This window comes from Nocardiopsis sp. MT53, assembly GCF_019598965.1.
GTDB lineage: Bacteria > Actinomycetota > Actinomycetes > Streptosporangiales > Streptosporangiaceae > Nocardiopsis > Nocardiopsis changdeensis.
On the sequence record NZ_CP080599.1, the window covers coordinates 57,672 to 172,716 of the forward strand.

The 115,045-nt window shown below is 74.2% G+C and carries 105 protein-coding genes and 2 riboswitches; of the genes, 26 read left to right on the top strand and 79 right to left on the bottom strand.

From position 1 onward, the window contains the following. Positions 1-113 precede the first annotated feature (113 nt). Together K1J57_RS00260 and K1J57_RS00265 are read left to right on the top strand one after the other, a co-directional pair. Positions 114-872 carry an AzlC family ABC transporter permease gene (locus tag K1J57_RS00260; RefSeq protein WP_255646753.1) on the top strand — a complete coding sequence of 253 codons (759 nt, stop codon included), beginning with the start codon at positions 114-116 and terminating at the stop codon, positions 870-872. Further along, entirely contained in the window at positions 869-1,183 is a 315-nt protein-coding gene (locus K1J57_RS00265) for an AzlD domain-containing protein (RefSeq protein ID WP_220562484.1), read from the top strand. Before K1J57_RS00260 ends, K1J57_RS00265 begins: the two co-directional genes overlap by 4 nt. A 45-nt stretch (positions 1,184-1,228) precedes the next feature. Here K1J57_RS00265 and K1J57_RS00270 read toward each other — a convergent pair whose 3' ends face one another. Beyond that, complete coding sequence (locus tag K1J57_RS00270; RefSeq protein WP_220562485.1) at positions 1,229-2,476, bottom strand: Nramp family divalent metal transporter; 1,248 nt, start codon at positions 2,474-2,476, stop codon at positions 1,229-1,231. 284 nt (positions 2,477-2,760) lie between these two features. On the opposite strand from K1J57_RS00270, the gene K1J57_RS00275 reads away from it, so the two are divergent. Next, positions 2,761-4,443 (top strand): thiamine pyrophosphate-dependent enzyme, encoded by a 1,683-nt coding sequence (locus K1J57_RS00275; protein WP_220562486.1) that lies wholly within the window; start codon positions 2,761-2,763, stop codon positions 4,441-4,443. A gap of 265 nt (positions 4,444-4,708) precedes the next feature. Here the strand turns inward: K1J57_RS00275 and K1J57_RS00280 are convergent, their stop codons facing one another. Next, positions 4,709-5,629, bottom strand: coding sequence for a LysR family transcriptional regulator (locus K1J57_RS00280; protein ID WP_220562487.1), 921 nt, complete (start codon positions 5,627-5,629; stop codon positions 4,709-4,711). Between the two features lie 73 nt (positions 5,630-5,702). On the opposite strand from K1J57_RS00280, the gene K1J57_RS00285 reads away from it, so the two are divergent. Then, a complete protein-coding gene (locus K1J57_RS00285; protein WP_220562488.1) occupies positions 5,703-6,674 on the top strand; it encodes a DMT family transporter in 972 nt (323 codons plus the stop codon). A gap of 116 nt (positions 6,675-6,790) precedes the next feature. Here K1J57_RS00285 and K1J57_RS00290 read toward each other — a convergent pair whose 3' ends face one another. The 5 genes from K1J57_RS00290 to K1J57_RS00305 all read right to left on the bottom strand — a co-directional run bounded on the left by K1J57_RS00290 (position 6,791) and on the right by K1J57_RS00305 (position 9,365). After that, positions 6,791-7,717, bottom strand: coding sequence for an RluA family pseudouridine synthase (locus K1J57_RS00290; protein ID WP_220562489.1), 927 nt, complete (start codon positions 7,715-7,717; stop codon positions 6,791-6,793). Further along, positions 7,714-8,355 carry a signal peptidase II gene (gene lspA / locus K1J57_RS00295; protein WP_220562490.1) on the bottom strand — a complete coding sequence of 214 codons (642 nt, stop codon included), beginning with the start codon at positions 8,353-8,355 and terminating at the stop codon, positions 7,714-7,716. The genes K1J57_RS00290 and lspA overlap by 4 nt, the downstream gene beginning before the upstream one ends. A 29-nt stretch (positions 8,356-8,384) precedes the next feature. Next, on the bottom strand, positions 8,385-8,795 hold the full coding sequence (locus K1J57_RS00300) for a TraR/DksA C4-type zinc finger protein (RefSeq protein WP_220562491.1): 411 nt from the start codon (positions 8,793-8,795) through the stop codon (positions 8,385-8,387). A gap of 181 nt (positions 8,796-8,976) precedes the next feature. After that, positions 8,977-9,108, bottom strand: a complete 132-nt coding sequence (locus K1J57_RS33220; protein ID WP_255646754.1) for a hypothetical protein — start codon at positions 9,106-9,108, stop codon at positions 8,977-8,979. Then, positions 9,105-9,365 (bottom strand): hypothetical protein, encoded by a 261-nt coding sequence (locus tag K1J57_RS00305; RefSeq protein ID WP_220562492.1) that lies wholly within the window; start codon positions 9,363-9,365, stop codon positions 9,105-9,107. Before K1J57_RS00305 ends, K1J57_RS33220 begins: the two co-directional genes overlap by 4 nt. A 366-nt stretch (positions 9,366-9,731) precedes the next feature. Between K1J57_RS00305 and ileS the strand changes: the two genes are divergently transcribed. Continuing rightward, positions 9,732-12,935 (top strand): isoleucine--tRNA ligase, encoded by a 3,204-nt coding sequence (gene ileS, locus K1J57_RS00310; RefSeq protein ID WP_220562493.1) that lies wholly within the window; start codon positions 9,732-9,734, stop codon positions 12,933-12,935. Positions 12,936-12,996: 61 nt separating this feature from the next. Here the strand turns inward: ileS and K1J57_RS00315 are convergent, their stop codons facing one another. The 15 genes from K1J57_RS00315 to K1J57_RS00385 all read right to left on the bottom strand — a co-directional run bounded on the left by K1J57_RS00315 (position 12,997) and on the right by K1J57_RS00385 (position 31,211). Next, a complete protein-coding gene (locus tag K1J57_RS00315; RefSeq protein WP_220562494.1) occupies positions 12,997-14,625 on the bottom strand; it encodes a hypothetical protein in 1,629 nt (542 codons plus the stop codon). A gap of 64 nt (positions 14,626-14,689) precedes the next feature. After that, positions 14,690-15,541, bottom strand: a complete 852-nt coding sequence (locus K1J57_RS00320) for a DivIVA domain-containing protein (protein WP_220565256.1) — start codon at positions 15,539-15,541, stop codon at positions 14,690-14,692. Positions 15,542-15,672: 131 nt separating this feature from the next. Next, complete coding sequence (locus K1J57_RS00325) at positions 15,673-15,972, bottom strand: YggT family protein (RefSeq protein WP_220562495.1); 300 nt, start codon at positions 15,970-15,972, stop codon at positions 15,673-15,675. 37 nt (positions 15,973-16,009) lie between these two features. Further along, positions 16,010-16,540 carry a cell division protein SepF gene (locus K1J57_RS00330; protein ID WP_220562496.1) on the bottom strand — a complete coding sequence of 177 codons (531 nt, stop codon included), beginning with the start codon at positions 16,538-16,540 and terminating at the stop codon, positions 16,010-16,012. Positions 16,541-16,675: 135 nt separating this feature from the next. Next, a complete protein-coding gene (locus K1J57_RS00335; RefSeq protein WP_220562497.1) occupies positions 16,676-17,401 on the bottom strand; it encodes a YggS family pyridoxal phosphate-dependent enzyme in 726 nt (241 codons plus the stop codon). Positions 17,402-17,452: 51 nt separating this feature from the next. Further along, the gene (gene pgeF / locus K1J57_RS00340; RefSeq protein WP_220562498.1) at positions 17,453-18,178 is read right to left on the bottom strand and encodes a peptidoglycan editing factor PgeF; all 726 of its coding nucleotides are present in this window, start codon (positions 18,176-18,178) and stop codon (positions 17,453-17,455) included. A gap of 132 nt (positions 18,179-18,310) precedes the next feature. Beyond that, the gene (ftsZ, locus tag K1J57_RS00345; RefSeq protein ID WP_220562499.1) at positions 18,311-19,750 is read right to left on the bottom strand and encodes a cell division protein FtsZ; all 1,440 of its coding nucleotides are present in this window, start codon (positions 19,748-19,750) and stop codon (positions 18,311-18,313) included. A gap of 493 nt (positions 19,751-20,243) precedes the next feature. Beyond that, on the bottom strand, positions 20,244-21,005 hold the full coding sequence (locus tag K1J57_RS00350) for a cell division protein FtsQ/DivIB (RefSeq protein ID WP_255646755.1): 762 nt from the start codon (positions 21,003-21,005) through the stop codon (positions 20,244-20,246). Between the two features lie 15 nt (positions 21,006-21,020). Next, complete coding sequence (murC, locus tag K1J57_RS00355) at positions 21,021-22,517, bottom strand: UDP-N-acetylmuramate--L-alanine ligase (protein WP_220562500.1); 1,497 nt, start codon at positions 22,515-22,517, stop codon at positions 21,021-21,023. After that, positions 22,514-23,674 carry an undecaprenyldiphospho-muramoylpentapeptide beta-N-acetylglucosaminyltransferase gene (gene murG, locus K1J57_RS00360; protein WP_220562501.1) on the bottom strand — a complete coding sequence of 387 codons (1,161 nt, stop codon included), beginning with the start codon at positions 23,672-23,674 and terminating at the stop codon, positions 22,514-22,516. The genes murC and murG overlap by 4 nt, the downstream gene beginning before the upstream one ends. Beyond that, positions 23,671-25,098 (bottom strand): putative lipid II flippase FtsW, encoded by a 1,428-nt coding sequence (gene ftsW, locus K1J57_RS00365; protein ID WP_220562502.1) that lies wholly within the window; start codon positions 25,096-25,098, stop codon positions 23,671-23,673. Before ftsW ends, murG begins: the two co-directional genes overlap by 4 nt. A 167-nt stretch (positions 25,099-25,265) precedes the next feature. Continuing rightward, positions 25,266-26,702: a UDP-N-acetylmuramoyl-L-alanine--D-glutamate ligase gene (murD, locus tag K1J57_RS00370; RefSeq protein ID WP_220562503.1), complete on the bottom strand. Its 1,437-nt coding sequence runs from the start codon at positions 26,700-26,702 to the stop codon at positions 25,266-25,268. A gap of 6 nt (positions 26,703-26,708) precedes the next feature. After that, entirely contained in the window at positions 26,709-27,782 is a 1,074-nt protein-coding gene (gene mraY / locus K1J57_RS00375; protein ID WP_220562504.1) for a phospho-N-acetylmuramoyl-pentapeptide-transferase, read from the bottom strand. Next, positions 27,779-29,221, bottom strand: a complete 1,443-nt coding sequence (gene murF, locus K1J57_RS00380) for a UDP-N-acetylmuramoyl-tripeptide--D-alanyl-D-alanine ligase (RefSeq protein ID WP_220562505.1) — start codon at positions 29,219-29,221, stop codon at positions 27,779-27,781. Before murF ends, mraY begins: the two co-directional genes overlap by 4 nt. A 328-nt stretch (positions 29,222-29,549) precedes the next feature. Then, on the bottom strand, positions 29,550-31,211 hold the full coding sequence (locus tag K1J57_RS00385) for a UDP-N-acetylmuramoyl-L-alanyl-D-glutamate--2,6-diaminopimelate ligase (protein ID WP_220562506.1): 1,662 nt from the start codon (positions 31,209-31,211) through the stop codon (positions 29,550-29,552). Positions 31,212-31,325: 114 nt separating this feature from the next. Here K1J57_RS00385 and mmuM point away from each other — a divergent pair, with 114 nt between their 5' ends. Next, positions 31,326-32,267, top strand: a complete 942-nt coding sequence (gene mmuM, locus K1J57_RS00390; RefSeq protein ID WP_220562507.1) for a homocysteine S-methyltransferase — start codon at positions 31,326-31,328, stop codon at positions 32,265-32,267. Between the two features lie 114 nt (positions 32,268-32,381). Here mmuM and K1J57_RS00395 read toward each other — a convergent pair whose 3' ends face one another. From K1J57_RS00395 to mraZ, 4 genes are all read right to left on the bottom strand, one after another. After that, a complete protein-coding gene (locus tag K1J57_RS00395; protein ID WP_220562508.1) occupies positions 32,382-34,349 on the bottom strand; it encodes a penicillin-binding protein 2 in 1,968 nt (655 codons plus the stop codon). Then, a complete protein-coding gene (locus tag K1J57_RS00400) occupies positions 34,346-34,792 on the bottom strand; it encodes a hypothetical protein (RefSeq protein ID WP_220562509.1) in 447 nt (148 codons plus the stop codon). The genes K1J57_RS00395 and K1J57_RS00400 overlap by 4 nt, the downstream gene beginning before the upstream one ends. A gap of 12 nt (positions 34,793-34,804) precedes the next feature. Further along, positions 34,805-35,842 (bottom strand): 16S rRNA (cytosine(1402)-N(4))-methyltransferase RsmH, encoded by a 1,038-nt coding sequence (gene rsmH / locus K1J57_RS00405; RefSeq protein ID WP_220562510.1) that lies wholly within the window; start codon positions 35,840-35,842, stop codon positions 34,805-34,807. A gap of 271 nt (positions 35,843-36,113) precedes the next feature. Next, entirely contained in the window at positions 36,114-36,545 is a 432-nt protein-coding gene (gene mraZ / locus K1J57_RS00410) for a division/cell wall cluster transcriptional repressor MraZ (RefSeq protein WP_220562511.1), read from the bottom strand. Positions 36,546-36,975: 430 nt separating this feature from the next. On the opposite strand from mraZ, the gene K1J57_RS00415 reads away from it, so the two are divergent. From K1J57_RS00415 to K1J57_RS00425, 3 genes are read left to right on the top strand one after another with little or no spacing between them, the layout of a single operon-like run. After that, positions 36,976-37,962 (top strand): MoxR family ATPase, encoded by a 987-nt coding sequence (locus K1J57_RS00415; protein WP_220562512.1) that lies wholly within the window; start codon positions 36,976-36,978, stop codon positions 37,960-37,962. 46 nt (positions 37,963-38,008) lie between these two features. Continuing rightward, entirely contained in the window at positions 38,009-39,202 is a 1,194-nt protein-coding gene (locus K1J57_RS00420) for a DUF58 domain-containing protein (RefSeq protein WP_220562513.1), read from the top strand. Then, positions 39,199-41,514, top strand: a complete 2,316-nt coding sequence (locus K1J57_RS00425; RefSeq protein WP_338151188.1) for a transglutaminaseTgpA domain-containing protein — start codon at positions 39,199-39,201, stop codon at positions 41,512-41,514. Before K1J57_RS00420 ends, K1J57_RS00425 begins: the two co-directional genes overlap by 4 nt. A gap of 455 nt (positions 41,515-41,969) precedes the next feature. Here K1J57_RS00425 and K1J57_RS00430 read toward each other — a convergent pair whose 3' ends face one another. The 11 genes from K1J57_RS00430 to K1J57_RS00480 form a co-directional block, all read right to left on the bottom strand. Beyond that, positions 41,970-42,350: a DUF3040 domain-containing protein gene (locus K1J57_RS00430; RefSeq protein ID WP_255646757.1), complete on the bottom strand. Its 381-nt coding sequence runs from the start codon at positions 42,348-42,350 to the stop codon at positions 41,970-41,972. Positions 42,351-42,621: 271 nt separating this feature from the next. Continuing rightward, positions 42,622-43,908: a DNA polymerase IV gene (gene dinB / locus K1J57_RS00435; protein ID WP_220562515.1), complete on the bottom strand. Its 1,287-nt coding sequence runs from the start codon at positions 43,906-43,908 to the stop codon at positions 42,622-42,624. A 32-nt stretch (positions 43,909-43,940) separates the two neighbouring features. Then, complete coding sequence (locus K1J57_RS00440) at positions 43,941-44,729, bottom strand: methyltransferase domain-containing protein (RefSeq protein ID WP_220562516.1); 789 nt, start codon at positions 44,727-44,729, stop codon at positions 43,941-43,943. Positions 44,730-44,794: 65 nt separating this feature from the next. Then, positions 44,795-45,208: a transcription antitermination factor NusB gene (nusB, locus tag K1J57_RS00445; protein ID WP_220562517.1), complete on the bottom strand. Its 414-nt coding sequence runs from the start codon at positions 45,206-45,208 to the stop codon at positions 44,795-44,797. Next, positions 45,208-45,768, bottom strand: coding sequence for an elongation factor P (gene efp / locus K1J57_RS00450; RefSeq protein WP_220562518.1), 561 nt, complete (start codon positions 45,766-45,768; stop codon positions 45,208-45,210). Before efp ends, nusB begins: the two co-directional genes overlap by 1 nt. A gap of 139 nt (positions 45,769-45,907) precedes the next feature. After that, on the bottom strand, positions 45,908-47,008 hold the full coding sequence (aroB, locus tag K1J57_RS00455) for a 3-dehydroquinate synthase (RefSeq protein WP_220562519.1): 1,101 nt from the start codon (positions 47,006-47,008) through the stop codon (positions 45,908-45,910). After that, on the bottom strand, positions 47,005-47,526 hold the full coding sequence (locus K1J57_RS00460; protein ID WP_220562520.1) for a shikimate kinase: 522 nt from the start codon (positions 47,524-47,526) through the stop codon (positions 47,005-47,007). The genes aroB and K1J57_RS00460 overlap by 4 nt, the downstream gene beginning before the upstream one ends. Before the next feature lie 57 nt (positions 47,527-47,583). Continuing rightward, the gene (gene aroC, locus K1J57_RS00465) at positions 47,584-48,765 is read right to left on the bottom strand and encodes a chorismate synthase (protein ID WP_220562521.1); all 1,182 of its coding nucleotides are present in this window, start codon (positions 48,763-48,765) and stop codon (positions 47,584-47,586) included. Positions 48,766-48,809: 44 nt separating this feature from the next. Further along, positions 48,810-49,754, bottom strand: coding sequence for an A24 family peptidase (locus K1J57_RS00470; RefSeq protein WP_220562522.1), 945 nt, complete (start codon positions 49,752-49,754; stop codon positions 48,810-48,812). 70 nt (positions 49,755-49,824) lie between these two features. Continuing rightward, the gene (locus K1J57_RS00475) at positions 49,825-50,532 is read right to left on the bottom strand and encodes an SseB family protein (RefSeq protein WP_220562523.1); all 708 of its coding nucleotides are present in this window, start codon (positions 50,530-50,532) and stop codon (positions 49,825-49,827) included. A 48-nt stretch (positions 50,533-50,580) separates the two neighbouring features. Next, a complete protein-coding gene (locus K1J57_RS00480; RefSeq protein ID WP_220562524.1) occupies positions 50,581-51,090 on the bottom strand; it encodes a MarR family winged helix-turn-helix transcriptional regulator in 510 nt (169 codons plus the stop codon). Between the two features lie 145 nt (positions 51,091-51,235). Between K1J57_RS00480 and K1J57_RS00485 the strand changes: the two genes are divergently transcribed. The 4 genes from K1J57_RS00485 to K1J57_RS00500 all read left to right on the top strand — a co-directional run bounded on the left by K1J57_RS00485 (position 51,236) and on the right by K1J57_RS00500 (position 56,304). Beyond that, positions 51,236-51,778 carry a YceI family protein gene (locus K1J57_RS00485; protein WP_220562525.1) on the top strand — a complete coding sequence of 181 codons (543 nt, stop codon included), beginning with the start codon at positions 51,236-51,238 and terminating at the stop codon, positions 51,776-51,778. Positions 51,779-52,109: 331 nt separating this feature from the next. Then, positions 52,110-52,412, top strand: coding sequence for a DUF2470 domain-containing protein (locus K1J57_RS00490; protein ID WP_220562526.1), 303 nt, complete (start codon positions 52,110-52,112; stop codon positions 52,410-52,412). A gap of 207 nt (positions 52,413-52,619) precedes the next feature. Beyond that, positions 52,620-55,325: a serine/threonine protein kinase gene (locus K1J57_RS00495; protein ID WP_220562527.1), complete on the top strand. Its 2,706-nt coding sequence runs from the start codon at positions 52,620-52,622 to the stop codon at positions 55,323-55,325. Between the two features lie 64 nt (positions 55,326-55,389). Then, the gene (locus K1J57_RS00500; RefSeq protein WP_220562528.1) at positions 55,390-56,304 is read left to right on the top strand and encodes an aldose 1-epimerase family protein; all 915 of its coding nucleotides are present in this window, start codon (positions 55,390-55,392) and stop codon (positions 56,302-56,304) included. Positions 56,305-56,393: 89 nt separating this feature from the next. Here K1J57_RS00500 and K1J57_RS00505 read toward each other — a convergent pair whose 3' ends face one another. From K1J57_RS00505 to fmt, 10 genes are all read right to left on the bottom strand, one after another. Further along, positions 56,394-56,963, bottom strand: coding sequence for an NTP transferase domain-containing protein (locus K1J57_RS00505; protein WP_220565259.1), 570 nt, complete (start codon positions 56,961-56,963; stop codon positions 56,394-56,396). Between the two features lie 155 nt (positions 56,964-57,118). Then, positions 57,119-58,279: an XdhC/CoxI family protein gene (locus K1J57_RS00510; RefSeq protein ID WP_220562529.1), complete on the bottom strand. Its 1,161-nt coding sequence runs from the start codon at positions 58,277-58,279 to the stop codon at positions 57,119-57,121. Between the two features lie 153 nt (positions 58,280-58,432). Beyond that, entirely contained in the window at positions 58,433-58,894 is a 462-nt protein-coding gene (locus K1J57_RS00515) for a PH domain-containing protein (protein ID WP_255647281.1), read from the bottom strand. 46 nt (positions 58,895-58,940) lie between these two features. After that, positions 58,941-59,414 carry a 6,7-dimethyl-8-ribityllumazine synthase gene (ribH, locus tag K1J57_RS00520; protein WP_220562530.1) on the bottom strand — a complete coding sequence of 158 codons (474 nt, stop codon included), beginning with the start codon at positions 59,412-59,414 and terminating at the stop codon, positions 58,941-58,943. A 34-nt stretch (positions 59,415-59,448) separates the two neighbouring features. Continuing rightward, the gene (locus K1J57_RS00525; protein ID WP_220562531.1) at positions 59,449-60,738 is read right to left on the bottom strand and encodes a bifunctional 3,4-dihydroxy-2-butanone-4-phosphate synthase/GTP cyclohydrolase II; all 1,290 of its coding nucleotides are present in this window, start codon (positions 60,736-60,738) and stop codon (positions 59,449-59,451) included. Between the two features lie 70 nt (positions 60,739-60,808). Beyond that, positions 60,809-61,447 (bottom strand): riboflavin synthase, encoded by a 639-nt coding sequence (locus K1J57_RS00530; protein WP_220562532.1) that lies wholly within the window; start codon positions 61,445-61,447, stop codon positions 60,809-60,811. 115 nt (positions 61,448-61,562) lie between these two features. Beyond that, positions 61,563-61,693, bottom strand: a riboswitch (FMN riboswitch). Between the two features lie 73 nt (positions 61,694-61,766). Then, positions 61,767-62,813 (bottom strand): phosphatase PAP2 family protein, encoded by a 1,047-nt coding sequence (locus K1J57_RS00535; RefSeq protein ID WP_255646758.1) that lies wholly within the window; start codon positions 62,811-62,813, stop codon positions 61,767-61,769. A 167-nt stretch (positions 62,814-62,980) separates the two neighbouring features. Next, the gene (rpe, locus tag K1J57_RS00540; RefSeq protein WP_220562533.1) at positions 62,981-63,649 is read right to left on the bottom strand and encodes a ribulose-phosphate 3-epimerase; all 669 of its coding nucleotides are present in this window, start codon (positions 63,647-63,649) and stop codon (positions 62,981-62,983) included. Between the two features lie 164 nt (positions 63,650-63,813). Further along, positions 63,814-65,286 (bottom strand): RsmB/NOP family class I SAM-dependent RNA methyltransferase, encoded by a 1,473-nt coding sequence (locus K1J57_RS00545; RefSeq protein ID WP_220562534.1) that lies wholly within the window; start codon positions 65,284-65,286, stop codon positions 63,814-63,816. 72 nt (positions 65,287-65,358) lie between these two features. Further along, complete coding sequence (fmt, locus tag K1J57_RS00550) at positions 65,359-66,294, bottom strand: methionyl-tRNA formyltransferase (RefSeq protein WP_220562535.1); 936 nt, start codon at positions 66,292-66,294, stop codon at positions 65,359-65,361. Between the two features lie 113 nt (positions 66,295-66,407). Here fmt and K1J57_RS00555 point away from each other — a divergent pair, with 113 nt between their 5' ends. Continuing rightward, entirely contained in the window at positions 66,408-68,483 is a 2,076-nt protein-coding gene (locus K1J57_RS00555; RefSeq protein ID WP_220562536.1) for a primosomal protein N', read from the top strand. On the opposite strand, the gene K1J57_RS33915 is transcribed toward K1J57_RS00555, so the two are convergent. From K1J57_RS33915 to K1J57_RS00575, 4 genes are all read right to left on the bottom strand, one after another. After that, the gene (locus K1J57_RS33915) at positions 68,480-69,226 is read right to left on the bottom strand and encodes a nucleotidyltransferase domain-containing protein (RefSeq protein ID WP_220562537.1); all 747 of its coding nucleotides are present in this window, start codon (positions 69,224-69,226) and stop codon (positions 68,480-68,482) included. The genes K1J57_RS00555 and K1J57_RS33915 overlap by 4 nt on opposite strands. Then, the gene (locus tag K1J57_RS00565; RefSeq protein ID WP_220562538.1) at positions 69,223-69,756 is read right to left on the bottom strand and encodes a DinB family protein; all 534 of its coding nucleotides are present in this window, start codon (positions 69,754-69,756) and stop codon (positions 69,223-69,225) included. Before K1J57_RS00565 ends, K1J57_RS33915 begins: the two co-directional genes overlap by 4 nt. Then, positions 69,744-70,442 (bottom strand): SAM-dependent methyltransferase, encoded by a 699-nt coding sequence (locus K1J57_RS00570; RefSeq protein ID WP_255646760.1) that lies wholly within the window; start codon positions 70,440-70,442, stop codon positions 69,744-69,746. Before K1J57_RS00570 ends, K1J57_RS00565 begins: the two co-directional genes overlap by 13 nt. 314 nt (positions 70,443-70,756) lie before the next feature. Beyond that, complete coding sequence (locus K1J57_RS00575; protein ID WP_220562540.1) at positions 70,757-72,091, bottom strand: aminotransferase class V-fold PLP-dependent enzyme; 1,335 nt, start codon at positions 72,089-72,091, stop codon at positions 70,757-70,759. Positions 72,092-72,147: 56 nt separating this feature from the next. Continuing rightward, positions 72,148-72,262, bottom strand: a riboswitch (SAM riboswitch). 238 nt (positions 72,263-72,500) lie between these two features. Here K1J57_RS00575 and K1J57_RS00580 point away from each other — a divergent pair. The 5 genes from K1J57_RS00580 to K1J57_RS00600 all read left to right on the top strand — a co-directional run bounded on the left by K1J57_RS00580 (position 72,501) and on the right by K1J57_RS00600 (position 76,460). Beyond that, a complete protein-coding gene (locus K1J57_RS00580; RefSeq protein ID WP_220565262.1) occupies positions 72,501-72,857 on the top strand; it encodes a DUF3870 domain-containing protein in 357 nt (118 codons plus the stop codon). 5 nt (positions 72,858-72,862) lie between these two features. Beyond that, positions 72,863-74,083, top strand: coding sequence for a CaiB/BaiF CoA-transferase family protein (locus K1J57_RS00585; protein ID WP_255646761.1), 1,221 nt, complete (start codon positions 72,863-72,865; stop codon positions 74,081-74,083). Beyond that, complete coding sequence (locus tag K1J57_RS00590) at positions 74,080-75,267, top strand: acyl-CoA dehydrogenase family protein (protein ID WP_220562542.1); 1,188 nt, start codon at positions 74,080-74,082, stop codon at positions 75,265-75,267. The genes K1J57_RS00585 and K1J57_RS00590 overlap by 4 nt, the downstream gene beginning before the upstream one ends. A gap of 67 nt (positions 75,268-75,334) precedes the next feature. Next, positions 75,335-75,802 (top strand): nitroreductase family deazaflavin-dependent oxidoreductase, encoded by a 468-nt coding sequence (locus tag K1J57_RS00595; protein ID WP_220562543.1) that lies wholly within the window; start codon positions 75,335-75,337, stop codon positions 75,800-75,802. 79 nt (positions 75,803-75,881) lie between these two features. Continuing rightward, complete coding sequence (locus tag K1J57_RS00600; protein WP_220562544.1) at positions 75,882-76,460, top strand: TetR/AcrR family transcriptional regulator; 579 nt, start codon at positions 75,882-75,884, stop codon at positions 76,458-76,460. A gap of 31 nt (positions 76,461-76,491) precedes the next feature. Here K1J57_RS00600 and K1J57_RS00605 read toward each other — a convergent pair whose 3' ends face one another. The 7 genes from K1J57_RS00605 to K1J57_RS00635 form a co-directional block, all read right to left on the bottom strand. Further along, positions 76,492-78,669: a bifunctional (p)ppGpp synthetase/guanosine-3',5'-bis(diphosphate) 3'-pyrophosphohydrolase gene (locus tag K1J57_RS00605; protein WP_220565264.1), complete on the bottom strand. Its 2,178-nt coding sequence runs from the start codon at positions 78,667-78,669 to the stop codon at positions 76,492-76,494. A gap of 462 nt (positions 78,670-79,131) precedes the next feature. After that, entirely contained in the window at positions 79,132-79,686 is a 555-nt protein-coding gene (locus tag K1J57_RS00610) for an adenine phosphoribosyltransferase (RefSeq protein ID WP_220562545.1), read from the bottom strand. 200 nt (positions 79,687-79,886) lie between these two features. Further along, positions 79,887-80,258: a preprotein translocase subunit YajC gene (gene yajC, locus K1J57_RS00615; RefSeq protein WP_220562546.1), complete on the bottom strand. Its 372-nt coding sequence runs from the start codon at positions 80,256-80,258 to the stop codon at positions 79,887-79,889. Between the two features lie 298 nt (positions 80,259-80,556). Then, positions 80,557-81,702 carry a Holliday junction branch migration DNA helicase RuvB gene (ruvB, locus tag K1J57_RS00620; protein ID WP_220562547.1) on the bottom strand — a complete coding sequence of 382 codons (1,146 nt, stop codon included), beginning with the start codon at positions 81,700-81,702 and terminating at the stop codon, positions 80,557-80,559. Between the two features lie 11 nt (positions 81,703-81,713). Further along, on the bottom strand, positions 81,714-82,331 hold the full coding sequence (ruvA, locus tag K1J57_RS00625) for a Holliday junction branch migration protein RuvA (RefSeq protein WP_220562548.1): 618 nt from the start codon (positions 82,329-82,331) through the stop codon (positions 81,714-81,716). Between the two features lie 32 nt (positions 82,332-82,363). Continuing rightward, positions 82,364-82,918 carry a crossover junction endodeoxyribonuclease RuvC gene (ruvC, locus tag K1J57_RS00630; protein ID WP_220562549.1) on the bottom strand — a complete coding sequence of 185 codons (555 nt, stop codon included), beginning with the start codon at positions 82,916-82,918 and terminating at the stop codon, positions 82,364-82,366. Positions 82,919-83,055: 137 nt separating this feature from the next. Next, on the bottom strand, positions 83,056-84,207 hold the full coding sequence (locus K1J57_RS00635) for an acetyl-CoA hydrolase/transferase C-terminal domain-containing protein (RefSeq protein WP_220562550.1): 1,152 nt from the start codon (positions 84,205-84,207) through the stop codon (positions 83,056-83,058). A 135-nt stretch (positions 84,208-84,342) separates the two neighbouring features. Here K1J57_RS00635 and K1J57_RS00640 point away from each other — a divergent pair, with 135 nt between their 5' ends. The 6 genes from K1J57_RS00640 to K1J57_RS00665 all read left to right on the top strand — a co-directional run bounded on the left by K1J57_RS00640 (position 84,343) and on the right by K1J57_RS00665 (position 91,001). Continuing rightward, complete coding sequence (locus K1J57_RS00640; protein WP_255646762.1) at positions 84,343-85,134, top strand: NUDIX domain-containing protein; 792 nt, start codon at positions 84,343-84,345, stop codon at positions 85,132-85,134. Then, positions 85,131-86,204, top strand: a complete 1,074-nt coding sequence (locus K1J57_RS00645) for a molecular chaperone DnaJ (protein WP_220562551.1) — start codon at positions 85,131-85,133, stop codon at positions 86,202-86,204. The genes K1J57_RS00640 and K1J57_RS00645 overlap by 4 nt, the downstream gene beginning before the upstream one ends. 74 nt (positions 86,205-86,278) lie before the next feature. Beyond that, positions 86,279-87,268: a hypothetical protein gene (locus K1J57_RS00650; protein WP_220562552.1), complete on the top strand. Its 990-nt coding sequence runs from the start codon at positions 86,279-86,281 to the stop codon at positions 87,266-87,268. Next, entirely contained in the window at positions 87,265-88,620 is a 1,356-nt protein-coding gene (locus K1J57_RS00655) for an adenylosuccinate synthetase (protein ID WP_220562553.1), read from the top strand. Before K1J57_RS00650 ends, K1J57_RS00655 begins: the two co-directional genes overlap by 4 nt. 111 nt (positions 88,621-88,731) lie before the next feature. After that, entirely contained in the window at positions 88,732-89,985 is a 1,254-nt protein-coding gene (locus tag K1J57_RS00660) for an FAD-binding oxidoreductase (RefSeq protein ID WP_220562554.1), read from the top strand. A gap of 98 nt (positions 89,986-90,083) precedes the next feature. Next, the gene (locus K1J57_RS00665; protein WP_220562555.1) at positions 90,084-91,001 is read left to right on the top strand and encodes an alpha/beta fold hydrolase; all 918 of its coding nucleotides are present in this window, start codon (positions 90,084-90,086) and stop codon (positions 90,999-91,001) included. Positions 91,002-91,075: 74 nt separating this feature from the next. Here the strand turns inward: K1J57_RS00665 and K1J57_RS00670 are convergent, their stop codons facing one another. From K1J57_RS00670 to K1J57_RS00735, 14 genes are all read right to left on the bottom strand, one after another. Then, positions 91,076-91,825, bottom strand: coding sequence for a YebC/PmpR family DNA-binding transcriptional regulator (locus K1J57_RS00670; protein ID WP_220562556.1), 750 nt, complete (start codon positions 91,823-91,825; stop codon positions 91,076-91,078). After that, on the bottom strand, positions 91,822-92,430 hold the full coding sequence (gene pdxT, locus K1J57_RS00675) for a pyridoxal 5'-phosphate synthase glutaminase subunit PdxT (RefSeq protein ID WP_220562557.1): 609 nt from the start codon (positions 92,428-92,430) through the stop codon (positions 91,822-91,824). The genes K1J57_RS00670 and pdxT overlap by 4 nt, the downstream gene beginning before the upstream one ends. Before the next feature lie 67 nt (positions 92,431-92,497). Beyond that, positions 92,498-93,409, bottom strand: a complete 912-nt coding sequence (gene pdxS / locus K1J57_RS00680; protein ID WP_277615488.1) for a pyridoxal 5'-phosphate synthase lyase subunit PdxS — start codon at positions 93,407-93,409, stop codon at positions 92,498-92,500. A gap of 187 nt (positions 93,410-93,596) precedes the next feature. Beyond that, positions 93,597-94,136 (bottom strand): hypothetical protein, encoded by a 540-nt coding sequence (locus tag K1J57_RS00685; RefSeq protein ID WP_370634565.1) that lies wholly within the window; start codon positions 94,134-94,136, stop codon positions 93,597-93,599. Positions 94,137-94,178: 42 nt separating this feature from the next. Then, positions 94,179-95,309 (bottom strand): glycosyltransferase family 4 protein, encoded by a 1,131-nt coding sequence (locus K1J57_RS00690; RefSeq protein ID WP_277615489.1) that lies wholly within the window; start codon positions 95,307-95,309, stop codon positions 94,179-94,181. A gap of 3 nt (positions 95,310-95,312) precedes the next feature. Next, on the bottom strand, positions 95,313-96,278 hold the full coding sequence (locus K1J57_RS00695) for a phosphatidylinositol mannoside acyltransferase (RefSeq protein ID WP_220562559.1): 966 nt from the start codon (positions 96,276-96,278) through the stop codon (positions 95,313-95,315). Between the two features lie 19 nt (positions 96,279-96,297). Next, the gene (pgsA, locus tag K1J57_RS00700; RefSeq protein WP_220565271.1) at positions 96,298-97,002 is read right to left on the bottom strand and encodes a phosphatidylinositol phosphate synthase; all 705 of its coding nucleotides are present in this window, start codon (positions 97,000-97,002) and stop codon (positions 96,298-96,300) included. 305 nt (positions 97,003-97,307) lie between these two features. Further along, complete coding sequence (locus tag K1J57_RS00705) at positions 97,308-97,877, bottom strand: HIT domain-containing protein (protein WP_220562560.1); 570 nt, start codon at positions 97,875-97,877, stop codon at positions 97,308-97,310. Between the two features lie 100 nt (positions 97,878-97,977). Beyond that, positions 97,978-99,258, bottom strand: coding sequence for a hypothetical protein (locus K1J57_RS00710; protein WP_220562561.1), 1,281 nt, complete (start codon positions 99,256-99,258; stop codon positions 97,978-97,980). An 89-nt stretch (positions 99,259-99,347) separates the two neighbouring features. Continuing rightward, complete coding sequence (locus K1J57_RS00715) at positions 99,348-101,006, bottom strand: DUF885 domain-containing protein (RefSeq protein WP_220565272.1); 1,659 nt, start codon at positions 101,004-101,006, stop codon at positions 99,348-99,350. 124 nt (positions 101,007-101,130) lie between these two features. Beyond that, positions 101,131-101,724, bottom strand: coding sequence for an ATP/GTP-binding protein (locus K1J57_RS00720; protein ID WP_017572034.1), 594 nt, complete (start codon positions 101,722-101,724; stop codon positions 101,131-101,133). 34 nt (positions 101,725-101,758) lie between these two features. Continuing rightward, positions 101,759-102,175 carry a DUF742 domain-containing protein gene (locus K1J57_RS00725; RefSeq protein WP_370634665.1) on the bottom strand — a complete coding sequence of 139 codons (417 nt, stop codon included), beginning with the start codon at positions 102,173-102,175 and terminating at the stop codon, positions 101,759-101,761. Between the two features lie 98 nt (positions 102,176-102,273). After that, positions 102,274-102,675: a roadblock/LC7 domain-containing protein gene (locus tag K1J57_RS00730; protein WP_073376201.1), complete on the bottom strand. Its 402-nt coding sequence runs from the start codon at positions 102,673-102,675 to the stop codon at positions 102,274-102,276. A gap of 232 nt (positions 102,676-102,907) precedes the next feature. Continuing rightward, on the bottom strand, positions 102,908-106,222 hold the full coding sequence (locus K1J57_RS00735) for a nitrate- and nitrite sensing domain-containing protein (protein ID WP_220565274.1): 3,315 nt from the start codon (positions 106,220-106,222) through the stop codon (positions 102,908-102,910). Between the two features lie 719 nt (positions 106,223-106,941). Here K1J57_RS00735 and K1J57_RS00740 point away from each other — a divergent pair. Further along, positions 106,942-108,024: a M15 family metallopeptidase gene (locus K1J57_RS00740; RefSeq protein ID WP_255646765.1), complete on the top strand. Its 1,083-nt coding sequence runs from the start codon at positions 106,942-106,944 to the stop codon at positions 108,022-108,024. 34 nt (positions 108,025-108,058) lie between these two features. On the opposite strand, the gene K1J57_RS00745 is transcribed toward K1J57_RS00740, so the two are convergent. The 7 genes from K1J57_RS00745 to K1J57_RS00770 all read right to left on the bottom strand — a co-directional run bounded on the left by K1J57_RS00745 (position 108,059) and on the right by K1J57_RS00770 (position 114,495). Next, entirely contained in the window at positions 108,059-108,721 is a 663-nt protein-coding gene (locus tag K1J57_RS00745) for a hypothetical protein (RefSeq protein ID WP_220562563.1), read from the bottom strand. 48 nt (positions 108,722-108,769) lie between these two features. Then, a complete protein-coding gene (locus K1J57_RS33230; RefSeq protein WP_255646766.1) occupies positions 108,770-108,994 on the bottom strand; it encodes a hypothetical protein in 225 nt (74 codons plus the stop codon). A 127-nt stretch (positions 108,995-109,121) separates the two neighbouring features. After that, positions 109,122-110,111, bottom strand: a complete 990-nt coding sequence (locus K1J57_RS00750; RefSeq protein ID WP_370634666.1) for a LacI family DNA-binding transcriptional regulator — start codon at positions 110,109-110,111, stop codon at positions 109,122-109,124. Between the two features lie 148 nt (positions 110,112-110,259). Next, positions 110,260-111,657: a GH1 family beta-glucosidase gene (locus K1J57_RS00755; protein WP_220562565.1), complete on the bottom strand. Its 1,398-nt coding sequence runs from the start codon at positions 111,655-111,657 to the stop codon at positions 110,260-110,262. A 167-nt stretch (positions 111,658-111,824) separates the two neighbouring features. After that, entirely contained in the window at positions 111,825-112,727 is a 903-nt protein-coding gene (locus tag K1J57_RS00760) for a MetQ/NlpA family ABC transporter substrate-binding protein (protein WP_220562566.1), read from the bottom strand. Positions 112,728-112,801: 74 nt separating this feature from the next. Continuing rightward, on the bottom strand, positions 112,802-113,542 hold the full coding sequence (locus K1J57_RS00765; protein WP_220562567.1) for a methionine ABC transporter permease: 741 nt from the start codon (positions 113,540-113,542) through the stop codon (positions 112,802-112,804). Beyond that, positions 113,539-114,495, bottom strand: coding sequence for a methionine ABC transporter ATP-binding protein (locus K1J57_RS00770; protein ID WP_220565275.1), 957 nt, complete (start codon positions 114,493-114,495; stop codon positions 113,539-113,541). Before K1J57_RS00770 ends, K1J57_RS00765 begins: the two co-directional genes overlap by 4 nt. Positions 114,496-115,045 lie beyond the last annotated feature (550 nt).

The window sequence follows — 115,045 nt, forward strand, 5'->3', positions numbered from 1 at the left end:
GCGGTGCCGGGTGGCCCGGGGTCGGGCGGGCGCGGCGCCGACCGGACGCGGTGCCGGGCGGGTGCAAGAACGTACAAGACGGCGGGCGGCCCCGGCTCCTAGCGTGGGGCGGCGTGAAAGCCATCTCCCTTCTCCGTTCTCCCGCGGTGCGCGACAGCCTCGGGGTCGGCGTCGCCGTGGGCGCCGCCGGCCTGGCGTTCGGCACCGCCGCCGCGACCGCCGGGCTGTCCCCGGCCCAGGCCGTGTTCACCAGCATGTTCATGTTCACCGGAGCCTCCCAGTTCGCGCTGATCGGCGTGGTCGCCGGCGGCGGCAACCTGGTCGCCGGGGCGCTGGGCGCCCTGCTGCTGGGCGCCCGCAACACCCTGTACGGCCTGCGGCTGGCCGACGTCCTCGACCTGCGGGGCGGGCTCCGGCGGGCGCTGGCCGCGCACGGGGTCATCGACGAGACGACGGCGGTGGCCCTGGCCCAGCCGGACCGGGCCTCGGCCCGACTGGCGTTCACCACGACCTATGTGGTGCTGGGGACGTCGTGGGTGGTCACGACGCTGGTGGGCGCTCTGGCCACGGAGCGCGTGAGCGACATCGGCGCGCTGGGCCTGGACGCGGTCGGCCCGGCGATCTTCCTGGCACTGCTGTGGCCGCGGCTGCGCGAGGGCGGCGCCCGCACCTGGCTGATCGCCGGGCTGGGGGCGGGGCTGGCCCTGGCGGCCACACCGCTGCTGCCGCCGGGGGTGCCGGTGCTACTGGCCGCGTCGGCCGCGTTGATCGCCCTGGTCGGGCCGGAGATGCGGGTGGCCGGCCCCGCGGCGGCCCCCGGGGCCGCGGACGCGAAGGAGTCCGACAACGACGGCGAGGGGGTGCGGTCGTGACGCTGTGGATCGTGCTGGTCGCGACGGCGGCCGGGTGCTACCTGCTGAAGTTCGCCGGGCTGGCGGCGCCGCGGCGCCTGCTGGACAACGCCTGGCTGCGCCGGTTCGCGACGGCGGTGCCGCTGGCGCTGCTGGCCGCGCTGATCGCGGTGGAGGCACTGCGCGGCGAGGGCCAGGCGCTGGCCTGGGACACCGCCCGGATGGGCGGGGTGGGCGCGGCGGTGGCCGCGTTGGCGCTGCGCGCCCCGTTCCTGGTGGTGGTGCTGGCCGCGGCCGCGGTCACCGCCGGGCTGCGGGCCCTGGGGCTGTGAACGCGGTGCGGGGGCGGCCCTGGAGGGACCGCCCCCGCGCCGGGGTCACTCCCCGGTGATGACGCCGTAGAGCTCGTATCCGCACAGCACCAGGAACAGGCCGCCCGCGATGGCCAGGCCGGTGTTGGAGATCCACCCGTTGCGCCATTCGGCGGGGGTGCGGGAGGAGTTGAGCAGCCACATCAGCGTGAAGGCGAGGAACGGCATGAAGAACGAGCCGAGGACGCCGTAGGCGATGATGAGCTGGACCGGGCGGCCCAGCAGCAGGAGCAGCATGGGCGGGAAGGTCAGCCACAGCATGTAGGCACGGAAGGGCAGGCTCTTCTCGGTGGCCCCCGGGTCCATGTCGCTCTGGCCGCGCACGTGGTTGACGAAGTCGGCGAAGAGCAGGCTGACGCCGTGCCAGACGCCGATGATCGAGGAGTAGGCGGCGCTGAAGAAGCCGACGAGGAACAGCGTGGCGACGAACCCGCCGAAGCGGTCGCGCAGGACCTCGCCCAGGTCGAGCAGGCCCTGGTCGCCCGAGGACAGGGCGATGCCGCTGGCGTAGAGGAGCTCGGCGCCGACGACGAGCATCGCGATGACGAAGACGCCGGTGGTGATGTAGGCGACCCGGTTGTCGATGCGCATCATGCGCATCCAGCCGGAGTCGCGCCAGCCCTTGGCGTTGACCCAGTAGCCGTAGGCGGCCATCGTGATGGTGCCGCCGACGCCGCCGATGAGTCCCAGGGTGTAGAAGAGGGAGCCCTCGGGCAGCAGCGGGACCAGGCCGGTGACGGCCTCGCCGATGTTGGGGCCGACGTAGATCGCGAGGCCGACGACGATCACGAACATGACGCCGATGAAGATCATCATGATCTTCTCGAAGATCGCGTACCGGTTGAACCAGACGATGGCCAGGCCGGAGACGCCCGCGAGGATCGCCCAGGCGTTGAAGGGCACCTGCGGGAAGAGGGCCGAGAGCGGCAGTGCCGTGGCGGACATGGCGCTGGCGCCGTAGACGAAGCCCCAGAGGACCACGTAGACGCCGAAGTACGCCCAGGTCCAGCGGCCCAGGCTGGTCCAGCCGTCGAAGATGGTGCGCCCGGTGGCGAGGTGCCAGCGGCCGGTCGCCTCGGCCAGGGAGATCTTGACGATGCAGCCCACGATGGTGGCCCACAACAGGGCGTAACCGAAGAGGTTGCCCGCGATGAGGGTGGCGACCAGGTCTCCGGCGCCCACGCCGGTGGCCGCGACGACGATGCCCGGACCGATCTGCTTCCACGTCGCCTTGCGTTGTTCGGTGGCGGCCACCTGTGTCCTTCCGTTGTGTCCCATGGCGGACCGGTTCCACCGCGGACTCGCAGCACTTTAGAAGCGGACACACCACTTGCAAAGGTGACAATGCCCTCCGTGACCCTTCCGTGCCCGAATCTCTATGACACGGATCACAGGGGGCGGTTCGGGGGTGGTTGTCCACAGGCGCCCGGGGTGCTCCTTGACCCGGCTTCACGGTGCCTGGAAAGGTCGTTGAAGGGCGTCCGGCGGATCCCGGACGCGCCGAGCGGACCTTGCGACGATGGAAGGGACCCACCCCCATGGCCACAGCCGACCACCGACCCACGCCCCCCGACCGCACCGCCGCGCAGGCGGTGGTCGACGTCCTGGCCGCCGCGGGCGTCCGCCGCTGCTACACCGTCCCGGGCGAGAGCTTCCTGGAGCTCGCCGACGCGATCGACCGCCACCCCGGCATGCGCCTGGTGTCCACCCGGCACGAGGGCGGCGCCGGGTTCATGGCCGAGGCCGACGCCAAGCTCACCGGGGTCCCGGCGGTGGCGGCGGCCACCCGCGGCCCGGGGGCGGCCAACCTGGCGGTCGCGGTGCACACCGCGCACCAGGACTCCACCCCGATGGTCGTGTTCCTGGGCCAGGCCGAGACGGAGCGGCTGGGGCGGGAGGCGTTCCAGGAGGTGGACCTCACCGCGTTCTACGCGCCCATCACCAAGTGGTCCACCACCGTGCACCGGGCCGACCGGCTGGCCGAGGTGACCGCCGAGGCGCTGCGGGTGGCCCGCTCGGGCCGCCCGGGTCCGGTGTCCATCGCGGTGCCGGGCGACCTGTTCGGACAGGTGGTGGGACCGGCGGCGGTCCCGCGGCCGCCGGAGCCGCCCCGGCCCCCGCTGGGCGGGGCCGAGCGCGACCGGCTGGCGGCGTGGCTGACCCGGGCGGTGCGGCCGGTGATCGTGGCGGGCGGGGGCGCCCGGGGCGCCCGCGCCGACCTGGTGCGCGTGGCCGAGCGGTTCGGCGCCGGGGTGTACTCCGCCTGGCGCAGGCAGGACGTGTTCCCCAACGACCACGCGCTCTACCTGGGCCACCTGGGGCTGGGCGCCCCGCCCGCGACGCTGGCCGCGCTGTCGGAGGCCGACGCGGTGCTGGTGGTGGGGTGCCGGCTGAGCGAGACCACCACCCAGGGGTACCGGCTGCCGGACACGGCCCGGGCCAAGGTGGCGCGGATCGACATCGACCCGGGGCGGCCGGGGTCGCACCTGGACCTGTGGGCGTCGGTGGTGGCCGACGCGGGCGAGGCCCTGAGCGAGCTGGCCGAGGCCCCCTTCCAGGCCCCCTACCGGGACTGGAGCGCGGCCCGGCGCGCCTGGGTGGAGTCGTCGGCCGTGCCGGTGGAGACGCAGGCGCACGAGGGGCCGGGGCTGCACCCCTGGCAGGTGATCGCGGGGATGCGCGAGGCGCTGCCCGAGGACGCGGTGGTCACCAACGACGCCGGGAACTTCGCGTCGTTCCTGCACCGGGGCTGGTGGTTCCGGCACCCGCGCACCCAGCTGGCGCCCACCAGCGGGGCGATGGGGTACGCGGTCCCGGCCGCGGTCGCCGCCAAGCTGGCCGAGCCGGAGCGCACGGTGGTGGCGGTGGCGGGCGACGGCGGCGCGCTGATGACCGGGCAGGAGCTGGAGACGGCGGTGCGCGAGGGCGCCGCGGTGACGGTGGTGGTGTTCCAGAACGGGCTGTACGGCACGATCGCCATGCACCAGGCCCGCGAGCTGGGCCGGCTGGCGGGGACGCGGATCGGCGGGCCGCTGGACCTCGCGGGGTACGCCCGTTCGCTGGGCGCGCGCGGGGAGACCGTGCACACCCGGGAGGAGCTGGTCAAGGTGCTGGGCGAGGCGGTGGCGGCGGACCTGCCGACCCTGGTGGACGTACGCACCGACCCCGAGGTGATCAGCCCCTCGGCGACCCTGACGGAACTCCTCCAGGCCCCACGCTGACCGTCCCGTCCGGGGTCCGGCCCCTGAGGCCGGCCCCCGGACGGAGCGGCGGGAGGCGCCCGCCCGCGCGACCCGTCTCCTCCCAGGGGCATCCGGGGCAGGTGTCCCGGGCAGGGACGCCGATGCGGCCGCCTGTCCGCACGCCCGCGCGAGGCACGGCTCTCCCGGCTACCCGGGGCAGGTGTCCCGGGCAGGGACGCCGACAGGGCCGGCGCCCGCCTGCGCTCGCGGCGGCTCCGCCCGGGCCCCGGACCGGGCGTCGGCGTCAGGCCGGGACGGGGCGGGTGTCGTAGGCGGCGGCCGACTCGCGCAGGGCGCGGACGGTGGCGCGGATGGCCGGGCGGCGGGAGGCGTCGGTGCGCCAGAACACGTACACCTGGCGGACCAGGGCGGGCTGCACCGGCACCACCCGCACCCCGTCGGGGAGCGGGCCGCGGCCCAGCCGGGGCATGACGGCGGCACCGATCCCGGCGGCGATGAGGGCCAGCTTGGTCTGGTGCTCCTCGACGTTGTGGATGACGTTGGGCTCGCCGCCGCGCGAGCGGATCATGTCGTAGAGCCAGTCGTTGCAGATGGACCCGCGCGACCAGCTGATCCAGGGCAGGTCGAGGATCTCGTCGATGGCGAGGATCTCCCGGTGGGCGAGGGGGTGGTCGGCGGGCAGGGCGATGTCGCCGACGTCCTCCATCAGGGGCGCGCGGCTCATGCCCTCGGGCAGGGCGAGCGGGGAGCCCATCCAGTCGATGACCATGCACAGGTCCACCTCGCCGCGGGCCATCGACTGCAGGCTCTCGTGGGGCTCCTCCTCGAAGAGCTCGACCCGCAGCCGGGGGTGGGCCTCGCGCAGGGTGTTGAGGGCCTGGGGCAGGATGCCGCGCACCGCGGTGGGGGTGCCGGACAGGCGCAGGTGCCCGGTGACGTGGTCGCGGTGGGCCTCCAGGTCGGCCTCGGCCCGCTGCACCAGAGAGAGGATCCGGGAGGCGTGCTCGACGAGGAGTTCGGCGGCGTCGGTGAGGCGCACCCCGCGCCCGTTGCGCTCGACCAGGGGCTGGCCGACCTCGCGTTCGAGCTTGGAGAGCTGCTGGGAGACGGCGGAGTTGGTGACGTGCAGGGCCTCGGCGGCGGCGCTGAGGGAGCCGTGCGCCGCGATGGCGTGGAGGACACGGAGGCGGTCGACACTGAGCATGTAAGGAACACTAACTCACTCGTTTAGAAATACGAAGTAGACCTAACACATCGGTGCGCGGTACAAACATTCCATGCCCGTGCTCTCTCCCTCCCCGGCCGCGTCCGCCGGGGTCCGCCGCCTCACCGCCGACTGGCGGGTCAAGTTCGCGCTCCTGGCCCTGATCTGGGGCATGAGCTTCGTCTTCATCAGGGTCGCCGCCCAGTCCCTGGAGCCGATGCAGCTGTCCCTGGGCCGGATCGTCGCCGGGGCCCTGCCGCTGCTGGCGGTGGTGCTGCTGCGCGGCGGCCGGCTGCCGACCTCGCCGCGGCTGCTGGCCCACATGTTCGTGGCCGCGCTGCTGCTCAACACGATCCCGTTCACGCTGTTCGGGTACGCCGGTCAGCTCATCCCCTCGGCGGTGATGGGCATCGTCAACGCCGCGACGCCGCTGTTCGGCGTGGTGTTCTCGATGCTGCTGCTGCCCGACGAGCGCCGCCCCGACCGCGACCGGGTGCTCGGGCTGGGGATCGGCTTCCTGGGCGTGCTCGTGGTGTTCGGCGTGTGGAACTCCCTGGGCGAGGTGAGCGTGAGCGACCGGGACGCCATGGTCGGCATGGGGTTCGTGGTCGCGGCGACCGCCTGCTACGGCATCGGCACCCCGTACCTGCGCCGGTTCGTGGCGGGCAGCTCCCACGGCGCCCTGGAGCTGTCGGCGCTGCAGCTGCTGCTGGCCGCCGTGCCGCTGGCGGTGCTGGTGCCGGTGGCCACCGACGCCCCGACCGACGTGACCTGGCAGGTGGTGGCCTCGGTCCTGGTCCTGGGGGTGATGGGCACGGGGGTGGCCTACGTGCTCCAGTACGCGGTGCTGCGGGAGGCGGGGGCGACCGTCGCGACCACCGTCACCTACGTGGCGCCGGTGGTGTCGATCGCCGCGGGGATCGTCCTCATGGGCGAGACCCTGTCGTGGAACCAGCCGCTGGGGGCGCTGGTGATCATCGTCGGCGCGGCCCTGTGCCAGGGGCTGGTGCGCACCCGGCCCGTCGCCCCGCCGCCCCGGGGCTGACCGGGACGACGGGAGAGGGCCGCCGGACGGATGTCCGGCGGCCCCTCGTGCGTTCGCGTGCCGTGCCCGGCCCCGCCCGGCCCGGTGTCCGCACCGGCCGGGGAGCCGGGGGCGGCTCAGTCCTCGCGCAGCATCTCCACGGCCCGCTCCAGGTCCTCCGGGTAGGGGCTGGAGAACTCCACCGGCCGGTGCTCGGTGGGGTGGTCGAACCCGAGCCGCACCGCGTGCAGCCACTGGCGGCGCACCCCCAGGCGCTCGGCGAGCGTGGGGTCGGCCCCGTAGAGCATGTCGCCCACGCACGGGTGGCGCAGCGCCGACATGTGCACCCGGATCTGGTGGGTGCGCCCGGTCTCCAGCTTGATCTCCAGCAGGCTGGCGGCCCGGAACGCCTCCTGGGTGTCGTAGTGGGTCACCGAGGGGCGCCCGCCCGCGACCACGGCCCAGCGGCCGTCGCCCGCCGGGTGGCGGTCGATGGGCGCGTCGACGGTGCCGCGCAGCGGGTCGGGGTGGCCCTGGACGAGGGTGTGGTAGCGCTTGTCCACCGTGCGCTCCTTGAAGGCTCGCTTGAGGACGCTGTAGGCGGTCTCGCTCTTGGCGACCACCATGAGCCCGGTGGTGTTGGCGTCCAGGCGGTGCACGATGCCCTGGCGCTCGGCGGCGCCGCTGGTGGCCACCTGGATCCCGGCGGCCAGCAGGCCCTCCAGGACACTGGGGCCGGTCCAGCCGACGGTGGGGTGGGCGACGACCCCGACGGGCTTGTCGACCACGATGATGTCGGCGTCCTCGTGCACGATCCGCATGCCCGGGACGGGCTCGGGGCGCGGCACGGGGGCGGTGGGCGGCGGCGGCAGGGTGATCTCCAGCCAGGCGCCGGCGCGGACGCGGTCGGACTTGCCCGCCTCGGACCCGTCGACCAGGACGCTGCCGTCCACGATGAGCTCGGCCGCACGGGTGCGGGACAGCCCGAACATGCGGGCGATCGCCGAGTCGAGCCGGTCGCCCTCCAGCCCGTCGGGCACGGGCAGGCTGCGGGTGTCGCTCACTGGCCCTTCCCTTCGGTGGTGGTGTCGTCGCCGGGAGCGGTGTCGTCCCCGGTCCGGCCCTCGGCGGAGCCCTCGGCCGCGGTCGCGGTGTCCCGCGCCCCGCCGCCGGCCCTGTCGCCGTCCTTGTCGTCGGAGACGATGCTGCCGTCCAGCTCCACGCCCTTGAAGGTCAGCAGGACGACCAGGCAGGCGCCGACCACCACGCAGGAGTCGGCGACGTTGAACACCGGGAAGTCCATCACCTTGACGAAGTCCACGACGGCGCCGTGGAACGGCTCGGGTTCGCGGAAGATCCGGTCCACGAGGTTCCCGGCGGCCCCGCCCATCATCAGGCCCAAGGTCACGGCCCACCAGACGCTGCGCACCCGCAGCCCGATGTAGGCGATGACGAGGACGACGATGCTGGCGATGGTCGTGAACACCCAGGTGTGGTCGGTGCCCATGGAGAACGCGGCGCCGGTGTTGTACACCAGCGTGAACTGCACGACCTCGCCGATGACGTCGAGCCGCTCGCCCTCCTGGAAGGTGGCCAGGACCCATTCCTTCGTGAGGAGGTCCACGCCGATGGCGGCGAGCGCGACGAGCACCAGCAGCAGGTAGCGCCGCCGGCGGCCCCCCGGTGTGCGGGCGGTGGTCATGTTGCTGTCCCCGGAGGGCTCTACCTCAGTCAGCGACGCTCCTCGCGCTGTTTGCAGGAGACGCACAGGGTGGCCCGCGGGAACGCCTGGAGGCGCTCCTTGCCGATGGGCCGTCCGCATGAGTCGCAGACCCCGTAGGTTCCCGCGTCCATCCGTTCGATCGCCCGCTCGCTCGCGGCGAGCAGGTCACGAGTATTGTAGGCCAACGCCAACTCGTGTTCGCGTTGGAAGGCCTTGGCCCCGGTATCGGCGGGGTCGTCCCCGGCCCCGTCCACGGGGTCCTCCAGCCGCTCGGCGACCTGCTCCTCGACCTGGCGGATCTCCCTGCGCGCGGCGGCGATGTCGTCTTCCAGGCGTTCGCGGACCCCCGCGAGCTCCTGCCGGGTCCACGGCTCCTCGCCGGGCAGTACCGGCAGATCCGCCGCCTCGGTGGCCTTCATCGCACTTACCTCCCGACCGTGCGCCCCCGCCCGTACCCCGCCGACCTGCGGGATCACCCCCGTGGGCGGAGCCGCGAGTGGTGCCGGGAAGCCTAGGCGAGCCCCGCCCCCTTGGCAACGACCCGGACCCCGGCGTCGGTCGGGGTCACCCGGCGGACGCGCGCGGGGCCCCTGGCGGCGGTCACTCGGCGGCGGCGACGATGCCTCCGGCCCTCTCGGCCACCGGCCGCCCCGCCCGGATCCCCGCCGGGCGGTCGGCGTCCGGGCTCTCCGGGTGCTCCCGGGCGATGAGGCCGCGATGGGCGGCGGTCACTCGGCGGCGGCGAAGCCGCCGTAGTCCTCGGCCAGCGCCGCCAGGTGGGGTTCGTCGAACACCGCCGGGCCGCCGTGCGGGCCGGTGCGCACCTCGATCACCCAGTCGGCGTCCTCGGCGTCGTCCTCCCCCGCCAGCATGTCCCGGTGCACCAGGCACGGTTCGTAGCCCTGCTCCAGGAGCTGTTCGGCCAGCTCCTCGGCGTCGTCCCGGTCCGCAAGCGTCACCAGGACGGTTCCGCGCACGTTCTCCGCCACCCGCCTCCGCCCTCCCCGTCGAAAAAGCGCGGGGCGCCGCCCCCGCGCTGCGTTATCCTGTGCCCAGGTGTCGATGGGGACGAGTAGTGCCGGCCCCGACCGGACGGACACAGCTTAGAAGCGGTCGACGTGTCCGAGCGACCCGGGGGCGGTGGGAGCCCGGGGGTACGACCGGCACGAAGATCACCCCGGAACCGCCGGAAGAACAGGGCCGACGCCCCCAGTAGAACCGGCAGACGTGAACGAAGTGGGACCCGTCCCGGCCGCCCTCGCGCGGACCGGACCGGCGGCGTCCAAGGAGGGTGGTACCGCGGGGCCCCGGCCTCGTCCCTCCGTCAGGAACGACCCTGATGGAAAGGTACGACGGTGGCCAACGAGTCCCGGCCGAGCGCGTCCCGCGCACTCCCCCAGCTGCCCGCGCAGATCGACCTGCCCGCGATGGAGCGCGAGATCCTCGACCGCTGGTCGAAGGAGAACGTCTTCCAGCGCTCCCTCGACCAGACCCGAGGCGGCCCCAACTGGGTCTTCTACGAGGGTCCCCCCACCGCCAACGGCCAGCCCGGCGTGCACCACGTCGAGGCCCGCGCGTTCAAGGACGTCTTCCCGCGCTTCCGCACCATGCGCGGCTACCACGTCGACCGCAAGGCCGGGTGGGACTGCCACGGCCTGCCCGTCGAGGTGGCCGTGGAGAAGGAGCTGGGCCTGTCCGGCAAGAAGGACATCGAGTCCTTCGGCATCGCCGAGTTCAACGCCCGCTGCCGCGAGTCCGTGCTGCGCAACGTCGACGCGTTCACCGCGATGACCGAGCGCATGGGCTACTGGGTGAACATGGACGACGCCTACCGCACCATGGACCCCCAGTACGTGGAGTCGGTGTGGTGGGCGCTCAAGCAGATCTGGGACAAGGGCCTGCTGGTCCGCGACTTCCGGATCAGCCCCTACTGCCCGCGCTGCGGCACCACCCTGTCCGACCACGAGCTGGCCCAGGGCTACGAGACCGTCACCGACCCGTCGGTGTACGTGCGCTTCCCGGTGACGTCCGGGCCGCTGGCCTCGCCCGAGCACCCCACCTCGCTGCTGGTGTGGACGACCACCCCGTGGACCCTGGTGTCCAACACGGCGGTGGCGGTCCACCCCGACGTGGAGTACGTGGTGGCCACCGACGGGAACGAGCGCCTGCTGCTGGCCCGGCCGCTGTTCGAGAAGGTCCTGGGCGAGGGCTGGGAGCTGACCGGAGAGTCCTTCGAGGGCGACGAGATGGAGCGCTGGACCTACCAGCGCCCCTTCGACCTGGTGGCCTTCGACGAGCCCGCCCACTACGTGGTGCTCGCCGACTACGTGACCGTCGAGGACGGCACCGGCCTGGTGCACCAGTCGCCCGCGTTCGGCGCCGACGACATGGCGGTGTGCCGCGCCTACGGGCTGCCGATGGTGAACCCCGTCCGCCCGGACGGCACCTTCGAGGCCGACCTGGACCTGGTCGGCGGGGTGTTCTTCAAGGACGCCGACAAGACGCTGGTGCGCGACCTCAAGGACCGGGGCCTGCTGTTCCGGCACCTGGCCTACGAGCACTCCTACCCGCACTGCTGGCGCTGCCACACGGCGCTGCTGTACTACGCGGTGCCGTCCTGGTACATCCGCACCACCGCGGTCAAGGACGAGCTGCTGGCACAGAACCAGGCCACCAACTGGGTGCCGGAGAATGTCAAGGAGGGCCGCTTCGGCGAGTGGCTGCGCAACAACGTCGACTGGGCGCTGTCGCGCAACCGCTACTGGGGCACCCCGCTGCCGGTCTGGGAGTTCCCCGACGGGCGGCAGATCTGCGTGGGCTCGCTGGCGGAGCTGAGCGAGCTCAGCGGCAAGGACCTGTCGAACCTCGACCCGCACCGGCCGTTCGTGGACGACATCGTCATCCCCGACCCGGACGCCGACCCGTCCCTGCCCGAGGAGCAGCGGGTGGCCCGGCGGGTGCCCGAGGTGATCGACGCCTGGTTCGACTCGGGGTCGATGCCGTTCGCCCAGTGGGGCGCGCCGCACGTCAACGCGGAGGTGTTCCGGGAGAACTTCCCGGCGCAGTACATCTCCGAGGCGATCGACCAGACCCGCGGCTGGTTCTACTCGCTGCTGGCGGTCAACACGCTGGTGCACGACCGCAACGCGTTCGAGAACGTGGTGGTGCTCGGCCACATCCTCGCCGAGGACGGCCGCAAGATGAGCAAGCACCTGGGCAACGTCATGGAGCCCATCCCGGTGATGGACCGGCACGGCGCCGACGCGCTGCGGTGGTTCATGCTGGCCAGCGGTTCGCCGTGGACCGCCCGCCGGGTGGGGCACGCCGCGCTGGAGGAGATCGTCCGCAAGGTGCTGCTGACGTACTACAGCACCGTGTCGTTCTTCACCCTGTACGCCAACGCCGGCGGGGGCTGGGACCACTCCCGGCTGGCCGACGCCCCGGCCCCGCAGGACCGGCCGCTGCTGGACCGGTGGCTGCTGTCCGAGCTCAACGAGGTCGTGCGGGACGTCACCGAGGCCCTGGAGGCCTTCGACACGACGACGGCGGGCCGGCGCCTGACGGCGTTCGTCGACGACATCTCGAACTGGTACGTGCGCCGGTCGCGCCGCCGGTTCTGGGGCGGCGCGGACACCCCCGAGGGCGCGGCGGCGTTCGCGACGCTGTTCGAGGCCCTGGAGACCGTGACGCTGCTGATGGCGCCGGTGGTGCCGTTCCTGACCGACCACGTGTGGACGGCGCTGCGCCGGCCCGACGCCCCGGAGTCGGTGCACCTGGCCTCGTGGCCCGAGGTCCGCGAGGACCTGGTCGACCCGGAGCTGTCGGCGCACATGGCGCTGACCCGCCGCCTGGTGGAGCTGGGCCGCTCGGCCCGGGTGGACTCGGCGGTGCGCACCCGCCAGCCGCTGGCGCGGGCCCTGGTGGGCGCCGCCGGGTTCGCGGACCTGCCCGCGCAGCTGCGGGAGCAGATCGCCGACGAGCTGAACGTGGCGTCGCTGGAGTCGCTGTCGACGGTCGGCGGCGACCTGGTGGACTACCTGGTCAAGCCGAACTTCCGGGCGCTGGGCAAGCGGTTCGCCAAGCGGACCCCGCTGGTCGCCCGGGCGATCGGCGCGGCGGACCCGGCGGAGCTGGTGCGCCAGGTGCGCGACACCGGGTGGGCGCAGGTCCGGGTCGAGGACGAGCCGGTGGAGGTCAGCGCCGACGAGGTGCTGGTCACCGAGCAGCCGCGCGAGGGCTGGGCGGTCGCCTCCGGTGCGGGCGAGACCGTGGCCCTGGACCTGGAGCTGACACCGGAGCTGCGCCGCGCGGGCCTGGCCCGCGAGATGGTGCGCATGCTCCAGGAGGCCCGCAAGCAGAGCGGCCTGGACGTGTCGGACCGCATCCACGTGTGGTGGGCGGCCACCGACGAGTCCACCGCGCAGGCGCTGGACGAGCACGCCGCGGCCATCGCCGGCGAGGTGCTGGCGGACGCGTTCACCGCGGGCGAGATCGGCGCGGACCTGCACCGCACCGAGTCGGAGGAGTTCGGGGTGGCCTTCGGCTTCCGCAGGGCCTGACCGAACGCGACGGGCGCCGCCCCCACCGGGGGACGGCGCCCGTCGTCGTTGTCGCCGGGTGTCAGTCGCGGGTGAAGGCCGCCGTGGCGTCGGGGTCCTCGTTGTCCTGGGGCCTGCGGTAGGTGAACACGGCCGTGGTCTCGGTGTCGTCGCCGCGCTGCGGGATGCTGTAGGAGAAGGACTCGGGCTCCTCGGGCGCGTCCCCGCGCTCCGCGGACTCCCCGTCACCGGCGTCCCCGTCGCCCCGCGGAGAGCCGTCGGCGGCGTCCTCCGCCGCGTCCTCACCCGACCGGTCGGCGTCGTCGGAGTCCTCGGCGTCCGCCGCGGCGGCCTCCTGTGCCTCGGAGTCCCGCGCGTCCCCGTCGTCCCCGTCGCGCTGCGGAATGCTGTAGGAGAAGGGCTCGGACTCCTCCGCCTCGTCCCCGCGCTCCGCGGACTCCCCGTCACCGGCGTCCCCGTCGCCCCGCGGAGAGCCGTCGGCGGCGTCCTCCGCCGCCTCGTCGCGCGCCGGTTCGGCCGCGTCGGAGTCCTCGGTGTCACGGACACCGGTGTCGGTGTCCGGCTCGGCGGTGGCCTCGTCCTCGCCACGGGTCCCGGAGACGGCGGCGGCCTCGTCGGTCTCACCGGCCTCGACCGAGTCCGCGCCGGGCGCGCCGGGCTCCTCCGCCCCGCGCACGTCGTCCGCGTCGTCGGCGTCCTCACGCCGGTCGGACCACGAGGGCTCGGAGTCGGCCTCGTCGTCCTCCTCGTCCGAGGCCCGCTCGCGCTCGGCGCCAGTGTCCTCGTCCGTTCCGGAGGCTGCGGCCCGCTCGTCCGCGTCGTCGGCCGTGTGCCGTACGGGCCGGGTGTCCTCGGCTTCGGGGGCGGTGGCCTCCTGCTCCCCGGGCGCCTCGGCGTCGTCATCGGCCGTCGCGGACTCGTGCCGGTCGAACCAGGAGGGCTCCGCCCCGGTGTCATCGCCGGTCCCGGAGACCGCGGCCTGGACGACCTGCTCCTCCGCGTCGTCGTCGGCGGTCTCACGCCTGTTGAACCAGGAGAGTTCGGCCCCGGTGTCATCGCCGGTCTCAGAGACGGCGGTCTGGGCGACCTGCTCCTCCGCGTCGTCGTCGGCGGTCTCACGCCGGTCGAACCAGGAGAGCCCGGTGTCGTCGTGGGAATCCTCGGGGGCCTCGGCCCGCGCGGCCGCGGGCTCGGGGGCCGGGTCCCGCGTGTCCTCACCGGGGTGGTGGGCGGGCCGGGGGTCGGCGGGGGCGGGTGCCTGCTCTTCGCGGGAGCCGTGCTCGACCGCGGTGGAGGCGGACGGGGCGGGGGCAGGCGCCACCGTGTCCGGTTCCGGCCACTCACGGGCCGTGGGTGTCTGCCAGCGCGGCAGATCGTACTCCGGCTCCCCCGGTCCGGAGTCCTCCGTCCAGGCGCGGGGTTCCCGCACCGGCTCGGGAGCCGGTGCGGGTACGCGCCCGGAGTGCTCCGGCGCCACGTGCACGGCCGCGGGAACGGACGACTTCCCCAAACCGTCCGTTCGATCCGCTCGGGTCCTCCCCTGGATGAGGGCGCCCACCAGGAGCAGCACGCTCACACCGGCCAACCCCAGGGCGATGAACACCAGGGTGGTCTCGGCGAACACCAGGGCTGCCACGATGACGGCGATGGCCGCCAGCACCGCGACGGATGCGAGGACGCTGAGGATCACGGGTCGACCAGGACCTTTACACGTTGCCGGAGTCTTCAGTTGTGGAGCCTACCGCCGACCGGGGTCAGCGACGCTCGTGCGGGGCCTCGCCCGGGTGGAAACCGCCGTGCTGGACGGGCTCGGGCTGGCCGAAGGGGTTGCCGCCGGGGCCGCCGTGCTGCAGCGCCGGGGTGGGACCGGTCGGCGGGGCCATCGTCTGGAAGCCGCCCGTGGTGTTCGGGTTCGGCTGCTCGATGCCCGCGCCCTCCTCCAGCTCGCGCAGCTGGCGCTCGAAGTAGTCCTTCAGGCGGCTGCGGTACTCGCGCTCGAAGTCCTTGAGCACGTTGACCTTGTGCTCCAGCTCCTCGCGCTGCTGGACGAGGCTGCCCATGACCTGGCGGTGGCGCTCCTGGGCGTCCCGGTCGAGGTTCTCCGAGCGGACGCGGGCCTCGCCGATGATCTGCTCCGCCTGGCGGCGGGCCTTGCCGAGGATGTCCTCGGACTCGTGGCGGGCGCGGCCCAGGGTCTCGTCGGCCTCGCGGCGGGCGTCGGAGATGGCCTGGTCGGCGGTCTGCTGGGCCAGGGCCAGGACGCGGGCGGCCGTGTCCATGTTCTCCTCGCCGCCCATGCCCATGTGCATGGGGGCGGGCGCCTGGGGCTGGGGCTCGACGACGGCCTGAGGCGGCTGGACGGGCTCGGGGCGGGGCGGCTCGGGCTGCTCCTGGGGCTGCTGGAAGTCCTGCATCCCGGCGTTGGGCACCTTGCCGCGCAGGCACTCGGCGAGCTTGCCGCGCAGTTCCTCGTTCTCCTGGATCAGCCGGTCCAGCTCGGACTCGACCTCGTCGAGAAAGGCATCGACCTCTTCTTCGTCGTAGCCCGGCCGGAGCCGGGTCGTGCTGAACTGCTTGTTCCGCACATCAGCGGGTGTCAGCGGCATGTTCGTCTCCTTGGCGCGCTTGGAGTCCATCCGTAGGGACGCTACCTGATCGTGACCTTACGGCAATCCGGATCATGACCAAGACCACATAACGGAATCGGGGGCGACTTTTTTCGCCCCCGACGCCTGCTCTAGGCGACCGAGAGTGCCAGGCTTCCCAGCAGGCTCGCGGCGATCGACAGGCCCAGGAACAGCACCAGGACGCTCAGGTCGAGCGCGATGCTGCCGAGCCGGACGGGCTTGATGAACCTGCGCAGGAAACGCAGCGGCGGGTCGGTGAGCGTGTACACGATCTCGGCGATCACGAGCAGGAACCCCGAGGGGCGCCAGTCCCTGGAGAAGGACTGCACCATCTCCAGCACGACGCGCGCGAGCAGTACGAAGACGTACAGTCGCAGCGCGATGACCAGCACGGACAGGACGATACTCACGGTCTATTCGACCCAATCTCTGGACAAATCCGATGGTCTAGCTCTGATTGAAGAACCCTCGCTCAGCGATCCGCGCCTTGTCTTCCGCGGTCACCTCGACGTTGGCCGGGGACAGTAGGAACACCTTGTTGGTCACGCGTTCGATACTGCCATGCAGACCGAAGATCAGACCAGCCGCGAAGTCGACCAGACGCTTGGCGTCGCTGTCGACCATCTCGGTCAGGTTCATGATCACCGGCGTACCCTCCCGGAAGTGCTCTCCGATCGTACGCGCCTCGTTGTACGTGCGCGGATGGAGCGTGGTGATCCTCGCGAGGTCGGCGGTGGAGGCAGAGGTCGTGGTCGTGCCACCGCGCCGTTCACCCGTGCCCGAGTGGTCGCCGGTGTCGTTCACGTCCTCGCCCCGTGTTCCCTCGCCGTGCGGGGAGTCGGCTCCGCGTTCGCGGTGCTCCTCCACGCCCTCGTCGAAATCATCGAACTCATCATATTCGTCCGCATAGCGGTGATCGTAACGGTCGTCCTCCACGAGGCCGAGGTAGACCGCCATCTTGCGCATCGCGCCGGCCATCTCATGTCCTCCGTCGTCCCCGCGGCCTGCACCGCAGCCGACTCCTCCGTACCGCCCCGTCTTCCCTGGTGCAACGGGGTGTGACGCCCTTTCGGGCGAACTCCACAGACGGGTTCCAAGGTCTATGTGGGGACATTACCCCACGATCGGCCCGCGATCGCCGAGCAACGCCGCACCGAGCCGAAGGTGTGTCGCGCCACGCTCGATCGCGGCCTCCAGGTCCCCGCTCATACCCGCGGACACCATCGTGGCCCGAGGATAACGATCACGAATGAGACACGCGACCTCATAAAGACGACCGAAAGCCTCATAAGGGTCGCCCTCGCGGGGCGCCACGGCCATCACACCGCCGAGTTCGAGCGCCTCGTGCTCGTCGATCCGGGCGGCCAGCTCCGCCGCGTCGGCGGGGTCGACCCCGCCGCGCGGGCCCAGCACGCCCGCCTGCGAGTCGTCGTCGAGGTTGACCTGGACCAGGCAGGTGAGGCGGCGCTCGGCGGCCGCGGCCCGGTCGCCCAGCGCGCGGGCGAGCTTCGCCCGGTCCACCGAGTGGACGACGTCGGCGTAGGAGGCCACCGACCTGGCCTTGTTGGTCTGCAACTGGCCGATGAAGTGCCAGGTCAGGTCGAGGTCGGCGGTGGCGGCGGCCTTGGGGGCGGCCTCCTGGTCGCGGTTCTCCCCCATGTCGGCCAGGCCGAGCGAGGCGAGGATGCGCACGTCCTCGGCGGGGCGGGTCTTGGTGACCGCGATCAGCGACACCTCCGCGGGGTCCCGGTCGGCCTTGTGGCAGGCCGCCTCGACGCGGGCGCGGGCCGCCGCGAGGTTCTCCTTGATCCGCTCGACGCGGGCCGGGTCGTGTGACACGTCGTCCTCATCCATCTCTCGGTCTCGCCGGTCCGTGCGGTCCGGTCCGGTTCAGTCCTGTTCCTGCCAGACGAACGACGCGAACCGCCCGGTGGGGGCACCGCCCCGGTGCGAGAACAGCTCGGGCGTCTCCAGGGTGCAGCGGCCGTCGGCCCGGATGTCGGTGACCCCGGCGCGGCGCAGCTGCGCGGTGACGGCGGCGACCATGTCGACCCCGGGGGTGCCCCGGCGGGTGGTGGAGGCGGCCTCGGGGGTGTCGCGGGCGGTCTCGTCCCGCAGCCCGGCCGGGACCTCGTAGCACTTGCCGCAGATGGAGGGGCCGAGGAGGACGGTGGTGCTCCCGGGGCGGGCACCGTGGTCGGCCATGGCGGCGATGAGGTTGGCGGCCACACCGCGGGCGGTGCCCAGGCGGCCGGAGTGGGCGGCGCCCAGGACGCCGCGTTCGCCGTCGGCCGCCAGGACGGGCAGGCAGTCGGCGGCCAGGGAGGCCAGGACCAGGCCGGGGGTGGTGGTGACGACGCCGTCGCAGGTCCCGACTGCGCCGGGGGCGTCGGCGACCAGGACGTCGGCGCTGTGCACCTGGTCCATCCAGACGACGCGGTCGGCGTCGAAACCGAGGTTCCGCGCGGCGGTGCGCCGGTTGGCCAGCACCGTCTCCCGGTCGTCCCCCGTCCCCAGGCCCATGTTGAGCGAGTCGTAGGGCGGGGGGCTGATCCCGCCGTGGCGCTCGGTGACGGCGGCACGGACCCCGTGCCCGAGGTCGACGATGGTGCCCATCCCTGTGACCGCTGTCCTTCCCTCGGCCCGGTCGGGACGGCGCGGTGGACGCCGGCCCCCGGAGCGGCGACGGCCCCGCCCACCCGGGTCGGGGCCGCTGACACGTCGATGGTACCGGGGTGTCGGTCCGCGCTACTTCAGGAAGTCGGGGATGTCCAGGTCGTCCGGCTCCTCGAACACGACCCGGCGCCGGGGCGTGGGGACGTCGGCGCGCCGTTCGGCGACCGACTCCGAGACCACGTGGACGGGCCGGGGCTCGTCGGCGTGCTCCTCCCGGGCCGGGGCCGGCTCGGGCTCGGCCGGCGCGGCCTCGGCGAACCGGTCGTGGGCCGGGGCCTGCGGTTCCGGCTCGGGCTGCGGCTCGGGCTCGGTCACCGCGACCGGCTCGGGCTCGACCGGGGCCGCCGGGGCCGGTTCCCAGGCCGGCGGCGGGGTCTGCTGCGCACGGGCCGGCTCGGCGCTGTGCCGGCCGCCGAGCCACGGCAGTTTCTCGGCCGACGCCCCGGCCGCGTCCGCGGCGGGGGGCGTGGACGCCCCCTGTCCGCCGGTCGCGGCGCCCGCCGTGGGGGCGACGGCCTTAGGAGGGTCCACCGGCTCGCGCCGGTGCAGCGCGGGCCCGGTGACCTCGGGTTCGTCGAAGCCCGCCGCGATGACGGTCACCCGGACCTCGTCGCCCAGGGCGTCGTCGATGACGGCGCCGAAGATGATGTTGGCCTCGGGGGCCGCGGAGTTGGAGACGAGCTGTGCCGCCTCGTTGATCTCGAACAGCCCCAGGTCGGAGCCGCCCTGGATGGACAGCAGGACGCCGTGGGCGCCGTCGATGCTGGCCTCCAGCAGCGGGGACGAGATGGCCATTTCCGCGGCGGCCACCGCACGGTCGTCGCCGCGCGCCGAGCCGATGCCCATGAGCGCGGAGCCGGCCCCGGACATGACCGACTTGACGTCGGCGAAGTCCAGGTTGATGAGGCCGGGCGTGGTGATCAGGTCGGTGATGCCCTGGACACCGGAGAGCAGCACCTGGTCGGCCGCCTTGAAGGCGTCCAGGACGCTGACCTGCCGGTCGGAGATGGAGAGCAGCCGGTCGTTGGGAATCACGATGAGTGTGTCGACCTCCTCACGGAGCATCGCTATCCCCGACTCGGCCTGGGTGGCACGCCGCTTGCCCTCGAAGCCGAAGGGGCGGGTGACCACACCGATGGTGAGGGCCCCCAGGGATCGGGCGATGTTGGCGACCACGGGCGCGCCGCCCGTACCGGTGCCGCCGCCCTCACCCGCGGTGACGAAGACCATGTCGGCCCCCTTGAGGACCTCCTCGATCTCCTCCCGGTGGTCCTCGGCGGCCTTGCGGCCGACGTCGGGGTTGGCTCCGGCTCCCAGGCCGCGGGTGAGTTCACGGCCGACGTCCAGCTTGACGTCGGCGTCACTCATCAGCAGCGCCTGGGCATCGGTATTGATCGCGATGAACTCGACGCCCTTGAGCCCCTCTTCGATCATTCGGTTGACGGCGTTGACACCGCCGCCGCCGATACCGACGACTTTGATGACCGCGAGGTAGTTCTGCGGTGCTGCCACGACGAGGGGCCTTTCCGCTCGCATACGCCGTTCCCTCCCGTGTCCGGCGGTGGTGTCCGCCGGGCCGGTGGGTTCGGCTCCGGTTCTACAGTGTGCGTTTCGGGTTCTCCGACGGGGCGTCCCAGGACGCCGGCGCGGGGGACCCGGGACCGCGTGAACCGTGGGGTGCCGAACCGGGGAGGCTCTGTGCCTCCCCCGGGTCCGGCGGGAGAAATACGGTTCCCGCGTACCCCGAAAAGCGTGTTCTGTACTTTGTTGACGGTGGTCGTGACTCTCGACAGTAAGCCGACCGCCCACCACCGGCAACCGATGACTGCTTCAGCCTAACGTCGTATAACACGAGGAAGCGATGTGCTGACTCGGCGCGTCGCGTCTGGAATGTCCCCGCGTCGTGTCCGCACCCCCTCCCGAGGGGGCCGCCGGCCCTCCGGAGGCGGCCACCGGTCCGGCTTCGTCCGGCTTTGCCGTCCTTTCCCGGGGCCTGACCGCCGCTTCACCGGACGATGGCCAGGTCGGGGGTGGAGAGGTCGTACACGACGCCGTCCCCCGGAGGGTGCTCGCGCATCAGCACGCGCAGGATCTCGCTCTTGTCGCCGGTGCCCTCGGCGGTCCCCCATTCGATGACGGCGCCCTCGCTGATCTCGATCCGGATGGCGTCGGGGTCGGTGGCGTCGATGAGCCGGATGCGGGCCAGCAGCGAGTCGGGGGCGGACTCGACGATGGCCGCGGCGGCCCGGACGGCGTCGTTCCCCTCGATCTCGCCGGTGACCCGGACCAGCGGGTGGGTGCCGGGCCGGGACGGCGAGTCCTCGATGCGGACGCCGTCGCGGTCGACGAGCCGGTACTCCTCCCCCACCCGCACCGCGAGCAGGGGCCGGCGTTCGACGACCTCGACCCGCAGGGTGGCGGGCCAGCCCCGGGTGACCGTGGCCGACTCCACGAGGGCGAGGTCGCCGACCCGGTCGGCGCCCGCCTCCAGGTCCACCCGGATGAGGGGGGTCCCGGTGGGGACGTCGACGGCGGCGACGACCTCCTCGCGTCCGACCCGGTCCAGCCCGGTCACGGCCACGTCGCGCACCACGAGCAGGCGCGAGCCCAGGAGTATCCAGGTGACGACGCAGACCAGGGCGACCACCAGGAGGGCCACGAAGGCGACCTTCCAGGGGTCGGACCGCTCACGCGCCGCCGCGGCGGCGGGTGGCCGCGCGGTCCCGGTCCCGGTGCCGCCGTCCGCTCCGTCGTGGTCTGCCCTCACCCGTGTCCTCCGACGTCAGTCCCGGTCCCGTCCGCCGCCGTGGCCGAGGGACTCGGCCACCTCCTCCACGTCGGCGGCCTCGGCGAGCCGGTCCACGATGAGCGGGCCCAGCTCGGTGACGTCGCCGGCGCCCATCGTCAGGACGATGTCGCCCGGACGCGCCAGCTCGGCGGCCAGGCGGACGGCGTCGGCGCGCCCGGGGACGTAGTGCACCCGGTCGTGGCCCACCTCGGAGGTGATCAGTTCGGCGGTGACCCCGGGTTCGGGGTCCTCTCGGGCGGCGTAGATCTCCAGCACCACGACCTCGTCGGCCAGGGTGAGGGCGGCCCCGAACTCCTCGGCGAAGATCCGGGTGCGGCTGAACAGGTGGGGCTGGAAGACGGCGATGATGCGGCCCGGCGCCTGCTCCTCCCCGGCCTCGCGCGCCTCTTCGGCGAACGACTCCAGGGCGGCGCGGGTGGCGCGCAGGTCGGCGTCGAGCTCGGTGGGGTGGTGGGCGTAGCTGTCGTAGACGCCCACTCCCCCGGCCGCGCCCTTGGGCTCGAAGCGGCGGGCGGCGCCGCCGAAGTCGGCGATGCCCTCGACCGCGACCTCCAGGTCGTGGCCGAGCTCGTCGGCGACGGCGACCGCGGCGGCGGCGTTGAGCACGTTGTGGCGGCCGGGGACCGCGACGGTGCCCTCGATCTCGCCTTCGGCGGTCGCGAGGGTGAACTCGGTGGTGAACCCGCGGGGGCGGATCCGGGTGATCCGGTAGTCGGCCTCGGGGGCCTCGCCGTAGGTGAGGACCTTCTTGCCGCGCTCGCGCGCGGTCCGGGCGACCCGGCGGGCGCCCTCGTCGTCGATGCCGACGATGAGGGTGCGCTCCACGCGGTCGACGAAGGCGTCGAAGTTGGCGTGGATCTCCTCGATGCCGCTGTAGTTGTCCAGGTGGTCGGCCTCGACGTTGGTGACCACGGCGACCTTCGGGGAGAGCATGAGGAAGGAGCCGTCGCTCTCGTCGGCCTCCACGGCGATGGGGCCGCCGATGCCGGCGTCGGCGCCCAGGCCGGTGGTGACCAGCTTGCCGCCGATGACGTAGCCGGGGTCGACGCCCAGGTGCTGTAGGACGACGGTGACCATCGAGGTGGTGGTGGTCTTGCCGTGGGTCCCGGCGATGGCGACGCCCTCGCGGCCCAGCAGCAGGGCGCCCAGGGCGGCGGCCCGGGGCAGGATGCGCAGGCCGCGGCGGTGGGCCTCGGCGAGCTCGGGGTTGGTCTCCCGGACGGCGGAGGAGACGACGACGGTCTCGGCGTCGCCGAGGTGCTCGGCGGCGTGGCCGACGTGGACGCGGGCGCCCATCTCCTCCAGCTCGCGCAGGGTGTCGCTGTCGCGGGCGTCGCTGCCCGAGACCTCGACGCCGGACTGGAGCAGCACCCGGGCGATGCCGGACATACCGGCGCCGCCCAGGCCGATGAAGTGGGTGCGTCCCAGCTTGTCGACGGGGACGGGGTCGGTCGGTCGCACCAGGCTCATCGGGCGTCCTTCCCGTCGTCGTAGTAGGCGTCGTCGCCGTCGTCCTCGGCGACGGGCACCTCCGGCGCGGGGCGGTCGCCGCGGGCGACGGCCATGACCTCGCGGGCCAGTTCCATGTCGGCGTCGCGGCGGCCCATGCGGGCGGCGGCCTCGGACATGGCGACGACCCGGTCGGTGTCGGTGAGCAGCGGGATGAGCGTGCCGGTGATCCACTCGACGGAGACGTCGGCGTTGTTCACCATGAGGCCGCCGCCCGCCTGGACGACGGGCTCGGCGTTGAGGGCCTGCTCGCCGTTGCCGATGGCCAGCGGCACGAACGCGCCGGGCAGGCCGACGGCGGTGAGCTCGGCGCAGGTCAGCGCACCGGAGCGGCACATGGCCACGTCCGCGGCGGCGTAGGCCATGTCCATGCGGTCGACGTAGGGGACGGCGACGTAGGGGATGCCGTCCTGGGTGAGGTCCTGGGGCTCGTCGGCGTTCTTGGGGCCGACGACGTGCAGGACCTGGACGCCGTGGTCGCGGAAGGCGTTACGGGCGGCGAAGGCGGTCTCGTTGATGCGCTGGGCGCCCTGGGAGCCGCCGAAGATCAGCAGGGTGGGCAGGTCCGGGCGCAGGCCGAAGTAGGTGCGGGCCTTGTCGCCCATGGCCAGCCGGTCCAGGGTGGTGATCTGTTGGCGGAGCGGGATGCCGACGAACCGGCCGTTGCGGATCTGGGTGTGGGGGTGCCCGGTGAAGACGTGGGGGGTCAGCCGGGCGCCCAGGCGGTTGGCCAGCCCGGGCAGGGGGTTGGCCTCGTGGACGACGATGGGCACGCGCCGCCGCCGGGCCGCCAGGTAGCCGGGGGTGGCGACGTAGCCGCCGAAGCCGACGATGACGTCGGCCTGGAGCCGGTCCAGGTGGTCGCCCGCGGCGCTGAGGGCCCCGGCGAGCTTGCCGGGGACGCTGAGCAGCTGCGGGGTGAGCTTGCGGGGCAGGGGGACGGCCGGGATCAGGCCCAGCTCGTATCCGCGCATGGGCACGAGGCGGGTCTCCAGTCCCCGCTCGGTGCCCAGGCAGAGGATCTCCGTGTTGGGGTCGATGCGCCGCAGCGCGTCCGCAAGGGAGAGCGCGGGCTCGATATGCCCGGCCGTGCCGCCTCCGGCGAGGGCTACCCTCATCGTCGCCGATTCCTCCTCGACCGGTCCCCGGACGGGATCGGTCCGCTGTCGTACGTGGGCTTGGTCCTGCCGCCCCGCGGAGCCTTCGTGCGCGGGCTCCGCGCCGTGGCGGCGCGCCCGGAGGGCAGGCCGCCCCCGCGGCCGGCGGCCGTGGCGGTGGTGTTCTCCAGGCCCAGCCAGCTTAGAGCCCTTTCCACCCAACCGGGACCCCGGGCCGCCAGGGCCCGCTGCGCCTGGGGCTCGGTCTTGGCCAGGGACAGCAGGACGCCCAGGGCGACCATGGTGGTGATCAGCGACGAACCCCCGTACGACACCAGGGGCAGCGGGACGCCGGTCACGGGGAGCAGCCCGATGACGGCGCCGATGTTGATCATGGTCTGGCCCATGATCCAGGTCACGATGGCGAAGGCGGCCAGGCGGGGGAAGGGCTCCTTGACCCGGGAGGCCACGCGCAGCCCGGCGTAGCCCAGGACGCCGAAGAGCGCCAGGAGGAGCAGGGTGCCGATGAGGCCGAACTCCTCGCCGATGATGGCGAACACGAAGTCGGACTCGGCGAAGGGCAGGAAGCCCCACTTCTCGCGGCTGGCGCCGATGCCGACGCCCAGGATGCCGCCGGTGCCCAGGGCGTAGAGCCCGTGGAGCGACTGCATGTTGTCGCCCAGCGGGTCGGCGGTGGGGTCGAACAGCGCGGTGACGCGGGCCATCCGGTAGGGCTCGATGGCGATGGCGATGACGGCCAGGCCCAGGACGAGGCCGAACATGGCGACGAAGAGCTTGCCGGGCGCGCCGATCACCCACAGCAGCCCGAGGAAGGTGACCAGGAACACCAGGGCGGTGGACAGGTTGGAGCCGAGCAGCACGAGCAGGACGAGCAGCCCGCAGCCGGGCAGCAGCGGGAAGAGCAGGTGCCGCCACTCGGTGAGTTCGTTGAGCTCGTCCTTGCGGGCCAGGATGCCGGCGCCCCACAGGACGAAGGCGAGCTTGGCGGGCTCGGAGGGCTGCACGATCAGGCCGCCGATGTCGAGCCAGCGGGTGGCGCCGTTGACCTCCACGCCCTGGAAGACGGTGAGGAGCAGCAGCGCGGCCGAGACGATCATGGCGGGGTAGCCGACCAGCCGGAACACCTGCTGGGGCAGGTGGGAGGCGAGGATCATCAGCGGCAGGCCGATCGCGGCCGACACCAGCTGCTTCTGGAAGAGGGAGAAGGACGACCCCGTCTCGCTGATGGACTTGACCATCGTGGAGGAGAGCACCATCACCAGTCCCAGGGCGATGAGCAGCACCGCCGTTCCCAGGATCAGGTAGTAGGAGGTCAGGGGCCGGTCCAGCGCCCCGATCCACTCCCGCCACAGGGCACGCTCGCGCCCCTCGGTCACCGTCGTCCCCCGGGTCCGGGCCACCCCGGGGATCGTCGTCGTCGCCATCCGCACCCACCCTCCGCACCTGCGCGCCTCAATAGTGGCGAACGGCGGGGCGGGAACCGTGGACATTTCCCGCGTGTTGGCCATCTTCGGCGCGGAAGGGGGTGGCACCGCGCACACCGATCACCGCCCGTGCGCGCTCGGTCACGCAGGGGCGGCGATCGGGGTGGTCAGCCCAGGCGGCGGACCGCTTCGGCGAACAGGCGTCCGCGCTCGGGGTAGTTGGCGAACATGTCCATGGACGCCGCGGCCGGGGCCAGCAGGACGGTGTCGCCCTCCCTGGCCATGTCCGCGGCCGCGGCGACGACCGCGTCCATGACGGTGTGGCCCTCGGGGGCACCGGGGGCCGGGCCCTCGATCTCCACGACCGGGAGGTCGGGGGCGTGCGCGTCCAGGGCCTCGCGCAGCCGGGCGCGGTCGGCGCCGATGAGCACCGCGCCGCGCAGCCGGCCGGCGGCCGCGGCCACCAGCTCGTCCACGTCGGCGCCCTTGAGCAGGCCGCCGGCGATCCACACCACCGTGTCGTAGGCGCCCAGGGAGGCGGCGGCGGCGTGCGGGTTGGTGGCCTTGGAGTCGTCGACGTAGTCGACCCCGGACACCGTGGCCACGTGGGCGATCCGGTGCGGCTCGGGGGCGAACGCCGCCAGTCCGGCCCTGACGGAGGCCGGGGCGACCCCGATGGAGCGGGCCAGCGCCGCCGCGGCCAGGGCGTTGGCGACGTTGTGCGGGGCGGGCGGGCGTACGTCGGCCAGGGCGGCCAGCTCCTCGGCGCTGGTCACCGGGTCGTCGACGAAGGCCCGGTCCACCAGCAGGTCCTCGACGACGCCGAGCTCGCCCGGGCGCGGGGTCCCCAGGCCGAAGCCGACCAGCGGGGTGTGCGGGTCGCCGTCCTCCTCGGCCAGGCGCACCGACCAGGGGTCGGCGAGGTTGACGACCCGGAGGGTGCCGGGGGCGAACACCATGCCCTTGGCCCGGGCGTAGGGCTCCAGGCCGCCGTGCCAGTCCAGGTGGTCGGGGGCGACGTTGAGGACCGCCGCGGCGTGCGGGCGCAGGCTGGAGGACCAGTGCAGCTGGAAGCTGGACAGCTCCACGGCCAGCACCCGGGGGTAATGGCCGTCCGCGTCGGGGCGGACCGCGTCGATCACGGGGGTGCCGACGTTGCCGACGGCGAGCGCGTCGCGGCCGTCGGCCCGCAGCATCGCCTCCAGCATGCGCACCGTGGTGGTCTTGCCGTTGGTGCCGGTGACCGCCAGCCACAGCTGGTCGGCGGGCTTGATCCGCCACGCCAGTTCGACGTCGCCGATGACCTCGATGCCGGCCTCGGCCGCGGCGGCCAGGAGAGGGGAGTCGGGGCGCCAGCCGGGCGAGGTGACGACGAGGTCGCACTCCTCGGGCAGCGGGGTGGCGCCCAGGACGACCTCGGCCCCGGCGGCGGAGAGCTCGGCCGCGACCGGGCGGACGGTGTCGTCGTCACGCCCGTCGACCACGGTGACGCGGGCGCCGTGCTCCAGCAGGAGCCGGACCGCGGGCGGTCCGGAGACGCCCAGGCCGGCGACGCAGACCCGCAGGCCGGTGAAGGGGGTGGAAGTGGTGGAGTGGTGGGACATCCGGGGTTACCTCGGCATCCATTCGAGGTAGAACAGGCCGATGGCGACCGCCACGAACAGCCCCTGGATGATCCAGAAGCGGATGACGATGGTCGGTTCGGCCCAGCCCTTGAGCTCGAAGTGGTGCTGCAGCGGCGCCATGCGGAACACGCGCTTGCCGGTGAGGCGGAACGACGTGATCTGGATCATCACGGACATGGTGATGATGACGAACAGGCCGCCGATGAGCAGCAGCAGGAGCTGGGTGCGGGTGGTGATGGCCAGGCCCACGATGAGGCCGCCCAGGGCCAGGGAGCCGGTGTCGCCCATGAAGACCTTGGCGGGCGGGGCGTTGAACCAGAGGAAGGCGATGCAGGAGCCGAGCACGGCCGAGGCCACGACGGCCAGGTCCAGGGGGTCGCGGACCGTGTAGCAGTTGCTCGACAGGTAGGACACGCAGGACTGGCGCAGCTGCCAGTTGCCGATGATCACGTAGGCGACCAGCGACAGGATGGTGGCGCCGGTGGCCAGGCCGTCGAGGCCGTCGGTGAGGTTGACGGCGTTGGAGAACCCGACGATGAGGAACAGCGCCCAGATGACGAACAGGCCGATCATCAGCGGGGGGCCGAAGTCCCGGAGGAAGGACAGGCTGGGGGCGGCGGGGGTGTAGCCGTAGCCGTTGGGGAACATGGTGACGCCGTAGGCGAAGCCGACGCCGACCACGGCCTGGCCGACCATCTTGGCGCCGCTGCGCAGTCCCAGGCTGCGGCGCTTGTAGATCTTGATGAAGTCGTCCAGGAAGCCGACGCAGCCCATCCCGACGAACAGGAACATCACCAGCAGGCCGGAGGCCGTGGGCCCGGTGGCGGAGGGCTGCACCAGCGCCAGCACCAGGTGGGAGCCGAAGTAGCCGATCACCGCGCCGAGGATGATGACGATGCCGCCCATGGTGGGCGTGCCCTGCTTGGTCTTGTGGCCCTCGGGGCCGTCGTCGCGGACCTCCTGGCCGAACTTGAAGCGGTACAGGAGTTTGATCAGCGGCGGCATCAGCGCCATGGAGACGATCAGCGACAGCGCGGCCGCTATGGAGATGCCGATCACCGGGCATCACCTTCGGTGATGAGGTCGATAACCTTTTCGAGTGCTGCCACCCGTGATCCCTTCACAATGACGACGTCTCCCGCGCGCATCCGTGCGCGCAGGGCCGTGGCGGCCGCCGAGGCGTCCGCGACCCGGACGGTCTCGCCCGCCCACAGTCCCTCTCGGCCGGTGCGCTCGGCCCCGGCCGCGATCCCTTCGGCCTGATCTCCGACCACGATCAGGTGGGAGACGCCGGTAGCGGCGGCGAGTTCGCCGATCTTCTCGTGTTCGATGCGTCCCCCGTCGCCGAGTTCGGCCATGTGGCCCAGGACGGCGATGGGTCGGCGGCCCCGGGCGAGTGCGCCCAGGGTGGTCAGTGCGGCCCGCATGGACTCGGGGTTGGCGTTGTAGGCGTCGTTGACGAGGGTGACACCGTCGTGCTCGGTGACCTCCATCCGCCAGCGGCTGACCGGGGTGGCCGCGCCCAGGGCGGCGGCGATGCCGGGGAGGTCCATGCCGAGCTCGCGGGCGACGGCGGCGGTCGCCAGGGCGTTGTGCACCTGGTGGGCGCCGACGAGGGCGAGCTCCACCGGGGCCGTCGCGCCGTCCGCGTTCAGGGTGAAGGAGGCGGCGCCGGTCTCGCCGATGACGATGTCGGTGGCGCGCACCTCGGCGTCCTCGCCGGTGCCGTAGAACACGGTGCGCGCGGTCGTGCGCGCGGCCATGGCCTTCACCCGGGGGTCGTCGGAGTTGAGGATCGCCACACCGCCGCGGGGGCCGCCGGCCGCGGGCAGCGACTCGACGAGCTCGCCCTTGGCCTTGGCGATGGCCTCGCGGTCGCCGAACTCCCCCATGTGGGCGCTGCCGACGTTGAGGACGACGCCGATGCGGGGCGGGGCCACGCGGCACAGGTGGGCGATGTGCCCGATGCCGCGGGCGGCGACCTCCAGCACCAGGTGGCGGGTGCCGGTGTCGGCGCGCAGCACGGTGAGGGGGTGGCCGATCTCGTTGTTGAACGAGCCGGCGGGCGCGACGGTGGCGCCCAGGCGCCCGACGACCTGGGCGATGAGGTCCTTGGTGGTGGTCTTGCCGGAAGAGCCGGTGACCCCGATGATCTCCGCCGCGTCGGCGCCGCGGGAGGGGGCGGCGAGGGTGTCGGCGGCGTACCGGGCGAGCCGGGCCAGCGCCTCGACGACCTCGTCGTCGCCGCCCTCCACCAGCAGGTGGGGCGCGTCGACGGGGCGGGAGACCAGGGCGGCGGCCGCCCCCGCCTCGACCGCGGCCCGCGCGTAGTCGTGTCCGTCGACCCGCTCGCCGCTCAGGGCGACGAACAGGGAGCCGGGTTCCACCAGCCGCGAGTCGACCACGACGGGTCCGTCGACGGTGGTGTCCGGGCCGGCTGCTCCGCCGAGGGCGGTTCCGGTGATATCGGCGATCCGATCGAGCGTGAGCGCGATCAAATCCACTCCTCAGGTCAGGCCCGACCCGCGGCGACCACGGGATGACGTGAGGCCACCCGGCCAAAGGACTCGGGTCGGGGGATGGCACCGCGGGCGGGCGCGCACGCGGTGCCGCGCCGGGTCCCACAGCGGTGGTGACGGGGGCGACCACGTCCATGGCGCCACCGGTGGGCGGCGGGTGTTCGGGCTGCGATTGCCGCACCCACCTTAGAACATGTTGGGGTGTCCGGGGTCCCGGCAGGGCCTGTGCACGGCAATATCCGCCACTTCGTGACCCTGGGGCGCGCCCCGTGCGCGGAGCGCACGGGGCGGGTCCGCCGGCGTGTCCTCAGCCGCCGCCGGTGGGTTTGTGGACGTCCAGCAGGGCGACGCCCAGGCGTTCGCGGACGTCCACGGACAGGTGCTCCTCGATGGCGGCGCGCAGCACCTCGCGGTCGTCGAAGGGCAGGACCTCGCCCTTGACGTACTGGCCGGTCTCGTGGCCCTTGCCCGCGACGACGATGACGTCGCCGGCCCGGGCGCGGGCGACGGCCAGGCGGATGGCGTCGGCGCGGTCGAGTTCGACGGTGACGCGCGCGCGCTCGTCCTCGGGGACGCGGGTGACGCCCTCCAGCATCGCGGCGGCGATGGCGACGGGGTCCTCCGAGCGCGGGTTGTCGTTGGTGATGACGACCTGGTCGGCGAGGCGGGCCGCGGCCTCCCCCATGAGGGGGCGCTTGGCGCGGTCGCGGTCGCCGCCGCAGCCCAGGACGACGGTGACGCCGCCCTCGGCGATGGAGCGGACCGAGGTCAGGACGGCCTCGACGGCGCCGGGTTTGTGGGAGTAGTCGACCAGGGCGGTGAAGTCCTGGAAGGACGCGGGGACCTCGCGCGCGACGACCTTCTCCATGCGGCCGGGAACGCCGGGGGCGGCGGCGACGCCCTCGATGGCGGTCTCCAGGGGCAGCCCGGCCTCGACCAGGCCGACGACGGCGGCCATGGCGTTGGAGACGTTGAAGGGCCCGGGCAGGCCGACGGAGGCCTGCGCCTCCATCCCGCCGGGGCCGACGATGCGGAAGGTGCTGCCGGCGGCGCCCAGGCGCACGTCCACGGCGTTCCAGTCCGCCTCCAGGGCGGTCTCGGGGTCGGCGTCGGAGTACCCCTCGACGCCGAAGGTGGTGACGGGCACCTTGCCCTCGCCCTGCACCATGTCCACGAGGGCGCGGCCGAAGCGGTCGTCGGCGTTGACGACGGCGATGTCGCAGTACTCCGGCGTGAACAGGCGGGCCTTGGTCTCGAAGTACTCGCGCAGGTCGCTGTGGAAGTCCAGGTGGTCCTGGGACAGGTTGGTGAAGACCGCGACGTCGAAGCGGGCGCCGCCGACCCGGCCCAGGGCCAGGGCGTGGCTGGAGACCTCCATGGCGGCGCCGGTGACGCCCTGTTCGCGCATGAGGGCGAACAGGCCGTGCAGGTCGGTGGCCTCGGGGGTGGTGAGGGAGGAGGCGACGCGCTCGTCGCCCACCCGCATCTCGACGGTGCCGATGAGGCCGGTGCCCATCCCCGCGCGGCGCAGGCCCGACTCCACCAGGTAGGAGACGGTGGTCTTGCCGCTGGTGCCGGTGGTGCCGATGAGCAGCAGGTCTTCGGAGGGGTTCTTGAAGACCCAGGAGGCGACGGTGCCCAGGGCGGCGCGCACGTCGGGGACGACCAGGGTCGGCAGTCCCGTGGCGGCGGCCCGGTCGGCGCCCTCGGGGTCGGTGAGGACGGCGGCGGCCCCCGCCAGGGCGACCTGCTCGGCGAACTCGGCGCCGTGGACCCGGGTCCCGGGCAGGGCCGCGTACAGGTCTCCCGGGCCCGCCTGGCGCGAGTCGTGGGTGATGCCGCGCACCTGGACCTCGCGGGCCGGGACCGGGTGGTCCGGGGCCAGGTCCGGGCGCAGCAGGACGGCGTCCGGGCCGAGCAGCGGCACGAGGTCGGACAGGGGACGCAGGGGCGTATGTTCAGGTCGCATTACCGGTGGCACGTGTGGAGGGTAACCGTTCGAGCGGACCGGCCGGTAATTTCCACGCTGGTGCGGGACGGATCCCGTCGCACCCGAATACCGTGGTGGGCGGGGGTGGGGCGGATGGACCGGGTGGCGCAGGCGGTGGCCGGGGGGCCACCGGTGGTGCTGGACGGCGGGCTGGCGACGCTGTTGGAGGAGTACGGGTACGACCTGTCGGGCGGGCTGTGGTCGGCGCGGCTGCTGGCCGAGGACCCCGACGCGATCCGGCGGGTGCACCGCGCCTACTTCGAGGCGGGCGCGGAGGTGGCGACGGCCGCGGGCTACCAGGCGGGCGTTCCGGCGCTGGTGGCCCGGGGGTGGTCGCGGCCGGAGGCGCTGGGGCTGGTGCGCCGTTCGGTGGAGCTGGCCCGGGCCGAGCGCGACGCGTTCGGTTCGGGGCTGGTGGCGGCCGGGGTGGGGCCCTACGGCGCGGCCCTGGCGGACGGCTCGGAGTACACCGGCGCCTACGACCTGGACGAGGACGGCCTGTACGCCTGGCACCGGGAGCGGTGGCGGGTGCTGGCCGACGCCGGTGCGGACCTGCTGGCCTGCGAGACGGTGCCGTCGGCGGCGGAGGCGCGGGCGCTGGCGCGGCTGGTCGGGGAGACGCCGGGGGTGCGGGCGTGGCTGAGCCTGTCCTGCCGGGACGGGGAGCGGCTGGGCGACGGGACCCCGGTGCGGGGGCTGGCCGCGGAACTGGCGGCCTCCGGTGCGGCGGGGCGGCTGGTGGCGGTGGGGGTGAACTGCACGGCTCCGCGGTTCGTGCCGGACCTGGTCCGGGCGGTGGCGGCGGCCGGGTTCCCCGCGGTGGCCTACCCCAACTCCGGCGAGGTGTGGGACGCCCGGGCGCGGCGCTGGACCGGCGTGTCGGAGCCGGAGGAGTTCGGCGCCGAGGCGGTGCGGTGGCACCGGGCGGGCGCGGTACTGGTGGGCGGGTGCTGCCGCACCGGACCGGAGCACATCCGGTCGGTGCGGCGGCATCTGCACGGCGGGGGCGCCCCGCGGGGTTCCGAAGGCCCGTAGGAGGCGTCGGGCGTCCCCGGGGGGCGCCGGGCACGGCGGTGGAGCCGCGGCCCGCCCGTCGGGGACCTTCTCGACGGGCGGGCCGCGGCGCAGCGGAGGCCGGAGAGGACGGCCCTAGCCGCCGCCCTCCTCTTCCTCGAAGAGGCGGATGGCGGGCGGGTCGGTGTCGGTCGGCGGGACCTTCAGGGTCTTGAGCGCGAACGACATGATGTCGTTGAACGCCGGGCCGGCCGCCTCGCCGCCGTAGTAGGTCCCCTGCGGGTTGTGCAGGACCACCTGGACGACGACCTCGGGCGCGTCGGCGGGCGCGAACCCGGCGAACGTCGAGGTGTACCCGCCGCCCTCGTAGCTCCCGGTCTCGGGGTTGACCCGGTTGGCGGTCCCGGTCTTGCCCGCCACCCGGTAGCCGTCGATGCGGGCCTGGGGCGCGGTGCCCTCGTCGCTGGTGACCGCCTCCAGCATGAGCGCCAGGCGCTCGGCGGTCTCCTCGCTGATGACGCGGGTGCGCTCGGGCTCGTCGGCGGGGGTGAAGTTGCCCTCGGTGTCGACGGTCCCGGCGACCACGCTCGGCTCCACCCGGACGCCGCCGTTGGCGACGGTGGCGTACACCGACGCCATCTGGGCGGCGTTCACGGTGACGCTGTGGCCGATGGACACCGACGGGAGCTGGGTGCCCCACCAGTCCTCGGGGTCGGTGAGGATCCCGGTCTCCTCGCCGGGCAGGGCCAGGCCGGTGGGCTGGCCGAGCCCGAACTCGGTCATGTAGCGGTGCAGCACCCCGGCGCCCACCTGGTCGGCGACCTTGATGGTGCCGACGTTGCTGGACTGGGCCATGATGCCGTTGACCGTGAGGCGCTGGGTGCCGTGGTTGCTGGAGTTGCGGAAGGTCTGGTCGTAGTACCGCAGGGCGTAGGGGACGGTGTAGACCGTCTCCGGGGTGGTCAGCCCCTCCTCCAGCGCGGCGCCGATGGTGATGACCTTGTTGGTGCTGCCGGGCTCGAAGGTCTCGGCGACCGCGCCGTTGGACCACTGCTCGGGCCCGCTGGCGGCGATGTCCGTGGGCGAGTAGGTCGGGTAGTCGGCCATCGCGATGATCTCGCCGGTGTCGGGGACCATGACGATGGCGCTGCCGCCGTCGGCGTCGAGCTCCTCCACCCGGGCCGCCAGCGTCTGGGCGACGTACCACTGCACGTCCCGGTCCAGGGTCAGGCGCACGTCCTGGCCCGGCACGGGGTCCCTGGCCACACCGCCCGCCATGGGGATCTGGGTGCCGTCCACGCCCACCTCGACCTGGCGCTCGCCCGCCTCGCCGGCGAGCACCCCGTCCATGTAGGCCTCCAGGCCCTCCAGGCCGTGGCCCTCGCTGCCGACGAAGCCGACCAGGTCGGCGGCGCCGGTCTCCTCCGGGTAGACGCGCTCGTAGTCGACCTCGGCGCCCACGCCGCGCAGCTCCAGGTCGCGCAGCTCCTGCCAGTCGCCGGGCGGCACCTTGCGGGCGACCACCTGGTAGCGGCTGGGCTTGGCGTCGACCTTGGCGGCGACCTCCTCCTCGTCGAGGTCGAAGCGCGTCACGAGTTCGTCGACGAGCCGGTCGCGCTCGTCCTCGCGGACCTCCTCCGGGTCGACGAAGACGGTGCGCACCTCCATGGACAGCGCGAACGGGTCGCCGTCGGCGTCGGTGATCGCGCCCCGCAGGGTCGGGATGTCGATGGTCTGCAGGCGCAGCTCGGAGGCGGCCTCGGCGTACTGCTCCGCCTCGAAGCCCTGGATCTGGACCAGGCGCCCGGCGAACAGCACCAGGACGGCCAGGACCAGGGCGCCGCCGATCCGGATGCGCTTGCCCGGGGCGCCCCGCCGGAAGGTGCGGCGCAGCAGCGGCGGGGGCGCGGGCGGTGCCGGGCGGCGGCGCCTGCGCTCGGTGGGCGCGGTGCGCGCCTCGCGCGGGGGCCCGCCCTCGGCCTTGGAGCCCCGCGCGCCGCCGCGCGGGGAGCCGTTCTGCGAGGTGCTGCGGGCCGGGCGGGATCCGGACTTCCCGGTACCGCCGGGCCTGCGGGGGTCGCGGGGGCGTCGGGGAGTGCTCAACCGGTGCTCCCGCCGTCGGTGGCGGCGTCCCCGGTGACCTCACCGCTGCCGGGGTCCAGGAACCGGGGCGCGTCTCCCTGCTCCATGCCCATGCCCTCGGCCTCCTCCGCGATGCGCTCGGAGGTCTCCAGGTGGGCGACGGTGCCCCGCAGGCTCTGCTCCTCGTAGGACAGCTCGCGGTTCTGGGTCTGGAGGCTGGAGATGGCGAACGCCTCCTGGGCGATGACGCCGCGCAGCAGCAGGAGGCTGACCAGGGCGCCGCCGAGCAGGCACAGGATGAGCAGGACGAACGGGATCCTGGGTGCGCGCGCGCGTGCCGCGGCGGCCGATCCCCGTGCGGGCGCGCGTTCGGCCGGGGGTGCCGCCGGGCGTGCGGCGGCGCGCCGCGGCGCGGGCGCCTTGCGCTTGCCGGAGCGGCGGGTGTCCGTCCTGGTCGTCGTCATGTGCTCTCCCTACTACCGCGCGGGCCGCACGCGTTCGGCCGCGCGCAGGCGTGCCGACTGGGCGCGGGGGTTGCGTTCGTTCTCTTCGTCCGTGGGGAGTTCGGCCCCCCGGGTGAGGAGCCGGAGCTCGGGCTGCCGGTCCGGGAGGGGGACGGGCAGGTCGGCGGGCGTGGTGTCGGTGGCCAGGGCCGCGAACGCCTTCTTGGTGAGGCGGTCCTCCAGCGAGTGGTACGACAGCACGGCGATGCGCCCCCCGACGGCCAGTCGGGAGAGGGCGGCGGGCAGGGTGCGCTCGAGGATGGACAGCTCGGCGTTGACCTCGATGCGCAGCCCCTGGAAGGTGCGCTTGGCCGGGTGCCCGCCGGTTCGGCGGGTGGCCGCGGGGATGGCGTCGCGGACCAGTTCGGCGAGTTCGCGGGTGGACTCGATGGGGCCCTGGGCGCGGCGGCGCTCGATGGCGCGGGCCACGCGGGAGGCGAACCGCTCCTCGCCGTAGGCGCGCAGGACGCGGGTGAGCTCGGACACCGGGTAGGTGTTGACGACCTCGGCGGCGGTGAGCGGCTGGGTGCGGTCCATGCGCATGTCCAGCGGCGCGTCGTGGGCGTAGGCGAAGCCGCGGTCGGTCTCGTCGAGCTGGGGCGAGGACACGCCCAGGTCGAGCAGGACGGCGTCGGCCTCCGCCGCCCCGGCCTCGTCGAGGGCGCGGGGGATCTCGGAGTAGACCGCGTGGACCAGGTGGACGCGGTCGGCATAGGGGGCCAGGCGGGCGGCGCTGCGCTCCAGGGCGGTGGTGTCGCGGTCGACGCCGACCAGGCGGGCGTTCGGGCAGGCCGCGAGGATCGCCTCGGAGTGGCCGCCCAGGCCCAGGGTGCCGTCGACGAACACGGCGCCGGGTTGGTCCAGTGCCGGTGCCAGCAGGTCCACGATGCGGTCGAGCATGACCGGGACGTGCAGGGGGTCGGCCCCCGTGCGGGCGGCCGCGACGCGGTCGTCGCCGGTCCCCCCGGCTCCCGCGCCCTCGTTCCCGCGCTCCCGGGTGTCGTCCCCCATGCGCTGCCGTTCCTCCACGCTGTCGCGCTCCCCCTCGTTCCGCCGCGGTCGCGTCCGGCCCAGGCCGGGCTCCGCGGTGTGGCGTGGCCTCACCGGGTTCCGGCGGGCCTCCGAACACGGCCGCTATTGTCCACCTTTCGGCGGACCGGCGTTGACGGTCTGGCACCGGGGAAGTCGCGCCAGCTCGTGTCACCGCGTTCGGAGGCCGTCGCCGGACCCCGGCTGCGAGGGTGTGGACTCGCCGGTGCCGTGGGTCCGGGGGTGTCCGGACTCACAGCACCCCGGGCAGCACCTCCTCCGCCAGGTCCGCGAACTCGCGTTCGCGTGCGGCCTCGTATTCCGACCAGGCCACGGCGTCCCAGATCTCCAGCCGGGTGTTGGCCCCGATGACGGCGCAGTCGCGGGTGAGCCCCGCGTAGGCGCGCAGGGGGGCCGGAACGGTGACCCGGCCCTGGCCGTCGCAGGTCTGGTCGGAGGCGCCGGCGAAGAAGATGCGACCGTAGTCGCGGACCGCGCGGTCGGTGACGGGGGCCCGGGCGAGGGAGTCGGTGATGCGCACGAACTCCTTGACCGGGAAGACGTAGAGGCAGCGTTCCTGGCCCTTGGTGATCACCACACCCCCCGACAGCTCGTCGCGGTACTTCGCGGGGAGGAACAGGCGCCCCTTCTGGTCGAGGCGGGGCGTGTGGGTACCGAGGAACACACTCCCGACCTCCCCCCGATGTGGAGAATTCGCCCTCTCCACGCTGCTCCACCTTACTCCACTCTTCCCCACCGTCAACAGCTCCGATGCGGGCACAATGGCCGATTGGACGATGAATTCGCAGGTCACAGCGGTGGGGTGCGAGTGGGGGAGGTCGAGGCCCCGGGCGTGCCGCGCCACCGGGGCTCCGGGCGGGGTCCGGGGCGTCCCCGGGAAAGTCCCGGCGGCCGCTTCGCCCCCTTATTCACCAACGCGCCGTTCGTCGCACCCCGGGCTCCACGAATGATCAGATGAGCAATTCTCACGCTTTAGTCCACTTTCGTAGCACCGGACCGCATTCGACGACCGATTCCGGCACTTTGGTTTGCAATCGCTCTGATTGGCCCTAGCCTCGGTTCCGAACACCGACACACGCAGCGGGAGGGGTCTCGTGTCACTCGGCACACACCACGGCGGGGGCGGCGTCCAGGCGGACGTGGAAGAGGTCGTCGCCGTGGCGGACCGCATCCGCGGCGCCATCGAGACGGTCATCGAGGGCAAGCCGGAGGTCCTGCGCATCGCGCTGACCGTCCTGCTGTCCGAGGGCCACCTGCTCATCGAGGACGTCCCCGGTGTCGGCAAGACCATGCTGGCCAAGGCCCTGGGCCGGGCGGTGGACTGCTCCGTGCAGCGCGTCCAGTTCACCCCGGACCTGCTGCCCGGCGACATCACCGGGGTCAGCGTCTACCACCAGGAGCGGCGCGAGTTCGAGTTCAACCCCGGGCCGGTCTTCGCCAACATCGTGCTGGGCGACGAGATCAACCGCGCCTCGCCCAAGACCCAGGCCGCCCTGCTGGAGTGCATGGAGGAGCGGCAGGTCAGCGTCGACGGGCGCACCCGCCCCCTGGAGCGGCCGTTCATGGTCGTGGCCACCCAGAACCCGGCGGACATGGAGGGCACCTACGCCCTGCCCGAGGCCCAGCGGGACCGGTTCATGGCCCGTGTCTCCGTGGGCTACCCCTCCCCCCAGGCCGAGCTCGACATGATCGACTCGCACGGCACCGGATCGCCGCTGGAGGGCCTGGCCGCGGTCACCGACGCGGGCACCGTCCGCCGCCTGGCCGACCTGGTGCGCGGGGTGCACGTGGCCCCCGGCATGCGCCGCTACATCGTGGACCTGGTCAACTCCACCCGGACCAGCCCCGACCTGGACCTGGGCGCCTCCCCGCGGGCCACCCTGCACCTGGTGCGGGCCGCCCGCGCGCACGCCGCCCTGGAGGGCCGCCACTACGTCGTCCCCGACGACGTCCAGAACCTGGCCGTGCCCGTCCTGGCGCACCGCCTGCTGGTCGGCCCGCAGGCGCAGATGGAGCGCACGGCCCCCGAGCGGATCGTCGCCGACCTGGTCGCCCGGCTGCCCGTCCCCGCCCCCCGCTGATCCCCCGCACCGGTCCGCCGACCGGTCCCCTACGAGAAGAGGGTCCATGCGCCCGCGACGAACCCTCACCGCCCGAGGCGTGTGCATGCTGCTCCTGGGCCTGGCCGCGCTGGTCGCCGGGTTCGTCGTCGGACAGCGGGAGCTGGTGGTCCTGGGCGTGCTGGCCACGGCGCTGCCGCCGGCGGCGGCGCTCTCCCTGATCGGGGCCGCCGACCGGGTGGTGCACAGCCGCAGCGTCGTACCCTCCCGGGTCCCGGCGGGGCACGACGCCCGGATCATGATCCGGATCGGCAACTCCTCGCACACCTGGCCGGTGGCGGCGGTGTCGGTCGGCGACACCCTGCCCACCCGGCTGGGCCACGAGCCCCGCTACTCCATCGGCTTCCTAGGCCCGCGCGGCGTCCGCGACCTCGCCTACCTGGTCCGCCCCGCCGTGCGCGGCAACTACCCGCTGGGCCCGCTGTGGATCGCGCTCACCGACCCGCTGGGCCTGGTGCGGGTGGAGCAGCGCCCCGGAGCCCCCGAGCACCTGCTCGTCACCCCCGCCACCGTGCCCCTGGACCGGAGCGGCAGCTCGGGCGGCACCCAGGGGGACGACTCGCCGCGCCGCACGCAGAGCGGGATCGGCGAGCAGGACCCGGTCCCCCGCGGGTACCAGTACGGCGACGAGCTGCGCAGGGTCCACTGGCGCTCCACCGCCAAGCACGGCGAGCTGATGGTGCGCCGCGACGAGCAGCACCGGCGCGAGTACGGCGTCGTCCTGCTCGACACCCGGCGCGGCGCGCACGCGGGCGGCGGGCCCGCCGACTCCCTGGAGACCGCCGTGGGCGCCGCCGCCTCCGTCGCCCTGCACCTGCTCGACCGGAACCACGAGGTGCGGCTGCACACCGAGCGCGGGCGGATGCCCGCCGCCGTGCCCGGCGCCCTGCTGGACGGACTCGCCGTCCTGGAGGCCTCCGACGCCGCCGCCCTCCCCGCCCTCCCCACGTCCGGCGCCTCCCTGACCGTCGCGGTGACGGGCGCGCTCACCGCGGAGGAGGCCGCGGCCCTGGCCAGGAGCGGGGGCGGGCACCGGGTGGCCGTGCTGTGCGCGGGGGCCGCCTGGCCCTCCGAGCAGGCGCGCGCCGGCGCCGGCGAGATCCTGGCCGCCTCCGGCTGGCGGGTCGTGCACCTGCCGGCCCTCTCCGAACTGCCTTCGCTGTGGCGCGACGCCGCACCCCTCGGGAAGGTCCCGCGTTGAAAGCCCTGATGCCCCTGGCCGCACTGGTCTCCCTGCTGTGCGCCCTCCCCCTCATCGCGCCGCTGGTGCGCGGTGACGACTGGTGGCTCCCCGCGGTCCTGCTCATGGGCGCGGCCACCGCCGTGTCGGTGCTCTACCGGGTGCTGACCGGGTGGCTGGGCCTGCTCGTGCCCGTCCTCCAGCTGGCCGTGGTGGCGCTGCTCGTCGTCCCGCTGTTCGCCGGGCACCTGGCCCCCCTGGGCGTGCTGCCCTCCGGGGCGGCGGTCGGGCACGTGCTCACCGCCTTCTCCCAGGGGCTGGAGGTCATCGACACCAACGAACCGCCGGTGACCGCGACCGCCGGGGTGATGCTGATCATCGCGCTGGCGTTCGCGCTGTTCCTCGTCGCCGCCGACTTCCTGGCCGCCACCGCCCGCTGCCCCGGCATGGTCGGCGGGCTGCTGCTGGCCCTGGCCGTGGTGCCGCTGGTGGTGGAGGGGTCCGGGATCGGCACCGGCGCGGTCGTCGTGTGCGTGTTCGGGTTCGTCCAGCTGCTGGCCGTGGACATGTGGGTGCGCGGCCGCGAGTGGGGGGTGGCGGTGCCCACGCCGCCGCTGGGCGCCCTCCGGCACGGGGCCGCCGCGGCCCTGGCCGCGACCGTCGCCGTCGTGCCGGCGCTGGCCCTGCCCGCCGCGCTGCCGGGCCTGCGCACCGACGCCTTCCACACCCTGGCCCAGGGAACCTACGTCGGCCGCCAGAACGACGTCATCACCACCACGCACCCGCTGGTGTCGATGCGCCGGGACCTGCTGTCCAGCTCCGACCGGACCGTATTGACCTACCGCACCGACGCCGAGGAGCCCGGCTACCTGCGCCGGTACGTGCTGGACGAGTTCGACGGCGTCAACTGGACGATGAACCCGGTCGACGCCTCCGGGGACACCCGGGTCCAGGACGAGCTCCCGCTGCCCACCGGGTGGCCGTCCGCGCCGGAGGAGGACACCGTGATGACACGGGTGTCCCTGGACTCCGACGTCGAGGGCATGGACTTCCTGCCGCTGCCGTACTGGGCGCGGTCCGTCGACGTCTCCGGCGACTGGTACGTGCACCCCGACAGCCTCATGGTGTTCACCACCGAGCAGCCGCCCACGGGCCTGAGCTTCACGGTGGAGACCACCGAGCGGGAGGTCACCGCCGAGGACCTGGCCGGGGCCGCGGGGTCCCCGCTGTCGCTGCCGGGCGACTTCCGCTCGGTGCCCTCCTCCGTGGGGCGGGAGGTCCGGGAGCTCACCGAGGAGGTGACCGGCCACACCGACTCGCCCTACCTCAAGGCGGTCGCCCTCCAGGAGTTCTTCACCTCGGGGGACTTCACCTACAGCCTGCGCCCGCCGGAGGTGCCCGCCGACGCCGACCCGCTGGTGCACTTCCTGACCGTGGACCGGACCGGGTACTGCCAGCAGTTCGCCGGGGCGATGGCCGTGATGGCCCGCCAGGCGGGCATCCCCGCCCGGGTCGCGGTCGGCTACACCGCGGGCGAGCGCACCGGCGACGGCCGCTGGACCGTGACCAGCGGCGACGCCCACGCCTGGCCGGAGCTGTACTTCGAGGGCGCCGGGTGGGTGCGCTTCGAGCCGACGCCGGGCGGGGTGGGCGGCCAGGGCTCGGCGACCGAGCCCGAGTACACCGACGGGGGCGGGCTCACCGCCGAGCGCCCCGACCCCGAGCCCACGCCCGGCTCGACGGAGGAGCCGACCCCGGAGCAGGAGGAGCCGGAGCCGACCCCGGAGGACTCCCCCTCCCCGTCCCCCTCCGCCGAGGAGGAGCAGGAGGCCGCGGCCGCGCCCGCCGGGGACGGCCGGGACGCCCCGGACCTGTCGTGGCTGCCCGCCGCGGCGGCCGTGGCGGCCCTCCTCCTGCTGCCGTTCCTGCCCGCCGCGGTGCGCGCGTCCGTGCGCCGGTCCCGCCTGGGCCGCCCGGGCGCGGCCTGGCGGGAGCTGCGCGACACCTGCGTGGACCTGGGCCTGGGCTGGGACCTGGCGGAGAGCCCGCGCGGCACGGCGGCCCGCCTGGCGGCCCTGCGCGACGCGGACCGGGTACCGCTCCCGGAGGAGACGCGCGCGGCCCTGCACCGCCTGGCGCTGGCCGAGGAGCGCGACCGGTACGCCCCGGCGGCCTCCTGGAGCGAGGAGGTCGGCGCGGACCTGCGCGTCATCGTGCGCGGCCTGCCCGCGGTGGTGCCGCGGGGCGTGCGCCTGCGCGCGGCGCTGCTCCCCCGCTCCCTGTGGGACCGCCCCCGCCGCCCGGTCGCGGACCCCACCCCGCAGAACGCCTGACCGCCCCGGGCCGGGCACGCCCCCGGCCCGGGCACGCCCCCGGCCCGGACCCGCCGCCCTCCGGGGGCGGGTCCCCTCCCGGAACACCCGCCCCAGAAAGAACACGAACACCCACCCCGGCGAGAGGCCCCGCTCCCGCCACGGACACACCCTGCCCCGGAGTGCCATCCCCGGGCGGAACGCGGGAGCCCACCCAGACAGGGGTCACCGCTCCCCGGCCGGGCACGCCACCTTCCCGATGCGGGCCCCCTTTCGGAGCACCCGCCCTGGTCAAGGCACGGACGCCCGCTCCGGCGAGAGACACCGCTCCCGGCACGGACCCTCCCCGGCCCCGGAGTACCCGTCCGGGCAGGGATCAACGCTCTTCGGTCGGCGGAACGGCGGTGGGGACGACGAAGGGGCCCCGCACGGTGTGCGGGGCCCCGTTCGTGATCCGGTCGGTCAGGGTGGCGAGATCACTCGTCGCCCTGCTGGCGGCGGCGCCAGCGCTCCTCGAAGCGATTCATCATGCCCGGGCGGTCGCCCTTGCGGCGCTTGGGCTCGTCCGGCGGGGCCTCGGCCGGCCCGCCGACGGCGGCCCGGCGCCAGGCGTTGAGCCCCCACAGCAGACAGGCCAGCATCACGAGGAAGCCGCCCACGCTGACGGTGACACCGACCGCGAGGCCGACGCTGCTGCCGAGCAGCAGGCCCGTCAACATCAGCACGAGGCCGAGGACGAACCCGAGCCCTGCCTTGATGATCCGGCGCTTGTGATGGACCACGGGGTTCGTCTGCCGAACGGTGTTCGCGAACTTCGGGTCCTCGGCATACAGCGCCTGCTCGATCTGGTCGAGCATGCGCTGCTCGTGTTCAGAGAGCGGCACGGCGCCTCCCTACAACAGTCCCCGGTTGGGGTGACGGGTACTGATCAATGATCTCTTGGTCAGTGGTATGCCCAGAATACGGTGCGCTAGCGCACCGTGGAAGGAAAAGCTGCGTGCGGACCTGACCGACCAAGGCCACGATACCCCCGCGCTGTATCGGAAACACCGGCTTCCATGCCTCTCTGTCTACCCTGACTCCGGTCCTACCCCATGTAACGCTGAGGACGGCCCGGAAGTTGCGGCATCATACGTCGTTTTCGTCACGCTTGGCCAATACCGCCGACTGTAGCGCGCCCGGTCCGAATCGTTCCGCCACCCGGTCCATGACGCGCTCGACGTCGCGCCACCCCGTGTCCTGTTCGTCCAGGGCCAGCTGGCGGTGCACCCCGGAGGCGGGAACGATCCCCTCCATGCGAACGCCGACCAGGCGCATCGGGGTTCCCCTCAGCCCGGATTCGGCGTAAAGGGCCCGGGCGACGGCGTTGATCTCCCGGCCGACGTCGGTGGCGTCGGGCAGGGTGCGGGCCCGGGTGATGGTCGAGAAATCACCCTTGCGGAGCTTGACGCTCACCGTGCGCCCCATCTGCCCCGAGGCCCTCAGCCTCCTCGCCACCTTCTCGGAGAGCCGCAGCAGCTCGCGGTGGACCTCTTCGGGGTCGGCGACGTCGACGGCGAAGGTCTCCTCGGCGCCGATGCTCTTGTCCTCGCTCTCGGGCTCCACCGGGCTGTCGTCGACGCCGTGGGCGAGGTCGGCCAGCCGGGCTCCGTGCTTGTCGCCCAGTTCCATGCGCAGCAGGTCGCGGTCGTACCGGGCCAGGGCGCCGACGGTGCGCACGCCCATCCGGGCCAGGGTCCGCTCGGTCTTGTCCCCCACCCCGGGCAGCGCGCCGACCGGCAGCGGGTCCAGGAAGGAGCGGACCGCCGCGCTCGGCACCAGGAGCAGGCCGTCGGGTTTGCAGTGGGTGGAGCCGAGCTTGGCGGTGAACCGGGTGGCGGCCACCCCCACCGAGCAGGTCAGCCCCTGCTCCGCGCGGACCCTCTCGCGGATCATCGCGGCGATCCGCACCGGCCCGCCCAGGCGCCTGCGCGCCCCGGAGACGTCCAGGAACGCCTCGTCCAGGGACAGCGGCTGCACCAGCGGGGTGACCGCCCGCAGGATCTCCATGACCGCCCGGGAGACCTCCCGGTAGGCGCGCCCGTCGGGCGGGAACACGGCGGCGCCGGGGCACAGGCGCAGGGCCTGCGCCATCGGCATCGCGGAGTGGACGCCGCGGGCGCGGGCGCGGTAGTCGGCGGAGGAGACGACGCTGCGCGGGCCGGTGCCGCCGACGATGATCGGCGTGTCCGCCAGGCCGGGGTTGCGCAGCCGCTCCACGCTCGCGAAGAACGCGTCCATGTCCAGGTGCAGGACGTTGCAGTCGGAGTCCGGGCCCGACCCGTCGCGCGGGAAGTCCGCGCCCAGGGGGACGATGCCCTGCGGGGTGACCATGCCCCGCAGCGCGGCCCCGCGCTCCAGTTGACGTCGGCTCATACGGTCAGGCTACGCGCCGGGCGGGACGGTTCTCAGGGCCGGTGGGCGGTGACGTGCAGCTGGGTGGCGATGCCCAGCAGCTCGGGGTGGTCGGCCGCGGCCTTCTCCAGTTCCACCAGGTGGCGGCCGGCGTGCACGTCGCCCTCCCAGGCGTGGCCGGGGACCAGGTCGGCGAACACCCGGACGCCGCGGACCCGCTCGCCGGTGAGCCCGGCGGCGCCGACCAGCTCCAGGACGCCGCGGCGGGTGAACCGCCGCGGGATCGGGTCGCCCGGGCCCCAGCGGCCCTCGGCGTCCTCCAGGAGGGCGCGGGCGTCGGTGAGGTGTCCGGCCAGGGCGCGGTGCAGGGCCCCGGCGACGGCGTTGGTGACCAGCAGGCTGACCGCGCCGCCGGGCCGGGTGATGCCGACCACGTCGCGCAGGGCGGCGACGGGGTCGTCGACGTACTCCAGCACGTTGTGGACCAGGACGAGGTCGGTGCTCCCCTCGGGGAACAGCGTGGCCAGGTCGCCGGTGTCGCCCTGCACGCCGCGCACCCGCACCCCGCGCTCGGCGGCGCGGCGCTCCAGGGCTGCCAGCGAGTCGGGGCTGGGCTCGACGACGGTGACCCGGTGGCCGAGCTCGGCGAGCGGGACGGCGGCCCCTCCGGTCCCGCCCCCGGCGTCGACGATGTCCAGGGGGGAGTCGCCGCCGAGGCGGTCCAGCAGTCCGGCCAGGGCCTCCCACACGACGGCGGTCCGCGCGGTGTTGGCCGCCCGGCCCGGGCCGGTGGCCCCGCCCTCTCCCAGACCGCTCACTGCCGCCTCGCTCCTGTCGCCCACCGGTCCCCCACCGTGCTCGTCCCACCCGGCGCCCGCACCCCGTGCGCGCGCCGGTCCGCGCCCGCCTACAGGGCGAGCGTCGCCTTGTTCTCCATCAGCCTGGACAGCAGCCCGTTGACGAAGTTGGGAGACTCGTCGGTGGACAGTTCCTTGGCGACCCCCACGGCCTCGGCGATCGCCACCGCGTCGGGGATGTCCTCGGCCCACAGCAGCTCGTAGGCGCCCATCCGCAGGATGTTGCGGTCCACGACCGGCATCCGCTCCAGGGTCCAGCCGATCGCGTAGGTGTCGAGGAGTTCGTCGATGCGGTCCCGGTGGCCGTCGACGGCGCGGGCCAGCTGCTCGGTGAACTCGTTGATCGGCGGCTCGGGCTGGGCCCGGCGGCGGCGGATGACCTCTTCCACCGAGATGCCGCGCACCTCGGCCTCGTAGAGGACCTCGACCGCGCGCCGCCGCGCCTTGCGCCGTGCTCCGCTCATCAGTTGACTCGCCCGAGGTAGTCGCCCGTGCGGGTGTCGACCTTGACGCGCTCGCCGGTGGAGATGAACAGGGGCACCTGGATGGTGGCGCCGGTCTGGACGGTGGCGGGCTTGGTGCCGCCGGTGGAGCGGTCGCCCTGGACGCCGGGGTCGGTGTGGGTGATCTCCAGCTCGACCGCGGCGGGCAGCTCGATGTAGAGCGGGTTGCCCTCGTTGGTGGCCACCGTGACCTTGGTGTTCTCCAGCAGGAAGTTGCTGTCGTCGCCGACGACGGCCTCGGGGACCGGGAGCTGGTCGTAGGTCTGGGTGTCCATGAAGATGTAGGACTCGCCGTCGTGGTACAGGTACTCCATGTCGCGGCGGTCGACGTTGGCGAACTCGACCTTGGCGCCGGCGTTGAAGGTCCGGTCCACGATCTTGCCGGTGAGGACGTTCTTCAGCTTGGTACGGACGAACGCGCCGCCCTTGCCCGGCTTGACGTGCTGGAACTCGAGGACGTTCCACAGAACGTTGTCGATCCGCAGGGTCGTGCCGTTCTTGATGTCGTTCGTCGTGGCCACTTCGGTCGTCTCTCCCAGGGGTCTGACACGTCGGGGACCGGAACCTCGCAGGGCCCGGTCGGCGGTTCGGTGGGGCGGGCCGAGGGCGCCCCGGGAGCCGTCCCGGGCGCGCCTGTGCACAGGCCGCCTGGCTGCCAGTCTAGTGGCTCCCCGGAACCGGGGCGTCGCCCGCGACGGCGGCGTAGGCCGCGTCGAGCAGCTCCGGCGCGGGCCCGGCCAGGATGGCCGGCTTCGCGAGGCCGTCCAGGACCACGAACCGCAGGGTGGCGCCGCGGGCCTTCTTGTCGACGCTCATGGAGGCGCGCAGCCCCGGCCAGGCGGCGGCCCCGTAGGAGACGGGCAGGCCCACGGAGGTGAGCAGCTCGCGGTGGCGGGCCACCAGGTCCGCGTCGATGCGCCCGTCGAGCCGGGCGAGCTCCGCGGCGAAGACCATGCCGATGGAGACGGCGTACCCGTGGCGGAACGTGTAGTTCTCGGCGCGCTCGATGGCGTGCCCCAGGGTGTGGCCGTAGTTGAGGATCTCGCGCAGGCCGCTCTCCCGGAGGTCGCCGGAGACCACCTCCGCCTTGACCCGGATGGCCCGTTCGATGAGCTCGCGGGTATGGCGGCCCTCGGGCAGGGCCGCCCCCTCGGGGTCGTCCCCGACCAGGTCGCAGATGACGGGGTCGGCGATGAACCCGGCCTTGATGATCTCGGCGAGCCCGCCGATGTAGTCGGCCCTGGGCAGGGTGGGCAGGGTGGCCAGGTCGCACAGCACCCCGGCCGGGGGGTGGAAGGCGCCGACGAGGTTCTTGCCCTCGGGCGTGTTGATGCCGGTCTTGCCGCCGACGGCGGCGTCCACCATGCCGAGCAGGGTGGTGGGGACCAGGACGGCCCGCACGCCGCGCAGCCAGGTGGCGGCGACGAACCCGGCCAGGTCGGTGGTGGCGCCCCCGCCCACGCCCACGACGGCGTCGCTGCGGGTGAAGCCGTTCAGCCCCAGCCGGGTCCACAGGTCGGCGGCGACGGCCGCGGTCTTGGCGGCCTCGCCGTCGGGGACGGGCATGGGGTGGACGGTGTACCCGGCGGCGCGCAGGGCGCCGGCGACCGGGCGGGCGACGGCGTCCAGGCCCTCGGGGTGGATCACCGCGACGCGGGAGGCCTCCCCGACCAGGGAGGGCAGCTCGGCGAGCACGCCGCTGCCGACGACGACGTCGTAGCGTCCCGCGTCGTCGCCGACGCGGATGCGGGTGGTGGTCACGGGGCGGCCTTCCCGGTGTCGAGGGTGGGCACGATGGCGTCGACGATCTCCTCGGGGTGGAATCCGGTGGTGGGCACCGTCACCGTGGCGAGGGACTCGTAGACCGGCAGCCGCTCGTCCAGGAGCTTGCGCAGCCGGGCCCGGGGGTTGCCGACCAGCAGGGGCCGGGCGGCGTCCATGCCGACGCGCTTGGCGGCCTCGGCGAACTCCACCTGGAGGTAGACCACGTGGTGGTCGGCCAGGTCGCGGCGGGTGTCCTCGTCCAGGACGGCGCCGCCGCCGACCGCGATGACGCCCTCCCAGGAGCGCAGCCCCTCGGCGACGACCTCGCGCTCCAGCGCCCGGAAGTGCTCCTCGCCGTCCTCCAGGAAGATGTCGCCGACGGGCTTGCCCGCCCGCTTCTCGATCTCGGTGTCGGTGCACAGCAGGTCGGCGCCCAGGCGGCGGGCCAGGGCCTCCCCGACCGTGGACTTGCCCGAGCCGGGCGACCCGATCAGGACCGCGATCGCTCGTGACACGCTACTTCCCACCTTCGTCTCGGTCCCGGGGCCCGCCGGCGGCGGGCCCCGGGCGGGTCAGCGGATCTCCAGGGAGTCCAGGTAGCCCCGGAGGTTGCGGGCGGTCTCCTCGACCGAGTCGCCGCCGAACTTCTCGATGGCGGCCTCGGCGATGACGAGGGCGACCATCGACTCGGCGACCACGCCGGCGGCCGGGACCGCGGTGACGTCGCTGCGCTGGTGGTGGGCCCGGGCGGGCTCACCGGTCTCGGTGTCGATGGTGTCCAGCGCCCGCGGCACGGTGGCGATGGGCTTCATGGCGGCGCGCACCCGCAGCGGGTCGCCGGTGCTCATGCCGCCCTCGACGCCCCCGGCGCGGTTGGTGCGGCGGCGGACCCCGTCGGGTCCGGGCTCGATCTCGTCGTGGGCCTGCGAGCCGCGGCGGGCCGCGGTGCGGAACCCGTCGCCGACCTCGACGCCCTTGATGGCCTGGATGCCCATCAGGGCGGCGGCCAGCCGGGCGTCCAGGCGGCGGTCCCAGTGGACGTGGGTGCCCAGGCCCGGGGGCAGCCCGTAGGCGAGGACCTCGACGACGCCGCCGAGGGTGTCCCCGGACTTCTTGGTGTCGTCGACCTCCTCGACCATGCGGGCGCTGGTCTGCGGGTCGAAGCAGCGCAGCGGGTCGGCGTCGACCGCGGCCAGGTCCTGCGGGCCCGGCTCGGGCGCGTCGTCGGGGACGGAGACCGGCCCCATGGACACCACGTGGCTGAGGATCTCCACGCCCAGCGCCTGTCGGCAGAACCGCCGGGCGACCTCGCCGATGGCGACGCGGGCGGCGGTCTCCCGGGCGCTGGCGCGCTCCAGGATGGGCCTCGCCTCGGTGTGCCCGTACTTCTGCATGCCGACGAGGTCGGCGTGGCCGGGCCGGGGGCGGGTGAGCGGGGCGTTGCGGGCGATGCCGTCCAGCACCTCGGCGGGCACCGGGTCGGGGGACATCACCTGCTCCCACTTGGGCCACTCGGTGTTCCCGACCTCGATCGCGACCGGGCCCCCGAGGGTGCGGCCGTGTCGGATGCCCCCGATGACGGAGACCTGGTCCTGCTCGAACTTCATCCGGGCGCCACGACCGTACCCGGCGCGGCGGCGGAGCAGCGCGGCGGCGATGTCGTCAGAGGTGACGGACACACCGGCCGGGAGGCCCTCCAGAATCGCGACGAGTGCCGGCCCGTGGGATTCCCCTGCGGTCAGCCAACGCAACATGGACCGATCTTTTCACGGATCGGTCCGAGGGGTGGCATCCGGTCTCAGAGTTCGGGCAGCAGGGGTCCGGCGGCCAGGACGGTGGCGAGGGTCGCGGCGAGCATGAAGGGCCCCAGCGGGAAGGTCGAGCCCGGGGAGGCGCGGCGCAGCGCGATCAGGACCAGGCCCACCGCGGAGAAGGCCGCGAACGCCCAGAAGACGGCGGTCAGCGCGCCCAGCGGCCCGGCCGCCCACCCGGCGTACAGGCCGGTCAGCCCGGACAGGCGGACGTCGCCCAGGCCCATCCCCCGCGGGTGGATCCGCCACAGCAGCCAGTACAGGACCGTGACGAGGACCATGCCCAGCAGGGCGTCCAGGAGCCGTCCCGGGGCCGGTCCGTCCGGCGGTGTCAGCGCGGCCAGGGCGATGAGGGCGGCGGCCACCGGGTAGGCGGGCCGGACCAGGGCGTCGGGCAGGCGCTGGACCCGCAGGTCGACGACGGACAGGGCGGAGCCCACCGCGACGAGCCAGAGCACCGCGGGCAGCCACAGGGGCGTCCAGTCCGGGTGCAGGACGGCGGCGGCCCCGGCGAGGGCTGCGGCGGGAACGGCCAGCAGGACGGCCCCGGGGTGGGAGCGCACGGTCTGCTCGCAGTGCGGGCAGCTGCCGCGGCCGCGGAAGGCGCGGTCGGCCACCAGGGGGAACCACCGCCAGAACCGGAGCTCGGCCAGGCAGTGCGGGCAGCGCGGCGGCGGCGGTCCGTCCTCGCCCGGGGCGGGCTCCGGTTCCGGCGCGCCCGCGTGCCCGGCGCGGGCCTGTGCGGCGCCGTCCCTGGTGGCGGCCGCGTCGAGGGGGGCGCGGGTGTGCGGGTCGGCCGGGCCGGCCGGTCCGAACAGGGGTACCAGGCGGCCGCCGACGTGTCCGGCGAGCAGGCCGGCCAGGGCCGTGACCGCGATGACGGCGACCGCCCAGTGGTCGGCGAGGGGCGCGAGCGCCGAGGGGGTGGGCATGATGCGAAGCTACCCGTCGGCGCGCCGCGCCGACAGGCCCGGGCGCCGCCTGTGGAGAACTCCGGGGCCCTCAGTCGGTCTCGCGCCTGGCGCGCACGACCGCGCTGAGCTCGATCCCGCCGGGCAGGACGTGGCGGAGCTCGGCGGCCAGGCGCTCGGCGACGCGGCGCAGGGATTCGTCGTCGCGCTCCTCCAGCTCCAGGCGGATGCCGATGTCGGCCCGCTGGGAGGGGTGGATGCGCACGCGCTCGATGCCGAACTCGGTGTGGGTGACCCGGTAGACCAGGGCCAGGACCTGGGGGTCGTCCTTGGGCTCGGGGACGGTGCCCTGCTCGGCGAGCATGGTCAGGAAGCGGCCCTGGACGGTGTAGGGCACGGGGCCGGACACGTCGATGACCAGGGCGTCGGCGCCCTCCTCCACGGCGGCCTGGCAGGCGTCCTTGGTGGTGAAGGGGACGGGGCGGGCGTCGGAGCGCCAGCGGCGGACGGCGTCGACCGAGGTGAAGGCCAGCACGCCGCGGCGGCCGTCCCTGCCGGTCATGACCGGCACGGCGACCTCGCTGTTCTTGTCCTTGGTGAGCCCGCCGACGCCCTCCTCGGTCTCGGTGGCCACGGCGACCACGGGGATGAGGACGCGGGAGCCGCTCAGGGCGGCCAGCACCTGGCGGTCGCCGATCTCGCCGGCGGCGTGGGCGCGCAGGCGGGATTCGACCTCGGGGTCGGCGCTCCCGTCGTCGTCACGGAAGTTCTGGGCGCCGATGATCGTTGGTCTGCTCACGACCCCCGACTCTACCCGGGCGGGGGTCCGGGCGGGGCGGCGTCGCGCTCACCCGTCACCGACGGTGGCCCGCTGGACACCGGGGCGCCGCCCGGCGGCCGCCGGGGTGTCACCGGCCGGCTCCAGGGCGGCGAGGAGGCCCTCCAGTTCGGCGGTGCGCAGCGGTCCGAGGCGGTCGAACATCAGGGCGCGGACCCGGGCGGCGTGGCCGGGGGCGACCTCGGCCAGCAGGCGCGCCCCCTCGTCGGTGAGGACGGCCCACAGGCCGCGCCGGTCGTCGGTGCACTCCTCCTTGCCGACCAGGCCGTCGCGTTCGAGGCGGGCGATCTGGTGGGAGAGGCGGCTCTTGGAGACGATGACGCTGTCGGCCAGGGCCCGCATGCGCATGCGCCGCCCGGGGGCCTCGGACAGGTGCACGAGGATCCCGTACTCGATGAGGCCGAGGCCGCCGCGCCCGCGCAGGTCGCGCTCGAGCTCGTCGTAGATCCAGGCGTTGACGCGCAGGAAGCTCCGCCAGACCCGTTGTTCGCCGTCGTCGAGCCATGCCGGGTTCTCCATGGGGGCGATTCTAGTGGTGGAGGTTGCGTGTGGGGTGTCGACCACATTAGATTCTTCCCAGGAAGATATTTCTAAGGTACCTTGTTCCTAGGCAACAGAAGGGCCCGAGAACCGGGTCCCCGACCCGCGACAGGGAGACAGTCAGATGGCAGCGCAGGAACTCAAGGCCGGCACCTGGAAGATCGACGCCGCTCACAGCACCGTCGGGTTCTCCGTCCGCCACATGATGGTGAGCAAGGTCCACGGGCGGTTCGAGAAGTTCGACGCCACCCTGACCGTGCCCGAGGACCCCGCGCAGTCCTCGGTCGAGGCCACGATCGACGCCACCTCGATCAACACGGACAACGCCGACCGCGACAACCACATCCGTTCGGCGGACTTCTTCCACGTGGAGGACCACCCCGAGTTCTCCTTCCGCTCCACCGGCCTGGCCGCCGACGGCGAGGACTTCGTCCTCAAGGGCGACCTGACCATCAAGGGCAACACCAAGCCCGTCGAGCTGAAGCTGGAGTTCAACGGCTCCACCCTCGACCCCTACGGCCTGGACCGCTCCGGCTTCTCCGCCACCACCCAGATCAGCCGCAAGGAGTTCGGCGTCGACATCGAGATGCCGATGGACGGCGGCGGCGTGGTCGTCGGCGACAAGATCACCATCACGATCGACGCCGAGTTCACCCGCCAGGCCTGACCGGCCCGGCGCCCTGTCCCCCCTGACCCCGGGGACCGGCGTCCGCTCCGGCCGGCGCCGGCCGGAGCGGACGCGCCGTGCGGCCACCCGCCCCTCGGGGGCGGGGCGGGAGGCCGCCCTCCGAAGGCGCCCGCGGACGTCCGTCCCGCGGGCGCCTTCGCCTTTCCCGGGGTCCGCGCGCCCGGCCGCCGGGGCCGACACCGGGTTCTGACGGCACCGGACTTTGACGACACCGTGTCGCCATCTTCGGGAGGGCTCGGCTATCGTCGACCGGGGCGGGACGGTCCCCGCCCCTCGCCCCGCGCACCCGCGCCCGACAGGAAGGCCCGCCATGTCCGGCCCCTTCTCCCCCGAGGTCGTCACCGCCGTCACCGCCCACATGAACGGCGACCACCCCGAGGACACCCTGCTGATCTGCCGCGCCCTGGGCGGGCACCCCGACGCCACCGGGGCCCGCATGACCGGCCTGGACGGGGAGGCCGGGGAGTACGCCGTCACCGTCGGCGGCACCGAGCACACCGTGCGGATCCCCTGGGCCCACCCGCTCACCGAGCGCCCCCAGATCCGGCAGGAGGTCGTGCGGATGTACCAGGAGGCCTGCGAGAAGCTCGGCGTCACCCCGCGCGGCCACTGACGGCCTGTGAGCGAACGGACCCGTACAGCGGGAACCCGGAGGGCGTGACCGGAGTCCTAGAGGGTGAAAGACGGGGAGAGGCGCGCATCGTCGACGGGGGTCCGCGGGCGCACGGTCGACACCGGCCGTCGCCGGGCATCTAACCTGGAGACGGCCCGCCGATCCCGGCCACGACACCCACGCAACCGAAGGACGGCACCGACCTCCATGGTCACGCCCCACACCGGTGACGACAACGCGCCGACGCAACGGATCGAACCCACCGCGCCCACCGCCAAGGCGGACCCCGCCCCGCGGGCCACGCGGTGGGTCACCCGTGTCCTGCGGCCGGGCTCCGGCCGCGACGCGACCCCTCCCACCCGCGTCCAGGGCCCCGGCCCGGCGGCCCCGCCCACCCGGGTGGACCGGCCCGCCGCGGCCACCGCCGGCCCCGGCGCCCCGCGCCCCGGCGGCGACGCCCGCACCCCCTGGTGGCGCACCCTGTTCGGCCCCTTCCTGGACTGGCTGGCCCGCCTCGTCTCCCGGGTCGTCGTCGGCCCGGCCAGCGACCTGGACTACGCCGTCCCCGCCGAGCTGCGCCGCCGCTACCAGGTCCTGGACCGCATCGGCGCGGGCGGCGAGGCCGTCGTCTACCTCGTCGAACCCACCGACTCCCCCGGCCGCCGCCTGGCGCTGAAGGTGTACCGGCCCGGCCACGACATCAACCGCGAACTGCTGGACCGGCTGCGCGCCCGCGGCACCGCCTCCCCGCACACCCCGGCCGTCCAGGGCTACGGCCACGCCAAGAGCTCCTGGGAGGAGGACCTGGCCTGGGAGGCCCAGGAGTACTTCGAGCACGGCTCCCTGCGCGCCGTCATCGACCAAGCCCCGCTGGACGACGCCCGCGCCCGCGCCGTCGTCTCCGCCGTCGCCGAGTGCCTGCGCCACTGGCAGGACGACCTCCAGCACAACCACACCGACGTCAAGCCCGAGAACCTGCTGGTCCGCTCCCTGGACCCGCCGGTACTGGCGCTCACCGACTTCGGCGGCGCCGTCCGCGCCACCATGAGCCGCGTCTACGGCGGCCTGGCCATCACCGAGGACTACGCCGCCCCCGAGGTCGTCGAGGGCCGCCGCGAGGCCCCGGCCGCCTGGTGGTCCCTGGGCGTGATGGCGCACGAGCTGGTCGCCGGCCGCCGCCCCGACCGCGGCGGCAACTGGCTCACCGCCCGCAACTCCGAGGTGGACATCTCCGCCGTCACCGACGAGCACTGGCGGCTGCTGGTGCGCGGACTGCTCGCCCCCTCCCCCGCCGCCCGCTGGGGGTACGCCGAGGTCGCCCAATGGCTGGCCGGGGAGCGGCCCGCCCTGCGCACCGCGCGCCGGCTGCGCCCCATCGTGTTCGCCGGGGCCTCCCACGAGGACCCGCCGAGCCTGGCCTTCGACCTGCTGGACCGCTCCGAGACCGGCGCCCTGTGGCTGCGCACCCACTGGTCGGAGCTGCGCACCTGGCTCGACCGCGAGGTCAAGGACCACACCTTCGACCGCGCCTACCTCACCGGCCTGGACGGCCACCCCGAGCGCGCGCACATCGCCATCAGCGCCCTGGCCGCCCGCTACGTGCCGGGCATGCCGCCGCGCTACCGCGGCCACGAGATCAGCGCCGACGGCCTGCTGGAGCTGGCCACCGGCGAGGCCAGCCGGCACGCCGTGGTGCGCGAGGCCCTGGAGTCGGGCGCGGTGGGCCTGGCCTCCCAGCACTGGTGCCCCCACCCGGGCTGCCGCAGCGACGGCTCGGGCCGCTGCGTCCTGCTCGAACGCGCCCAGCACGAGGTCCCCCTGCTGATGCGCCGGGTCACCGAGACCCTGGACCGCGTCACCGGCCCCGGGGCCGACCGGCCGGACCGGCCCGCCGCCCACGAGATCGACACCACCTGGGCGCGCGCCGTCGAACTGGTCCTGGAACCCGACACCGCCTCCCGGCACCGCGCCCTGCTGCGCCGCCAGTCCTGGCACCCGGCCCAGCGCAGCCCCGCCCCGCACGCCCCCTGGTGGAACGAGCAGCGCCGCACCGGCCTGCGCGACGGCGGCGGCGACCCGATCGCCCCGCGCGCCGCCCTGCTCACCGCCGTGCTGCTCCTCCCCGAGGCCGTCCGCATCGGCGGCTCCATCGCCGACCGCGAACGCGCCGACGGCCGGGCCCGCCGCCAGGACCGGTGGGCCGCGCTGACCGGCTCGGCCCGGGCCCGCTGGGACGAGACCCGCGGCCGGGTCTCCGACGCGCGCCGCCGCCGGGCCGAGGCCGCCACCGGCGACACCCCCGTGGTCGGCGGCACCGCGCCGCAGGACGCCGCCCGCCCCCGCTGGAACCGGTGGGGCGCCGCGCAGCGGCCCGACGACCGGAACACGGGACCGCAGGACCCCGGCGCCGCCCGCAGGCAGCAGGAGCGCGCCGCCAAACGGGTCCAGCGCACCATGACCCAGATCCAGAAGGCCATGTCCGCCGGCAGGTGCCGCCGCTTCGCCTACCCGGCCGCCCTGCTGGGCCTAGTCGACGGGCTGGGCCGGGCGCTGCGCCCGGAGGACGGCTTCTACCCGCAGAGCCCGTTCGTCACCGACGCCTACACCGGGCTGCTCGACGCCGCCCACGGGCCGCTCCTGGGGACGCTGGCCGACGCCGCCGGCGCGGTCACCGGGCTGCTGCCCGGGGAGCTGGGCGCCTCCTGGCCGCTCCCGGTGCTGCTGTCCGTCGCGCTCATCGCGATGGGCCGCACCGCGGCGAGCAAGAAGGACTCTTCGCGGGCGCGCCGCCGCCTGGCCGCGTACCGGATGGCCGTGGCCGGGTCGGTGTTCATGCTCGTGGTGCTGCTGTCCACCGGACTGCTGGCGCTGGGCTCGGGTGTGCTCATCCCGCTCGACGGCCTGCTCGGTTAAGATCTCCCGGTTCGGCAAGGGGCCGGACCACGGTGGGGAACCGGGCACGAGGAAGAGGCCGCACGTGGGAGAGACCATCGAACTGCGCTCGGGGGACTTCGGCGCGCGCGTCGCCGTCGAAGGCGCCGCGCTCCAGGCGCTGACCTGGCGGGGACGGGACCTGGTGTGGCCCTACACCGGAGCGCCCACCGCGTTCCAGGGACAGGTGCTCGCCCCCTGGCCCAACCGGATCGGCCGGGGCCGCTACCGGTTCGGCGGGAGCGAGCACACGCTGGAGGTCAACGACCCCGCCACCGGGTCCGCCATCCACGGCCTGGTCCACGACCGGGTGTGGACCCCGGTGCGGACCTCCGACGCGGAGGCCGTGCTGCACCTGGACCTGCCCGCCACCGCCGGCTACCCCTTCCCGCTGGCACTGGACCTGGCCTACCGGCTCGACGGGGACGGCCTCACCGTCACCACCACCGCGCGCGCCACCGGGGACTCCCCCGCGCCGTTCGGGCTGGGCTTCCACCCCTACCTGGACCTGGGCGAGCCCGTGCGGGACCTGGCCGACCGCGGGGAGCTCACGCTGAGCGCCCCGGTGGCCGCCCGCCAGCCCGTCGACGACCGGCTGCTGCCGGTCGGGGAGCCGGTCCCGGTACAGGGCACCGGCATGGACTTCCGCCCGCCCGGCCGCGGGCTCGGCGACACCGTCCTGGACACCGCCTTCGTCATCGGGGAGCGCGACGCCGACGGCCGGGCCTGGACCCACGTGGACGGGCCCCGCCACCGGGTCTCGGTGTGGTGCGACGCGGGCTTCGGGTACCTGCAGCTGTTCAGCTCCGACACCCTCGCCGGCGCCGACCGCCGCGCCCACCTGGCCGTGGAGCCCATGACCTGCCCGCCGGACGCGTTCAACACCGGCACCGGGCTCATCGTCCTGGAACCCGGCGCGACCACCCGGCACGCCTTCGGCATCACCGCCTCCGCTCCGTGAGGCGCCCGGCGGGGTCCTGAAGGCCCGGAGGAGACGTCCGGGGGCGGCGGGCGGGCCGCAGCGCGGCGGAGGCTCGAAAGAACGCCGCTCTAGCGGCCGATCAGGTCGCGCAGGCGCAGCAGGTCCTCCTGGGTGTCGATGTCCTCGGGGCTGGCGACGCCGTCGCAGGCCACCGGGGTGACCACGTGGGAGTAGGCGCGCAGGAACGGGCGCGCCCCCACGTCGGCGACGGCCATGGCGTGCACCGTGGACCAGTGCTCGCGGCCGATGAGCACCGGGTTGCGCTGGTTGCCCCGGTAGGTGGCCACCGCGGCGCGGGCGCCGTCGGCGTGCGCCGCCACCAGCCGGGCCACCGCCTCGGGCGTGACCAGCGGCTGGTCGGCCAGCGAGATCAGGACCGCGTCGACCCCGTCGGGCAGGGCGTCGATCCCGGCCCGCAGCGACGAGCCCATCCCCGAGGCCCACTCCGGGTTGAGCACCGTCCAGGCGTCGGGGACCGCCGTGTCCGCGGCGCCCAGCACCACCACGACGGGCGCGCAGCCGCCGGCGCGCAGGGTGCGCACCCCCCGGTCGACCAGGCGCTCGCCGCCGACCTCGACCAGTGCCTTGGGCCTGCCCAGCCTGCTTCCGGAACCGGCGGCCAGCAGCAGCCCCGCCACCCGGCCGTGTTCCCCCGTGCCGCTTCCCATGACGCGATGATGCCACGCGCGGGCACCGCGCACCGGCCGCCCGGGCGACCCCGTCCGAAAGTCTTCCCCGTCCCGGTCCGGGCGCCGGGGACGACCTGCGGTTCCGCCCGTCCCCGTGTTCCGGTTCACCTGTCGACGTGACCGAATCCGGCCGGAAGGAAGGGCGCCACGGTGACGTCCCGGTGGATCCGGCCCGTGGTCTCGCTCAGCGCCCGGCCGCTGCCGCCCCAGCGGGAGCGCACCAGCTCGGCGGCGATCGACACCGCCGTCTCCTCCGGGGTCCGCGCCCCCAGGTCCAGGCCGATCGGCGAGTGCAGCCGCGCCAGCTCACCCTCGGACAGGCCCGCCTCGCGCAGCCGCGCCATCCGGTCCTCGTGGGTGCGCCGCGACCCCATCGCCCCGATGTACCCGGCGCGGGTGCGCAGCGCCGCCGTCAGCACCGGCACGTCGAACTTGGGGTCGTGGGTGAGCACGCAGATCGCCGTGCGCTCGTCGACGCGGTCGGCCACCTCGTCCAGGTACACGTGCGGCCACTTGACCACCACCTCCTCCGCGGCGGGGAACCGCTTGGCGGTGGCGAACACCGGGCGGGCGTCGCACACCGTCACCCGGTAGCCGAGGAAGGCGCCCATCCCGGCCACCGCCGCCGCGAAGTCGATCGCGCCGAAGACCAGCATCAGCGGCGGCGGCGCGAACGCCTGCACGAACACCTCCAGCTCGTCCCCGCGCCGCTGCCCGTCCGCGCCGTAGCGCATCAGGCCCGTGGTGCCCTGGGCCAGCATGCCGCGCACGTCGTCGTCCAGGGCGTCGTTCAGCCGGTCGCCGCCCATGTCGCCCTCGGCGTGCCCGGGCCACACGACCCGGCGCCGCCCCACCCGGTCCCCGCCGGAGGGGTCCGACACGACGGTGGCCACCGCCACCGGCTGATGCTCGTCGAGGGCGCCCAGCACCGAGCCCAGCGAGGGGTGGAGCCCGCGGTCCACCGGCTCCACGAACACGTGCAGGGTCCCGCCACAGGTCAGACCCACGCTGAAGGCGTCCTCGTCGGCGACGCCGTAGGTCCGGCGCACCGGCACCCCGGTGCGGATCGCCTCCATCGCCTCCTCGTAGACCGCGCCCTCCACGCAGCCCCCCGACAGGCTCCCGACGACCTCCCCCGAGGCGCTCACCGCCATCGCCGCCCCGGCCGGGCGCGGCGCGCTCTTGAAGGTGTCGATCACCGTCGCGACGGCGAACCTCTCCCCCGAGGCGTACATCTCCGCCACGGCCTCTCGGATATCGCGCACGCGGTCCCCCGCTCCCCGTCGGCTGCCACGTCCTGTGGCCTTCACCACCAAACTATGTGCTCCGCCCGGCATGACGGGAGCCTCCGTTCCGTCAAGAAACGAAGGCTCCCGTTGGACGTTCGCACAAGGCGGGCGGGACCGCGGGTCCCGGGGTCAGTCCCGGTCCGGCTCCGCGGCCTCGCCGCGCTCGCGCAGCAGCTCCCGGAACTCCTCCAGGGCGGCGCGGGCCCGGTCGCCGTCGGCGCTCTGGATGCCCATCACCGCCAGCGTGGTCCCGTCGGACAGGTCCACCGACGGCCACGGCTCGCCCTCGGGCATCCGCACGTCCACGATCTCCGCCCACGACAGCACGTGCGTGCGGATGCTGTTGACCACCGTCACCCCGTCCCGCGACGCCTCCAGCCTGGGCCGGGCCAGCAGGTGCAGGGTCGCGGCGATCGCCAGGCCCACGCCCACGAGCAGCAGCCGGTCCATGAACCGCCAGTCGCCCGGCAGCACCGACGCCAGGACGGCCATCGTGGCCACGATCAGCAGCCCCAGCCCGTAGGCGACCATCCGCACCGCCCGGGGACGCCAGACCCTGGGCCCCTCAGGCCGCCGCGCCGCCTCGTCCACGGTCTGTTCCCTCGTCCGCACTCGTGACTCCCACTCCCCGAACGGCCTAGCTCCGCAGTCCGCGCAGGACCACGGCCGCCTCCAGCGCGGCCAGGGCCGCCTCGGCGCCCTTGTCCTCCGCGCTGCCCGGCAGACCGGCGCGGTCCCGCGCCTGCTCCAGGGTGTCACAGGTCAGCACGCCGTTGCCCACGGGGGTGGACTGGCGCAGCGCCACCTCGGTGAGCCCCTGCGTCACCGACTGGCACACGTACTCGAAGTGCGGGGTCCCGCCGCGGATGACCGCGCCCAGCGCGATCACCGCGTCGTGGCGGCGGGCCAGCTCCTGGGCCACCACCGGGATCTCGACCGCCCCGGCCACCCGGACCACCACCGGCTCGGCGGCACCCGACCCCTTGACCACCGCCAGCGCGTTGGCCAGCATCGGCTCCACGATCGGCGCGTTCCACCGGGTCACCACGATGCCCACCGACATGCCGGAGGCGTCGACGTCCTGCCCCTGCGGGCGTCCTTCACCGCTCATCGCTTCTTCGCTCCAGTCGTCTCGTTCTCGTGGGTCAGTCGGTGACGCCGGACAGGTCGTGCCCCATCCGGTCGCGCTTGGTCCGCAGGTAGGCGGCGTTGTCGGCGGTGAGGAACGCGGGCATCAGCACCCGCTCCTTGACCCGCACCCCGTGCCGCTCCAGGCCCTGGGCCTTCTCCGGGTTGTTGGACAGCAGCCGCACTGAGGAGACGCCCAGGTCGGCGAGGATCTGCGCCCCGGCGCCGAACTCCCGGGCGTCCGCCGGCAGCCCCAGCCGCAGGTTCGCGTCGACGGTGTCCATCCCCTCGTCCTGGAGGGCGTAGGCGCGCAGCTTGTGCAGCAGCCCGATGCCGCGCCCCTCGTGCCCGCCCAGGTAGACGAGCACCCCGCGGCCCTCGCGGGCGATGTCGGCCATGGCCGCGTCCAGCTGCGGGCCGCAGTCGCAGCGGTGCGACCCGAACGCGTCGCCGGTCAGGCACTCCGAGTGCAGCCGCACCAGGACGTCGGTGCCGTCCCCCAGGTCGCCCATGACCAGGGCGACGTGCTCGGCGCCGTCGGCCGTCCCCTTGAACCCGACGGCGCGCCACTGCCCGTACCGGTTGGGCATGCGGGTCTCCACCAGGCGGGTCACCAGCGGCGGGTGGGCCTCCTCCTCGGTGAGCGACTCGCCCAGCGCCAGGCGGTACGCGGCCAGCTGCTCCACCGACACCAGCTTCAGGCCGTGCTCGTCCGCGAACTCGCGCAGGCGCGGCAGCCGCGCCATGGTGCCGTCGTCCTCGACCACCTCGGCCAGCACGCCGGCGGGGCGCAGGCCGGCCAGCCTGGCGAAGTCCACCGACGCCTCGGTGTGGCCGCGCCGGGCCAGCACGCCGCCCGGACGGGCGCGCAGCGGCAGGATGTGCCCGGGGCGCACGAAGTCGGTGGGGCGGCTCCCGGCGGAGGCCAGCAGGCGGATCGTGTGCGCCCGGTCGGCGGCGGAGATGCCGGTGCTGACGCCCTCGCGGGCGTCCACCGTCACGGTGTAGGCGGTGCGCAGGCTCTCCTCGTTGCGCGCCGTCATCAGCGGCAGGTCGAGCCGGTCCAGGTCCGGGCCCTCCATGGGCACGCAGACCACGCCGGAGGTGTAGCGGATCATGAACGCCAGCAGCTCGGGGGTGGCGAGCTCGGCCGCGAAGATGATGTCGCCCTCGTTCTCGCGGTCCTCGTCGTCCACCACCACGATGGCGCGTCCGGCGGCGAAATCGGCGATGGCGTCCTCGATCGGGTCGAGGACCACGGGCCGCTCGGCGTCGGCCGCGGCCGGGGTGGTGTCGGTGACGGTCATTCCCGCTCCAGGTGTCGGTGGGTGTGGTGTGGGATCGGTGGCGGCCCGTCGGGGTCCGCTCCGGCGGGGGTCAGGTGTGCGCGCGGCCCTCGGCGGCGGCCACGGCGGTGATGCGCTCCACGTACTTGGCGACCACGTCGACCTCGATGTTCACGGCGGCGCCGACGGCCAGGGAGCCCAGAGTGGTGGCGCGCAGGGTCTCCGGGATGAGGCTGACCTCGAAGAACCCCCGGGCCGCGCCCGGGTCGCTGACGGCCGACACGGTCAGGCTGGTGCCGTCGACCGTGATCGACCCCTTCTCGACCACGTACCGGGACAGCCCGGCGGGCAGCTCGAACCGTAGAACATCCCAGTTGTCGCCCGGATTCCGGGAGACCAGGCGGGCGGTGCCGTCCACGTGGCCCTGCACGATGTGCCCGCCCAGGCGCGAGTCGACGCGCGCGGCGCGTTCGAGGTTGACCGGGGAGCCGGCGGCCAGGGAGCCCAGGGAGGAGCGGTCCAGGGACTCCTTCATGACGTCGGCGGTGAAGGTGCCCTCGCCGCGGTCGACGACGGTCAGGCACACGCCGTTGACGGAGATGGAGTCGCCGTGGCCGGCGTCGGAGGAGACCAGGGGGCCGCGCACGGTGAGCCGAACGGCCTCGCCCGCGGTGCCCGCGGGGGTGAGGGAGACGACCTCGCCGAGCTCTTCCACGATTCCTGTGAACACGCCCTTGCCTTCCCAATCGCCTGGTACGGCTCCGGGGCGTGTGCGGAACATGCGTCCACGGCGGGTCGGCGAAGGGCCGCGGGCACGGGGGCACCACGGCACACAGACCGTCCCGACGCGTGCTGCCTCCCATCCGGACTTTCACCGTCGGTACCGGAATTCCACCGGTTCAACCGGCCGATGGACTCGGCCGGGTCGCGGACTGTCACCGCCGGTTCGGACTTTCACCGACCCCGGAGCACGCATTCTCAACTGATGTCTGAGACGCCAACGATCTTAACGCCGCAGTAGCAACAGCGCATAGTTCGTGTGATGGGGATCATGCCCCGGGCAGGTCGTCCAGCCGGTCCCGCGCGTGTCCGCCCTGGCCGGGGGGCGTGCCGGGGCGCTCCGCCAGCCCGCTGCGCACGAACAGCTCCGGCGCGCCGAAGGTGATCCAGAACAGGATCGCGCCGGAGGCGGCGAAGGAGGCGACGGCGTCGGCCATCCCGGTGAGCGGCCCGGACAGCAGCCGGGAGAGGACCTCGATGCACAGGACCACGGACAGGCCCAGGACGAACCGGGCGGCGCGCGCGCCGATCCGCCCCCGGGCCGAATACCAGCCGCGGCGGTCCAGCAGTGTGAGCCCGACGAGGACGGCCAGCAGCGCGCCCGACGTGGAGTAGACGCCGGAGAGGGTGTACCCGGCCGGGTCGGGCGGGACGGCCCCGATCCACCCGGCGGGGACGGTCCAGTCGCCGCGGGCGGTGTAGCGCCACAGTGCGGCCAGGACGCAGGGCACCAGCGCCGCCGCGACCGCGAGGGACGCCCAGCGCGCCGTCGGCAGCCCGCGCCACCAGGCCAGGACGCGGTCCTCCCAGCGCAGGAACGCCCACAGGATCAGCGCCCCCAGCAGGACGCCGACGACGACGTCGCTGATGAAGTGCGCGCCCAGGTAGACGCGGGAGAAGCAGATGAGGGCGGCCAGCGCGAGCGCGGCCCACAGCAGCCCGCGGCGGCCGGACCTGATCCCCGCGTACCCCAGGACCACCGTGGCGCCCTGAGCGTGCCCCGAGGGCATGCCGAAGCTCGACTCGCTCGTGTGCTGGGCGATCTGCGCGCTGTACCAGGAGGGGCGCGACCCGTGGACGAAGAGCTTGAGCAGGTGGTTGACCACCGACGAGGAGATGGCCAGGACCAGCAGCCGGCCGCCCAGGCCGGGGCTGACGCACCAGAAGACCAGCGCCAGCAGGGGGATGACGACCGCCTGGGCACCGAGGCCGGTGACGGCGGTCAACGGCAGGACCGGCCAGTCGGCCAGGCCCTGGAGCCACTCGATGGGCGCGGTCTCCGCGTCCCACAGCACGTCCATGATCACAGCGCGCACCCCAGGTGTCCGCGCTTGGCTACGTGCTCACGCCGCGCCGCTCCCCCAGACCGCCGGCGCGGGGGGAAGACGGAGCCGCGACCAAGCTGAATCGACGACTACGGTGCGCCAGCCTAGGGGGTGCGGCGGGGCGGTGGCCAGTCGGGGCCCCGGCCGCACCGGGATCGTTATCCCCGGGCGGCGGCCTCGACGGCCTGGGCGCGCAGGGAGTCGATCGCCTTGGCGGGGTCCTGGGCGCCGTAGACGGCGGACCCGGCGACGAAGACGTCGGCCCCGGCCTCGGCGGCGCGTTCGATGGTCTCGTCACTGACGCCGCCGTCGACCTGGAGCCAGACGGAGGCCTCGCGGCCGTCGAGGATCTCGCGGGCCCGGCGGATCTTGGGCAGGACCAGGTCGAGGAACTTCTGGCCGCCGAAGCCGGGCTCGACGGTCATGAGCAGGAGCATGTCCATCTCGCCCACGAGGTCGGCGTAGGGCTCGACCGGCTCGGCGGGGTTGAGGGCCAGCCCGGCGCGGGCGCCCAGGCGGCGGATCTCGCGCAGGGTGCGCACGGGGGCGCTCGCGGCCTTGGCGTGGATGGTGACGCTGCCGGCCCCGGCCTCGGCGTAGGCGGGCGCCCAGCGGTCGGGGTCCTCGATCATGAGGTGGCAGTCCAGGGGGGTGTCGGTCGCCTTGAGCAGGGACTCGACGATGGGCAGGCCGAGCGTGAGGTTGGGGACGAAGTGCCCGTCCATCACGTCGACGTGCAGCCAGTCGGCGTTGGGGACGGCGGCGGCCTCGTCGGCCAGGCGCGCGAAGTCGGCGCTGAGGATGCTGGGTGAGATCTGGATTGCCACGCCTGGCAGTGTAGCCAGGGCGGTGGCGGCCGCGGTGCCGGGGCGCCCGGTCGGACCTGGGTGCTTTTGCGAAAAGCACCAACTTGACGATGTAGATCACGCTTGTCCGGTTCTGCCGGGAAAGCCCGGCGGCGCTCCGGGCGGGAGCGCCGCCGGGCGCCGCGTCAGTTCCGGCGCAGCAGGGCCAGGAACATGGCGTCGGTACCGTGCCGGTGCGGCCAGAACTGCGCGTAGTTCCCGTCCTCCCCGGCCGCCAGGCCGGGCACCTCGTCCAGCAGGTCGGGGGCGCGCAGCAGGGTGAGGTCGTCGCGCTCGGCCAGGACGCGGCGCACGATCGCGTCGGTCTCGTCCAGGTGCGGGGAGCACGTCACGTACGCCACCACCCCGCCCGGCCGCACCGACTCCACGGCGCTGACCAGCAGGTCGTGCTGGAGCGGGGCGAGCTCGGCCGCGGAGTCCTCGGTGCGCCGCCAGCGCGCCTCGGGGCGGCGGCGCAGCGCGCCCAGACCCGTGCAGGGCACGTCGGCCAGGACCCGGTCGAACGTCCCGGGGCGCCAGGCCGGCCGGGTGCCGTCGGCGGCGATCGCCCGGCCGGCGTCGCGCGGGGCGCGGCGCACCGCGCCCGCGACCAGCCCGGCGCGGGCCGGCTGGACCTCCGAGGCCACCAGGCGGGCCTCGCGCCGCCCGGCCAGAGAGGCGAGCAGCCCGGCCTTGCCGCCGGGGCCCGCGCACATGTCCAGCCACAGTTCGTCGCGGCCCTGGACGTCGACCCGGGTCAGGGCGAGCGCCACCAGCTGGCTGGCCTCGTCCTGGACCGCGGCGCGGCCCTGGCGGACCTCGCGGATCGCCGCCGGGTCGCCCTCGGTCAGCCGCGCGCCGAACGGCGAGTACGGGGTGGGCTCGGCCCCGGCCGCGACCAGGTCCTCGACGGTGGCGCGGCCCGGCTTGGCCACCAGGGTCACCCTGGGCCGCTCGTTGTGGGCGGCGAGCAAGCGCTCGGTCTCCACCAGGCCCGTCTTGGACCGCTCCCCCAGGGCGCGGGCCAGCTCCTTGACGATCCAGCGCGGGTGGCTGTGCACCACCGACAGGTACCCGCTGGGGTCCACGGCGCGGTCCGGGGCCACGACCCCGGTCCACTCGTCCAGGTCGCGGGCGGACACCTTGCGCAGGACGGCGTTGGCGAACCTGGCCCGGTGCTGGCCGACCACCCGGCGGGCCAGGTCCACGGTGGCGCTGACGGCGGCGTGCGGCGGGATCTTGGTGGACAGCAGCTGGTGGGCGCCCAGCCGCAGCAGCGGCAGCACCTCGGCGTCCACGGAGGCCAGGGTGCGGTCCACGCACGTCTCCATGATCGCGTCGTAGGTCCCCTGGAGGCGCAGCGTGCCGTAGGTCAGCTCGGTGGCCAGGGCCGCGTCGCGGCCGGCGATGCCGCGTTCGTTGAGCAGGGAGGGCAGCAGCAGGTTGGCGTAGGCGTCGCGGTCCTGGACCGCGCGCAGGACGTCGTAGGCGACCCGGCGGGCCGGGTCGCGGGGCGCGCCGGGCTTCGCGGCAGCGCCCTGGGCCCCGCCGGACCGTGCCCCGCCTGGGCGGGGCCCGCGGCGCGGACGGCGGTACGGGGATCGGGACTGCTCGCTCAAGGTGTGCTGCTCCTGGGCCTGAAGGACGTGACCGGGTGGGGCGCGGCCCCACCCGGTCGAGCCTACGGCAGCTCAGTCGCCCAGGCGGTCATCCGCGGTGGGACGCACGCCACGGGCCCAGTCCACGGCGTTCATCGCGCGCTTGCCCTGGGGCTGCACCTCGCCCAGCCGCACCGGGTGGGTGGCGGTGCCGACCAGGACCCGCTTCTTGTCGGCGTGCAGGCGGCCCGGGTCCAGGGCCGGGGTGTCGGCGTCGGTGACGGGGACGAGGGGGCCGAGCTTGAGCCGCGCGCCGCGGAAGGTCGTCCAGGCGCCGGGGGCGGGCGTGCAGGCGCGCACCAGCCGGTCAACGCGCTGGGCCGGGGCGGTGAAGTCGACCTCGGCGTCCGCCGGCTCCAGCTTGGAGGCGTAGGAGACCTCGGCGTCGGGCTGCGGGACCGGGGACAGCTCGCCCGAGGCGATGCCGTCGACGGTGCGGACCAGCAGCCCCGCGCCCGCGTCGGCCAGCCGGTCCAGGAGTTCGCCGCTGGTGTCGGTGGGGCGCACGGCCTCGGTGAGGGTGCCGTAGACGGGGCCGGCGTCCAGCTCCTTGACGATCCGGAACGTGGAGGCCCCGGTGACGTCGTCGCCGTGCAGGACGGCGTGCTGGACCGGGGCGGCGCCGCGCCACGCCGGCAGCAGGGAGAAGTGCAGGTTGACCCAGCCGTGGCGGGGGATGTCCAGGGCGGCCTGGGGCAGCAGCGCCCCGTAGGCGACCACCGGGCAGCAGTCGGGGGCGATCTCGGCCAGGCGGGCCAGGAAGTCGGGGTCGCCCGCCTTGGCGGGCTTGAGGACCTCGATGCCCGCCTTCTCGGCGAGCTCGGCGACCGGGCTGGGGGACACCTTGCGCCCGCGCCCGGAGCGGGCGTCGGGGCGGGTGACGACGGCGGCGACCTCGTGGTCGGAGTCGATCAGCGCCTGTAGGGACGGAACCGCGACCTGCGGTGTTCCGGCGAAGACGAGTTTCATGCGGGTCCCCCCTGGCTGTGCGGTCCGCGGCCCACCGCCGCGGTTCCCAGTTCTACCAGCCGTACCGGGCGCCCCACGGCCGGTGTCGCCGGGTTCTGGTACACCAGAGGGTGATGACATCCCAGCCCACCGGACCCGAGGGGGTCCTCTTCGAGCTTCCCGCCGCGCCCCCGGCGGAGAAGGAGCAGGAGAAGAAGCGGTCCGGCCGCCCGGCCCCGCGCACGCCCGCCGAGCGGCTGCCGGTCGCGCGCGTGGTCGTGGACACCCCGCTGCCGCACCTGGACCGGTACTTCGACTACCGGGTGCCCGCCGACATGGACGAGGCCGCGGTGCCGGGCTGCCGGGTGCGGGTGAGGTTCAACAACCGGAAGCTGACCGGGTTCCTGGCCGAGCGGGTGGAGGCGTCGGAGTTCACCGGCCGGCTGGCCTACCTGGACTCGGTGGTCTCCCCCGAGCCGGTGCTCACCCCCGAGGTCCTGGGGCTGTCCCGCGCGGTCGCGGACCGGTACGCGGGCACCCTGAGCGACGTGCTGCGGCTGGCGGTGCCGCCCCGGCACGCCCGGGCCGAGAAGGAGGAGCCCGCCGGGGGCGCCGAGGGGGGGTTCGCCGCACCGGGGGCGGGACCGTGGGAGGACTACCCCGACGGCCCGGCGTTCCTGGCGGAGCTGGCCGCGGGGAGGGCGCCCCGGGCCGTGTGGAACGCGCTGCCGGGGCCGGACTGGCCCGAGGCGATCGCCGTGGCCGCGGGCACCGCGCTGGCCGCCGGGCGGGGCACCGTGGTCGTGGTGCCCGACGGGCGCGACGTGGAGCGGGTGGACGCGGCACTGACCGCGGTGCTGGGCCCGGACCGGCACGTGGCGCTGACCGCCGGACTGGGCCCCGCCGAGCGGTACCGGCGGTGGCTGGCGGTGCTGCGCGACCGGGTGCGGGTGGTGGTGGGCACACGGGCGGCGGCGTTCGCCCCCGTGCGCGACGTGGGCCTGGTGGTGCTGTGGGACGACGGCGACGACGTGCACGCCGACCCGCACGCCCCCTACCCGCACGCGCGCACGGTGCTGTCGATGCGCGCCCACCGGGCGGGGGCGGGGGCGCTGATCGGCGGGCACACCCGGACCACCGACGCCCAGATGCTGGTGGACTCGGGCTGGGCCGGGCAGCTGGTCGCCGACCGGGCGGTGCTGCGCAGGCGCGCCCCGGTGGTGCGGGCCGCGGGGGACGACCGCGAGCTGGAACGGGACGGGGCGGCGCGCTCGGCGCGGCTGCCGGGGCTGGCGCTGCGGGTGGCGCGGCAGGCGTCCCGGGAGGGCGCGGTGCTGTTCCAGGTGCCGCGGCGCGGCTACCTGGCGACGCTGGCCTGCGCGGGCTGCCGGGAGCCCGCGCGCTGCGACGCCTGCCACGGGCCGCTGGCGGTGCGCGGCTCGCACGCCCTGCCCTCCTGCGGGTGGTGCGGCCGGGTGGCGGGCGCGTGGGCGTGCCCCGAGTGCGGGGTGAACCGGATGCGCGCGGTGGTGGTGGGCGACCGGCGCACCGCCGAGGAGCTGGGGCGGGCGTTCCCGTCGGTGGCGGTGCGCACCTCCGGCCGCGACGAGGTGCTGCCCGCGGTGCCGGGGACGCCGTCGCTGGTGGTGGCCACCCCGGGGGCCGAACCGGTGGCCGAGGGCGGGTACGCGGCGGCGGTGCTGCTGGACGGCTGGGCACTGCTCAACCGGCTGGACCTGCGGGCGGCCGAGGAGACGCTGCGGCGGTGGCTGAGCGCCGCGGCGCTGGTGCGCCCGGGCGGCACGGTGGTGGTGTGCGCCGAGGCGTCGTCGCCGGTGGTGCAGTCGCTGGTGCGCTGGGACCCGGCGGGGTTCGCCGAACGCGAGCTGGCCGACCGCCGCGAGCTGGGGTTCCCCCCGGCGGTGTCGATGGCGTCGGTGACCGGCGGCCCCGACCACGTGCGCGAGCTCCTGGACCAGGTGGAGCTGCCCGAGGGCGTGGAGCTGCTGGGCCCGGTGCCCGTCGGGCCCGACCGCGAGGGCCCCGCCGGGCCGGGCGGGGCCGGCACCACCGAGCGCGCCCTGCTCCGGGTGTCCCGCGCGGGGGTGGGCCCCCTGGCCCGCTCCCTCAAGGCCGCCGCGGCCGCCCGCAGCGCCCGCCGCGAGGAGCGCCTGGCCCAGATCCGCGTCGACCCCCTCCACGTGGTCTAGGGCTTCGCTGCGCGGGCGAGTTCGGAGGCCAGGCGGCGGGCGAGCCCGGGGTCGGCCGCCGCGATCTCGGCGATGAGCAGGTCGGCCAGGGCCGCCAGCGGCTGGAGCAGGCCCTCTCGGGAGGTGTCGGCGGGCAAGGACGCGGCCAGCGGGCCCAGGACCTCCGGCGGCAGCAGGTGGGCGCCCTTGGCGTGGGCGGCGGGCAGCCCCCGGTTGCGGCAGGCCAGGGCGATGGCCTGGGTGCGCAGGGCTCCGATCCAGTGGACGGCCTGCCAGATGCGGCCGCGTTCGACGCAGGTACGGGCGTGCAGGGCGTGGTGCCAGGCCAGGCCGATGAGGGTGTCGGGGTCGGGCTCGGCGAAGGGTTCCAGGGCGTGGTCCCGGCCGAACAAGGTCCGCCACTGCGGGCCCCGGGCGCCGAACTCCTCCCCCGGGACAACGGTGAGGTCGACCTCGGGACCGCCAGGGAGCAGGAACACCCGGACCGCACCGGGCCGGGACAGTGGCAGGTCCCAGTGGTGGACCGCCGCGTACCGGCCGGTGAGCAGGTCCGTCCAGTCCGCCAGGACCGCCTCGTGCGGTCCGGCGGTGCCCAGGACGAGGTCGATGTCGGACCAGGGGTCGGCCGTGCCGGCGGCGAGCGAGCCGGTCAGCGCGGCCCCGATCACGGCCGGGTCGGCGCGGGCGCGCTCCATCAGGTCGGAGAGGAGGCGGTCGCGGCGTCCCGGATCGGGCGGGGTCACCGGAGTCCCGCGCGGTAGAGGTCGCGGAGCAGGGAGATCTCGGCGCTGTGGTGGATGACCTCGCGCTGGACGTGCAGGACGAGGGCGACCATGGGGAAGTCGGACCACTCGGGGGACTCGGCGCCGCCGACCGGGGCGGCCAGGCCCTCCTCGTCCAGGGAGCGGACGTGGTCGGACCAGGAGAGGTACGCCAGGCGCAGGCGCTCGCGGGCGCCGTCGGCGGTGCCGGGCCATTCGACGCCGTGCAGGGCGCCGTGGCCGAAGTGGCGGTCGTCGCGCAGCTCCAGGACCTCGACGACGATGTGGCCCAGCCGCCAGGCGATGGTGGTGACCGGCGGCGGGTCGGGCTCGGGACTCGCCCGGTCGGGGCGGAAGCGGCCGTCGGGGCCGGGGCGCACGCCCCAGGCGCCGGGGGCGGGCTCCCAGTGGAACTCCGCGTCGGTGAGCCCCTCCAGCCGGGGCCACAGCGAGAAGTCCCAGTAGAACTGGAGCTGCGCCAGGATCTCGCCCGTCCAGTTCAGCGTCGCCATCGGTTCCCGCCCCCGCCCCGTGCGGGCGCGCGGCCGAGCGCGCCCAGGATCCCGCTGCCGCGGGCCGCCACGTCCTCGTCCGGATAGGGCCACCACACCAGGTCGGCGGCCCCGGGTTCGACGGGGTGGAAGGGGGCCAGGGCGCGCAGCAGCACCTGGTGGGGCGCGGTGGAGGCCAGGGCGAGGTGGCCGCCGCCGCGCAGCAGGCCGTACAGGTCGGCGATGCCCCCGGGCGGGGCGTCGGCGGGGAAGGGCCGGGTCATGAGAACGGCGACGGGCTCGTCGAGGTCGACGAGCCCGGAGGTGGCGAGGCGGTGCAGGGCGGCGGAGGGGCCGCCCTCGGAGGAGACGACGGCCCCGTCGGAGGAGGCGAGGGTGCCGGCGACCCCGGGCGGGGCGACGTGGACGACGCGGGCGCCGGGCCGGTGGGCGCGGACCATGGCGGCCAGGCCGGGCACCGGGCAGCCCCAGTCGACGAACTGGCCGGTCCCGGCGTCCGCGCACAGGTAGGCGGTCACCCGGTCCAGGAACGCGGTGTGGCGGCGGGCGGCCTCGTCGGGCTCCGGGCTCGGGCGCGGGGGCCGGCCGCGCAGGTCGACGACGCCGGATCCGCGTGCGGGTCGGCGCACCGGCTCGCGGTGGGCGCCCCTGAGCGGTCCCGCCTCGTTGCCTCGGACGTCCGTCACGATCACGCTCCCCCAGCCGGTCCGCTCGTGGGAGGCCGGCGCGCCGTCGGCAGGACCGGTCGGGTCCGCGGCACCGCGCCATGCCATCAGGGCCTGATGCTACCCCTTGGGAAAGTGATTCCCGGCACACCCCTGTGTGTTATGTGCCCTATTTCGTCGTTTGTTGCGCCTTGTGCCCTCAGGGATTCCGAGGCGTAAGTCCTGAAAAGCACATCGGGGGCGCCGCCCGCGGGCGGCGCCCCCGACCGGGGACCTCCCGCCCCGGGGGCGGCGGGAGGGCCGCCCCGCCGCAGGGGGCCCGGCGGGGTGGGGCGTCAGCGGGGGTCGGGCACCGGGACCAGGCGTCCGTCCGCGTCCGCGTACTCCCAGCGCGGGCCGTGCTCGACCAGGTCGGCGACCGCGCCGACGAGCCGGTCCACGTGCTCCCGCGTGGTGCCGACGCCCAGGCTGGCCCGGACCGCCTGGCCGTGGCCCGCGGGCAGCAGGTGGCGGGTCAGCGGGTGGGCGCAGAAGAGGCCGTCGCGGACGCCGATGCCGTACTCGGCCGACAGCGCCGCCGCCAGCAGGTCGGCGGGGATCCCGTCCACGACGAACGACACGATGCCCACCCGCGGGTGGTCCTCGTCCCACAGGGACAGCTCGTGCACGCCGCCGATCCCGGCCAGTCCCGCGCGCAGCCGCTCCACCAGCGAGGTCTCGCGGATGTGCAGCAGTTCCTGCACGCGGGGGGTGAGGGTGTCGCAGGCCGCGGCCAGGGCGACCGCGCCCAGCACGTTGGGGCTGCCCGCCTCGTGCCGGGCCGGCAGGTCGTTCCACACCACGTCGTCCTCGGTGACCAGCCGTGTGGCGCCGCCGCCGGACAGGTAGGGCGCGGCCTCGCGCAGCCAGTCGGCGCGCCCGGCCAGCACGCCCGACCCGAACGGGGCGTAGAGCTTGTGGGCGGACAGGGCAACGTAGTCGGCGCCGGTGGCCGACAGGCTGAACGGCAGGTGCGGGGCGTACTGCGCGGCGTCCACCACCACACGGGCGCCCTCGGCGTGGGCGGCCGCCACCAGCTCCTCGACCGGCCAGATCTCGCCGGTGACGTTGGAGGCGGCGGTGACGCAGAGCAGGCGCGGCCCCCGCGGGGCGGCGGCCAGCGCGGCGCGGGCGGTGTCGACCGCCGCCCCGGGGGACTCCGGCAGCGGCAGGCGCACGACCGACCCGGCGCGGGAGGCCGGGTGCTCCCAGGGCAGCAGGCTCGCGTGGTGCTCGGACTCGAACACGACCACCGTGCAGTCCTGCGGCACCGCGCGGGCCAGCAGGTTGAGGGCGTCGGTGGTGCCGCGCACGAAGACCACCGCGTCGGCGGGCTCGGAGCGCACCCCCAGGAAGCGGGCCACCGAGCGGCGGGCCCGCTCGTAGGCCTCGGTGCTGACCCGGGAGTGGTGGCCGGCGCCGCGGTGAACGCTGGCGTAGTAGGGCAGGGCCGCCGCCAGGGCCTCGGCGACCGGGGTCAGACAGGGGGCGCTGGCCGCGTAGTCCAGGTTGGCGTACTCGACGCGCTCGCCGGAGACCAGGGGGACACCCTCATCGGCGGTGACGATCGTGCACCGGCCCAGGTCGGGCTGGGCGGAGCGGGCGGAGCCGATGGGAGTGACGACGGTCATGGCACACCTCTTCTGTGGGTCGTGGGACCCACGGGTGCCGGTGGGGCAGCGCCAAGGGTCCGCGCTTGTCCGACACGGTCGTGTCGGGACCTGGTCCTCACCCGGGGCACCCCACCGCGGAAGGAGGGTTGCCGACCAGCGAGCCGGGGCTTCGCGCTGGTACTCGTGACCTGCGACGCAGGTTAACACAGCGCTCGCGGAACGCAACAGGGCGGTCCGGCTGTGGCCCGGGACACCCTTTCGCGCCTTTCCGCTCGACAGCCGGGGAACGGGCGCGCCATACTGGTCCGCATCTGCCCTCACGTCGCGGGTGTCCGGTTCCCCCCGGACGCCTCCCAGGCGCGAGACTCCAGAGCATCGGAGTTTTCGCATGCCCGCGATCAAAGAGGTGACGTACGTGCACGACCGTATGCAGCAGGTCTTCCGCAATCCCCGGGTCGTCCTGATCTCCGGCTACGCCCGCCTGCCCGACTCCGTGGCCAGCCATTCGCAGTACCAGCGCCTGGGCGTCGTCCTGGCGGTGGACACCGCCGACGGCCGGATCGTCGCCGCCGACACCACGCTCCTGACCGACCTGGCCAAGGACTTCTTCCGGGCCCTGGTCGAGGGCGAGTCGGTCACCGAGGACATCGCCGAACTGGTGCGCCGGGTGCAGACCCGCTACGCGGGCCAGTCCGGGGCCGCCCTCACCACCGCGCTGCGCCGCTGCCTGGAGAGCTACTACCAGCTCAGGGACGACCACCAGTTGCCGAGCGGCGAGGAGTGAACCCGTTGTCCGTGCCTCAACCCCTGCCCCTGACCGGGGTGCGCGTCGCCGACCTGTCCCGGGTCCTGGCCGGCCCCTACGCCACCATGCTCCTGGCCGACATGGGGGCCGAGGTGATCAAGGTGGAGCAGCCCGGCCGGGGCGACGACACCCGCGCCTGGGGCCCGCCCTGGGCGGGCGGGGAGGCCGCCTACTTCCTGTCGGTGAACCGCAACAAGCGCAGCCTGGCCGTCGACCTGAAGGACCCCGACGGGCGGGCCGCCGTCCAGGAGCTGTGCGCGGGAGCCGACGTGGTGGTGCAGAACTTCCGCCCCGGCGTCATCGACCGCCTGGGCCTGGGCTACGCCGACGTCAGCGCCCGCAACCCGGCCGTCGTGTACTGCTCGGTGAGCGGGTTCGGGCCCGAGCACGAGCCGGCGGGCCGTCCCGGGTTCGACATCGTGGTGCAGGCCGAGAGCGGCCTGATGGGCACCACGGGCCCCGCCGAGGGCCCGGCCAGCAAGGTCGGGGTGGCCCTCACCGACGTGCTCACCGGGCTCAACGCCGCGGTGGGCATCCTGGGCGCCCTGATGCGGGCCCGCACCACCGGCCGGGGCGAGGAGATCAGCGCGTCCCTGATCAACTCCACCCTGTCCGGTCTGGTCAACCTCACCCAGCAGGCGCTGGTGACCGGGGCCGAGCCCGCCCGGGTCGGCAACGCGCACACCACGATCGTGCCCTACCAGGCGTTCCCCACCGCCGACGCCGACCTCGTCATCGCCGCCGGCAACGACGCGCTCTACCTGCGCATGTGCGAGGCGCTGGAGCGGCCCGACCTGGCCGCGGACCCCCGTTACGCCACCAACCCGGGCCGGGTGGAGCACCGCGGGGAGCTGGTCGGGGAGATCAGCGCGACCCTGCGCTCCCGGTCCGCCGACCACTGGGCCGAGCGCCTGCTGGCGGCGGGCGTGCCCGTGGGCCGGGTCCGCGGGGTGCTGGACGCGCTGCGCACCGCCGACGCCCGCGGCGACGACGTGCTGCGCGCCGTCGACCACCCCACCGCCGGCCTCCTGGAGCAGGTCCGCGCCGGGTTCCGGCTGGAGAACACGCCTCCCCCGCTGACCGCGCCGCCCCTGCTGGGGCAGCACTCCCGGGAGATCCTCACCGAACTGGGCCTGGCCGCGGACCTGATCGACGCGATGGTCGAACGCGGCGCCGTCCAACAGCACCCGAAAGGAAACCCATGAGCGACCGCAAGGCACCCGCCCCGGACCCCCGCGACTTCCTGGCCGTGGACGCCGGACTGGACGACACCGAGCGCGACGTGCGCGACGCGGTCCGGGCGTTCGCCGCCCGCGAGCTGCTGCCCCACGTGGCGGACTGGTTCGAGGCCGGCACCCTGCCCGACCCGCGCGGCCTGGCCAAGGCGTTCGGCGACCTGGGCGTGCTCGGCATGCACCTGGAGGGGTACGGCTGCGGCGGCTCCAGCGCCGTCGCCTACGGCGTGGCCTGCCGCGAGCTGGAGGCGGTGGACTCGGGGCTGCGCAGCTTCGTGTCCGTGCAGGGCTCCCTCGCCATGGCCGCGATCCACAAGTACGGCTCCGAGGAGCAGAAGGAGCACTGGCTGCCCCGCATGGCCGCGGGCGAGGCCATCGGCTGCTTCGGCCTGACCGAGCCCGACTCCGGCTCCGACCCGGGCTCGATGCGCACGCGCGCCCGCCGCGACGGCTCCGACTGGGTGCTCGACGGCACCAAGATGTGGATCACCAACGGGTCCGTCGCCGACGTCGCCGTGGTGTGGGCCGCCACCGACGAGGGCATCCGCGGGTTCGCGGTGCCCACCGACACCCCCGGGTTCACCGCCAACGTCGTCCACAGGAAGCTGTCGCTGCGCGCCTCCATCACCTCCGAGCTGGTGCTGGAGGGGGTCCGGCTGCCCGCCGACGCGGTCCTGCCGGGCTCGCGCGGGCTGGGCTCCCCGCTGTCCTGCCTCAACGAGGCCCGCTACGGGATCGTGTGGGGCGCGGCGGGCGCGGCCCGCGCCTGCTACGAGGCGGCGCTGGAGTACGCGGGCACCCGCGAGCAGTTCGGCAGGCCGATCGCCGGCTTCCAGCTGACGCAGCGCAAGCTCGCCGACATGGTCGTGGACGTCGGCCACGCCGGCCTGACCGCCCTCCAGATCGGGCGGCTCAAGGACCGGGGGCTGGCCCACCACAACCACGTCAGCTTCGGCAAGTTCGCCAACGTCGCCGCGGCCCAGCGGGTGGCCGCGGCGGCCCGGTCGGTGCACGGGGCCAACGGGATCACGCTGGAGTACCCGGTGATGCGGCACATGGTGAACCTGGAGACGGTGGCCACCTACGAGGGCACCGAGGAGATCCACGCGCTGAGCATCGGACAGGCGGTGACCGGCATCTCGGCCTTCCGGTGACCTCCGGCCTGCCGTTCCCCCCGGGCAACCACCACAATGGGGGGCAAGCGATCGAGGGAGTAGCCAGATGGTGGACGAACCGGCGAAGCGGTTCGAGATGACGCGCGGCCGACGGGTGCTCAACGCGGCGCTCGGCGGCTTCGTCAAGTACGGGGTGTGCCCGCCCGACACGTACCTGCTCACGACGCGGGGGCGCAGGACGGGCTTCCTGCGCACCGTCCCGATCAACCTCGTGGACAACAACGAGGGCCGGTTCCTGGTCGCCCCCTACGGGGAGGTCGACTGGGTGCGCAACATCCGCGCGGACGGGTTCGCGACGCTGCGCAAGGGCGGCTGGATCGAGCTGGTCAGCGTGCGCGAACTGGACGCCGCGGAGGCGGCCCCGGTGCTGCGCGAGTACGTGGACCACCCCCGCGCCCTGGTGGTGGCACCGTACTTCGAGGCCCCGCCGGACGCGCCGGCCGAGGCCTTCGAGGCGGAGGCGCACCGGCACCCGGTGTTCCAGATCGTGCGGTCCACGACGATCCGCATCTGAGCGCGCGGCCCCGGCCCCCCGCGGGCCGGGGCCGCCGTTCGGATTGACACCGGACGCTCATGAGTGTGTACTCACTTACATGAGCGTTACCGAAGCGGGCCGTTCCACGGCCGAGGCGCGCAGGGCGGCGATCCTGCGGCACGCGGTGCCCGTCTTCGCCCGGAGCGGCTACCACGCCACCCCGGTGACGGAGATCGCCGACGCGGCCGGGATCTCCCAGGCCTACGTCTTCCGGCTGTTCGGCAGCAAGCTGGGCCTGTTCACGGCCACGCTGGACCGCTGCTTCGGGCTCATCGAACAGGCCCTGCGCGAGGGCGCGGAGAAGGCGCCCGGCGCCCCCGCGTCCCAGGTCCTGGCCGCGATGGGCGACTCCTACGCGGAGCTGATCGCCGACCGCGACCTGCTCATGCTCCAGGTGCACGCCCAGAGCGCGGCCGACGTCCCCGAGGTCCGGGAGTGCATGCGGCGCGGGTACGCCTCGGCGGTCACCCTGGTGCACGAGCTGTCCGGCGGCACCCGGGAGCAGGTCCGGTACTTCATGGCCATGGGCCTGATGTGCCACCTGATCACCGCCCTGGACCTGGACGGGGTCGACGAGCCCTGGGCCCTGACCCTGACGAGCGGCATGACCGTCCACGGGCGGCGCGCCGACGGGTGAGGGCGGACGCCCGCGGCGCCCGCCCCGGCGGTCAGTTGCGGACGCGGTACACGTCGTAGACGCCGTCCACGTTGCGCACCGCGCGCAGCACGCTGCCCAGGTGGGCGGGGTCGGCCATCTCGAACGTGAACCGGCTCTGGGCGACCCGGTCCCGGCTGGTCTGCACCGTCGCCGACAGGATGTTGACGTGCTGGTCCGAGAGCACCCGGGTGATGTCCGACAGCAGCCGGGCCCGGTCCAGCGCCTCCACCTGGAGGGCCACCAGGAACAGCGAGTCCTCCGTCGGCGACCAGTCCACCCGCACCTTGCGCTCGGGGTCCAGGGTCGCGATGTTCACGCAGTCGGCGCGGTGCACCGACACCCCGTTGCCGCGGGTCACGAAGCCGACGATGTCGTCCCCGGGCACCGGCGTGCAGCACTTGGACAGGCGCGCCCACACGTCGGCGTCGCCCTCCACGACCACGCCCGGGTTGCCGGGCTGGCGCTGGCGGGGCGCCTTGGCGGGCAGCGCCGGCTCGGCGATGTCCTCGGGGTGGTCGTCGGCCAGGCCCATGGAGTCGACCAGCTTGGCGACCACGTTCTGGGCGCTGACCTGCCGCTCCCCCACCGCCGCGTACAGGGCGTCCACGTCGGGATAGCGCAGCTCGTCGGCCAGGGCGACGATGGACTCCCCGCTGAACAGGCGCTTGACCGGGAGCTCCTGCTTGCGCATGACCTTCGCGATCTCCTCCTTGCCCTGCTCGATCGCGGCCTCGCGGCGCTCCTTGGTGAACCAGTGGCGGATCTTGTTGCGGGCGCGGGCGCTCTTGACGAAGTCGAGCCAGTCGCGGTTCGGCCCGGCGTCGGGGTCCTTGGAGGTGATGATCTCGACGGTCTCGCCGTTGTGCAGCTCGGTCTCCAGCGACACCAGGCGGCCGTTGACCCGGGCGCCCACCGTGCGGTGGCCGACCTCGGTGTGCACGGCGTAGGCGAAGTCGACCGCGGTGGCGCCCTGCGGCAGCGAGATGACGTCGCCCTGCGGGGTGAAGACGAACACCTCCTGCACCGACAGGTCGAAGCGCAGCGACTCCAGGAACTCGCCGGGGTCCTTGGTCTCCTGCTGCCAGTCGATGAGCTGGCGCAGCCACGCCATGTCGGAGCCGCCCTTGGGCGTGGCCGCGGCCCCGCCGCTGTTGCGGTCCTCCTTGTACTTCCAGTGGGCGGCGATGCCGTACTCGGCGCGCCGGTGCATGGCGCGGGTGCGGATCTGCAGCTCCACCGGGTTGCCCGAGGGCCCGATGACCGTCGTGTGCAGCGACTGGTACATGTTGAACTTGGGCATGGCGATGTAGTCCTTGAACCGCCCGGGCACGGGGTTCCACCTGGCGTGGATGGTCCCCAGGGCCGCGTAGCAGTCGCGGACGCTGTCCACCAGGACCCGCACGGCGATGAGGTCGTAGATCTCGTCGAAGCCGACGTTGCGGGCGATCATCTTCTGGTAGATCGAGTAGTAGTGCTTGGGCCGCCCCTTGACGGTGGCCTTGATCTTGGACTCGCGCAGGTCGCCGGAGACCGCCTCGATGACCTCCTGGAGGTACACGTCGCGGCGGGGGGCGCGCTCGGACACCAGGCGGGCGATCTCGTCGAACCGCTTGGGGTAGAGGGTGGCGAACGCCAGGTCCTCCAGCTCCCACTTGATGGTGTTCATGCCCAGGCGGTGGGCGAGGGGGGCGAAGATCTCCAGGGTCTCGCGGGCCTTCTTCTCCCGTTTGGCGACCGAGGGCAGGTAGCGCAGGGTGCGCATGTTGTGCAGCCGGTCGCAGAGCTTGATGACCAGCACGCGGATGTCGCGGGCCATGGCCACGACCATCTTGCGGACGGTCTCGGCCTGGGTGGCCTCGCCGTACTTGACCTTGTCGAGCTTGGTGACGCCGTCGACCAGCTCGGCGATCTCGTCGCCGAAGTCCGCCCGCAGCTCGCCGAGCGTGTACCCGGTGTCCTCGACGGTGTCGTGCAGCAGGGCGGCGGCCAGGGTGGCCTCCTGCATGCCGAGCTCGGCGAGGATGGTGGCGACGGCGAGCGGGTGGGTGATGTAGGGGTCGCCGCTCTTGCGTTTCTGGTCCCGGTGGTGGTGGGCGGCCACTTCGTAGGCGCGCTCGATGAGCCGCACGTCCACCTTGGGGTGGGTGGCGCGCACGGTCTTGATCAGTGGTTCCAGCACCGGGTTCATCGTCACTCCCCGCTGGGCGCCGAGTCGGGCGAGTCTCCTGCGGACCCGCACGGTGGAGGGCGTGGATGCGGTGGAGGGCGCCGCCGTGGCGGCGCCCTCCTGGCGGTCGTCGGTCGTGGGGGCGTTCCCGTCGGTCCCGGGGCGGGCGGCGTCCTGTCGCGTCCCGTTCCCGGATACCGCCCCGGTCGGGACCACTTCGCCTGGCATGCCTACCTCCCGCGGTTCCGCCCGGATCGTACGGGCGGTCGGCGTCGCCCGGCTGCTCCGGTGCACGTGCGTATCTTCAGGTCCGGTCGCCGATCACGGCCGCGGTGCCGCTCCCCGTCCAGTCTAGTGTCCCCCGCCCGCCTCCCACCGGGGCTGACGCGCGGCGACGCGGTCGGCGGCCGCGGGCTCAGGGAACCGCCGGTACGCCGGGTCCCGGTACGCCGGACGTCGGGTCGGCGGGTGCGGGCGGGTCTCTCAGACCGAGAGGAGGGCGTGCGGCTCCACGTCGGACAGCCTCTCGCGCCCCCCGAGAGCCGTGAGCTCCATCAGGACGGAGAATCCCACGACCGTACCACCCGCCTTGCGGACCAGGTCCACCGCGGCCCGCCCGGTGCCGCCGGTGGCCAGCACGTCGTCGACGATGAGCACCCGGGAGCCCTCGGTGACCGCGTCGGCGTGGATCTCCACGGTCGCGGTCCCGTACTCCAGATCATAGGGCTGCTCGATCACGGCCGCGGGCAGTTTCCCGGCTTTGCGCGCGGGGACGAACCCGGCGCCGAGCGCCAGGGCCACCGGGGCGCCGAAGATGAACCCGCGGGCCTCCAGCCCGACCACGTGGTCCACGCCGGCGTCCCGGAAGGGCTCGGCGAGGCCGGCGACGGTGGCGGCCAGCGCCGCGGGGTCGTTGAGCAGCGGCGTGATGTCCTTGAACAGGATGCCGGGCTTGGGGAAGTCCGGGATGTCGCGGATGCGGCCCAGGAGCAGGTCCGGGGCGGCGGCGGTGTCCGCGGGGGTGTGGTCGTGGGCCATGGTGCGGTGTGGACCTTACTGGTGTTCCGGGGTGACTGTCGTTGCGGCACGTCCGTGCCGTGCGGCGCGGGCGCGCCCGCGGGGGCGGCCGCACACGGCGGTACCGGCCCCGGTGGGGGCCGGTACCGGAGGGTCCGCGCGTCGGCGCGCCGGACCGCCGGCCCCGGGGCGGTGTCGCCACGGGGCACGTGCGGCGGCCGTCAGTTGTTGGGCTTGGGGTCGTCGTCGCCGAAGTCGGGACGGTCCTCGACCGGCGTGTCGTCGGCCTGCGGGGTGAGGATCTCGCCGATGCCCGGCTTGAGCATGCGGATCCGGGTGCCCGGCGAGATCTCGAGGATCACGTCGTTGTCCTGGACCTCGACGACGGTGCCGTAGATACCCGCCTTGGTCATGACCTCGACCCCGGGGACGAGGGCGCTCTGCATCTGCGCCTCCTGCTGGCGCCGCTTCTGGTTGGGCCGCCAGATGAGCAGCCAGAACACCAGGAGGATGAGGGCGATCATGGGGAGCGAGGAGAGGATTCCTCCGCCCGCGGGCGCGGCTCCGTCGGCGAGTTGGTAAAGGCCCTGCACGGGGCGTCCTTCCTGAAGTCTTCGTCTGTGGCCGGCGGCGCGGTCGACGCGGCGGCCACCCTGTTCGTGCCGGTCGGACGTGTTCGGCCCGCACGGCACCCGGTGGCTACAACGTTCCGGGCGGCCGATGCGTTCCTTCGGTGTCGGAACGCACTCTCCGGACCGGGGTGTCACCCCGTATCTCCGTCGGTCCGTCACAGCTTACGTGTCGCCGGTCACCGTTCCCCAACCGGCGCGGATCGGAGTGTTAACGGTCGCCCCCGCCTCCGGGGGCGGCCGCGGCCCGCGCCGGTGCGGTTCAGGGGGTGCCCGAGGACCCGTTGCCGTTGGTGCCGCCGGAACCCGTGGTGCCGCCGCCCTGGGCCGCGGCGGCCGCGCCGAAGGCGGCGTCCGGCGGGGGCGTGAGCCCCAGGTGGGCCCAGGCGAGCGGGGTGGCGACCCGGCCGCGCGGGGTGCGGGCCAGGAACCCGGAGCGGACCAGGAACGGCTCGGCGACCACCTCCACGGTCTCGGCCTCCTCCCCCACCGACACGGCCAGGGTGGACAGGCCCACCGGGCCGCCGCGGAAGCGGCGGAGCAGCACGTCGAGGATGGCGCGGTCGAGGCGGTCCAGGCCCAGGGCGTCCACCTCGTACAGCTCCAGGGTGGCGCGGGCGGTGTCCAGGGACATGATCCCGTCGCCGCGCACCTCGGCGTAGTCGCGGACCCGGCGCAGCAGCCGGTTGGCGATGCGGGGCGTGCCGCGCGAGCGCCCGGCGATCTCGCGGGCGGCGTCCTCGGCCAGCGGGACGCCGAGCAGCCCGGCCGAGCGGTGCAGGATGCGCTCCAGCTCCTCGGCCGAGTAGAAGTCCATGTGGGCGGTGAACCCGAACCGGTCGCGCAGCGGGGCGGGCAGCATCCCGGCCCGGGTGGTGGCGCCGACCAGGGTGAAGGGGGCGATCTCCAGGGGGATGGCGGTGGCGCCGGGGCCCTTGCCCACGACCACGTCGACCCGGAAGTCCTCCATGGCGACGTAGAGCATCTCCTCGGCGGGACGGGCCATCCGGTGGATCTCGTCCAGGAACAGCACCTCGCCCTCCTGGAGGGTGGACAGCACCGCGGCCAGGTCGCCGGAGCGCTCGATGGCGGGGCCGGAGGTGATGCGCAGGGGGGAGCCAAGCTCGGCGGCGATGATCATGGCCAGGGTGGTCTTGCCCAGGCCCGGGCCGCCGGACATGAGGATGTGGTCGGGGGCGCGGTTGCGTTTGCGGGCGCTGTCCAGGACCAGGGAGAGCTGCTCGCGCACCCGTTCCTGGCCGACGAACTCGTCGAGCGCGCGCGGCCGCAGGGCGCCCTCCAGCCGGCGCTCGTCGGCTCCGGCCTCGGAGGAGACGGCCTCCCGGGCGTACGGCCCGGGGAGGTCCCGGTCCGCCGGTCCCGTCGGTCGGTCGTGGTCGTCGTACACGGTGGGCCCTCCTAGGCGCGGCTGAGGGTGCGCAGGGCGCTGCGCAGCAGGACGGCGACGTCGGCGGTCTCCTCGGCCTGGGGCGCGACGGCGGCGGCCGCGGCCTCGGCGTCCTTGGCGGACCAGCCCAGGTTGACCAGGCCGGAGACCACCTGGGTGCGCCAGGCGCCGTTGGGCCCGGCCCCGGCGCCGTCCGGGACCGGCGGCAGGGTGCCGTCGGTGAAGACGGGCGGGTCGATCTTCCCGCGCAGCTCCAGGACGATGCGCTGGGCGCCCTTCTTGCCGATGCCCGGGACCCGGGTCAGGGCGTTGGTGTCCTCGGTGGCCACGGCGTGGCGCAGGGAGTCGGGGCTGTGCACCGAGAGCATGGCCAGGGCCAGCCGGGGACCGACCCCGGAGGCGGTCTGGAGCTGCTCGAACAGGTGCTTCTCGTCGTCGTCGGCGAATCCGAAGAGGGTGAGGGAGTCCTCGCGCACGACGAGGCTGGTGGCGACGGTGCCGGTCTCCCCCACGTGCAGGCGGGACAGGGTGCTCGGGGTGCACTGCACGGACATGCCGACCCCGCCGACGTCGATGACGGCGCTGCCTGCGCCGCGTGCGGCCACCCGGCCGGTGAGGAACGCGATCATGTCATGGGGGCACCGGGTGCCCTTCTCCTTCCCTAGGGGCGGGCGCCGCGGGCGCGGCGGGCCAGTTCGACCTTGCGGGCGAAGTCCTGCTGTGCCTGGGCCACCCGGGCCTGGGCGCCGCCGCGCCAGATGTGGCAGATGGCCAGGGCGACCGCGTCGGCCGCGTCGGCGGGGCGGGGCGGGCCGTCGAGTCCGAGGATACGCGCGACCATGGTGCCGACCTGCGCCTTGTCCGCGCGGCCGCTGCCGGTGATGGCGGCCTTGGCCTCGCTGGGGGTGTGCAGGGCGACGGGCAGGCCGCGGCGGGCGGCGCAGACCAGGGCGATGCCGCTGGCCTGGGCGGTGCCCATGACGGTGCTGAGGTTGTGCTGGGCGAAGACCCGCTCGACGGCGACGGCGTCGGGGCGGACCTCGTCGAGCCAGCGCTCGATGCCGCGCTCGACGCCCAGCAGGCGCTGGGGCAGGTCCTCGTCGGGGGAGGTGCGGATGGCGTCGGCGCCGATGAGGCTCAGGGGGCGGCCGATGGCGCCCTCGACGGCGCCGACGCCGCACCGGGTGAGCCCCGGGTCGATTCCCAGCACGCGCACGCGCCCCACACCTTTCTCGAACGTTCGTTCGCACCATGCTAATGCCGCGGGACGACAGGAGTCCCGCGCCCGGCCCGGCGTGTCTCGGGGGCCGTGCCGGTCGAGCGTACCGGGGCCCGGGGACGGGGCGGGGGCGTTCAGGCGCGGCCGGTCCCCCACAGGTCGGCCAGGGCGGCGCGGCGCTCGGCCCGGGAGAGGCCGCGCAGGTCGGCGACGCCGCGCTCGGTGACCACGACCTCCACGTCCTGGGAGGGGGTGGTGACCGGCCGGGAGAGGCGTTCGACCAGGGTGGAACGGCCGCGGTGGCGGGTGGGGACGGCGATGACGCTGAGCCCGCCGACGGAGCGGGTGGCGGCCGCGGCGTAGTCGGAGTGGCCGCCGATGCCGCCGAGCACGCCCCGGGCGGTGCCCTCGACGTTGACCTGGCCGTCGTGGTCGATCTCCACCGCGGTGTTGACGGCGACGAAGGGGTCGGCGGACAGGCGGCCGGGGTCCAGGACGTGTTCCACGGAGTGCAGCAGGGGGCGGCCGTCGGCCCAGGCGTGCAGGCGCGGGCCGCCGACGAGGTACATGCCCACGGGGTCGCCCAGCAGCAGGCCGCGCTCGTCGAGGTCGACGGCGGCCTCGGGCAGCGGCCCGGAGTCGATGCGCACGGGGACCCGCAGCTCGGCGGCCAGGGCGGCGGGCACGGGGCCGAAGCCCAGTTGGAGGCGGGCGCCGGCGGGGATGAGGGGCGCCAGGTGGCGGGCGATGGCGGCCTGGTCGGGGCCGGTGGGCGAGGGGCGCAGGGTCCCGGCGGTGCGGTCGCTCCCCCCGATGACGACGACACGGTCGGCGGGCAGCGGCGGCCCGGCGTCGGCGCGGGGCAGGTTCGGCGAGACCACCGCGGCGACCAGGGCGCCCGCCTCGACGGCGGTGCGCAGCCAGCCGGCCTCGCTGCCGAAGGCGTACCCGCCGGGCACCGGGACCACCGAGGCGACGAGCAGGTCGGGGCGCCACAGGCCGTGCAGCAGGGCGGGGACGGCGGACATGCGCACCGGCGGGTGGGCGATGAGGCCGCGGTCGACGTGGTCGCGCAGGCCCCAGCCGGGCATGACGGTGCGGGCGTCGGCGAACGCGGCGGGGTCGAGCCCGGGGTCGGCCTCGGGGACCCAGCCCAGGACGAGGCGGACGCCGCCGGCGCGCGCGGCGGCCGCGCACAGGTCGGCGGTGACGCTCCGCGGGGCGCCGAACCCGTCGCCCAGGGCGACGGTCGCGCCCGGTCCCACCAGGTCCGTCAGGCTCTCCACGTTCTCCCCTTCCGCCGGACCGACCGTACCGGACCGGGCGGTTCGGCCGGGAAAAGGGGTGGACTCCGCGGCGGGGGCCGTGCTAAGTTCTTCTCGAAGCGAGAAAAACTCACTCTGAGAAGAACTGGACCGACCATGGTGGACGACGGGATGCGGCGGGACGCGGACGAACGGGAGTTCCTGGCCGCCTACGACCCGCACGCCTACGCCCCCGTCGCGGTGACCGTCGACGTCGTGGCGATGACCATCCGCGCCCGGGAGCCGCTGGTGCTGCTGGTCCGCCGGGGCGCCAGCCCGCAGAAGGGCCGGTGGGCGCTGCCCGGCGGCTTCGTCCGGGCCGAGGACGGCCCCCGGGGGCCCGCCGACCCCGACCTGCCCGACGCCGCGCTGCGCGTCCTGGCCGAGAAGACCGCCCTGCCCACCACCCTGCACCTGGAGCAGCTGGGCACCTACGGCGCCCGCGGCCGCGACCCCCGCATGCGGGTCTTCTCGGTGGCGTACATGCTGCTCGCCCCCGACCTGCCCGACCCCGAGCAGGGCCGCGACACCGCCGAGGCCGCCTGGGTCCCCTGGCGCGACCTCGGGCACGGCGGAACCGCGCGGTACGAGCCCGCCTTCGACCACGCGCGGATCATCGCCGACGCCGTCGAGCGGGCCCGCGCCAAGCTGGAGTACACCTCCCTGGCCACCGCGTTCCTGCCGCCGGTGTTCACCATCACCGACCTGCGCGAGGTGTACGAGGCGGTGTGGGACCGGTCCCTGCACGCCGCCAACTTCCACCGCAAGATCCTCGCCGCCCCCGGCTTCGTCCGGGACACCGGGGAGCTCGCCGACCGAGGCGGCTCCGGCGGTGGCCGCCGCCCCCGCCTGTACCGGGCGGGCGGCACCGCCGCCCTGCACCCGCCGCTGCTCAGGAGCGCCCCATGACCCCCGTGGAGGTTTCGATGACCGTCGAGGAGGCGACCCGCGCCGTCCTCACCGCCCGCGACCCGTCCGACCTGTTCGGGCCGCTGCCCGCCGACGACACCGTGCCCGCTGCGGCCTCGTCCGCCCACCGGCGGCTCGCCCGCCTGCTGCACCCCGACACCCCCGGGGGCGACGCCGCGCTGTTCACCCGGCTGACCGGGATGTGGACGCGCTACCAGGAGGCCGTCCGGGGCCGGATCGGGTTCGACGACCACGTGGTGGTGACCGCATCCCGCGGCTACCACGTGGGGTCCTCCCCCCTGGCGTCGGGCGACGTCGCCGACCTGTACCCCGTCCGCTACCAGGACGGCGGCTGGCGCGACGCCGTGATCAAGGTGCCCCGGTCCCCGCGCGACAACGACCTCATGGAGGCCGAGGCCACCGCCCTGGAACGGATCCGCGAGCGCGGGCCGGAGGAGGCGCGGGCGTTCTTCCCCCGGCTGCTGGAGTCGATCCGCCACCGCGACGCCGCGACCGGGGTCGAGCGCAGGGCCAACGTGCTGGACCGGCTGGACGGCTTCCACAGCCTGGCCGACGTGCGCCGCGCCTACCCCGACGGCGTCGACCCGCGCGACGCCGCGTGGATGTGGCGCCGCCTGCTGGTGGCGGTCGACGCGGCCTCCCGGGCCGGGGTGGTGCACGGGGCGGTGGTGCCCGAACACGTGCTGATCCACCCCGGGGAGCACGGCCTGGTCCTGGTCGACTGGTGCTACTCGGTCACCGCGCACGCCGCGCGCACCGCCCCGCACATCCCCGCGATGGTCCCCCACCGCAAGGACCTCTACCCGCCCGAGGTGGCCGAGCGCGGCCCCGCCTCGGTGCGGACCGACATCTACATGGCGACCCGGTGCATCGAGTACATCACCGCCGGGCGCCTGCCCCGGGAGCTGCGCTCGTTCGCCAGGGGCTGTGCCCTGCCGGCGGCGCGGCAGCGCCCCTCCGACGGGTTCGCCCTGCTGATCGAACTCGACGAGGTCCTGGAGCGGCTCTACGGGCCGCGCCGGTTCCGCCCCTTCACCATGCCGGACTGACCCCGCGGATCGCGACATCCCGCGGACCCCGGCCCACCGACCCCGAAACCCCTTCACCCCAGAGGAGAACCACCATGGGAAGCAGCCACTGGTCCACCGACGCCTACCACGCCCGCAAGGCCTACAACGCCTCCGCCGGACGCAGCGACTTCGGCTACACCGACGACGTGCTGTCGTCCGTCCCCCGCACCAAGTGGAAGGTCCACGAGAAGCTCGACCCCAAGGGCGTCGCCTTCCGCGAGAGCCGCGACTCCGACGAGCACCCCGAGTCCCTGGCCATCTCGGTGCTGTTCGACGTCACCGGCTCGATGGGCCGCGTCCCCCGCGTGCTCCAGACCAAGCTGCCCGCGCTGTTCGGCCTGCTGCTGCGCAAGGGCTACGTGGAGCACCCGCAGATCCTGTTCGGCGGGATCGGCGACGCCACCTGCGACCGGGCCCCGCTCCAGATCGGGCAGTTCGAGTCCGGCAACGAGCTGGAGGAGGACCTGAACAACATCCTGCTGGAGGGCGGCGGCGGCGGACAGGTCACCGAGTCCTACGAGCTGGCCATGTACTTCATGGCCCGGCACACCGCCATGGACTGCCTGGACAAGCGCGGCCGCAAGGGCTACCTGTTCCTCATCGGCGACGAGAAGGCCTACGGCAAGGTCAAGGCCCGCGAGGTGCGCGAGGTGATCGGCGACGACCTGGCCGAGGACATCCCGTTCCCGCAGATCCTCGCCGAGCTGCGGCGCAGGTTCGAGGTGTACTTCATCATGCCGAGCGGCAGCAGCCACTTCACCAACGACGCCGTCCGGTCCTTCTGGGACGAGCAGCTGGGCCAGAACGTCATCCACCTGGAGGACCTGGGCGCGGTGTCGGAGACCATCGCGGTGACCATCGGCCTGTCCGAGGAGGCCATCGACCTGGAGGAGGGGCTGGCCGACCTCGCCGACGCCGGGTCCGACGCCGGCGGCGTCGTGGGCAGGGCGCTGGCGCCGCTGGCCGGTCCGCGCGGATCGGTCGTGCGCTCGACCGGGCTGCCCGGCGGCGACGCCTCGGCCCCGGGGACGGACCGGCTGTGAGCGCCCCCGCGTGGGCCGACACCTCGGCCGTCGTCGTCGACCTGGGATTCGGCGACGCGGGCAAGGGTGTGACGGTCGACCTGCTGTGCGCACGGCGGCGCTACGGCGCCGTCGTGCGCGCCAACGGGGGCGCCCAGGCCGCCCACAACGTGGTGGCCCCGGACGGACGCCACCACACGTTCTCCCAGTTCGGGGCGGGGACCCTCGCCCCGGACGGGCCGGTGCCCACGCACCTGTCCCGGCTGATGGTGGTGGACCCCCTCGCCCTGGCCGCCGAGGGCGCCCACCTGGCGTCCCTCAGCGTCCCGGACCCGTTCGGACTGGTCACGGTGGACGAGCGGGCCCTGATCGCCACCCCCTGGCACCAGGAGGCCAACCGGATCCGCGAGCGGGCCCGGGGCGGCGGCCGCCACGGGTCGTGCGGGATGGGCGTGGGCGAGGCGATGGCCTACGCCCTGGCCCGGCCCGGGGACGCGCCCACGGCCGGCGACTGCCGCACGCCCGCGGTGCTGCGCCGCAAACTGCACCGGCTGGCCGACCACCTCGACGCGCTCCGCCGCGAGCTCGGCGACGGGTCCCGGACGTCCCCGGACGTCGAGGACTGCGTCGCGGCGTACGGGGGGTTCGCCCGGAGGGTGCGCATCGTGGACGAGTCGTACCTGCCGGGCCTGCTGGCCCGCGCCCCGGTCGTGTTCGAGGGCGCCCAGGGGGTGCTGCTGGACGAGTGGCACGGGTTCCACCCGCACACCACCTGGTCCACGACCACCACCGCGAACCCGCTGGCGCTGCTGGCCGAGGCGGGCCGCCCCGGCGACGCCCGCCGGATCGGGGTGGTGCGCGCCTACACCACGCGGCACGGGGCGGGGCCCTTCCCCACCGAGGACCCGTCGCTGGCCGGCCTGCTGCCCGAGCCGCACAACGGGACGCACCCCTGGCAGGGGGCGTTCCGGGTGGGCCACCTGGACCTGGCGGCCCACCGGTACGCCCTGGCCGCCACCGGCGGGGTGGACTCCCTGGTGGTGACGCACGCCGACAGCGCCGCCGCGGCCGGCGGCCGGCTGCGGCGCTGCACCGGCTACACCGACCGGGCGGGGCGGCCGCTCGTGCCCGTCCCGGGCGACGCCCCGGCCCCCAGCCACCCGCTGCACCCGGCGCCCGGACCCCTGGACGCCCGCGCCGACGCCCACCTGCGCCGCCAGGCGGCCCTGGCGGACGCCCTGGCCGCGGCCCGGCCCGTCCTGGCCGACGGCCCCACACCGCCGGAGGAGATCGCCGACGCCCTGGGAACCCCGCTGGAGGCGGTCTTCTCCGGCCCCACCCGCGACGACGCCCGGATCACCGCCCCGGCCTGATTGTCCTTCCAGGACAGAAACACCCCTCTGCCTTGTCTCCTTCCGACAAGCCCCCTGTCCCGAACAGGGGAGATGGTGGGTCCGACGGTCGTACGGAAGAAGAGGGCGGAGATGACGGACACGGGGCGTGCGGTCCGGCACGTGCTGGTGGTGGGGGCCGGGGTCGTCGGGCTGTCCACCGCGTGGTTCCTCCAGGAGCGCGGCGCAGAGGTCACCGTCGTGGACCGGGACGGGATCGGCACCGGCGCCTCCTGGGGCAACGCCGGATGGCTCTCCCCCGGCCTGGCGATCCCGCTCAACGAGCCCGGCGTCCTGCTCCAGGGGCCGCGCTCCCTGGTCGACCCCGACGCCCCGCTGTCGATCCCGCCGACCGCCTCCCCCGCCCTGTGGTCGTTCCTGCTCCGCTTCGCGGCACACTGCCGGTGGCCCTCGTGGGAGCGCGCGGTCCGCGCGAACCTGCCGCTGAACACCGCCTGCCTGGAGGCGTTCGACGAACTGGAGAAGGCGGGCGTGGACACCACCGCCGTCTCCTCCCCCATCACCGCGCTGTTCCGCTCCACGCGCGCGGCGGCCGCCCTGGTGCGCGAACTCGACCGGATCGGCTCCTCCGGGCTGGAAGTGGAGTACACCGCCCTGGCGGGGGACGACGCGCGCTCCGCCGCACCGCAGGCGGCCGCGTCGATCAGTGCCGCGGTGCGGCTGTCCGGGCAGCGCTACGTCGATCCGGGCGGCCTGGTCCGCAACCTCGCCGCCTCGGTGCGCGAACGCGGCGGCACGGTCCGCGGCGGGTTCGAGGCGGCCTCCGTGCACCGCTCGGGTTCGACGATCACGGTGGTCTCCGGGACCGGTGAACCGCTGCGCGCCGACGCCGCGGTGGTGTGCGCCGGCGCCTGGTCCGACCGGCTGCTCCGCCCCCTGGGGGTGCGGGTCCCGGTGCGGGCCGGCCGCGGCTACTCCTTCACCGTGCCCGTCGAGGACCTCGTCCCGGGACCGGTCTACCTGCCCGAGGCCCGGGTGGCGTGCACGCCCTACCGGGGCGGGCTGCGGGTGGCCGGGACCATGGAGTTCCGGGAGCCGGACGACGCCCTGCGGCCCCGCCGGGTCGAGGCCATCGTGCGCTCGGCCCGCCCCTTCCTGAGGGGGGTGCGCTGGGAGGAGCGGACCGACGTGTGGGTGGGCCCGCGCCCGGTCTCCCCGGACGGCATGCCCCTGGTCGGCGCCACCCGCCTCCCGGGCGTGTACACCGCCGGCGGCCACGGCATGTGGGGCCTCACCCACGGCCCCGTCACCGGCCGCCTCCTGGCCGAGCGGATCGCCACGGGGAAGGCCCCGGAGGCCCTGGCCGCGTTCGACCCCCTGCGCTGAGAGACCCCGGACCGGGACCGGACCGCCGACGGACGGCGGCCCGGTCCCCGGCCGTGTGCGCGGCTCCCGCGCAAACCCGAGGAATCCGAGGAAGAGTGATGAGTCCCCTGCCCGTACCGCCGCTGGGCCCGGCCCGTTCGGTGTACCGGTCGGCGGCCGGCGAGGTCGCCGTCCGCGCGTGGTGCGAGGCGGCCCTGGCCCGGGAGCCGAGGCTGCGGACGCGCCGGGTGCCGGCGGCCGGCCGGGACACGGGGGTCCACAGGCTGTCCGGCGGCCCGGCGACCCCGGTCCTGCTGCTGTCCGGCGAGCTCCTGGGGACGGCGAACCTGGTCCCCGCCCTGCGCCTCCTGGCCGAGGACCGGCCGGTCCTCTCCGCCGACCTGCCCGGTCTGCCCGGGACCGGCGACGCCTCCCGCTCCGCGCTGCACCGCGCGGGCGCCCTGGGGGCCTGGCTGGACGACCTGTTACCCCGGATCACCGACGCCCCCGTGATCGTGCTCGGCCACGGGATCGGCGCGGTCGCGGCCCTGACCGCGGCACCCTCGCCGCTGGTCGCGGCCCTGGTCCTGGTCGGCCCGGACGGCCTGGCCGCCCCCGTTCCCGACCTCGGCAGGACCCGCGCCGCCTGGGCGTGGCGGCTGTCCCCGAACGCCCGGACCGCGGCCGGACTGCTCGACGCGCTGGGCGCCCCGCCGGAGCGGGAGGGACACCCGCTGACGGTGTGGACGGCGCTGGTGGGGCGCCACTGCCGGGCCGAGCCCGTGCCCGGCCTGCTGCGCGGCGAGGAGTTCCGGGACTGGTCCGGCACACCCGTGGCCGTCGCGACCGGGGAGCACGACCGGGTGCTCACGCCGTCACTGCTGAGCGGTCCCGCGCGCCGCCTGCTCGGGACGGGGGTGAGCGTCCTGCCCGGCGCCGGGCACCTCGCGCTCCACGACGCCCCGGAGGCGGTCCGCGACCTGCTGCGCGAGAGCGATCCGCACCGCCCGCGGCACGGCCCCGTCCTCGCGCCGTGACGGCCCCCGCCCCCCGGACGCCGGTGGCCGCACTCCCGGGCGGGGGTGCGGCCACCGGCGTCGTGACGGGTCGGTCAGCCGAGCTCGGCCATGACCTCGTCGGGGATGTCGGCGTTGGTGAAGACGTTCTGCACGTCGTCGGAGTCCTCCAGGACGTCCACCACGCGCAGGACCTTCTTGGCGGTCTCGGCGTCCACCGGGACCTCCATGGTCGGCAGGAAGCTGGACTCCGCCGACTCGTAGTCGATGCCCGCCTCCTGGAGCGCCGTGCGCACCTGGACCAGGTCGGTGGCCTCGCAGACGATCTCGAAGGCCTCGCCGATGTCCTCGACCTCCTCCGCGCCGGCGTCCAGCACCGCGAGGGTGACGTCGTCCTCGGTGGTGCCCTCCTTGGGCACGATCACGACGCCCTTGCGGTTGAACAGGTACGACACCGATCCGGCGTCGGCCATGTTGCCGCCGTTGCGGGTGACCGCCACGCGCACCTCGGAGGCGGCGCGGTTGCGGTTGTCGGTGAGGCACTCCACGAGCAGGGCGACGCCGCCGGGGGCGTAGCCCTCGTACATGATGGTCTGCCACTCGGCGCCGCCGGCCTCTTCACCGGAGCCGCGCTTGCGGGCGCGCTCGATGTTGTCGAGGGGGACCGAGTTCTTGCGGGCCTTCTGGATCGCGTCGTAGAGCGTCGGGTTCCCGTCGGGGTCACCGCCACCGGTGCGCGCGGCCACCTCGATGTTCTTGATCAGCTTGGCGAAGAGCTTGCCCCGCTTGGCATCGATGACGGCTTTCTTGTGCTTGGTGGTGGCCCACTTGGAGTGGCCGCTCATGCGAGTCCTTTCACGATGTCGACGAAGAGGCGGTGGATACGCGCGTCGCCGGTCAGTTCGGGATGGAAGGACGTGGCCATCAGGCCGCCCTGTCGTACGGCGACGATCCTACCGGCCTCGTCGGGGCCGGGGACGGCGCCGAGCACGGTGACGTCCGGTCCGACCTCCTCCACCCAGGGCGCCCGGATGAACACCGCGTCGAACGGCCCGCCGTCCAGCGCGCCGATGCGGACACCGGTCTCGAAGGACTCGGTCTGGCGGCCGAACGCGTTGCGGCGCACCGTCATGTCGATGCCGCCGACCGTCTCCTGGTCCGCGGTGCCCCCCAGGATACGGTCGGCGAGCATGATCATCCCGGCGCACGTCCCGTAGGCGGGCATCCCGGCGCGGACGCGCTTGCGCAGCGGTTCGAGCAGCCCGTACCGCACGGCCAGCTTGGACATCGTGGTGGACTCGCCGCCGGGGATCACCAGCCCGTCGACGGTGTCGAGGTGCTCGGGCGAGAGGACCTTGACGGTGTGCACGTCGAGGGTGTCGAGAACGCGCTGGTGCTCGGCGACGTCCCCCTGGAGGGCCAGGACGCCGATGGTGGGTCTGTGGGTCACGTACGTCCTCACTCTGTACTGCCTGAACGGGGGGACGGGCCCGGGCGTCCGCCCGGGCCCGGGGCCGCTACCAGCCGCGCCCGGCGTACCGCTGGGAGTCGGACAGCTCGTCCAGGTTGATGCCGACCATGGCCTCGCCCAGGCCGCGCGAGACGCGCGCGATGACGGCGGGGTCCTCGTAGTGGAGGGTGGCCTGCACGATGGCGTCGGCGCGCTTGGCCGGGTCGCCGGACTTGAAGATGCCCGAGCCGACGAACACGCTCTCGGCGCCGAGCTGGCGCATGAGCGCGGCGTCGGCGGGGGTGGCCACGCCGCCCGCGGAGAACAGCGGGACCGGGAGCTTGCCCAGCTCGGCCACCTCCTTGACGATGTCGTAGGGGGCGCGCAGCTCCTTGGCGGCGCCGAACAGCTCGGCCTCGTCCAGGGTGCCCAGGCGCTTGATCGCCGCGCGGATGGACCGCATGTGGCGGGTGGCCTCGACGACGTTGCCGGTGCCGGCCTCGCCCTTGGAGCGGATCATGGCCGCGCCCTCGGCGATGCGGCGCAGGGCCTCGCCCAGCTCGGTGGCGCCGCAGACGAACGGCACGGTGAACGCCCACTTGTCGATGTGGTGGGCCTCGTCGGCGGGGGTCAGGACCTCGGACTCGTCGATGAAGTCGACGCCCAGGCTCTGGAGGACCTGCGCCTCGACGAAGTGGCCGATGCGGACCTTGGCCATGACCGGGATCGAGACGGCCTCGATGATCCCGTCGATCATGTCGGGGTCGGACATGCGGGCCACCCCGCCGTCCTTGCGGATGTCGGCGGGGACGCGCTCCAGGGCCATGACCGCGACGGCACCGGCGTCCTCGGCGATCTTGGCCTGGTCCGGCGTGACGACGTCCATGATGACGCCGTTCTTGAGCTGCTCGGCCATGCCCCGCTTGACGCGCTGGGTACCGACTGCGCCGTCGGGGGTGGTCGCTGCGTTGTCAGCCACGGTGGTGGACTCCCGTCCCATCAGGTGTTTCCAGGGGAATGGGCGCGCCCGGACGGCGGCCGGCGTTCGCGCGTCGGGGGCGCGCGGACGCCTCGGCGCCGCGCACCCCGGGTCTCCCGGACCACCATGGTAGTTCCTCCCCTTCCGGGGGGCTTTGGCCAGATAGGCGTTTTCCGGGGCCCCGGCCTTACAGGGTGTCGGGTGCGGCCACCGGGGCCGGGAGCTCCGGCGGCCGGTCGTCGATCTCGAAGAAGTCCGGCAGCGGTGCCCCGCCGGCCAGGCGGAACAACCGGACGACCCGGGAGCGGCGCGCCCGGCGGGTGTCGGCGACGGCGGCGTTGTAGAACACCCGGGCCAGGTGGACACCCCTGGCGGCGGAGGCCGTGGCGGGCAGCAGCCCGGCGGCGTCGGCGGCGCGCAGCGCGGCGGGGTCGGCCAGGGTCCGGCGCAGGGAGTGGGACAGGGCGCTCTCGGCGGGTTCGCCGCCGTCGGCGGCGTCGGCGGCCGGGAGCAGGGCGGCGGCGTGGACGGGACCCAGCACGCGGGCCAGGCGGAGGGCGGTCTCCCGGCGCCGGTCCAGGGCGGTGCGCAGCCCGGCCCGGGACAGGTCCACGCGCTGGTGGAGCCGGTGCAGCCGGGTGGCGCGCCAGGACAGGTAGAGGGCGCAGGCGATCACGGCGACGAGGGCGCCGACGACCACGAGAACCGCCAGGGCCTGCTCGCTCACGGTGCGCACCCCCTCGTTCCCAGGTTACGGACCGGGGCGGCGTCAGTGGGTGCGGACACGCTCCCCCGCCAGAACGGTCTCGTAGACGGACACGATGTCGGCGGCGACGGTGTCCCAGTCGTAGGCCCGGACGGCCTCCCGGGCGGCCCGGGACAGGACGGCCCGGCGGTCGGGGTCGTCGAGCAGGGCGTCGGCCCGGCGCGCCAGGTCCGCGGCGTCGCCGACGGCGAACAGCTCGCCGGCCCTGCCGCCGCCCAGGACGGCGGAGAAGGCGGGGATGTCGCTGGCCAGGAGCGCGGCCCCGGCGGCCATGGCCTCGGTCAGGACGATGCCGAAGCTCTCCCCGCCCAGGTTGGGGGCGCAGAACAGGTCGGCGGAGTGGTAGGCGCGGACCTTGTCCCCGTCGTCGAGGCGGCCGGTGAGGACGATCCGCTCGCGCAGCCGGTCGGGCACGGCGGCCAGCGCCGGGCCGGGGTCGCCGGGGCCGGCGACCAGCAGGCGCAGCCCGGGCCGGTGCGGGGCGAGCCGGGTGAACGCCTCCAGCAGCACGGCCAGCCCCTTGCGGGGTTCGTCCAGGCGGCCCAGGAAGCCGATGGACCCGCCCTCCCCCGGGAACCCGGGCAGCGGCCGGGCGTCGGCGAACCGGCGGACGGCCACCCCGTTGGGGATGAGCACGGCGTCGCCGCCGAGGTGTTCGACCAGGGTGCGGCGGGCGGCCTCGGAGACCGCGATGCGGGCGTGGACCTTCTCCAGGGCCGAACGCAGCGCGTGGGAGCCGGCGGACATCGCCCGCGAGCGCGGGTTGGCGGTGTGGAAGGTCCCCACCAGGGGGCCCTCGGCGGCCCAGCAGGCCAGCAGGGAGACGCTGGGGGCGGCGGGCTCGTGGATGTGCAGGACGTCGAACCCGCCCCGGGCGATCCACCGGTGGACCCGGGCCGCCGTGCGCGGCCCGAAGCTCAGCCGGGCCACGGACCCGTTGTAGGGCACGGGCACGGGGCGCCCGGCCGGGACGAGGTGGTCGGGCAGGTCGGCGGCGCCGTCGCCGACCGGGGCCAGGATCGAGACCTCGTGGCCGCGGGCGATGAGCGCGTCGGCGAGGTCGCCGACGTGCTGCTGCACCCCGCCGGGGACGTCCCAGGAGTAGGGGCAGACCAGGCCGATCCGCATGCCCATGGCCTACCCGGCCCGCCCGCCCGCACGCGTCGGGGCCTCCGGCGCGGCCCCCGCCTCCCGGCGGGCCCGGAGGGCGCGGTCCGCGTCCAGGTCGCTCACGAAGACCGGCTGGAGCATGTGCCAGTCCTCGGGGTGCTCGGCGATGGCGCCCTCGAACACCCGGACCAGGTCCTGGCTGGTGCGCCGGATCCGCTCGGAGCGGGTGGCGCCCTCCGCGACGGGGACCTCGTCGTGGATGCGGATGCACCAGTGGGGGCCGTCGTACCACAGGGAGACGGGCAGCAGGGCGGCCCCGGTGTTCATCGCCAGGGCGGCCGGGCCGGTGGGGACGCGGGCGGCCTCCCCGAACAGCTCGACCTCCACGCCGGTGCCGTTGATGTCGCGGTCGGCGAGCAGGCACACCAGGCCGCCGTCGCGCAGCCGGCGGGTGAGGGTGCCCACGGTGCCGACGGCCCCGCCGGTCAGCGGCAGCACCTCCATGCCCAGGGACTCGCGGTGGGCGGTGAAGCGCCGGTACAGGCTCTCCGGCCGCACCCGCTGGGCGACGGTGGTGAGGGGGATGCCGCGCAGCGTGATCCAGGCCCCGGCGTGGTCCCAGTTGCCCATGTGGGGCAGGGCGACGACGGCTCCGCGGCCGTCGGCGATGGCCTTCTCCAGGGTCTCGACGCCGGTGGCGCGCGTGTCGCCGAGGATGCGCTCGGGCGTCATCGCCGACAGCCGGAACATCTCGTAGAAGTAGCGCATGTAGGAGCGCATCCCGGCCCGGGACAGGGCGCGCAGCTGGGCGTCGGTGGCACCGGGGCCGACCAGGCGGCGCAGGTTGCGCTCCAGGCCGCGGGTGCCCTCGTCGTGGGTCCGCCAGGAGCGGTCGGCCAGGTGGCGGAACACCGCCCGCCCCGCGCTCTCGGGAGCGCGGCCCACGGCCGCCCATGCCGCCGCGTAGGCGGCTGCGGCCACCCGTTCGTCCACGTCGTGCCCCTTCCGGTGTCTAGCGCTGGTTGCCGGGTGCCGGTTCGGCGCCCTCGTCGGTGTCGTCGAGGAGGTCCGGGGCGGCCCCCTCCGCGGGCTCCGCGCCGACGGCGTCCTCCTGCTCCCGCTCCCTGTCCCGGGCGTCGATCTCGTTGAGCCGCGCCCGGGTCTCCAGCAGGCGCTGGAGGATGGTCAGCAGGCTCATGCCGGCCAGCACCCACAGGCCGCCCGCCAGGACGTAGGGGACGCCGAACTCGCTGAGGGCCACCGACACCAGGATGACGATGAGGCGTTCGGTGCGCTCGGCCACGCCGACGTCGCAGTTGACGCCCAGGCCTTCGGCGCGGGCCTTGATGTAGGACACCATGAACCCGCTGATCAGGCAGAACAGGGTGAGTCCGGCGAGCAGGGGGTCGTCCCCGCCGGCGATGAACCACCACAGCAGGCCCGCCAGGATGGCCGCGTCCGCGATGCGGTCGAGGCTGGAGTCGAGGAACGCGCCGAAGGCGCTCTCGGAGTCCTTGGCCCGGGCGACGGCGCCGTCGAGCATGTCGAAGAGCACGAACACGGTGATGACCACCGAGCCCGCGTACAGCTCGCCGCGCGGATAGAAGTAGAGGGCACCGGCCACGACGCCGGCGGCACCGATGATCGTGACGATGTTGGGGGTCAGGCCGATCCGGGCCAGGCTCCGGCCGAGCGGAGCGGTGACCCTGGAGACCAAGGGGCGAAGGATTCTCAGCATGTCGTCTAGTGCACCTCCACCGGCATGTGCCGGGGATTTCCTGGCGCACGCGACGCCCCGCCGGCCGACGGGCCTGCGGTCCGTGCGCGATCGACGCCAGCCGGGACGGCACCGGCCCGGATGTCTGGGGTTCTGGGAGGTACCGCGCGTGCGCGCACGGGGCGCGCACGGCGATGATCCTAACAGTCGGCCGCGGCGATACGCCGCGAACGGCGCGTCCCCGCACCGGACGAACGAATCTCGTGTCCGCCGGGTTCCACGGCCCCTACCCCGCTCCGCCGGGATCAGTCCGAGGGCCAGTGTCCGGCGAGCCGTTCCCGGGTCTGCTCCAGGAGCTCGGGGAGCACCTTGGTGTGGCCGATGACCGGCATGAAGTTGGTGTCGCCGCCCCACCGGGGGACGATGTGCTGGTGCAGGTGGGCGGCGATGCCGGCCCCGGCCGCCGACCCCAGGTTCATGCCCACGTTGAACGCCTGGGGGCGGTAGGCGGCGGTGAGGGCCCGGATGCCCTCCTGGGTGAGGGTGGCGACCTCGGCGGTCTCCTGCTCGTTGAGGGCGGTGTACTCCGACACGTGGCGGTAGGGGCACACCAGCAGGTGGCCGCTGTTGTAGGGGTACAGGTTGAGGACGACGTAGGCGCTCTTGCCGCGGTGCACCACCAGGCCCTCGGGGTCGCTCAGGCCGGGGGCCCGGCAGAAGGGGCAGCCGTCCTCGGGGCGCGGGCCGGAGGGCTTGTTCTCGCCCTTGATGTAGGCCATCCGGTGCGGGGTCCACAGCCGTTCCCAGCCGTCGGGCTCCCCCGTGCCCGCGCCGGGGGCGCCGCCCCGCTCCTCGTAGCCGCTGCCGTCCGTCATCGCCGACCCCTCCGCGCCGTCGTGCCCTGTCGCGGACCCAGCATAGAAGCGCCGGGGAGGTGGCCGCGGCCACGGGCCGCGGACCTCCCCGGCGGGGCGTTCAGAGGCCGAGCAGGGTGCGCAGGTGCCGGGGGGCGAGCGGGCCGTGGGCGAGCAGGGCCCGGGGCCCCGCCCCGGGTCGGGCCCCGGACAGGTCCGCGAGCAGCGCGGCGGTCTCCCGGCGGGCGATGTACCGGGCGGCCGCGGGGAACACGGCGGTGCGCACCCCCTGCCAGATCCGGTCGGCCTCCTCGACGTCGTGGTGGCCGCGCACGGTGAGCATGCCGATCGCCTCGGGCTCGGTGAGGTCGCCGGTGTGCAGGCGGATCTCGACGACGGCGGCCAGGGCGTCGCGCAGCCGGTCCAGGGCGGCCAGCAGGCGCAGGGCCCGGTCGGCGCGGACCCCCTCGGCGTCGCCCGGGTCGCCGCCGGACCAGCCCCGGCGGGCCAGCTCGTCGGCCGCGTACGCCTCCCAGCCCAGGACGAACAGCGGAGCGGGCAGCAGGGCGCGCACCGGCGGCGCCCCGTCGCCGGGGGCGGGCCCGCAGGTCAGCGCCTGGGCCCGCGCCACCAGGCGGGTGACGCGCAGCCGCAGGTCGTGGCGGTGGTGGCGGGCGCGGTGGTCCAGGCGGTGTTCGGGGACGCGGGGGCCCGCGGCCCGGCGCTGTGCCAGGCCGTGGGCGGCGAACAGGATGTGGCCGCGTGCGGCGGAGGCGACCCGGTGGCAGGCCATCAGGGCCGTGGTCCGCTCGCCGGGGGCCGCCGAGGCGGGTGAGAGCACCACGCGGACCCGGGATTCGAGCTCGGTCTCCAGGTGCTCTCCGACGCGCATCGCGGCGGTGAGGTGCGCGGGCGGGACTCCGGGGCCCTTCTCCAGCCGGGCCAGGAGGACGCCGGTGTGCCCGGGGATCTCCAGGGCCGCGGCGAGGACGGCGTCGCGGTACTCCGCCTCCGGCAGCCGGACGTCGTCCAGGAGTCCGGCCAGGGCCGCGGCGGGGTCGTGGGCGACCGGGTTCCAGGTCTGGGGGCGCAGGTCCGCGGTGCGCCACAGCAGGGCGGCGGCGCGGGCGCGCAGGACGTCCCGGTCGATCAGCTCGTCGGGCGTCGCACGGGCCGGGGCGGCCCCTTCCGCCTCGTGCAGGGCGCGCCGGTACAGGGCGGTGCGCCGCCCGTCCCCTTCCGGACTCCGGTCGTCGAAGAACCACCCGGGGGCCGCCGGGTCGCCGAGGGAGCGGGCCCAGGAGGGGTCGGCCGCCCGCAGGGCCTTCAGGGCGCGGTCGGCGGCCGCGGGGAAGGGGGACGGGGGGCGCAGGCGTGCGGTGGGTCGCCGCGGGATGCTCATGCCGTCACCCTGCCACGCACGCGTCGGCCGTCCCCGGGGCCTGACCGGCTCCGGACGGTCCGGTTCCGGCCAGGCCCCGGGCGGGGCGTTCAGAGGCCGAGCAGGGTGCGCAGGTGCCGGGGCGGCGGGGAGCCGTGCGCCAGCATCATGTCGTGCCGCTCGCGGTCGGACCGGCCGGGGTGGACGGCGGCCAGGTCGCGGGCGATGTCCGCGACCTCGGCCTGGCCCACGTAGTAGGTGGACAGCTGGGCGCTGGTGAGCAGGGCCCGGCGCCACTTCCCGGCGGCCTCGCCCTCCTCCTGGTGCCCCCGCCCGACGAGCAGCGACATCGCCTCGGCCTCGGTGAGGTCGCCGGTGTGCAGGCGCACGTCCAGGATGGCGTTGAGGATCATCCGCAGCCGCATCTTGAGCTGCACCAGCCGCAGCACCGCGTTGTCGGCGGGGTCGTCGGACCAGCCGTGGCGGGCCAGCAGCTCCTCGGCGTAGACCGCCCAGCCCTCGACGAAGGGGCCGCTCCACAGCACCCGGCCCACCCGCGTGCCGCCGCGGTGGCGGGAGGCGTGGGCGAGCTGGAGGGCGTGGCCGGGCACCGCCTCGTGGACCATGAGGTTGCGCAGCAGCCCGGCGTTGTACTCGCGGAAGAACGACTCCCGGCGGGCGGCGGGCCAGTCCCGCGGGGGCGGGGAGACCGCGACGAGCGTGGGGCTCTGCGCGGCCCGGGGGTCCAGCGGGCCGGGCGGGTCGCAGTAGGCGACGGCGATCCCGCGCCGCGACTCCGGCATGGGGATGACGCGGACGGGGTCGTCGTACACGGTGACCAGGTCCAGTTCGCGCACCCGTCGGTCCAGGTGCGCCAGGGCGTCCTCGCACAGGGGCCGCACGGTGTCCGGGCCGGTGGCGTTCTCCGCGGCGACCCGGGCCAGCGCCTCGGCGGCCAGTCCGGCGGCGGGCGGGCGTCCGAGGTAGGCGGACGAGGCCTCGGCCAGGGCCTCCTCGGTGGCGATGAGGTCGCTCTGGGCGCGGACCAGCAGCGCCTCGGGGGACAGCTCGGAGTCGAGGGTGTACCAGAGCCGGGCGGCGTAGACCCGCTCGCCCAGGCGCGGGTCTGCGGTGGCGGACTCCAGCCGTCCGCTCAGCCACTCCCCGTACTCCTCCACCGCCCCGAGGGCGGCCTCCAGGGCGTTCTCCAGGTCGGCGGGGGCGGCGTCGGGCTCCCGGGCCGCCAGGGCGGACACGCCGTCGGAGAGGAGCGTGCGGGTGCCCTCCAGCTGTGCCAGGGCGGTCTCCACGTGCACCCGGGACATGCCGGGGCCGGACCCCAGGCGCTCGCGGGCCACGGCCAGGTGGCCGGGCAGGGCGGAGCAGCGCGCGGCCAGCGCCGCCAGCCGGTCGGCCACGGGGAGCTGCTCGCGCTCCACCAGCGCGTACACGGCGTCGCCCGGGGAGTGCTCCAGGGGGTCGTGGGAGAGCGGGCGCAGCTCGGCGGTGTGCCACAGTTCGGAGCCGATCCGGGCGCGCAGGACCTCCAGGTCGACCCGGTCGCCCGGGGAGAGCAGGTCGTCGTCGATGTCGTCGAGGGAGCCCAGGGCGTCGGTGAAGAGGCGCGCCCGCCGTGTGTCGGCCTCCTCGGAGCGGTCGGTGAGGCGGTCCGCGCCGCGCGGGTCGCCCAGGTCCAGGGCCCACTCCGGGTCCTCGTCGAGGAGGGCGTCGAGCACGCGCTCGGCGACCTCGCGGAAGCGGCCGGTCATCCCCGGCTCGGGATGGGAGGAAGAGCTCATCCGGACATGATGCCAGGCAGCACGGACGCCCGGTTCCCGTCTGGCGGGAACCGGGCCGTGCACTGTGCGGGACCCCGGCCCGAATCGGCCTCCGCTAGCGCCAGGAGTTCTGGCCGCCGGTGGAGGTGGGCTGTCCTGCGGCGCCCTCGGGGTCCCCCACCGTGATGGCGTGCTCGACGAGGGTGATGAGCGTCGACTTGGTGGAGGCCCGGTCGCGGGCGTCCACCTGGACGATCGGGATCTCCGGGCTGAGCGTGAGCGCGTCCCGGACCTCGTCCGCGGCATGGGGGTAGTACCCGTCGAACCCGTTGATCGCCACGATGAAGGGCAGGCGCGCCTCTTCGAAGTAGTCGATCGCGGGGAAGCAGTCCGCGAGGCGGCGGGTGTCCACCAGGACCACGGCGCCGATGGCGCCCTTGACCAGGTCGTCCCACATGAACCAGAACCGGTGCTGTCCGGGCGTGCCGAACAGGTACAGGATCAGGTCCGAATCGAGAGACACACGGCCGAAGTCCATGGCGACGGTCGTGGTCTGCTTGTCCGGCGTCTTGGCGAGGTCGTCGACCCCGACGCTGGCGCTGGTCATGACCGCTTCGGTGGTCAGCGGCACGATTTCGGAGACGGAGCCCACGAATGTCGTCTTCCCGACACCGAAGCCCCCGGCGACGACGATCTTGACCGACGTCATCGCGTTCCCCCCAGCACCGCCTTCCTCGGCCGGGCTAGAGCTTGCGAAGTCCACTGAGCACCCTTTCAAGCAGGTTGGTGTTCGGGCGGGCGTCGTTGTTGAGCGAAGACCTGATCTGGACCAGTCCCTGCTCGGACATGTCCGCCACAAGCACCCGCGCCACGCCGAGCGGCATCCGCAACAGCGCGGAGATCTCCGCCACGGAGCGCCACTCCCGGCACAGGTCGCTGATCGCCTGCCATTCGGGCGTCAGCGTGCCCGACTCGTTGAGGGCCGTCGTCGTCGTCGAGATCAGAGCTTCGAGGGGAAGCTGCGACTTCGGCTTGGTACGGCCCTTGGTCACCGCGTAGGGGCGGACCAGAGAACTGGGCGCGCTTCCCGCAGCGGATCGTTGATCGTACGGTTGTTGGATAGGTCGAGGAACATCTCCGCCGCCCGGAACCGCCGGGATCCCCCCTGTGGGGGGACCGCTCGGCTGTTGTCCGAACCACGAGGCGCTCCCGGCATCTCTACTGTGAGGTGCCACCACTTCCTCCTGTCGGTGGTGGATCAGTGGATTCCCGAGGTGCGCGCCGCTGGTGTCAGCGCCCGCCCCGCCCGCTCGACGAGCAGGGTCATCTCGTACGCGACCAGACCGAGGTCGCTCTCCGCGGAGGCCAGTACCGCCAGGCAGGAGCCGTCGCTGATGGCCATGATGAGCATCAGCCCCCGCTCCATCTCCACGACGGTCTGGGCGACCGCACCACCCTCGAACACCCTGGCCGCGCCCTGGGTCAGGCTGGACAGGCCGGAGGCGATCGCCGCCAGCTGGTCCGCGCGGTCGGCCGGGAAGCCCGCGGACGACGCCAGCGGCAGACCGTCGGACGAGACGACGATCGCGTGGGCGACATCGGGTACCCGGTCGGCAAAGTCAGTGATCAACCAGTTGAGTTCATTCACCTGTCGACTCATCTGATCTCCTGTCCAAGTTCGCCGGCTGGTCTCTTCGGCACTGCTACCGCCGGCACGGCATGTGACAGCACTGCCTCTGCAACTGCCCGGACCCTCCCGTGGGGGTGGTCGGGAGCCTGGTGTTCGATTCTCTTCGAGCGACGGGTGTGACGCGTCCGAGAAGCTCGGTAGATGCTATTGCATCCGGCTTCCCTGAATAAGAGGGACCCTGCCCCGCCGTTGTCCACTCCGGTCACCCCTCCGACTGCCCGTCGCCCAGGCGGCTGCGGCCATCGCGGACGCCCTTCTGGAAGCCCGAGAACCGGTTGCGGACGCGATCGGCGCTGCGGGTCGGCATCTGCTTGAAGTTCTCCGGCTTGGGGGCGGTCCCAGGGACAAGGTTTGCCTTGGGAACCCGTTTTGGCAACCCCGAGGTGGTCAGGCCGCCCGCGATGGGCTCGGCCGCCGACCGCGCGGCCTTCCAGCCGCGGTCGGCCGCGGAGTTCCACTCCTGCTCGGAGCGGGTCTCCGGTTCCGCGGTCCGGGCGGACTGCGGTGCCGCGGTCGCGGAGGGGGCCGCCGGGGCGGCGGGCGCCGCCGGGACCTGGCGGATGGGGCCGGTCTCCGTCGCGTCCACCGTGGGCCCTCCGCCGGTGCGGCGGCGGAACCAGTTGGACTCGATGGCGTCGAAGATCGGCAGGGAGTCGTTCTCCTCGCCGCCCGGAGTGGGCGGGACGACCGTGTTGCCGGCCGGGCCCTGGGCCGCGCCGTAGCGGCGGGACAGGTAGGCCGTGGAGCCGTAGCCCTCGCGGTTCTCCCCCGCGCCGTTGCCCGAGCGCCAGGAACCGGTCTCGTTCGCGGCCGGGGGCCGCTGCCCGCCGGTGGTCCAGTCCGTGGAGGACGGGGCCGCCGGGGCGGACGAGGCGGAGACGGCCGGGAAGGTCTCGGTGTCGGACTCGTCCCGGCGTCGGCCGGCGTCGGCCGGGGAGCCGTTGCCCGAGAGGGCGTCGGACGAGGGGCGCTCGGAGCGTCCGCCGCCGAAGGCGTCGTAGCTCTCGGGCTCGGGGCGGCGGAACGCACCGGTGTCGGACGGGCGGCGGAAGGCGCCGGTGTCCGCGGGGCGGTCGAACGCGCCGGTCTCGGAGGGGCGGTTGAAGGCCCCGGTGTCGGCGGGCCGGCTGAACGAGCCGGTGTCGGTGGAGCGGTCCACGGGGCGCTCGAAGAGCGATCCGCCGGTCTCCTCGCGCGGCGCCGGGTCGAAGAGGCTGTGTCCGGTGCTCTCGGGCGCCGGCGCGGTCTCCTCGGGGGTGTCGTAGGGGTCCACGACACGGCGCTGGGAACCGGTCTCGCCGGAGATCGCGCCGGAGCCGCCGGTGGTGCCCCAGACGTCGGAGCCGGTGCTCTCGGTCCCGGCGGAGGAACCCGAGTTCCACAGGTCCTGGCCGCTGGGCGGGTGCTCGTCGGCGCGCGAGGACGTGCCGGGCTGGCGCTTGGGCAGTCCGGCGCCCAGGTCGGTGCCGGCGCCCTGGGTCTGCCAGGTGTCGGTCGGCTCGGGCGCGGCCGGGCCGGAGGCGAAGGCCGCCTCGGCGTCGGCGTAGGTGTCGGGGGCCGCCGCGGAGAGCTCCAGGCGGCTGTCGGCGCCGCCCAGGGCGTGCTGGCCCTCGACCGGGGTGATGAGCAGGTCCGGCGGGAGGATGACGACCGCGGTGGTACCGCCGCCGTGCGCCTCCTTGAGGTTCATGCGGATGCCGTGGCGGTGGGCCAGGCGCGAGACCACGAAGAGGCCCATGCGGCGCGAGACCGCGACGTCGATGACCGGCGGGGAGGCCAGGCGGGCGTTGATCGCCGCCAGGTCCTCGGCGGCCATGCCGATACCGCTGTCGGTGACGTCGACCTGGACGCCGCCGTTGTCGAGGGTCTTGGCGCTGACCAGGACCTCGGTGTCGTGCGGGGAGAACGAGGTCGCGTTCTCCACCAGCTCGGCGACGAGGTGGATGACGTCGTTGACCGGGCGGCCCAGCACCGAGATGTGGGAGGGGGCGCGCACGTTGACGCGCTCGTACTGCTCGACCTCGGAGACCGCGCCGCGCAGCACGTCGACCAGCGGGACCGGCTGGGCCCACTTGCGCGTGTTGTCCTGCCCGGAGAGGACCAGGAGGTTCTCGTTGTTGCGGCGCATGCGCGTCGCGAGGTGGTCGAGCTGGAACAGGTCGGACAGGCGGTCGGAGTCCTGCTCGGACTGCTCCAGGCCGTCGATCAGTCGCAGCTGCCGTTCCACCAGGGTCTGGCTGCGGCGGGACAGGTTGACGAACATCGCGTTGACGTTGCTGCGCAGGGCGGCCTCGTCGGAGGCCAGTGTCAGGGCCACGCGGTGGACGTCGTCGAAGGCCCGGGCCACCTCGCCGATCTCGTCGTGCGTGTCGACCTCGATCGGGGTGACCTTGACGTTCTCGGGGACCGCCCCGGCCTCCTGCATCCGGTTGATCGCGTCCGGCAGGTCGCGCTCGGCGACCCGGCGGGCGCCGTCCTCCAGGGTGCGCAGCGGGCGCACCAGGGAACGGACCACCAGGGAGGTGAGGATGAACACGGCCAGGAGCACGCCCGCGACGACGACGAGGTCGATCAGGGCGCGGGTGAGCGCGGTGGCGCGCAGCTGGGCGGCGTCGTTCTGGATGCCCTCGGCGACCTGCTCCTCGACGTCCTGGAGCTTGCCCAGGGCGACGCCGGCGATCTCGATGTAGTCGTCGGGTCCGTCGTTGGAGGTGACGCCGCTCAGCGGTGCGTTGCGCTCGGCGCGGTACATGACGCGCATGCGCATCGTCGAGACCTGGCTGACCTGGAGGCCGGTGAAGTTCTCGTCGAAGATGTCGCGCTGGGTGGGCGAGGCCGCCTGGACGAAGTTGGAGATCTCGTTGTCGTAGCGCGCGCGGCTGGAGTCGATCGCCTCGGCGATACCGCCGGTCATCGAGTTGCGGTAGAGCGAGTGGCCCATCAGGGCGGTCTCGTACGACAGCTGGTCGCGGGCGTTCGACAGGGCCGTCAGCGTGCGGACGCTCTCACGCAGTTCGGTGTCGCCGGTCTCGTCGGCGATCGTCTGGTTGAACTCGGTGAGCGAGCGCGTGATGGTGCGGTACTTGGTGACGACCGGCAGCACCGTGATGCGGGTGTCGTCGACCTCGTCGCGCAGCGAGTCCAGCGTGGTGAGCTGGGTGCGCATGTTGTTGAGGCGCGTGTTGGCGAGGCTGCCGTCGACCTCGCCGATGTCCTCCAGCCGCGCGTTGAGCGTCTGCTGGAGGTCGAGGGTGGCGGCGCGCTCCTCCTCCAGGGCCTGGCGCTTGTCGTCGGAGCGGCGCGCCGGGTCCGGGTCGTCGGAGATGTAGACCGCGCTGGCGCTGCGTTCGCGACCGAGCTGGTTGGCCAGCTGCACGATCAGGACGCCGACCTCGGCGCGGTCCTCGATGTGCGCGTGGGTGACCGTGGAGACCGCGGCCTCGTAGACCCGCAGACCGCCGAGGGCGAGAGCCACGGCGGTGGGGATGACGATGAGGGCCACCAGACGGGAACGCACCCGCCAGTTACGTGGCCTCCACCAGTCGGGACTGCGCTGGGACGCGGCATCGGCTTGTTCGGCCTGCGCCGCCTCGCTCTGCGCGCCGGTCCCGTTTTTCGTCGCTCGTGTCGACACGGACCCTCGCAACCTTTCGTGTCACCGCCGTGAACGGCTGTCGGTACCCAGGGCCGACCGCTCCGACCCGAGCAGCACTCGGGCACATCGGCATGGACCACTGGTGGCCACCGAACCGGTAAGCGGTGGGGAATGTGGGGAGATGTGAAGACTGTCCGCCGGACTCGCCTGGGAGGAGAGGAGCCGCCCACCCGACCAAAGAGTTCCAGCGGGTGCGCGTGCGGTGGATAGCGTACCAATGGGGGCGAAGGGATCGCTGCGGGCGTTCGGGCCCCACAGAGCAAGATCACTTCGCTCACCGAGCCCCATAATGCCGTCATTGTCGGCATTATTACCAATCTCCCTGGTCAGCCATGGGGACCGAAACCCGACCGGGCGTTCGGGTAACTTTTTGGACACACCATCGGCTTCCCCATCAAGACCACCTCGACATGACATCGTGACAATACGTACACGCAGGTCCGGGGGAGGAAGCGGGCATGTGCGCGGTATTGCGTCCATCGTCGAACACACTGGGTAATGACCGAAAAGCGGAACGTTCGGGCAGCCCAACGCGGGTCCGCTCCGCCGGGCCCGCATTTTCGGTCAGGTTCGCATTTCCCGTGGGCCTCGCCGTGCTCGCGGCGTTCTCCTGCCCCTCCCCCGCCGCCGCCGAAGACCCCGTGGTCGAACTGGCGACTCTGCGCGCCGAACTGGAGGGATTGCGCGCCGAGGCCGGGGAGCGGATCGAGGAGTACATCGCCGAACGCGAGCTCCTGGAGGAGCTCGCCGAGGAGGGGGAGTCCGCCCGGGAGCGCGTCGCCGAGGCCCGGGCGCGCGGGGAGGCCTCCCGGCTGGCCGTCGCCCGCCAGGCCGCCGCCGTCTACAAGGGCGCCGACCTGTCGCCCGCCCGCGTCCTGTTCGGGGCACAGGGGCCGGCGGGGATGCTGGACCTGGCCGCCGACCTGTCGCTGATCGGCGACCACCGCTCCGCTGAGCTGGGCCGGGCCCGCGCGGCCGGGGTCGCCGCGGACACGCACTCCGAGACGGCGCGGGAGGCCGAGCGCGAACAGGAGGAGGCGACCGAGCGGGCCGACGAGGCGCGCGAGGAGGCCGAGGAGGCGATCCGGGTCCAGGAGAAGGCCCTCGCCGGGCTGATCGCCGAGCAGACCCGGCTGGAGGCCCGCCGGGAGGCCGGGGAAGGCGCGCCGCGCGAGGCCAGGGACGCCCCGGCGTCCGGGGCCCTGCCCGGCCCCGAGCCGGGCGCCGGGACCGGTCCTGCGGCGGACGCCCCCGCCTGCGCCGGGGGCGACGTGTCGGCGCACTCCAACGGGCGCATCCCCGACTCGCTGCTGTGCCCGCTCCCCCAGCCCGGGGAGCGGCTGCGCGCCGACGCCGCCGCGGCCTTCATCGACCTGGACGCCGCCTACCGCGAGAGGTTCGGGCGCGCGATGTGCGTGACCGACTCCTACCGCCCGTACCACGAGCAGGTGTCGCTGTTCGAGCAGATGCTGCCCGGCATGGCGGCCCGGCCGGGGACCAGCACGCACGGGATGGGGCTGGCCGTCGACCTGTGCGGGGGCGTGAACGTCCCGGGCAGCCCCGAGCACGAATGGATGCTCGACCGGGCCCCGGGGTTCGGCTGGGACAACCCGCCCTGGGCGCGCGGCGGCTTCGAGCCCTGGCACTGGGAGTACACGCCCTAGGGACCCGCGGGGCCCGCGGCGGGTGTGCCCCGGGTCAGACCCGGGAGCCGACCCTGACCTCGTAGGAGCCCAGCTCGCCCAGGTCCACGAACACCTCGTCGCCCTCGGCCAGCGGACCGGAGTCCACCGGCAGCAGGGCGTTCACCCGGCCCGCCTCCCGGGACAGCCAGGGGTCCCCGGGGTCCAGCACGGCGCGCCCGCGCTCGGTGCCCTCGACCTCCACGGCCGCCTCCCAGTCCGCGATCGGCTCGTCGGAGGTGACCAGGACCGGGCCCAGGCCGAGCAGGACGGGCTCCCCCGCGGCGTCCAGCCACAGGCAGGCGGGCGTGCGGGCGTCGACCCGCCCCGGAGCACCGGCGACCGCCGCGAGGCCCACACGGGCGCTGTGGGCGGTGGCCGGGACGGGGTCGTCCACGGCGCCGACCAGGCGCGGGGGGACCTCCCAGACGTCGCCGCCGGACAGGACGGCCACCGGGGAGGACGGGGAGAGCGGGGCGCACATGCGCGCCTCCCACTCGACGATGATCTCGATGGGCGCCCGGCGGGTGCTGGCCAGCACCCCGGCCAGGGCGGGCACCCCGTCAGCCAGCAGTTCGTCCAGGCTCCGGGGGTCGGGCACGCCCAGCACGTCGCCGTCGTCCAGCGCCCCCACTCGCTCGCCGCCGCCACTCGGGGACAGGTAGGTCACCCAGCGCACCGCATCCTCCTCGGTCCCCCGCCTCGTCCGGACCACGGCGGCGGGATCTCAGATCGCCACGGTCGGGCTGTGCTCCTTGCCGGTGCCGGCGCATCCCCGGCACGGCTCGTCGACCCGGAGCCACACGATGATCCCACTCGTGTCCCGGTGCGGGCGCTCGGGCCGCCACCATCCGGTACCCGAGCAGAACCGGCAGTCGAGGCCGTCCCGGTCGCACCATTCGCACGAGGAGATGGCACACCGCGTGTGCGTCGGTTCCCGCATCGGGTTCATGCGCCCCCACCGTCTCCCGCGAAGTCGCGACCAGCCTTGCACATGCATCTGCACACGTCCACCCGCCGGGGCGCCCCGGTGCCCGCCCGGGCCGTGCCGGACCGCCCGGAAGGGACGTCCGGGCCGGTCAGGCGGACTCGCGGACCACCAGGCGGGTGTCGAGCATGACGGTCTCGGACTCGGCCGCGCGCGGGATCGCGACGTCCACCAGCAGGCGCGCCATCTCCTGGCCCATCTGGACCGAGGGCTGGTGGACCGTGGTGAGCGCGGGGTCGCTGTAGTGGGCCATGAGGGTGTCGTCGTGGCCGACCACCGCGACGTCCTCGGGCACCCGCAGCCCGCGGGCGCGCAGGACCCGCAGCCCGCCGATCGCCATCATGTCGGAGGCGATGAAGACCGCGTCGGGCGCGGGCCCGCCGTCGAGCAGCCGCTCCATGGCCTCGGCACCGCCCTCGACGCTGAAGTCGCCCTGGACCACGAGCCGGTCCTCGATCTCGATGCCCGCCTCGGCCATGACCCGCTGGTACCCGCGCAGGCGCTCCACGCCGGCGTACATGTCCAGGGGGCCGGTGACGGTGGCGACCCGGCGGTGGCCCTTCTCCAGGAGGTAGCGGACCGCCTTCTCGGCGCTGCCGACGTTGTCGATGTCGACCCAGAACGGGGAGGGCACCTCGGCCAGCGGCCGGCCGCCGTGCACGACCGGCACGCCCGCCGCCGCCAGGCGCCGGGGCAGGGGGTCGTCGCGGTGCAGGGACACCAGGAGGGCGCCGTCCACGTGGAAGCCGCTGAGGTACTCGCCGACCCGCTTGTGCTCGGCCTCGCTGCGGGCGGTGGTGAGCATCAGCTGGAGGTCGCGCTCGTGCAGGACCGAGCTGACGCCGCGGACGATGTCGGCGAAGAACGGGTCGGAGAAGAGCCGGTCGCGCAGCTCGGAGACCACCAGGGCGATCGTGTCCGTGCGCCGGGTGACCAGGGTGCGCGCGGCCTGGTTGGGGCTGTAGCCCAGTTCGGCGATCGCGTTGTGGACCGCCTCCCGGGTGCGCGGGCTCACCTGCGCCGACCCGTTGATCACCCGGGAGACGGTCCCGCGGCCGACCCCGGCCCGCTCGGCCACCATCTCCAGGGTCGGACGCCGCCGACCGCCACCGTCACCGCTCTTGGCCACTTCGCGTGCTCCCTCTGGGAAAAATCGTACGCCGCCGCGGCCGGGGTCACCGGCCGCGGCGGCCTTGGTCGTCCGCCCCCTCCGGGGCGGCCTGCCTGTTCTAGCGTTCCGGGAACCGTCCCGTGGCCGCCAGGCGGGAGTACCACTCGCCGCTGTCCTTGACCGTGCGCACCTGCGTTTCGTAGTCGACGTGCACGATCCCGAAGCGGCGGGAGTATCCCCACGCCCACTCGAAATTATCCAGAAGCGACCAGGCGAAGTATCCGCGCAAGGGCACCCCGGCGTGGATCGCCTCCTTCGCGGCCCTCAGGTGGCCCTCGTAGTAGTCGAGCCGGTCGGTGTCGTGGACCCTGCCGTCCTCGGTGACGGTGTCCTCGAAGGCGCAGCCGTTCTCGGTGACGTACAGGTCGATGCCGCCGCTCTCGCCGGCCAGGCGGAGCAGCACGTCGTACAGGCCGGTCGGGTCGATCTCCCAGCCCATGTGGGTGACGGGCAGGCCCTGGGAGACGTGCACCTCCTCGGGCTCGGCGCCGAGCCAGGCGCCGCCCTCGCCGCTGACCAGCGCCGGGTCCAGGCCCTTGGCGGAGGCGGCGACGAACTCGGGCGAGTAGTAGTTGATCCCGAGGAAGTCCAGCGGGGCCGAGGTGATCTTCAGGTCGCCGTCGTGGATGAAGGAGAAGTCGCTGACGGACGCCAGGTCCTCCAGCACGTCGGCGGGGTAGGTGCCCTTGAGCAGCGGGTCGGTGAAGATGCGGTTGCGCACCCCGTCGGCCCTGCGGGCGGAGCGGGCGTCGGCCGCGCTGGGGCCGTGGGGCCGGATGACCGCCTGGTTGTGGGCGAGGCCGACCCGGGAGGGGTGGCCGGTGGAGCGGATGGCCTGGGCGGCCAGGCCGTGCCCGAGCAGCAAGTGGTGGGAGGCGGCCAGGGCCGCCGCGGGGTCGCGGTGCCCGGGCGCGTGGTGGCCGTTCTCGTAGCCGAGGAAGGCCGAGCACCAGGGCTCGTTGATGGTCATCCAGTCGGAGACGCGGTCGCCGAGCGAGTCGGCCACGATCTGCACGTAGTCGCGGAACCGGTAGGCGGTGTCGCGCGCGGGCCAGCCGCCGGCGTCCTCCAGGGTCTGGGGCAGGTCCCAGTGGTAGAGGGTGGCCCAGGGCTGGATCCCGGCCTCCAGCAGGGTGTCGACCAGGCGGTTGTAGAAGTCGAGCCCGGCCTGGTTGACCTTGCCGCTCCCCTCGGGGAGGATGCGCGGCCAGGCGATGGAGAACCGGTAGGCGCCCAGGTTCAGCCGGCTCATGAGCGCGACGTCCTCCGGGTACCGGTGGTAGTGGTCGTCGGCGGGGTCGCCGGTGTCGCCGCCCAGGACCTTGCCGGGGGTCTCGGCGAAGGTGTCCCAGATGCTGCGGCCGCGGCCGTCGGCCGTGGTGGCGCCTTCGATCTGGAACGAGGCGGTGGCCGCCCCCCAGAGGAAGTCCTCAGGGAAATCGCTGCGGTTGCTCACTTGTTCGGTACGCACCTTCCATGACGAGGGGACATCGCGTATGGGAGCGCTCCCATAAAACAAGCAGACCGGACACCTTGTGTCAATCGACGAAAGTCACCCCGAAACCCAACCGTTACGAGTGGTCGGCGCGGGGCGCGGCGTCCGGACGGCGCCCCGCGCACACGTTACTCCGGGGACTCCGAGGCGGTCGGCTCGGCCTGCCCGCCGCCGACCGGGATGACGATCCCCTGCCAGCGCTCCTCCATGAAGTCGCGGACCTCCGGGCCGTGCAGCAGCTCGTCCAGCCGCACGATGTCCTCGGCGCCCGCGTCCTCCGACCGCACGACCAGCCCGTTGGCGTACGGGTTGTTCTCGGTGCCCTCCCAGGCCAGCGCGTTGGCCGTCGTCGGCAGGTCCGCCTCCAGGGCGTAGTTGCCGTTGACCACGGCCGCGTCCAGGTCCTGGAGCGAACGCGGCAGCTGCGCCGCCTCCACCGGGGTGACGGTGACGTTCAGCGGGTCGTCCTCGATGTCGTCCACCCCGGGCGAGTCCCCGGCGTCCTCGGCCAGGGTGATCACGCCGGCGTCGGCCAGCAGGTGCAGGGCCCGGCCCATGTTCGAGGTGTCGTTGGGCACCCCGATCTCGGCGCCCTCGGGCAGGTCCTCCAGGTCGGCGGCGTCCTGGGAGTAGATGCCGAACGCCTCCAGGTGCACGTCGGAGACGTAGCTCAGGTCGGCGTCGGGGTTCCCCGCCAGGTACTCCTCGAGGAACGGCACCGTCTGGTAGTAGTTGGCGTCCAGCTCGCCCTCGGCCAGGGCGGCGTTGGGCTGGTTGTAGTCGGTGTACTCGACGATCTCCAGGCGCAGCCCGGCGTCCGCGGCCAGGTTCTCGTCGATGAACTGCAGGATCTCCGCGTGCGGGGTGGGGGTCGCGCCGACGCGCAGGACGGTGAGCCCCTCCGCGTCGGTCCCCTCCTCCGCGCGCTCGCTGGGACTGCCGCAGGCCGCCAGCACGGCGGCGGCGAGCGCCGCCGCCCCGGCCCCGCGCAGCACGCGCCCCCACGGCGCCCCTGCCCTGTCTCCGGTCATCGCATCTCCTATCCAGGAATCCAGACGGGTCGGACGAATGTCGGGGGGCGGGGGGCCGGGGGGCGCGGTGCGGGTCAGCGCCGGGTGAGCCTGCGCACCAGCAGGTCGCCCAGGCTCTGCGCCGCCTGCACGATGACGATGAGCAGGATGACGGTGGCCCACAGGTAGTGGTCGTTGAAGCGCTGGTAGCCCTCGCGGATGGCCAGGTCGCCCAGGCCGCCGCCGCCGATCGCGCCGGCCATCGCCGAGTAGGAGATGAGGGCGACCACGGTCATCACCAGGCCCGCGATGAGGCCGGGCAGCGCCTCGGGCAGCATCACCTTGCCGACGATCGTGAGCCTGCGGGTGCCCATGGCGTGCGCGGCCTCGACGACCTCGCGGTCGACCTCGCGCAGGGAGGTCTCCACCAGCCGGGCGAAGAACGGGATCGCGCCGATGCTCAGGGGGACGATCGCCGCCGTCGGGCCCAGGGTGGTGCCGACCAGGAAGCGGGTCAGGGACAGCACCGCCACCATCAGGACGATGAACGGCAGCGAGCGGCCGATGTTGACGATGGCGCTGAGGACGGCGCGCACCGCGGGCGCGGGGGTGAGGCCGCCGCGGTCGGTGGTGACCAGCAGCACGCCCAGCGGCAGGCCCACCAGGACGCTGAAGATCGTCGCCCACAGCACCATGTAGACGGTGTCCTGGGTGGCCAGCCACAGGCTTGGCCACATGTTCGGCCAGTCCCGGAGGAAGGCGACGACGGCCTCCCACGGGCCCGCGGCCCCGGTGTCCGCGGCCAGGAAGAGGATGTCGGCGGTGTGGGTGGTCACTTTCCGGCCTCCTCGACCAGCAGGCCGTGTTCGGACAGGTAGGTCAGGGCCTCGGAGCGGCGGGCGCCGCGGACGTCCACGCCCAGGCGGCCCACGGACTGGCCCGCGACCTGCTCCACGCCGCCGCCGAGGATGTTGACGTCCACGTCGAAGCGGCGGGTGAGCTCGGACATGAGGGGCTCGTCGAACGAGCGGGGGTAGGTCACGACGACCGTGTCGGGGCCCGCCAGGTCCGGCAGCGGGAAGAGGGAGCGGGCCAGCAGCGACCCGGGGGTGCCGATGAGGTCGAGCACGCGGCCCGCCTCGCGGAACTCGCCGTTCTCCATGATCGCGGCGGAGTCGCAGATCTTCTTGATCACGTCCATCTCGTGGGTGATCAGCAGGATCGTCAGCCCCAGTTCGTCGCGCAGGCGGCGCAGCAGGGCCAGGATCGAGTCGGTGGTGGCCGGGTCCAGGGCCGAGGTGGCCTCGTCGCTCAGCAGCACCTTGGGGCGGGAGGCCAGGGCGCGGGCGATGCCCACGCGCTGCTTCTGGCCGCCGGACAGCTGGGACGGGTAGGCACGCGCCTTGTCGCCCAGGCCGACCAGCTCCAGGAGCTCGCCCACGCGTTCGCGGCGCTCGGCGCGGCCGACCCCGGAGACCTCCAGGGGGAAGCCGACGTTGCCCGCGACGGTGCGCGAGGAGAGCAGCGCGAAGTGCTGGTGGACCATGCCGATGCCGCGGCGGGCGGTGCGCAGCCGCGCCCCGCGCAGGGAGGTCAGCTCCTCGCCGTCGACGGTGACGGTCCCGGCGTCGGGGCGCTCCAGGAGGTTGACGGAGCGGAGCAGGGTGCTCTTGCCCGCGCCGCTCTGGCCCACGACACCGTAGATCTCGCCGGGCTCCACGTGCAGGTCGACCCCGTTCAGGGCGGTCACCCGGTGTTTCTTCAACCTGTAGACCTTGTGCAGGCCCACTGCGTCAATCACGGTCTTCCCATCGACGTTGGTCAGGGCGCCCGGGGTCGGCGTACGGGCCGTACGGGCGCGGAGCTGCTCGACGTGGGACGACGCCCACGTCAGAGCGTACGGAGCGGTCCCGGACCGGGTGGAGGCGACGCGCCGGGGCGGGCGGTGCGGCGGTCGGGGCGCGGAAATCCTCGAAAATTACCGCTCGGCCGATACCGGTCGGCCGCGGGCGTCGAGGAGGCGGGGGTCAGGCGGACGCGCGACAACAGCGCCCATCACACCACATGGGGGTGTTCGCCCAGGTGGCGGTGGGTTTCACCGGGAGTCGTCCAGAAGCCTTCACGCTCACCACTCAACCATGGGACGGCGGGTCGGTTCACCGAAATCACACCCGAGAACCGGGTTATCTGTGCCACATCGCACCTTTTGTCGGTTCGGAAACCATCCGTTCCCTCCCGTATGACCCCGGGAGTGCTTACACTCATGACCGTCCCGTTACCATCGCCCAGCGCCGATCGCCGCTCACGATGGCACGGGCCTCCCGGTCCCCGGCGACGCA

Coding starts and splice junctions, on each gene's coding strand:
- K1J57_RS00495 (WP_220562527.1), top strand. CDS start 52,620: ATGGTCACGCCCCACACCGGTGACGACAACGCGCCGACGCAACGGATC.
- dinB (WP_220562515.1), bottom strand. CDS start 43,908: ATGAGCCGACGTCAACTGGAGCGCGGGGCCGCGCTGCGGGGCATGGTC.
- K1J57_RS00690 (WP_277615489.1), bottom strand. CDS start 95,309: ATGGGCATGCGGATCGGCCTGGTCTGCCCCTACTCCTGGGACGTCCCC.
- K1J57_RS00575 (WP_220562540.1), bottom strand. CDS start 72,091: ATGACCGTCGTCACTCCCATCGGCTCCGCCCGCTCCGCCCAGCCCGAC.
- pgeF (WP_220562498.1), bottom strand. CDS start 18,178: ATGGGCACCATCGTCGACCTCGGGCACGGGGTCCGTGCCGCCGTCACC.
- aroC (WP_220562521.1), bottom strand. CDS start 48,765: ATGTTGCGTTGGCTGACCGCAGGGGAATCCCACGGGCCGGCACTCGTC.
- K1J57_RS00285 (WP_220562488.1), top strand. CDS start 5,703: ATGCCCGTGCTCTCTCCCTCCCCGGCCGCGTCCGCCGGGGTCCGCCGC.
- K1J57_RS00485 (WP_220562525.1), top strand. CDS start 51,236: ATGGCAGCGCAGGAACTCAAGGCCGGCACCTGGAAGATCGACGCCGCT.
- K1J57_RS00565 (WP_220562538.1), bottom strand. CDS start 69,756: ATGGCGACGCTGAACTGGACGGGCGAGATCCTGGCGCAGCTCCAGTTC.
- K1J57_RS00580 (WP_220565262.1), top strand. CDS start 72,501: ATGCAGCAGGTCTTCCGCAATCCCCGGGTCGTCCTGATCTCCGGCTAC.
- K1J57_RS00600 (WP_220562544.1), top strand. CDS start 75,882: ATGAGCGTTACCGAAGCGGGCCGTTCCACGGCCGAGGCGCGCAGGGCG.
- K1J57_RS00430 (WP_255646757.1), bottom strand. CDS start 42,350: ATGCTCGACCAGATCGAGCAGGCGCTGTATGCCGAGGACCCGAAGTTC.
- K1J57_RS00650 (WP_220562552.1), top strand. CDS start 86,279: ATGGGAAGCAGCCACTGGTCCACCGACGCCTACCACGCCCGCAAGGCC.
- mmuM (WP_220562507.1), top strand. CDS start 31,326: ATGGACCGGGTGGCGCAGGCGGTGGCCGGGGGGCCACCGGTGGTGCTG.
- K1J57_RS00555 (WP_220562536.1), top strand. CDS start 66,408: ATGACATCCCAGCCCACCGGACCCGAGGGGGTCCTCTTCGAGCTTCCC.
- K1J57_RS00280 (WP_220562487.1), bottom strand. CDS start 5,629: ATGCTCAGTGTCGACCGCCTCCGTGTCCTCCACGCCATCGCGGCGCAC.
- K1J57_RS00665 (WP_220562555.1), top strand. CDS start 90,084: ATGAGTCCCCTGCCCGTACCGCCGCTGGGCCCGGCCCGTTCGGTGTAC.
- fmt (WP_220562535.1), bottom strand. CDS start 66,294: ATGAAACTCGTCTTCGCCGGAACACCGCAGGTCGCGGTTCCGTCCCTA.
- K1J57_RS00470 (WP_220562522.1), bottom strand. CDS start 49,754: ATGCCCACCCCCTCGGCGCTCGCGCCCCTCGCCGACCACTGGGCGGTC.
- K1J57_RS00610 (WP_220562545.1), bottom strand. CDS start 79,686: ATGGCCCACGACCACACCCCCGCGGACACCGCCGCCGCCCCGGACCTG.
- K1J57_RS00330 (WP_220562496.1), bottom strand. CDS start 16,540: ATGGCCGGCGCGATGCGCAAGATGGCGGTCTACCTCGGCCTCGTGGAG.
- K1J57_RS00660 (WP_220562554.1), top strand. CDS start 88,732: ATGACGGACACGGGGCGTGCGGTCCGGCACGTGCTGGTGGTGGGGGCC.
- K1J57_RS00400 (WP_220562509.1), bottom strand. CDS start 34,792: ATGACGACGACCAGGACGGACACCCGCCGCTCCGGCAAGCGCAAGGCG.
- K1J57_RS00275 (WP_220562486.1), top strand. CDS start 2,761: ATGGCCACAGCCGACCACCGACCCACGCCCCCCGACCGCACCGCCGCG.
- ruvA (WP_220562548.1), bottom strand. CDS start 82,331: ATGATCGCGTTCCTCACCGGCCGGGTGGCCGCACGCGGCGCAGGCAGC.
- K1J57_RS00490 (WP_220562526.1), top strand. CDS start 52,110: ATGTCCGGCCCCTTCTCCCCCGAGGTCGTCACCGCCGTCACCGCCCAC.
- K1J57_RS00420 (WP_220562513.1), top strand. CDS start 38,009: ATGCGCCCGCGACGAACCCTCACCGCCCGAGGCGTGTGCATGCTGCTC.
- K1J57_RS00645 (WP_220562551.1), top strand. CDS start 85,131: ATGACCCCCGTGGAGGTTTCGATGACCGTCGAGGAGGCGACCCGCGCC.
- K1J57_RS00730 (WP_073376201.1), bottom strand. CDS start 102,675: ATGAGTCGACAGGTGAATGAACTCAACTGGTTGATCACTGACTTTGCC.
- murD (WP_220562503.1), bottom strand. CDS start 26,702: ATGTCCCACCACTCCACCACTTCCACCCCCTTCACCGGCCTGCGGGTC.
- ftsW (WP_220562502.1), bottom strand. CDS start 25,098: ATGGCGACGACGACGATCCCCGGGGTGGCCCGGACCCGGGGGACGACG.
- lspA (WP_220562490.1), bottom strand. CDS start 8,355: ATGACCACCGCCCGCACACCGGGGGGCCGCCGGCGGCGCTACCTGCTG.
- K1J57_RS00670 (WP_220562556.1), bottom strand. CDS start 91,825: ATGAGCGGCCACTCCAAGTGGGCCACCACCAAGCACAAGAAAGCCGTC.
- K1J57_RS00750 (WP_370634666.1), bottom strand. CDS start 110,111: ATGGTGGCCGAGCGGGCCGGGGTCGGCCGCGGGACCGTCTCCCGGGTG.
- murC (WP_220562500.1), bottom strand. CDS start 22,517: ATGAGCCTGGTGCGACCGACCGACCCCGTCCCCGTCGACAAGCTGGGA.
- K1J57_RS00320 (WP_220565256.1), bottom strand. CDS start 15,541: ATGCCGCTGACACCCGCTGATGTGCGGAACAAGCAGTTCAGCACGACC.
- K1J57_RS00300 (WP_220562491.1), bottom strand. CDS start 8,795: ATGAAGGCCACCGAGGCGGCGGATCTGCCGGTACTGCCCGGCGAGGAG.
- rsmH (WP_220562510.1), bottom strand. CDS start 35,842: ATGGGGGACGACACCCGGGAGCGCGGGAACGAGGGCGCGGGAGCCGGG.
- murG (WP_220562501.1), bottom strand. CDS start 23,674: ATGAGGGTAGCCCTCGCCGGAGGCGGCACGGCCGGGCATATCGAGCCC.
- K1J57_RS00480 (WP_220562524.1), bottom strand. CDS start 51,090: ATGGAGAACCCGGCATGGCTCGACGACGGCGAACAACGGGTCTGGCGG.
- ribH (WP_220562530.1), bottom strand. CDS start 59,414: ATGAGCGGTGAAGGACGCCCGCAGGGGCAGGACGTCGACGCCTCCGGC.
- K1J57_RS00605 (WP_220565264.1), bottom strand. CDS start 78,669: ATGAACCCGGTGCTGGAACCACTGATCAAGACCGTGCGCGCCACCCAC.
- K1J57_RS00590 (WP_220562542.1), top strand. CDS start 74,080: ATGAGCGACCGCAAGGCACCCGCCCCGGACCCCCGCGACTTCCTGGCC.
- K1J57_RS00595 (WP_220562543.1), top strand. CDS start 75,335: ATGGTGGACGAACCGGCGAAGCGGTTCGAGATGACGCGCGGCCGACGG.
- K1J57_RS00705 (WP_220562560.1), bottom strand. CDS start 97,877: ATGACGGACGGCAGCGGCTACGAGGAGCGGGGCGGCGCCCCCGGCGCG.
- nusB (WP_220562517.1), bottom strand. CDS start 45,208: ATGAGCGGAGCACGGCGCAAGGCGCGGCGGCGCGCGGTCGAGGTCCTC.
- K1J57_RS00760 (WP_220562566.1), bottom strand. CDS start 112,727: ATGACCGGAGACAGGGCAGGGGCGCCGTGGGGGCGCGTGCTGCGCGGG.
- K1J57_RS00640 (WP_255646762.1), top strand. CDS start 84,343: ATGGTGGACGACGGGATGCGGCGGGACGCGGACGAACGGGAGTTCCTG.
- K1J57_RS00710 (WP_220562561.1), bottom strand. CDS start 99,258: ATGAGCATCCCGCGGCGACCCACCGCACGCCTGCGCCCCCCGTCCCCC.
- K1J57_RS00715 (WP_220565272.1), bottom strand. CDS start 101,006: ATGACCGGCCGCTTCCGCGAGGTCGCCGAGCGCGTGCTCGACGCCCTC.
- K1J57_RS00385 (WP_220562506.1), bottom strand. CDS start 31,211: ATGCGACCTGAACATACGCCCCTGCGTCCCCTGTCCGACCTCGTGCCG.
- K1J57_RS00525 (WP_220562531.1), bottom strand. CDS start 60,738: ATGACCGTCACCGACACCACCCCGGCCGCGGCCGACGCCGAGCGGCCC.
- K1J57_RS00720 (WP_017572034.1), bottom strand. CDS start 101,724: ATGACGTCGGTCAAGATCGTCGTCGCCGGGGGCTTCGGTGTCGGGAAG.
- K1J57_RS33230 (WP_255646766.1), bottom strand. CDS start 108,994: ATGAACCCGATGCGGGAACCGACGCACACGCGGTGTGCCATCTCCTCG.